The following is a 115,343-nucleotide window of genomic DNA, read 5'->3' on the forward strand; positions in this document are numbered from 1 at the left end:
TCTGTTTTAGCTAATCAGGCTATCAAAGGTCCACTCTGGATCATGTATTCCCCTTTAGCTAACGGCTTCTTGCGGAAAGCTTACAACTCTTTAGAGTAGAGTACAGCGTTATGCTGACCTTGCTCATCTTGATGAATAAAATGCTTTACATAACGCATACCAAGCTTCTTCATAATATTGATAGAGCTTAAATTACCCTCAAGGGCCTCAGCAGAAAAAGCAGTATATGCTTTGTCTGTAGCGAGTGTATTAGCAATATGTTGAGCGGCTTCCGTTGCATAGCCCTTGCCCCAACTAATTTGCTTAAAGCGCCAGCCCAGCTCTAAATTACAGTCGTTACGTTGACCTGCAAAAAATCCCATAGGACGAACTAATATCCAGCCAATGAACAGGTCCTCTTCAAGGGTATTCACTTGCCATAAACCCCAACCTTTTTCTAAATTTGTGAACTGCTCTAAGCGAGGAATGAAAACCTCTCTAATTGTCTTTATTGAATTCGGCTTACCATGCGTTAAATATTTCATGACCGCAGGGTCTTGGTCTAATTCGAATAGTAAATCGGCATCATTTTTATCCATAAGTCGATAACGTAATCTTTGCGAGTTTTGTATCTTCATTTGAGTTCCTTACTGCTTTTATGCGCTTAGTTGATTACAATATGAGGCTTATAATCTAAGGGGTATTAGTGAAAAATTCAGTATTAGTTCTACGTCAAAAGCAAATTGCTGCGGCCAAGCGGGAGTTTAAAGCGCGAGGTTCAAAATTATCCCGCTGTGAGGCTTGTTTGCTCTCTGAACATTTGTGTATCTGTGACAACCTTCAAGTTGCCGAAGATTGTCAAAGTGCAGTATGTCTATTAATGTATCATAATGAAAGTTTTAAACCCTCAAATACGGGTCGTTTGATTGCAGACGTGGTGCCTGATAATTACGCTTTCCGTTGGGATAGAACTGAGCCAGATGAGGCACTGCTATCGCTTCTAAAAGATCCAAGCTATCAGCCTATTGTCGTTTTCCCCGCTGATAGTGCAGAGCCTGATCGCGTTATTACAAAAGTTGAACGGATTGAGTCTAAAAAGCCATTATTTATTTTTTTAGATGGAACATGGCGTGAAGCGAAAAAAATGTTTAGAAAGAGCGAGTATTTAGATAGCTTCCCTGTGCTTTCTGTGTCCCCTGACTCTCTATCAGATTATAAACTCAGAGTTGCTCCGCATGCTCATCAGCTAGGTACAGCAGAAGTCGCGTGTGTTGTCTTGTCTGAATCAGGAGAAAGCTCTGCTGCAGAGAAGTTAACAGCTCACTTTATTGACTTTAGAGATGCTTATTTAAAAGGAAAAAGAAGTTTAAGTTAAACTCATACCAATCCGCTTAACTAAGAGGTCTATTTTGAGGCAAGAAAACCTTGTTGGTAGCAAGGCAAATATTTCGTTATTTAGTTGTTCTAAATGAGAAATCTTTAACGCAGCTATCATCAGGTTTAATCCCTCAAAATGATTAAGTGTTATTGCGGATTGGTATCAGAGCCCTTAAGCGAAGAAACGCGGCTCTATGAGCCGCGTTGACGGAATCTTCTAAGCATCCTGCTTTGGTTTCGAGCTGATCAACTCCATACAATCAATTTCCTTTCACTCGCATTTTTGTTATTTAGCGAGTACTACTTCCTGTAGTGTCCTTCATTGGCTTTATGCCAAACATCCATATGCCCTTATCCGAGCTTCCTGCTATTATCCATAACAAATTTGGCCACCATGGCTCCATAAAATCCTATATACATCCTGTATGGCTCACCTTGAGCGCTCATCCTGTTGTTCCATAAATTAATTAAACCGCATTTGGCAATAATTAACTATTACAGTCCATTACACGTCATGTGATTTACAGCCGTCACTGGCTTCCTAAAAGATGTAGAAAGTTTAATGGAGTAGCGAAGTAAAAAAAGATTAAAAATTTAATTTTTAGAGAGCTGAATTGATAATAAGATTTCAACTTTATGATAAATAATGATTAATTCTATTGTTGTTGTTTTGTTGAGCTAGGTTTTGCTTCAAAGCGACAGTTAAAGTGAGAGATCTCTTACATAATAAATTGCTAATTAGGCGTTAATAGAAAAACAAGTTACAGTTTTTAATCAGTAAAAGGGTGTACTTTGGAATTAGAATAGTTAAAATTAGTTGATAATAATTATTGTTTGGCTTTGGAGGCCTTATGAAAAAAGCATTGGCTATTCTACTCTCAACCGTTACGTGTTTACCTGCTATGGCGGCCGAAGAAATCAACATTTATTCTTTTCGTCAACCTTTTTTAATCCAACCTATTCTTGATGATTTTACTAAGCAAACTGGTATTAAAACGAATGTGGTTTTTGCAAAAAAAGGGTTAATTGAAAGAGTTAAGCGAGAAGGTAAGCATAGCCGTGCTGATGTTGTTTTAACATCTAACTTCAGTGCTTTAATGCAGTTAGAGTCGATGGATCTAACGCAGCCGATTAAGAGCGACGCCGTAACCAAAAATATTCCTGCAAGCTTTCGCGATCCAGAAGGTCAGTGGGTTGCACTGACCAAGCGTGTTCGTAACGTATATTCGTCAAAAGAGCGCTTAGGAAAATTAGATGCGTTAACTTATGAAGAATTGGCTGATGTAAAGTATAAAGGCAAAATTTGTACTCGCTCTGGTAAGCACCCTTATAATCTAGGGTTAGTTGCATCTATGGTCGCGCATCATGGTGAAGCGGAGACTAAATCATGGCTCGAAGGGGTTAAAGCAAATTTAGCAAGAAAACCACAAGGTAATGACAGAGCGCAAGTTAAAGCAGTGAAAGAGGGCTTATGTGATCTTGCATTGGGTAATAGCTATTACTTTGGCAAGATGCTGCAAGATGAAAAGCAAAAGCCATGGGCTGATTCTGTTTATATCAACTTCCCGAACCAAACAAATCGAGGCGCTCACTTAAATGTTTCGGGTGTTGTCCTAACTAAATATTCGAAAAATAAAGAAAACGCCTTGAAACTTATTGAGTTTATGACGGACAATAAGGCGCAAAATATGTATGCGTCAATGAATATGGAATATCCAGTTAAACCAGGTGTGGCGCTTTCTGAACTTGTGGCATCTTGGGGTGAGTTTAAGGAAGACAACTTACCATTGTCAGAAATTAGTAAATACCGTCCTTTAGCACTTAAGCTAATCGATGAGGTAAAATTTGATCTTTAATGCAATCATTACTTTCTCTGTCTAAATGGCAGGTTTTTGCTTGGCTGATAGGCGCTTGCTTATCAGCACCACTGGCATTTTTAATCTTCGAGTCGCTGCAAGGCGACTCTGATGTTTTTACCCACCTGTGGGATACCGTGCTTTGGGATTATATTTATAACACCCTAGTACTGATTGCCGGCGTGCTTCTCTTAAGTTGCTTAATTGCATTACCGCTCGGCTGGCTTACCGCTTATTGTCAATTTCCCGGGAAAAAATACTTCGAATGGGCGCTGATGCTCCCTTTAGCAATGCCAACCTATATTATTGCCTACGTCTACACCGACTTATTTGATTATGCAGGTCCTGTACAAATTGCTTTAAGAGAGTGGTTTGGATGGCAATCGCCTGATGACTATTGGTTCTTTGATATTCGTACATTAGGCGGTGCTATCGTGATGATTGCACTGGTGCTTTACCCTTATCTTTACCTCATTTTTAAAACCGCTTTGCGCGAGCAATCATTTAAGTTATTGCAAGCTAGCCAGCTAATGGGCATGAGCCCACTTCAAAGCTTCTTCAAGGTGAGTTTACCCCTTGCAAGAGGCGCGATTGTCGCAGCACTTGCGTTGATCAGTATGGAAACCATGGCAGACTTTGCCACAGTGCATTATTTTGCTGTCAGCACGCTCACAACCGCCGTGTATGATACTTGGCTGGGCTATTATTCTCTAACAGCGGCTGCGAAAATTTCTGGGATCATGTTACTGTTCTTATTTGTGGCCATCACACTAGAGAAAATCAGCCGTAAAAACACCACAGTGCATGAAAGACAAAGTGCCGTAAACGACACGCATTTATATGTGCTATCAGGCAAGTACGCTTGGTTTGCCAGTATCTATTGTATTGTGGTGTTGTTTTTTGCTTTTGCTTTACCGGTTGGTGTGCTCGTTAGTTATTCAATAGATTACTTCGATCAAGCATGGAACTCTGAGTTTTTCTTATATGCTTGGCAAAGCTTGAAGATCTCTTTGTGGGTAAGCGTTATTGCAATCGCGTTAAGTATTATCGTGTTGTTTTATCAGCGCATTGGTGAACAAAAGTCTAAGGCCTTGCCAGGGCGTGTATCAAGCACAGGTTATGCATTACCTGGAACAGTATTAGCGATTGCGGTTTTATTGCCTCTAACTTTGCTTGATACTAAGCTAAATGAGTGGTTAGAAGGCACTACATTTGAACCTGGGCTACTATTTAGCGGTACTATTTTTGCCATGGTATTTGCGTATGTGGTACGTTTTTACGCCATTGCTCAAGGCGCTGTTGAAGCGAGCTATGTACGAATTAGTCCGTCGCTTGATATGGCAAGTCAAAGTATGGGTAAGAATTTTGCTCAAATGCTAACTAGTGTGCATATCCCACTTTTACGCGGGGGCATTTTAACTGCTGGGTTATTGGTGTTTATCGAATGTATGAAAGAGCTTCCAGCTGCCTTATTGCTTCGTCCTTTCAACTTTGAAACCTTGGCAACCCATGTATTCCAATATGTGAGTGACGAGCAGCTAGAGCTTGCGTCCATTTCTGCATTATTTATTGTTCTTGTTGGCTTAGTGCCTTTGTATTTTGTTAATCGCTCAATGGAGCAGCACAATTCATGAGTAGTTTGTCTTTAAAAAACTTAAGCTATCAATACGATGGCCAAAAAGTGATTGAAAATTTAGATTTAGAAGTCGCCGAAAATGAAATTGTTTGCTTATTAGGTGCCAGTGGCTGTGGCAAAACCACCACTTTAAAAGCCGTGGCAGGTTTATTAACGCCTCAGCAAGGTCAAATTGTTATTCATGGTAAAACCATGAGTGACAACACGCAGTTTACAGCACCGCAGCATCGTAATATTGGTATGATGTTTCAGGATTATGCGTTATTTCCTCACTTGACGGTTGCTCAAAATATCGCGTTTGGCCTAAGTAAATTTAATAAGGCTGACAAACAAGAACGTGTAAATGAAATGCTGGAGCTTGTGCATTTATCTGAATTTTCTGAGCGTTACCCTCATGAGCTTTCAGGTGGTCAGCAACAACGTGTCGCCATTGCGAGAGCGCTTGCTTATAAACCTAACTTGTTACTGCTTGACGAGCCTTTTTCGAATATTGATGCGCAAGTGCGCTTCCAACTGATCAATGACATTCGACAGATCATAAAAGATCAAAAGGTCTCAGCTATCTTTGTGAGTCATTCAAAAGAAGAGGCCTTTGCTTTTGCAGATAAACTGGCTGTGATGCATCAAGGTAAAATAGCCCAATTAGGCGATGCTAAAACATTGTTTGAGCAGCCAGCTTGTAAAGAAGTGGCTGAATTTTTGGGGCAGGGCATTTATATTCCAGCACAGGCTGAAGATAAATGTGATTTCACTACTTCATTTGGAAGAGTTACTTCGACAAAAGTGTGTGAGAATGCCCAAGGTGCAGGGAAAATTTATATTCGACCAGCTCATATACAGCTAGAAAATGGCGAGACAAATGACGTCGAAATTCTGCAATCGCGCTTTATTGGGACTGAGTTTATTTACCAAATCAAAGTGGCAGATCAAGCTATCGAAGTGCCAGTCGAAAGTGAACATGCCCTGAATATTAATGAGCCAGTGACTTTTAAAATTAAGCCACATGCGGTAAATTTCTTTTCATAGTCATTACTTATTATAACTTGGGGTGCCATGGCTCAGCCGCAGTCAGGAGTGTGTGCAGAGGCAAATCTGCATGGACTACATTTGTTTTTTAATGTACTCGATGGTCAAGATGAAGCCGTTAGAGCAGCATTAGGGCAATGTGAACGCTTACAGTCAGAGTTGAGCGACCGCTTCTCTGAGTCTATGGTATCTAGCTTTGTAGCTATTGGTGCGCAGTACTGGCCGCATATATATCCTGAATGTATTCCTAAAGAGTTAAAAAGCTTTCCGCATATTCGCTCTCACGAGCACCTAATGCACACTCAACCATTTGATTTGTTGTATGTGATCCGCTCAGACCGAGAAGATGTGAATCATCTATTTGCACAAAGTGTCAGGCATATGTTGGCGGGGAAAGTGGAATTGGTCGCACATATCCGTACTTTCCGATTCTTAGACGGTCGAGACTTTAACGGTTTTATTTATGGCGCTAATACACCTCATGGACGTTTTAAACGTCAAGTGGCTTTAGTTCATGACCCTGAAAGCTTTGAAGATCAAGGTAGCTACATTCATGTACAGCGAGTAAAGTTTGATTTAAACCGTTGGCAACAACTCAGTTTGAATGACCAAGAAGCCATTATGGGCCGCTCTCGTTTAGAGAATAAAAAGCTAGAATATGCCTTAACCAATAGCCATGCTGCATTAACTGAGCTTAAAAGTGCAGACAACTTACCACTATTACTTGAGCAAAGTATGCCGTTTGGAGATGTCTTTGAGCAAGGATCTTTATGGGTGAGTTGTGCCGCAAAAGGGAATGCTTTTGAGCAGCTGTTAACGACACGAGTAGGGAACGAACAGCATTACGATGCGTGGTTAGATTATTGTCAGGCCGATATGGGAGCTGCGTTTTTTGCGCCATCCGTGCAGTTTTTACAAAACATGGCGCAAATAGCAGAAAGTTAAACGTTGTCGAATAAGGTTTTTACTTTCTCAAGCGTTACGTCAATTTCAGAGATTTTAGCTGGCGCAATAAAGATAGTATCGTCACCGGCAATGGTACCTAATACGCCATCAGCAGTACCTAATGAGTCTAATAAACGGGCAATCAGTTGAGCTGCACCAGGGCTGGTACGGATGATGATCATCATTTCATTGTGCATGATATCAATCACTAATTGTCTTAATGGGCTTTTTGCCGTTGGTACGCCCATTTCTGCCGGTAAGCAGTAAACCATTTCTTGTTTTGCGTTACGAGTTCTTACCGCACCAAACTTACTTAGCATACGTGACACTTTGCTTTGACTTACATTATCAAAGCCTTGCTCTTTCAGGGCATCGACAATTTCACCCTGCGAGCCAAAGTTTTCTTCTTTTAATAGTGCTTTGAAGGCCTTTATCAGTGCTTCTTGCTTTTCGTTTGCTTGCATAATTGAACTCGTTTATTAAATATTACTTAGATTTTACACAATTCTGAATCCAGACCCAACTTTGCAATTAAAAAACAAAGTGAATTGATTGCAAGATTTGCTTAAGTGGTAGGGTATTTTTAGAAACACAGGAATGAATATTTTGAAGTGTAAAGCGAGCTTGCACGCTGAAAGCAATATTTTACAACTATAGTCGAAAAAAACCTTAAAATAGCGCCGATAAATTTGTTTTTACCTGCACTTTTCATTATCTTTACAGCACACACAATTCCACCTTCAAATTATGGAGAATTCCACATGAAAGTTGCTGTATTAGGTGCCGCTGGCGGTATCGGTCAAGCTCTATCTTTACTTCTTAAAAATGGCCTTCCTGCAGGTTCTGAGCTATCTCTATACGACGTAGCGCCAGTTGTTCCTGGTGTTGCTGTAGATCTATCTCACATCCCAACTGCAGTTAAAGTTGCAGGTTTTGGTGCAGATGATCTTGACGCAGCGCTAGCGGGTGCTGACATTGTTCTTATCCCAGCTGGTATGCCTCGTAAGCCAGGTATGGACCGTGCTGACCTTTTCAATGTTAACGCTGGTATCATCAAGACACTTGCTGAAGGTATCGTACGTAACTGTCCTAAAGCACTAGTTGGTGTTATCACTAACCCAGTAAACGGCACTGTACCAATCGTTGCTGAAGTATTCAAAAAAGCGGGTACTTATGAAGCATCACGTGTATTCGGTGTAACTACGCTAGACGTTATCCGTTCAGAAGCATTCGTTGCTGAACTGAAAGGTGTTGACGTATCTGAAGTTAAAGTACCAGTTATCGGTGGTCACTCAGGTACTACTATTCTTCCTCTACTTTCTCAAGTTGAAGGTGTTGAGTTCACTGAAGAAGAAGTTGCAGCACTTACTCCACGTATCCAAAACGCGGGTACTGAAGTTGTTAACGCTAAAGCGGGTGGCGGTTCAGCGACACTTTCAATGGGTGCAGCAGCAGCACGTTTCTGCTTCTCACTAGTTAAAGGTCTTCAAGGCGAGCAAAACGTTGTTGACTATGCATACGTTGCAGTTGAGAACGGTGACGCAGCATACTTCGCACACCCAGTACGTTTAGGTACTAACGGTGTTGAAGAAATTCTTTCTTACGGCGAGTTAAGCGCGTTCGAAGAGAAAGCGAAGAACGATATGCTAGAAACACTAAACAAAGATATCCAAGAAGGTATCGACTTCATGGCTGCGCAATAATCGCAATCAGAAAGTTTTAAAAACCCGCTTCGGCGGGTTTTTTTATGCCCGTAATTTGTTTGTTATCACTATGCTGGTTTTAAACTCGAGAAGCGAGAAGCCATTACCTAGGCTAGGTAATTTCATGGCATTAAAAAAGCAGCTACAGCGCTGCTTTTTAATTTGGTAAGTTACTTAAGGTTAGTTATTCAGTGCTAACCTAAGTTCTCTTGAGCGCTCTAACTGGGCAAGCAAGTCTTTAGCGACCGGTTTGAACTTCGCCAGTTCGGTTCTCGGTAGCGGTTCCGACTTAGGTAATTTTACGGTTTTCGGGTTGCGGTGAACCCCATTCACTAAAAACTCATAGTGTAAATGCGCACCAGTTACTCGGCCTGTTGCACCAACAGTACCAATTTTTTGGCCTTGTTTTACCTTCTGGCCTGTTTTAACCATACGTTTATTAAGGTGCAGGTACTTAGTGACATACTGACTACCATGTTGGATAAACACATAGTTACCATTGAGTTTGTTATACCCAGATTTAGTCACCTTACCATTACCTGATGAAACAACAGGCGTTCCAACACGTGCAGCATAATCGATGCCTCGGTGCGCCGATACTCTACCCGTCACAGGATGCTTACGGCGTGGGTTAAAATTAGAGCTGATATATTTAAAGTTAACTGGGGCACGTAAGAAGGCTTTACGCATACTGCGACCTTCTGGTGTATAGAAATTATCGTCAGTGTGACGGATAGCACTGAAACGCTCACCTTGGTTAATAAACTCAGCGGCAATGATTTTACCATTGCCGATCAGCTCACCATCGACATAATGAGTTTCGTAAACCAAAGAAAAGGTGTCGTCTTTACGAATGTCATTAGCAAAATCGATATCCCAACCAAAGATGTCTGCAAAGTTCATAATTTGACGTTCAGATAAACCAGCAGAAATACCTGCCGTCCAGAAGCTTGACTTAATTTTACCGCCAGCGCTTTGATTGACAGTTTCGATTTCTTTGCTGTGAATAGCTGTTTGGTATTTTCGTTCTTCATCTAAAGACACCAACAAGGTGTCAGTTTTCGAAAGCACATATTTAAGATGGGTTAACTCACCTTCGGCACTTTTTGCAAAACTTAACACTTCACCAGGATGGATTTTAGTCAGTTTGCGAGTTTCAGCATTGGTGTTAACTAATTTATGTAGAGTTTGCGCTGAAAAACCTGCACGCTTGAACAGCACCGCAAGGCTATCACCATGCTTTACTTCAAAGTCATTGAATTCAAGGGTATCAATTGTGGTTTTTTCTGGCGCTTGAACTTCTGCGGGAGCACTTAAAGTTGTAAGTTGCTCTTCATTTTCAGAAACTTTTACGGGTAATTCGTAACGCTTGCCAACTTCGAGCGCTTTTTTGTCACTGTCTCTTGATGCAGTTGCCTTTTCTGACGGCCATAAAGCAATTATCAGCATGACAGAAATGCAGGTAAGAATAAGCAGTTTGTGTTTTTTAGGAAGCTTATGAACAACGTGAACCATAACGCGCCTTTTCTGCTGTCAAGATAAATCGGTAATAATATTGCAGGATATACGCAATAAAGCGTGAATACCAGTGTTTTGTGCATTTAAACTGATCTGAATATAAGCTAGAATCGTGCGATAAACTGTATATTTTGGAGCGACGAATGGTGGACTTTGAAACTGCATTAGCTGAGATTAAGCGCGGTGCAGAAGAGATTCTTATTGAAGATGAATTAAAGGAAAGATTGAAATCTGGTAAAAAGCTAAAAATTAAAGCGGGTTTCGATCCAACAGCACCAGATTTGCATTTAGGTCACACTGTTCTAATTAATAAAATGAAAGCCTTCCAAGACTTAGGTCATGAGGTTATTTTCTTAATTGGTGATTTCACCGGCATGATTGGTGATCCAACGGGTAAAAACGTCACTCGTAAACCATTAACACGTGAAGACGTGCTAGCAAATGCTGAAACATATAAAGAACAAGTTTTCAAAATTCTAGATCCTGCCAAAACCACAGTGGCATTTAACTCTACTTGGATGGAGCAACTAGGCAGTGCAGGTATGATCAAACTAGCTGCACGCCAAACGGTTGCCCGCATGCTAGAGCGTGATGACTTTAAAAAGCGTTATGCTGGCGGACAAGCGATTGCAATTCATGAGTTCTTATATCCTTTAGTTCAAGGTTGGGATTCTGTTGCACTAGAAGCCGACGTAGAGCTAGGTGGTACTGATCAGCGCTTCAACCTACTAATGGGTCGTGAGTTGCAAAAAGATGAAGGTCAGAAGCCTCAAACAGTATTGATGATGCCGTTACTTGAAGGCACTGACGGCGTTCAAAAAATGTCTAAGTCATTAGGCAACTACATTGGTATTACTGATGCACCAAACGACATGTTTGGTAAAGTCATGTCAATTTCAGATGAATTAATGTGGCGTTATTACGAGTTATTAAGCGCACTTTCAATTGAAGAAATTGAAGGCCTTAAGCAAGAGGTTGCAAATGGTCGTAACCCGCGTGATATTAAGATTGATTTCGCCAAAGAAATGATTGCACGCTTCCACAGCGAAAGTGATGCTGAAGCTGCACACCAGGATTTCATTAAGCGTTTCCAAAAGAATGCTTTACCTGATGAGATCCCAGAAGTGACTATCACAATTGATGAAGACTCTACGATGGTCTCTCAACTGCTTAAAGAAGCGGGTCTTGTAGCTAGTACTTCAGAAGCCATGCGTATGATTAAGCAAGGCGCTGTTAAGTTAAACGGTGAAGAGAAAGTGACTGATAGTAAGCTTGTGATTGAGAAAGGCTCTACACAGATTTACCAAGTTGGTAAGCGTAAGTTTGCAAAAGTGACAGTAAGCTAAACACTCGTTATTCCAATATTAAAAAGCTGGTTTTAACCCAGCTTTTTTTATGTCTGTTTTTCATGCTTATTTGTTTAAGTACTTAAATAAAGGGCAACAAACCAATCTAAAAGCCATATCAGTGCGATCAAAGAGAAAGTAAACCATTTAATTCTTTCTAAAAATGTTAAACACTGCTTTATATCTTCAGGCTCTGGGTGACGCTCAGCGCCAATACGCATTTTCGCAAAGCGTTCACCTTGATATTTACACGGACCGCCTAACTGAATTGATAGGTTTGCGGCGAATAGAGATAAGATCCAGCCCGTATTCGTTTGATAGCAGTGCCTTGCATAGTGTTTGAAGTAATGAAAAGTTTTCTTACCTTGTAAAAACAAGGCCAATAAAAAGATAAAGCCTCTGAGCGGTAAAAATTCAATATAAAAAATGGCTGTCTGTAATGGTTTTATAAACGCGCTGTTAGGCGGCACGCGCTTTCGCCAAGCATGATCACATACCAGTAGTAATTTAAAAGAGAATGCAGCGATCGGGCCGAGTAATAAGTAAAAGAAAATCACAAGATAGTAGTGGCGAACCGTTCTTAAGGCTGTGCTATCTATGCAGGCTTTGGCAATGCCTATACTTGATAACTCATTGACTTCACGAACTACGTTTTGTGCTAACAATTGCCTCGCCGTTGCTTTTTGTTTTTGTTGTAGAAGTGCAGCTATGCGTTTGGCTCTTTGTAACACGCGAGTATCTAAACAAAAGTAGAGTACTAATCCCCCGAGCCAAGCTGGGTAAAATGCAAACTGACTGATCAGTGCTGCAATAATTACAATGGTAAAAATGGGAAGAAAGAAACCTAATACACCGGCTATTTTTTGTAATGAGGCACTTCTCTGAGGTTTAAAGACACGAGCACCTATGCGTTCAAAAATAAGCGAAAAGAAAGTAATTGGGTTGTAGCTATTCAGCAGCGGTAACGAGTGAGCCGCTGCTATCGCGCAGATAAAAATAATGAGGCTTTGAAAAGCCTCAAACTGCTGATTTTCTAACATTACAAGCTAGTGTTGTTTAGCTGCTCAAGTAGTTCAGTCACTAGTTTAGAAGAATTTACAGAAGCAACTTCTAGGTATTCTTCAAAAGATTGTGGAGACTCTTTACCTGCAATATCAGATAGTGAGCGGATCACCACAAATGGCGTATTAAGTACATGACATGCTTGAGCAATTGCAGCACCTTCCATTTCTACAGCTAGCATTGATGGGAAATCTTGACGCGTTTTGTCAATGCGAACAGGATCACACATAAAAGAATCACCAGTACAAATTAAGCCAACCTTTGTTTGTGTCTTATCAAGGATAGCTACACTCGCTTTCGCAGCGTCAATTAATGCTGCATGAGCCGCAAAGCCAGCAGGCATTTGTGGGACTTGACCAATCTCGTAGCCAAAAGCCGTCACATCAACATCGTGGTGGCGAACTTCGTCAGAAATAACCACGTCACCGACATTTAATTCAGGATCAAAGCCGCCAGCAGAACCGGTATTAATGACGCAGTCAGGGTTGAAATTATCAATTAAAAGCGTTGTCGCAACGGTTGCTGCCACTTTACCAATGCCAGATTGAACTAAAGTCACTGTATGCCCAGCAAGTTCACCAGTATAAAAAGTGAAGCCGCCTTTAGTTAGTTCTTCTTTATTTTGTAAAGCCTCACGCAAAATTGCAACTTCAGGCTCCATTGCACCGATAATACCTACTTTCATGATTTCTATTCCTCAAAAAATTTTCGCTAGTATAGCCTATCGCACTTTTATAAAAAACTTGTTCATTTCAGTGATGATATAAAGCTTTATCATCATAGCATTGATTACAAAGCGTCTATTTAGAAAGAAAAAAGCCCTTTGAATATTCAAAGGACTTACGTGACATATGGAAACTTTTAAATTTCAGCAAGCTGGGTTTGCGTTGAATGCGCTTTTGCTTGCGATGGTGAAAGCACTGCTGGCTTCTCAGTTCGAGTTCTGGGTTTACGAACTGGTTGCGGTTGTTGACCAATTTTATACAAGATGGCGCTACGTACTTCATTGGCTTTATAGCCTGTTTTTACTTTCATACGAATATGTGGAATATTCGCAGACTCTAAAGCACCATTAACAAACCAATCTTTTTGGGCTTTATGGCCACTCTTGTTCGAATTATTGACAAGGTCGACAGCCGCAACAATGTTTAGTGTGGTTTTATCAATCAGTACGTAATCGAGTTGTTTATTTTTAGCTTTTGCCAAAGCGGCTCTGCGTGCTTTTTTTGACAAGCCGGGCTTACACTCGATTAAATCAATCAACTTAACACGGCTGACAATCTTAAATTTATCGCCAACAGCACGCTCTAGTAGACTTAGGAAAGTAGCTTCAACAGTGCTGAAGACAGATTCTTTACGATTGAAAGGGTATGGATTGCCACCTGCATCGGTATATTTTGCAATGACGATCGACGCGCCAGCTACCAATGCAAAAACTAATAATAAAGCGAACTCCATATAACACTCCACAACAACAATTTGACTTTGATGTTTATAAGCAAAGTTCTTGCCAATTGTGGAGTGAAGAAGGCTTAAGCTGAATAACCGCCAGGTAAGCCTTTGAATGCATAGGCCACAGCGTCGTGAGCATGTAGAGATTCGTAGTGATTAATCTTGATATAGTAGTCTGCAAACCCTGCGTTTTCGAACAATGATTTGAGCTTTCTTGCCGCATCTTCACAAAACATCAGGTTTTGGCCGTTCAAACGAGCGAACTCTTGCTCATCTTCGCGTTTCACTGCCGCTTGAACGGGGGTTTTAAGTTCATCTTCAACTAAGTTGACTAACCCTACAATGTCGAATTCTTGACAGTTATCATCAAGTTTAACTTTAATGTTTGAGATACTTCGTTGCGAGTGCGGTGTTGCCAATACGCCCTCGGTAGTGCCAAGCCAAGCATGCACTTCTTCGTGAGAAATCTCTTTATCTTTAAACTTTGCTGCGAAAGCGTCTTGGATAAGTTGACGCGCTAACGCTGCAGAGCATGGGCAAGTAGAAGAGTAGGCAACATCTAATGCCAGCTCTATAGAAAACGTTTGGTTAATCATTGAGGCAGTAATGCTAACAGGGTAGCTCTTCCAACCTTGTTTTTTGCTTAGTAAAGAAGGTCGGCGTAGTGGCAATTCAAAGTTAATCACCACTTTTGCCGCATCACTGATATCTTGGTGTGTCGTTACAAATTCGTCGAGAAGTTGTTTTAATGTACTTGGAGAAAGCGCTTGTTCACAAGACAAATTATCTAGAGCTAAGAATAAGCGAGACATATGAATGCCTTTCGCGTCTTCTTTATGCAGGTTTACAAATGCGTCTGCTTTTGCTGTTACAGGCTGTTCTGGCAAGCCTTTTGTTGCAAGCATTAAAGGTAGCTCGATGTTACCCATTCCTACCCAATCTAATTTACCGGTTTGAAGTGCATCGGCTGAATGAGCAATATCTGGCATTGTAGTCTGCATGTTAACCCTCTTTTTCACGACATTTTGAGTCGCGCATATTACACTATTTAGCGCTTTAATGCGTATATGTTCGCATTATCAATTAGCGCGTTTATTAAGAACTGTTAAGAACTTTATACGTCTATTGTGGCTTTTTGGACTTTTAATGCTTTGGGATTAATCACTTGCTTGCGTATAATGAAACAGTTAACGGAGCAAATTGATTAATATGATAGATTCTTCATTTGGATCATGGCTAAAAGTCCTTGCCAATGTGATTAATAAGTACGGTGAAAAACAAGCTGGAGTGCTGTGTTATTGCCTAATATTACTCGCCTCACTAATTCTGTCGTGCATGTTCTACTATGTGGCGTTAGGCGAGATTGTCATTGTTGATGTATTGGCAATTATGTTTTTTGCCGCCGTTACTTCTCCTGCCTTACTGGTTATTTGCATTCAAGCACTCAAAGAACTTGAGGCTTCTAGAGCGTATTTAGATACTGCAACGCAGCAAGAAAAGCTTTTAAATCAGAGCTTAAAAGACAATATAACCCGGCTAAACAGCGAAATTGACGAACGTAAAATCGCTTTACATGCTAAGCATCGAGCCATTGAAGAGTTACGTCGTGAAATCGCAGAGCGTAAGAAAACGCAGCAAGAACTTGCGCAACAAAGTATGCTGCTTCGCTCAATTGTCGATTCTTCTCCCGATTTATTCTATTACCGCGACGAGCGAGGTATTTTTGCTGGTTGCAACAAGATGTTTGAAAAAGTCATGGGTAAGCATAGCGATGAGCTTATCGGTAAAAGTGTTTTTGATATTTACCCTGAAAGCTACATTCCTGAAGTGCTTAAAACCGATGAGCAAGTTGCGAAAACGCATCAAGCGCTCACGCTAGACGTTGAGTATCCGGTCAATGATGAAAACCGCTGGTTTGAGATGCGCAAGCTGCCATTTATCAATGAGCAGGGCGAGTATATTGGTTTACTTGCCTTTGGCCGTGACATTACTTCGCGTAAAGAGGCAGAACAGGAGCTTGAAACAGCCTATAAAGATAAAGGTAAGTTCATTGCGACTTTAAGTCATGAGCTTCGCACACCACTGAATGGTATCGTAGGTTTAACTCGTATGATGCTAGACACAGATCTGAGCAAGCAACAAAAGAGCTGGTGTAATACCATTTTCTCGAGTGCAGAAACCTTAGGTAATATTTTCAATGACATCATAGATCTCGATAAAATCGACAGAGAGCAGTTAGATATTGCTGCCGACAGTATCAATGTCTCAGATTTTATTAATGATGTGGTGAATTTTGCTGGGCTTATTGCAGAGCAAAAGGGGTTAGAGTTCAATATTAGCAGGCAAGGGATCTTAGATGTCTACGCTTTATTAGACCCAACTCGCTTAAGACAAGTGCTTTGGAATTTAATTAACAATGCCGTGAAGTTCACCCACAGAGGCAGTGTGACACTTGAGTGTAAGCGTGAAAATCGTGATGGCGAAGTGTGGCTCGTTATGAGCATTACTGATACGGGATCAGGTATTGCACAAGATCAACTCGCTAGAATCTTCGAAATGTATTACAAGGCACCAAGTGCAAATGGTTCGAATGCCATAGGTTCAGGGATTGGATTAGCAGTGACGAAAGCGCTTATTGAAGCAATGCAGGGCAGCATTCAAGTTAGTAGTATTGTTGGTCAAGGAAGTCGTTTTGAGGTTGAAATTCCACTAACCTTGACAGCAGCACCAAAAGAGCAAAGCTATGCTGGTCGTAGCCTTTACATTCTGTTAGTTGAAGATGTGCCTTTGAATGCAGAAATCGCGACAAACCTACTTGAGCAGCGAGGGCATGAAGTCATTTGGGCCGAAACAGGTGAGGATGCACTTTCGTTTGTTGCAACTGAAGATGATCTCGATTTGGTCTTACTCGATATGCAATTGCCAGATATCAATGGTGATGAAGTTGCGCGGGAGATTAGAGCTGACAGCCATTTCGATAAATTACCTATCGTCGCCTTAACAGCTAATGTTCGTAGTGCAGAAGAAGAGCTTGAAGGGATAAGCATTCAAGGCGCACTAGCTAAGCCAATCAATACTATTAAGCTTGATAAAATGCTTGCAGAGTTATTCGGTATTAATGCCAGAGCGACTAAACCTAAACTCATAGAAACTAAAGCCAATTGTGCTGATAAACAAGCTGAATTTACTTTGCTTGAAATGGAAACTATCTGTGATTTTATCGACTCAATGGGCGTTGAAGCGTTTAAACGAAGTTCAGATCTATTTGCTAAGTTAAGTCCTAAATATTGTGAAGAATTACAGCAATCTATCGATAGCAGTGACTTCGATGAATACAGCTCTGTGGCTCATAAACTTAAAGGCGCATCTGGTTCAGTTGGTTTAAAGCAAGTTCAAGAGCATGCTAAAAAGATGGAAAAAGAAGTGGCTGAAGTTGGATCTGAAGTCGCTCAAACCTGGTTAGACGAATTATATGATTTGCTTGAAGCGGGACAAAAAGAACTTAAAACGGTTGTTGATAGTTGGAACGGGTAGCTGTTAAAGAGCAAGTTAGCATAGTATGAGTGAGGGGCTTCTTATTGAAGTTATTCAAAATACTTTTGAGCCCTCAGTTTAGAAATGATACTTTAAAACAATGAATTTTAGTCATTAAAAAAGGGCCGAGAGGCCCTTTTTTACAAGTATAAACTAGTAAAATTGATTAGCTATCAATCTTACCGATGAAGCGGTAACCTTCACCGTGAATAGTACTAATTAGCTCAGAAGTATTAGTATCACTTTCAAAGTGCTTACGAATACGACGAATAGTAACATCAACTGTTCTGTCATTTGCGCGAAGTTCACGACCAGTCATATGCTTAATCAATTGCTCACGGCTGAAAATACGGCCCGGTGAATCAAGCATTAAACGTAAAGCACGATACTCGCCTTTAGGTAAGCGCTTAGCTTCACCTGCAGGAGATGTTAAACAACGGCTATTCTCATCAAGTTCCCAGCCGTTGAACGTAATTACACCACTGCTTTCAACAGATGCATCTTCAGGGCTGTTACCTGTACGAGAGATTAAGTTACGAGCACGAATTGTCAGCTCTCTTGGATTGAAAGGTTTTGTGATGTAATCATCAGCACCAATTTCTAAACCAAGAATACGGTCAACATCATTGTCGCGGCCAGTTAAGAAAATTAAGCCAACGTTTTTCTTCTGACGAAGTTCGCGAGCTAAGATTAAGCCATTCTTGCCTGGTAAGTTAATGTCCATAATAACCAGGTTGACATCATCATGAGTCGTTAGCTTGTCGTGCATATCATCGCCATCAATGGCTTCAATTACTTTGTAACCTTCTGCCTCAAATAAACTAACGAGGTTCAAGCGAGTTACGTCTTCATCCTCAACAATCAGAATGACTGGCGTTTGCATTATCATTTAACCTTTTAGGAATATGTTATTTACATTTTATTCGGTACTAGAAGAAAAAACCGAATATTTAGGATTATAGGAGTATATCTAAATGTTAACAAGTAAAATCAGTTAGGGTGAAACTTTGCTACGGCGAGTAACCGAGAAAGTACTTTAAAGTTATGTTTTGCAATCTGTTGCTTATTAACATAAAGCCTGATTTTATTGCCCTCCTGAACAAGCGCCGCCATTCCTTCATTATCTAAAAAACTGAGGTTATCACTAACCATTAACATATCTAGGGGCGTATTCTTGTCATAAGAAGACAGTATATCATTGCCAAGAGCTCCATCAAAGTATGTGATTTCACATTGACTGGAAAGTTCCAAAATAGCGGTGTTTTTTTCTACTTTTTTTATGCTAATTGGTAAACCTTTTATTTTCAGGCTTTTATTTTTAGTAAGTATTGCGCCGGGCCCTGACTTCAGATCATAGAAACAAAAACGGATGCCGCTATCGCCCATTGATGGAAATTCAATAAAATTTGCCATTTGATATAAAAAAGCAGAGCGAATTTGTTCCGGTGTTTTGGACATAACACCGAAAGAGCAAATTAACAGAAAGCAGGTTAACCAAAACCTCATGATGTTAATTCGCCTAATGGTAAAGAAATAACAAATCGAGTGCCATCGCTATAGTCTTCGTCTAGAGTAATAGAGCCATCTAAAGCCTGAGTAACTAGGTTGTAAACTAAGTGCATACCTAGACCACTGCCACCTTCACCTCGTTTGGTTGTTACAAATGGATCGAAGATTCTCTTTTTAATAGAGGTTGGTACACCACTACCATTATCCACATATGTAATCTCTAGGTTACTTCCCTTGCTTTGGGCACCAATTTTGATCTGATTATTTTGCTCATCTTCAAAACCATGAATAAGAGAATTCGATATGAGTTGTTCGAATATTTGCTGAAGAGGGCCTGTCTTACTCGAAATAGTTAAATTTTCCGGTAGGCTTAATTCAATCTCTGGTGACTTTATAGAAATCTCAGCATTCATTGCCATTAAGATATTACTTAGTAAAGACTTCACGTTAACGTCGGCGCTAATTTCAGTATCTTGACTCACTGCTACTCGCTTAAAGTTAGAGATAAGATCAGCGGCACGGTTTAAATTTCGATAGATAAGGTCAAGGTTTTCAACCCCATCGTTAATAAATCTTTCTAGTTGTTTAGATGTGAGCGTTTTTTGCTCAAAGGCTGACTGTATATCAGCGAGCTTATCTCTTAAAAGCGTTGAACCTGTAACACCAAGGCCAATTGGCGTATTAACTTCATGGGCAACCCCCGCAACCATTTGACCCAAAGATGCCATTTTTTCGCTTTCGACAATCTGGTTTTGGTATTGGTGCATGCGCTCTAAGGTATTTAGCAACTCTTGGTTTGCTTCACGAAGCGCGATGGTTCTTTGGTTTACTTTTTCTTCTAAGCTTTGGTTAAGTTGATTAATTTCTTGTTTATCAGCTTCATGACGTTCAATTTGATTTTGTGTACGTGAAAGCATGATATTAAGGTTGTTTGAAAGGGTATTTAACTCTTCAATGTGACTGCTTGATGCTCGCGTGCTGTAATTATGATTTTTTGATACATCCTGCAGTAATAAAGATAAATCTTCAATTGGCGCGGCTATGCGCTTTTGAATACTGCGAGCAACGAGAAGTACCAATAATAAGACAAATAAAGTCAGTAAAATATCAACTAAGATTTTGTTGTTGATGTACTTATTCAGCCTCTCAAGAGAGCCCCTAATATAAACATAACCCTCAATTTTCCCTTCATACTCAACGGGTTTTATTAGCTCTATATGATCGTCAGTGATGCGAGGTATTTTGAGTTCATCAATACTGCCCACCTTTAACGGTACTGGAGGTGTTTTACTGGCATTATAGCTGGTAAAGAAAACGGGCTTTTTAGTGACGTCGTCTATGTCATAAATATGTATGTTTTTGACAAGCTCAACTTTACTAAATGACTTTAAACGTTTTTCTTCAGTTTTTCTGTCTTCGAAAATCAGCGTGATCTGCGCATTAAAAGCAATGATATCGGCTATCATGTCAAGCTTATTAATGATCAGCTGCTTTTGTTCTTTAACGTCAAGATAAGTAGAAATAGAAATAGACAGCGATAGGCATAGAGCTGTTACGAGCATAACTGCACTGATCAATACCTTTCTAATGCTTGTTTTTGTTATTTGTTTAGCCATTCGCTAGCCTTTGCAACCTACATGCTTACCAATATGGTTTGAGTAGTAGACATAAACTTCAAATTTTTGAAAAGTTTACAAAAATAAAACGTTATTTATAACTTTAATAAACTTAGTGTAGCAAAGGGAAAAAATAAAAATAACTAAAAATTGCGATGGAGCTTATGCTATTTTTCTCTAAGTTTGAATTAATTCATTCTTTGTTCTTAGAATTGAAAGTTGGGTTGTTTGGTTAAAAAAATAGTCTGACAACTTATGAAAGTTTTGAGCAAGGGCCATTAAGCGTTAATAATGCTGAATGACCCATTAAGTAAAATGGTTAAGATTTTTGTGCGTGGTACACCGCAAATTTATTATTTTTTGCAATGGTTTCATATTCGACAAACTGTGCTTCTAAGATTGGCTGATATTTTAAGAAGCTATTAGCAACTATGGTGAGCTTGCCTTTAGGTTTTAAGAATTGCTTAGAAAGTGCTAAAAAGTCTTCAGCAATTTGGTAATCTGTTGAAATACCCGTATGGAATGGCGGATTACTGATGATTAAATCAAACTGACCAGACACAGCTTGCATGCCATCGCTCAAAATCACATTGCCTTCGAGGCTGTTTAGTTTTAGCGTCTGTTCGGTAGCATATACAGCTAAAGCACTGACATCTAAACAGTTCAGTCTCAATTCTGGTGTTTTTAGTCCTAGGTAAGTGGCGATAATCCCTGCACCACAGCCAAAATCTAGCACTTTGCCTTTATAAGGCACGGCAATTTGCTCGAGTAACAGACGAGTACCATCATCTAATTTACCGTGATTGAAAACGCCTGGCACACTTGCTACTTCAAAGCTCTGGTCGTTCACACTCACAGTGAATGTGGTTTGGTAACTGCTGATATCAAAACGCTCTATTAAAGTTAAATCAGCAAATTCAAACAATACACAGTGTTTTGCGCTTTCTAATTTATAAAATTCACCTGCAAAAGGTTTAAACTGCTTTTCAGCAGATTTAACGCCCCCTTTGTTGTCGCCAACAATTAAAACACGTGTTTTAGGTGAAGCGACGGCTCGGATATTATCGAGCATCATCAAGGCTTCTGGCTTTGATTTCGGATAGTAATAGATAATTAAATCTAGCTCTTCGAGAACAGGCAAATTATGACCAACATGGCTAGTAGTGCCTTTATGTTTTTGTGAGTCTTGATGATCAGCAACGTTATAGCTAAAAGCATGAATATCGCTATTTGGGTTTAATTGCTTTAACTCGCGAAGAAAGCCGTCGCGCATGGTGTTAATCATTAAAATGCGCTGACCTGTAAGTTCTTCTTCGTTGCGAAGAAGCAATAAACTTGGGTTTGCTAATCGACTCATAAATACTCTATTTAAAATCTCTACTTAATTTTTCGCAAAGGCAAAACTATACCAATCCTAATTTCATTAAGATAAAAGAGCCATCAGGCTCTTTTATCTAACTAAAAAATAACTGTAAAAGTTAGAATTAAATTTTAGTTGCCACGCTTGAACATTAAATCCCAAACGCCGTGACCTAGGCGATGGCCGCGCTGTTCAAACTTAGTCAGTGGGCGATTGTCTGGACGAGGCACGTAATCTTGTGTCTCAGAGATATTTTCGTAACCAGGTGCTGCAGTCATTACTTCTAGCATATGCTCTGCGTAGTTTTCCCAGTCAGTAGCCATGTGGAATACGCCGCCAATTTTTAGCTTTTGGCGAAGGCTTTCAACAAACTCTGGCTGCACAATACGGCGCTTGTGGTGGCGCTTCTTGTGCCAAGGATCAGGGAAGAATAACTGCATGGTTGTTAGGCTGCCATCAGCGATGCAATCAGCAAGCACTTCAACAGCGTCATGTTCAAATACGCGAAGGTTCGTTAAACCCGCTTCGTCGGCTTCCATTAAGCATGCACCAACACCCGGGCGGTGTACTTCAATACCGATGAAGTTTAAATGCGGCGCGTTCTTAGCCATTTCAACTAACGATTTACCCATGCCAAAACCGATTTCAAGTACGACATCGTTGTCGTTGCCGAATACTTGAGAGAAATCTAGTAAGCCTTGGCTATGCTCTAAGCCCATGCTTGACCAACATTTTTCAATGGCAGCAGCTTGTCCTTTTGTTAAACGGCCTTCGCGCTTTACAAAACTACGGACTTTGCGGATGTATTTACCTTCATTTAGAGCTTCTTCTAAATTGGCTTTACTCGATTCGTTCATAATCAATTCTGTGCTGTAAAAATGGGCGCATATTATCCCTGTTCCACGGCCGAAGTACAATACTTGACTGGATATAAAAGGCCTCTACACTGTGCGCCGAGTAAAGTAATCATAGTCGTGGTGATATGCAGGTTTCAAAACAGCAAGCTAAATGGTTTGCCGAGCAAATAGTAGAGTGGTACCACCTTCATGGTCGTAAGACCTTACCTTGGCAATTGGGCAAAACGCCTTACAAGGTTTGGGTGTCGGAAGTGATGTTGCAGCAAACACAAGTTGTTACTGTGATCCCTTATTTTGAGCGTTTTATGGCGCGCTTTCCGACGATTGTCGATTTAGCTGATGCACCAGAAGATGAAGTGCTGCACCACTGGACGGGGCTTGGTTATTACGCCCGAGCTCGTAATTTACATAAAACAGCGAAAATTGTGCGTGACCAATATGCGGGTAAGTTTCCTGAAACCTTTGAACAAGTTGTTGACTTACCTGGGATAGGCCGCTCGACTGCAGGGGCGATTTTGTCGCTTTCATTAGGTCAGCCGCATCCGATTTTAGATGGTAATGTAAAGCGTGTTCTAGCTCGATTCTTTATGGTTGAAGGCTGGTACGGGGTTAAAAAAGTAGAAAATTTACTATGGTCCTTAAGCGATACCATCACGCCAAAAGACAATGTCACTGAATTTAACCAAGCCATGATGGATTTAGGTGCCAGTCTTTGCTCGCGTAGTAATTTTAACTGCGAAGCGTGTCCGTTAATGAGTCAGTGTCAAGCCTATGCAAACAACCAAGTTAAAGCTTTCCCGAATTCTAAGCCGAAGAAAGAAAAACCAAAAAAGCAGGCGTATCATTTGATAATTAACGCAGATAACAAGGTGCTAATGGAAAAGCGCCCAAGCTCGGGCATTTGGGGCGGTTTGTTTGGCTTCTTTGAGTTTGAGTCATTACAAGAAGTAGATAATTTTATTGCTCAGCAGGGGCTTAAAGGAAAAGTACAATCTCTAGAATCGTTTGTGCATATTTTTACTCACTTTGAACTGACGATACATCCGCAAATTTTAAAGTTAGATACTATTCCAGATTGTGTTCATGACAATCCGCTTATCTGGTTTGACTTAGCAGAGCATCCAGAGGTTGGGCTTGCAGCACCAACGAAAAAGTTAGTTAAACTCCTAGACACAATGGGGTAGACTAACGTCATTAATCGAGCATTTAATTAGGTGATGAACTATGGCACGCACAGTGTTTTGTCAGAAATTACAAAAAGAGGCTGAAGGCCTTGCTTTTCAACTTTACCCTGGTGAAGTGGGTGAAAAGATTTTCAATAATATCTCTAAAGAAGCTTGGCAACAGTGGCAGCATAAGCAAACTATGCTGATCAATGAAAAGCACCTAAACATGATGGACCCAGATCACCGTCAGTTGCTTGAAGAGCAAATGGTTGGTTTCTTATTTGAGGGTAAAGAAGTAGAAATCGAAGGCTATCGTCCGCCGGAGAAATAATCTTCTTAATTTTTATCTCAATTTAAAAAGCCCCGCAAACTCTAGTTTGCGGGGCTTTTATTTGTTTCTTACTTTTCGGTGCTATTTGCGATTAGTGAAGAATACGCGCTCTGATAGTACCTTCAACTGCGCTAAGCTCTTTCAGCGCTACTTCAGAATGGTCGGTATCTACATCAATAACAACATAACCAATTTTGTCGTCGGTTTGTAGGTACTGAGCTGCAATGTTGATGCCGTGCTGAGCAAATGCCTGGTTAATTTGCGTAAGTACACCCGGGCGGTTGACGTGAACGTGTAATAAGCGGCTACGATTCGCAAGCTCAGGTAGCGATACTTCAGGGAAGTTTACCGCACTTAATGTAGAGCCATTATCTGAGTATTTAGCCAGTTTACCCGCGACTTCAATACCAATATTCTCTTGTGCTTCTTGTGTCGAACCACCAACGTGTGGGGTTAAGATCACGTTATCAAATTCGCGAAGTGGAGAAACAAACTCTTCATCGTTAGATTTTGGCTCTACTGGGAATACGTCGATTGCAGCACCTGATAGCTTTTTATCTCTAAGAGATTCTGATAGTGCATCGATATCGACCACTGTACCGCGAGAAGCATTAATTAAAATCGCACCTTGCTTCATCACTTCAAGCTCAGCCATGCCGATTAGGTTTTTAGTCGATGGTGTTTCTGGTACGTGCAAACTTACTACATCGGCGCGCTGTAAAAGTTGTGTTAGGTTTTGAATTTGTTGTGCGTTACCTAGCGTTAGTTTGTCTTCAATGTCGTAAAATTCAACTTTCATACCGATGTTTTCGGCCATAATACCAAGTTGAGTGCCGATGTGACCGTAACCAATAATACCTAAGGTTTTACCACGGGCTTCATAAGAGCCAATTGCTGATTTGAACCACTCACCACGGTGAGCCATAGCGTTACGCTGCGGAATACCACGTAGTAATAAAAGAATTTCGCCTAATACGAGCTCTGCTACTGAGCGTGTATTTGAGAATGGCGCGTTAAATACCGCAATACCACGCTCTTTAGTCGCTTGCAGATCAACTTGGTTTGTACCGATACAAAAACAGCCTACCGCAACTAGTTTTTCTGCAGCATCAATAACGCGTTGGTTTAAGTGAGTACGCGAGCGAATACCCACAAAATGAACGTCTGAAATACGTTCCATGAGTTCATCTTCAGGTAAGGAAGTCTTAACATAATCAATGTTGCTATACCCATTGCGCTTTAGGGTTTCAACTGCGCTTTGGTGTACGCCCTCTAACAACAGTATTTTGATCTTTTCTTTTGCTAAAGAAACCTTACTCATGACTCATTCCTATTTTACAATTTTAGGACCTTCTGGTGTCCCTGTGATAACGATGTCTGCGCCGCGTTCAGCAAATAAGCCGTTGGTAACTACGCCGACGATTTGGTTAATTTGTTGTTCAAGCTGCTTTGCATCGTTGATCTCTAAACCGTGAACATCCAAGATCACGTTACCGTTGTCAGTGATCACGCCCTGACGGTAAACCGGATCGCCACCTAGTTTAAGAAGTTCTCTTGCCACATAACTGCGTGCCATAGGGATCACTTCAACCGGTAGTGGGAATGCACCCAAGGTTTCTACATGTTTGGTGTTATCAACAATACAAATAAACTTATCAGCTACTGCCGCTACGATTTTTTCACGGGTTAATGCTGCGCCACCGCCTTTGATCATGTCATTTTGTGCATTGATCTCATCAGCGCCGTCAACATACACGTCTAGCTTAGCCACATCGTTTAACTCGTAAACTTCAATGCCTAGTGCTTTTAACTTTTCAGTAGAAGCTTCAGAGCTAGATACCGCGCCTTTAATGTCATCTTTAATGCTGCCTAACGCATCAATAAAATGATTTACCGTAGAGCCTGTACCAACACCTACAATAGTGCCTTCTTCTACAAACTCTAGTGCAGCCCACGCCGCTGCTTTTTTCATTTCGTCTTGAGTCATTTCAGTTCCAAGGTTGTTGTCAAAAGTTGTCAACGCAAGTATACCGAAATCGTAGGCAAAGTGACGTGTTTTAAGCGTTTAACGTTGAAGTTTTACCACTGGTAAAACTTCGTCGGTGTTAAAATCTGCTGTAAGGGCACATCCCATGCTTCTATTGGTAAGCTTTCTACTTTCTGACAATCATGAGCAAGGCCAATTAACTTAGGCTTTTCACGTTGCTCAGCATAGTGCTTTGCCAATGTTCTATCGTAGTAGCCGCCGCCCATTCCGAGTCGATTACCTTGCTCATCAAATGCAACTAAGGGCATTAGCAAAATATCTAATTCTGGAAGTGGGCAAATTTGGCTGCAATTCAGCTTAGGTTCCAAGATAGCATAGCGATTCGCCACCATGGGTGAGTTTTCTTCATATTGCTGAAACAGCAATGAGGTGCCGTTGAAAGGGTGAATTATAGGTAGGTAAACTTGATGTTTTTTAACTCTAAGCTCTTGAATTAGCTTGCTTGTTTTGAGTTCGCCATCATTGCTTAGATAAAGCCCTATTTTGGCCCTTTTAGGGACTTTTATATGTTGATAAAAATTAATAGTTAAATTTTCTTCAGCTTGTTTTTGAAATGATGGAGTTAGATTTCTTCTAGCTTTGCGTACTTTTTTTCTGATTTCAGTACGCGATATTTTTGAATCGTGAATTTTACTCATATTAAAAGGCGACTAGTTCAGGGAAAGCAAGTGCGATGGCTAATATGATCAACAGAATGATGAGTACAATACCAAGACCATATTGCACTTTTTTACTGCGTTTAGGGGGTGGATCAAGCTCAAGTTCATCAAATAGGTCGTCTTCTTGCCAATCATCATCGACTTTATTTTCTTTCACGATCTCTTGTGAAGGTAAACGTTGCTCTAATTCTTCTAGACGTTCTTCGATTCGAATAAGGCTAGAAGTAATGTAATCAAGGGCTTCTAGAATGCGTTCATCTTTAGAGTTTTGAATTGAACTGGCGCTATTTGCATTGCTCTGGGCTGATTGCAGCTTGGCATGCAAACCGAAGCTGGCCAATAACTTTACTTGTTTAAGGCATTTGGCTTTTTCGGTGGGGGCAAATAAAGATTTGCCTTGCGTAAACGCTGTGATTTTTTGCGGCGTTGTTTTAAGTTTTAAGCTGAGCTGCTCGATGGCGGCTGATTCACTCACGCTGCTATCGAAGCCGGCAAATACAACACGGTATTTGTCAGTCATGGAAACATCCTTAAATTCGCTAATGCTTTGAGTATACCCAAATTTTAAAGACATGCGAATGAAGGTATGGCCTTATAAGCAAGATATAAGGCCATGGAATAAGTTTTTAGTACTTAGCTGACTTGCCTGTAGGTAGGGCGTTTTGAATAAATTCACGTAAGTCTTGATTCGATTGCTCTAAATCAGCACGACGTAAATACATCATGTGACCTGAGCGATAACCTTTAAAGCTTAAACGGTCACGCATTTTTGCACTTGGGTCGAGTTGCCACATTGTATATTTTGCATCGAAATAATTGGTTGCACCGTCATAGTATCCTGCTTGCACTAACACATTAAGGTAAGGGTTTTGCGCCATGGCTAAACGTAGTTGCTCACCGGTGTTGTTATTACTGCGATCCCATGGATGAACCGAGCCAAACATATTGTATTTAATGTCGGTTTTGTAATTTAACTCTTCACGTAGATAGTAATTAATGGCTGGTGTGAAAGAGTGCAGCCATGAGGTAAGTTCCGGCCAGTAATCAGGGCGATTGCCAGCATCGCGTTTATCAATACCTAAATAACGAGAGTCTAAGCGGCCAAGTGTTTGACCTCTGTCTCTTAGCAGCTCTTTCCAGAAAGCGCTGGTCGGAATATCTAAATTGTTCTGAGCGACAAAGGTTTCTGATAAACCACTGAACTTAGCAACTTGCTTAATTGTTTGTTGCTTTTCAGCATCGCTGATAAATGCACCTTTTGCCAAGGCTGGTAGGTATTGGTTAATGGTGTAAGATTCAACTTCGTCTAATATATCTAACAAGTCTTTATTTTGTAGCTCTGGCGCTAAAGCTTTGTGGTACCAAGCCGCCGCCGCATAGTAAGGTAAGCGATTTGCAGCCTTTACTGGACCTTGGCGTTTAATGCCAATGTCGGTAGGTGAAACCAATACCACGCCATTTAAGTACATCCATTGGCTGTTTTGTAGCTCGTGAGCAAGACCTGATACACGTGTCGTGCCATAGCTTTCACCAATTAAAAACTTAGGTGATAAAAAGCGGTTGTTGCGATTCACAAAAGTGTTTAGCCATTCAGCGAGGTATTTGATATCAGCATTAACGCCAAAGAAACGCTTTTTCTGCTCTGCCTTACTAGGCATTTCTCCATCTTTGTTTGGTAAAACTCGCGAATAGCCTGTATTAACTGGGTTTACGAAAACAATGTCAGCGACGTCTAAAATTGAGTAAGGGTTGGTTTGTACACCGTACGGTTGAACCGGGTAGCCTTCAGTGTCGATATTTAAAGTTTTAGGGCCAGTGTAAGCAATATGCATCCACACTGATGCAGAGCCAGGCCCACCATTGAATGAGATTAGTAGTGGGCGCTTACTTAAATCTTTAACATCGGTTTTCTTATAGTAGGTGTAATGTAGGGTAGCAACTGGGTGACCTTCTTCATCCCATACAGGCTGAGTCCCAGTGGTCGCAGTGTAGTTAATTCTTTCACCAAGAATCTTAGTTTTATGTTTTGTGACAACTTGATTGTCTATGTCGATTTGGCGGTTATGTTCACTTGCATTAACCGTTTGGCTTATCAGCAATGCTGCACTGATGATGATGGTTTTTAGTTTCATTTTTTGATGTCCTCCGAAACTAAATAATGTTCTGCTCTTACTGAATATGCAAAGTTTATGAGTCCAAGTATGGGCAAATTGAGATGGGTGTAAAAATGATTGAAATTTGTGCACCAGCTCAGTTCAATTTGCATAACTACGCACTTAATTGGTGCATTTTATCTAATTTTAAATGTTCTTAAACTGTTAACTTTATGTATTTTTTAAAGTTTTAATTTTGGTATAGAGCTTGATTATTCATTGCCAACATAACGCATCACAATGTCGAAGGGGGCAATATGAAAATGATCAGCGCTATCATCAAGCCATTCAAACTTGATGAAGTCAGAGAAGCATTATCGGAGCTAGGTGTAGAGGGTATGACAGTTGTTGACGTAAAGGGTTTTGGTCGTCAACGCGGTCACACTGAGCTTTACCGAGGTGCTGAATATCAAGTTGATTTTATTCCAAAAATCAAAGTTGAAATCGCAACACAAAGCGAAAACGCAGAGCGTATTGTTAACACCTTAAGTGAAGTTGCTCGCACCGGAAAAATCGGTGACGGTAAGATTTTTGTGTATGACCTAGACCAAATTGTACGTATCCGTACTGGTGAATTCGACGAAGAAGCGATTTAGGAGCAATAACAATGGAAAACAGCATCATAGAACTCAAGTTCTCTTTAAATACTTTTTACTTTCTGATCTCTGGCGTATTAGTTATGTGGATGGCAGCGGGTTTTGCCATGCTTGAGGCGGGTTTAGTTCGTTCAAAAAACACCACTGAAATTCTAACAAAAAACATCGCGCTCTATGCCATCGCTTGTACTATGTTCTTGCTGGTGGGTTACAACATTATGTACGTCGATAATACAGCCGGTGGCATCGTGCCGAATTTTGGTGCGCTCATTGGTAGTGCCGCAGATGATGCAACTCATGCATTAGAAGCTGATTTCTTCTTCCAAGTTGTATTTGTGGCTACTGCAATGTCAATTGTATCAGGTGCAGTTGCGGAGCGAATGAAGTTATGGGCTTTCTTAGCATTCACGGTTGTTTTAACAGGCCTAATTTACCCAATCGAAGGTTTCTGGACTTGGGGCGGTGGTTTCTTATCTGAAATGGGTTTTGTAGACTTTGCAGGCTCTGCGATTGTTCATGGTGCAGGTGCGGCAGCGGCATTAGCGGGCGTATTACTACTAGGTGCTCGTAAAGGTAAATATGGTAAGAACGGTGAAGTTTATCCAATCCCTGGTTCAAATATGCCACTTGCAACACTAGGTACATTTATTCTGTGGATGGGCTGGTTTGGTTTTAACGGTGGTTCGCAGCTATTCATTGCAGATAAAGCAAATGCGGTTGCAGTGAGTCAGATTCTAGTGAATACCAATGCTGCGGCAGCAGCTGGTGCCATTGCTGCACTGCTAGTGTGTAAAGTGCTTTGGGGTAAAGCTGACCTAACGATGATTTTAAATGGTGCATTGGCGGGTTTAGTTGTAATCACTGCAGAGCCAGCTTCACCATCTCCAACACTGGCAGTACTGCTGGGTGCATTAGGTGGCTCACTGGTGGTATTCAGCATCGTGTTCCTTGATAAGGCTAAGATTGATGATCCTGTAGGTGCGATTTCTGTACACGGTACCTGTGGCGCATTAGGCATCATGTTAGTACCACTTTCAAATGGCGATGCGAACTTTGTGACACAGTTAATTGGTTTAGTCAGTATCTTTGCTTTCGTATTCATCGCTTCTTACATTGTATGGGCTATCTTAAAGTCAACAATGGGTATTCGAGTTGGCGAAGAAGAAGAGTTGTCAGGTATGGACCAGCATGACTGTGGTGTTGATGCTTACCCTGAGTTTGTTACGGTTCGCGGTCAATAGTTATCAAAGTTTCAATTTGCACACAGTGAGTGAAGAACAAATATCAGAAGTATCGAGTTAAGATTTACTGAGTGGTGTTCATGTGATGAGAGTTATTCACTGTGTGCATTTTGAAAACTGAATAAAATCAAGCCTAACTTAGCAATGAGTTAGGCTTTCAGGTCTTGTTAATCTAAGGTAATCTATGGTGATTAAATTGGCATTAACCATTCGTGAATAAAGGCATGGCCGAAAAAAAGACTCCTACCCCAAAATCGTCTACAAAAAAAGCAACACCGAAAAAAAGCGCTGCGCCTAAATCGAAAAGCACAAAAAAAACAACGAATAAAACTACAAAACAGTCAAAAGGTAGATTTGCTCAATTCAAACAAAGAACCTTGCTAGGACTTTGGCGTTTATTTTGGAAAGGCAGTATCGCAGTTATCGCGGTGTTAGCGTTTTATGTGATTTACCTTGATGCCAAAGTGACTAAGCAATTTGAAGGGAATAAATGGCAGTTGCCAGTGCAGGTCTATGCCCGAACGATGGATTTTCGTCCTGATCAATATTTGTCAGAAAAAGAAGTGCTTTGGGAATTAAAGCGCTTAAATTATTCAGAAGTAAATCAGCTTAGCCGCACAGGTCAGTTTGTCGTTGAAGGGCGAACTATCCGTATTTATCGACGCGCTTTTGAGTTTTATGATGGTGTTGAACAAGGCAAAGTATTTACCTTAAATTTTGCCGGTAAAAAGCTGGTTACTATTGTTAATGAAGCAGGTCGCCGCATACCTAAAGCTCGATTAGAGCCCGTACAGATTGCTCGTATTGGCAATGACTCAAAGCAAGACAGAGAGTTTGTGCCACTCGATAAATTCCCTACTATTTTAAAAGATGCGCTATTGGTTGTGGAAGATAGAAATTTCTATGAACACCATGGTGTATCAGTTATGTCTATTCTTAGAGCGCTTTATACCAATATTAAAGCAGGAAGAACGGTGCAAGGCGGTAGTACACTGACCCAGCAGTTAGCAAAAAACTTTTATCTAACTCGTGAGCGTACTTTAACACGTAAGATCAATGAAGCCTTAATAGCAATGATCTTAGACTTTAGATATAGCAAAGACGCCATTTTAGAAGCTTATTTAAACGAGGTATATTTAGGGCAGTCATACAATCAAGGTGTGCATGGTATGGGGCTGGCTGCGGAGTTTTACTTTGCAAAGCCTGTCGATGAGCTTGAGTTTGACCAAATTGCGTTATTGGTGGCTATGGTCAAAGGGCCTTCTTATTATAATCCGAGACGTTACCCAGAGCGCGCCCAAGAACGACGTGATCTGGTACTGAGATTACTCGCTGAAAATGGTTACTTAAGTACCAATGAATATCGTCAGTCATTAGAAAGGCCTATTAAAGTTGAGCCTTTAAGCCGTGACCGACAACAAAATTATCCAGGTTACCTAGAGTTGGTAAATCGAGAGTTAAAAGAGTTATTACCTGATCAGCAAATCATTAATGCTGGTGTGAGGATATTTACCTATTTCGATTTACAAAAACAGTCTGCAATGGAGGAGTCTATTCGCAAAGGCTTACCTTATCTAGAACGCAAATATAAAACTGAAAAGCTTGAAACCGCGATGCTCTCAGTCAACCTTGAGAAAGCGGGGGTATCTGCTTTGGTAGCTGGAAGAGATATGCGCTTTAGTGGCTTAAACCGCGCACTCGATACCAAGCGACAAGTGGGGTCACTGGTGAAGCCAGCAATATATCTTTCTGCTTTTGAGCAAAACACTCATAACCTTGGCACATTATTAGAAGATGGACCGCTAGAGGTCAAAGATAGCTCCGGGGATGTATGGACCCCTGAAAACTTCGATCATAAATTTAGAGGCGAAATGCCGCTTTATGAAGCATTCAGTAAAAGTATTAATATTCCGGCGGTAAACCTAGGATTAGATATTGGCGTGCATAAAGTTGCTGAAACACTGAGTGAGTTAGGTATTAAGCAGCAGGTTGAACAATACCCTTCGTTACTTCTTGGCGCTCTGGAGCTTTCTTCATTCGATGTGGCACAGATGTATAGCACCATTGCTAGGCAAGGTCGCTATCAGCCACTTACTAGTATTGCTGCTATGACCAATTCGGTTGGGCGAGTATTGTATGAGCATCGAACGCGCTCAGAGCAACGTTTTGCTGAAGAATCGATTTATATGACCAATTACGGTTTAAAAAGAGTCACCAAAGATGGCACTGCAAAGCGTATTAACCTTCACTTTCCGTCAATTCAGCTTGCAGGCAAAACAGGCACCAGTAATGATTTAAGAGATAGCTGGTTTGCAGGATTCGATCACAATACAGTGACAGTTACTTGGCTCGGACGAGATGATAACAAGCCAACAGGGTTGACTGGCTCTAGCGGTGCGCTTGAGCTATATATTCGCTATTTGAAACCGCTTAATCCACAGGCTATAGCCGATCAGAGACCTGACGGTGTGCGCTGGGCTTTTGTGAACCCAAAAACAGGCCGCCAAGCAGCACCAAGTTGCGGTAAGGTTATACAGTTACCTATTAGGCGAGAACTGTTTAACCCAACGCCAACTTGTTCATAAATTGGCGTTACCTATTATAAAAGGGCTAAACAGCATCACTAAAATTGGAGTTTCTAACTGTATCTTCCAGCTGAAAGCTCATGCCTGCAAGCGCATGAGCATACTATTAGGTTACAATCACTGACTCTAGATTATGTCGGTTAGACTTTTAAAACCTAAACTGTTTAACAGCTCCATTTAGCTGAGTGCTCATGGCTGCAAGTGCATGGGCATCATCTTGAGTGGCAATTGCTGATTCAAGGGTGTGTTGAGCAACATTGTTAATGCTTGTAGCATCGCTTAATGCCTGTTGAGTGGCTTGAGATTGTTGTTGGACTAACACACTAATATGTTGGCCCTGATTATCTATGTCGACCATACTGGTTTGCGCTTCTTGTAACACCTGATTGGTTTTTTCTGCTGCAAGCACGCCTTGCTCCATTTGTTCAACACTTCGACGCATTTTGTCTTGTGTGGTATTTGAAGCTTGTTGAAGTGCATTAATGATGGTGTGAATTTCTTCAGTTTGCTGCTGAGTACGCTTGGCCAAAGTTCTCACTTCATCGGCAACAACGGCAAAGCCACGCCCTTGCTCACCAGCACGAGCTGCCTCAATAGCAGCATTAAGCGCGAGTAAATTGGTTTGTTCGGCAATTTCACTGATCGCGACACTGACCTTACTAATGTCTTGGCTGTCTTGTGCGAGCTTATCAAGTGCTTGTCGACTCTCTTCAAACTCTTGTTGCAACATGGTCATGTGCTGAGCAAGTTCTGTGGTGTTCTGGCTGCCTTGTTTTACATGGCTTGCCGCTGTGCTTGCCAATTTTGTTGCCTCTTGGGCTGAATGCTCAACTGAGGTGGCGGCATTATTCATTGCTTCTAACGCTTCTACAATGGTACCGATATTTTGCTGCTGCTGACTGACATCTTCACGGGTACTTTGACTAATTTCATTGAGTTTGCTGGTGGCATTTTGTAGGTTGCCACTGGTGCTTTTTACATCGCCAAGTAGATTAACCATAGCATCAAGTACTTGATTGTATTGGAAGGCAATAATGCTCATTTCGTCATTACCAATCGCCGTTGCTTTGGCACTTAAATCGCCTTGTGCAGCTTTACTTGCGCTGTGCTCAAACGCGCGAATATTGTCTACCACTGCAAAGTAAAAACCGAACATAAGGTAGCTGGCTAGCAGCAATGACACAATCGCAGCAAGCACGACACTGTTTCTGATAATTTTTTGAGATGATAAGCGTTCGTTTAGTAATGCTTTTAAAAGTGGGGTTGCCGTATTGATGAGCATACTTACTTGTTCAAGTGTATCGCTTTTTAAATTATTGAATTGGCTTTGTGATAATTGTAATTCATCAGGGTCAAGCAGATTGTTTTGAATGCTATTTTTAAAAGCTTGTACGGAACGTGAAACCTTAACTAGTTGCTGTGATAGCGATGATTTTACAGTTTGGTTATCTGAGATAGCTACCGCCAGTTTACCTTCTAAACGTTCAGCGTAACTGGGTAATGATTTATTGTAATTCGAGAGTGCAATAAAGGTGTCTGGGGTAAATGAACCCGCTTGGATCACCAATAATGCTTGCTCAGAAGTGAGATTTATTTGTTCAATCAAGCTCGGAACAGACTCAACCAAAGAGCGATTTATATAAGAGCGTGCAATATCGCCATCAATGGCAAGTTTTGATTGAATAGAGACTTGTTCGAGCACGTGTTGTTGGGCGCTATCTGTGATATCAAAGCCGTTGCTTCTGGCTAACTGACGATTTGCCTGTTTATTTTCAGACATAACATTTTGTAAAAGCGCAGGGTAGAGCGCTAAACCACTTTGTTGCTGCTGTGTGAGTGCAATATTTTGGCTGAGAATAGAGCTTAAGAAGAATAAGCTGACACTAAGAGGAACAAGTAAAATACCAAAAATTAGACTGATTTTACTTTTGTATTTTAAGTTGGCCATTAAAGAAATAGCGGGTGAGAAAAGCGTTTTTGATCCTTGCATATGCGTCACTTATTAATCATGTGTATTAAATAGACCGAGCAAGTTTCAATTTTAGTTCAAAAATAATTTTTTTCTTTAAAAAACAAAAAGCCCACATTAAGTGGGCTTCTAACTAAAAGCTACAAATGTTTATTGTTTATAGCTTTTTAAATACTTTTGCAGCTGCAGCAATTGTCTCTACAATATCTGCATCTGTGTGCATCGAGCTAACAAAGCCAGCTTCAAAAGCTGAAGGGGCAAGGTAAACACCTTCTTCAAGCATTAAATGGAAGAACTTTTTAAAGCGCTCTAGGTCACATTCAGTTGCTTGCTGATAGCTATTTACAGACTCTGCAGTTGTGAAGAAGAAACCAAACATGCCACCCACATAGTTTGTAGTCAGTGGAATACCCGCTTCATCAGCAGCTTGTTGGAAACCTTCGCACAGCGCTTTACTTTTCGCTTCAAGCTCTTGATGTAAGTTACCTTGGCTCAATAGCTCAAGGGCTTTTAGGCCAGCGGCCATAGCAATAGGGTTACCTGATAAAGTACCAGCTTGATACACAGGACCTACTGGCGCGATGAAATCCATGATTTCTTTTTTACCGCCGAAAGCACCTACTGGCATACCGCCGCCGATGACTTTACCTAAACAGGTTAGATCAGGCTGAATGTTGTAGTAAGCCTGTGCGCCGCCAAGCGCCACACGGAAGCCTGTCATTACTTCGTCAAAAATAAGCACTGATTTGTGCTCATCACAAACTGCGCGCAGTCCTTCTAGGAAACCTTCTACTGGCGGAATACAGTTCATGTTGCCTGCAACTGGCTCAACGATAATACAAGCAATTTCGTCTTTGTATTCATTGAAGATAGCTTTAACTTGCTCAATATCGTTGAACGCTACCGTTAATGTGTGCTTAGCGAAATCAGCAGGAATACCTGGAGAGTTAGGCACACCCATAGTTAAGGCACCAGAACCGGCTTTAACTAATAGTGAATCAGCGTGACCGTGGTAACAGCCTTCAAACTTTAGAATTTTGTCACGGCCTGTGAAACCACGAGCAAGACGAATAGCACTCATTGTCGCTTCAGTACCAGAGCTTACCATGCGTACTTTTTCGATTGATGGCACTAGCTCTTTTACTTTCTCAGCCATTAAGATTTCAGTTTCAGTTGGGGCACCGTAACTAAGTCCGCGCTCAACTGCTTCTAAAACTGCTTGCTTAATTTCAGGATGGTTGTGACCTAAGATCATAGGACCCCAAGAGCCCACATAATCGATGTATTTTTTATCGTCAGCGTCGTAAGTATAAGGACCTTTAGCATTGGTGATGAATAGCGGCGTGCCACCTACACCATTGAATGCACGCACTGGTGAGTTAACGCCACCAGGAATTGATTCTTGAGCACGAGAAAATAAATCTTGGCTAATTGTCATGTATATAGTCCTATTTTAACTGTTACGTTTACGGCTGAACCAAGGTACTTCTACTTCGTAGTTTTGTACTTGGTTTTCAACGCCTAAAGTTAACGCGAATAACGCCATACGGATCAATACGCCATTTTGTACTTGGCGGAAGATTGCTAAGTTGTCGTTATTGTTTAAATCATTGTCTAGCTCGTTCGCATCACTGCGGCTATCGCGTGGCAGTGGGTGCATTAGAACTGAAGTTGGCTTGCAGTGTGCATTATAAATTGACTGACTAATTCTAAAGCCGCCACGGTACTTATTGGCTTCTTCTTGCGATGGGAAACGCTCTTCTTGAATGCGGGTTTGATAAACGATATCAGCGGCTAGGTTACCTTCCATTTTCGAAACCAGTTCGATTTGATGACCCGCGTTCGATACAGTGTCAAGAATATAGTCAGGCATTTGTAAGCCGTCAGGTGCAACCATAGTGAATTTAACATCTTTATAGTGGCACAACAGTTTTGATAAAGAATGTACGGTACGGCCGTATTTTAAGTCGCCTACTAACGCTATGTGCATGCCATCAATGTCACGCCCAAAGCGGTGTAGTTCTTTATCTATGGTTAAAAGGTCAAGTAATGCCTGAGTAGGGTGCTCATTTGGACCGTCACCACCGTTGATAACTGGCACATCAGAACCTGTAGCAAACTCAGCAACAGAGCCCGCATCAGGATGACGCATAGCAACTGCATCTGCATAAGCTGAAATAACGCGCGCGGTATCGTATAAAGATTCACCTTTTGCAAGGGCTGAGCTTTGCATGCCCGTCGTTTCACGAACCAAACCACCTAGTAAATTGAACGCAGTACCAAAGCTGACACGCGTACGTGTACTTGGCTCAAAAAATAGGTTAGCTAGAACAGCACCTTCAAGCACATTGGTACGTTTTTGCTTTTTAGCATATGGTTCCATTTTCTTTGCTACAGCAAAGATCTGTTCAATGGCATCTCTGTTTAATTGATTAACAGAGAGAATATTTTCACCTTGGAAACTTAACATGAGGCGATCCCTAATCAGAAAATGACGAGCGATTAAAAGCGAGGCTTTCAACCAATATATTTAGCAGGCCAAGACTGGCTGACTTGGCGCCGCATAATAGCATAATTAACCTGAGCTCAGGATAATAAATCTATCTCCAGCGGCTACTTTCAACGTTAACTGCGTTGAATTTACTTGCAATAGACCAGCTATTGACGCGTAAATTTGCCTTGCCTATGTGGATGTAGGTACCTTGGCGATAGCAGGACGCGTGAGCGGTGTTATCGCTAAAAGTCTCCGGCTGCAGATTTGAAAAATTATTTATCACTTCAATATCAATACATTAGTAAATCTCTTAACCAAAGTTCAGGTTAATTAAAAGCTAGGTTTGAGTATTGCGAGCATGATTATCGCTAAAAGCAATAACACCGGAAATTCATTAAAGATCCGATAAAAGCGGTCACTGCGCGTATTTCTATCATGTTTGAAATCGGCAAGCAGCTTAAAGCAGTAGCCGTGATAAATATAAAGGATAATCACCAAAACAAATTTGTAATGCAGCCAGAGGTTATATTTGAACCATTCGCGACCGTACTCGAAAATCATTAACAGGCCAAAAACCAAAGTTAGCACAGCAAAAGGCGTCACAAAGAATAGTAATCTGCGCTCCATCACTTTTAACATGGCACTACAAGGCGGCTCTTGGTTGATAGCGTGATATACAAATAAGCGAGGGAGGTAAAAAATACCGGCAAACCATGCCACCATAAAGAAAATATGCAGTGCTTTATATACGAGTAATGCTGTCATTTGACCTCCAGCTTAACTGGTTCTTATTGTTAGAATTTGACGGATCTGATCCCAGCGGACCACACCCATAACATGGTGTTCATCTTTTTGATTAAACACATATACGGCGCCACTTCGTTTATCGTTTAATAAATCAAAAGCGTCTGACATGGTTGCCTGGCTACTTAAGCCTTGCATCGGAATGTAAGAAATATTCATAGAGTCGTCAGACATCAAACTTAAATCGTATTCTGCCAGTCGATAGCCATTTTGTTCATCAAATACGATAAGTGGTGTGTGGCTATTGACCGCAGACAGCGACTCTTTAATTTGCTCTTTATCGTCTGAGTAGAGTAGTTTGAATTGCTCATTCATCTCTTCAACAATTCCCACTTTTTGCAGTACTTCACTGGCGGGTGACACTTGGTAAGCCAAGCCTTGGAAATCAAGTTGTTGTAAGAAAATAGAACGATTTCCAAATACTTGTAATGCCGTCACGTATGCGGTTGAAATCACTAACATCGCAGGGACGATAATTTGTGGGCTGGCAGTTAACTCCATCACGGCTGTTAGGGCTGCTAGTGGGGCATGCAAAGTTGCAGCTAGTAAGCCCGCCATACCTAGTACGCTATATGTACCAGCAATGTGCTGGTCAGGGCTAATAAATTGCCCGAAATAAGACATTAAGGTGCCCATTACAACACCTAAACCTATGACAGGGCCTATTAACCCACCTGGAATACCTAAACCTATAGCAAATAAAGTTGCCAGTAATTTAGCAATTAAAATAGTCGTGAGTAATTGAATGTTTTCAGGTGATGTAACTGCCAGCGTAATGGCACTCATACCAGAGCCCATAGCTTGAGGTACTAGATTACCGATTAAACCGGCAATTAACCCTGCTAGCATTAAGCGAGGGAACATGCTTAAAGGCTTAAATGTGCGGATGATCATCATTAGGTTCTGGTTAAATGCAAAGGCGACAGCTCCTAAAATAACACCACAAATTACCAAATACGGATAATGCCAAAAGCTCAAGGGCGTGACACTGATAAGGGCGAGCTCGGTATCATGACCAAATACAAATTGTGTGGCTAACGCGCCCGTGACAGCGGCAAGCATGATAGGCACGAATATATGTACTTTATATTCACGCAGTACGACTTCCATTACAAAGATAACTGCAGCTAGAGGTGTATTGAATGAGGCGGCAATGCCAGCAGCAACACCACACCCAGAAAGGGTTCTTGCTGCATTCCAGGGAAGATGTAGTCGCTCTGATAACACACTAGCGCCGGTTGCACCCATATGTACAGAAGGGCCTTCTCGACCAACTGAAAAACCGCTAATTAGTGCCAATGCTCCACCAAAAAATTGGTTTGCAGTATTCCAAATCGGCATTTGCCCATAGTGATGCTTAATGCGGTGAATAACAAAAGGTATACCTAGTCGGTAATGCTTGAAGCCAGTCATAGCAGCAAACAAAGCAATCAAAAAAGCCGCTAAAACGGGTAGGCTAACTCTTAAATGCTCTGGTAGTTGTGTAAAGTCATCCGGGGAGTCTAGAAATAAGCTTTGCACGCCATAAATCGTAAGCCTAAATAAGATAATTAAAATTGCAGCGATTAAACCTGCAGCGACACCTAGTAAGCATAACTGAACAGAGGTTTTTGGCTTGGCTAATTGGCGCCTAAGGGCGTCCAGAGACATGGCTTTATTCCGACAAAAAACAGACCCCTAAGTCTATCAAATAAATTGGTTTTCGTCTTGTTTTAGCGCAAAGAAGATAGCTTTTCGAGCAAGTTGTTACTGAGTATTCTACAAACGGATTACTTGATTAAAATACTCGGGTATTAGATAATCGCGCCATTATCAGAATTAAGGGTCGAGAGCATGTCTGATCAGTTACCAATTCAATTTAGCGACGCTGCAGCAAAGCGTGTGAAAGAGCTTGTTGCAGAAGAAGAAAACCCAGATTTAAAACTACGTGTATATGTGACAGGTGGTGGTTGCTCTGGTTTCCAATATGGTTTCACATTCGATGAGAGAGTGAATCCGGGCGATTTGGAAATTGAGAAAAATGGCGTATCCATGGTTGTTGACCCTATGAGTATTCAATATCTTGTAGATGGTATTGTTGATTACACCGAAGGGTTAGAAGGCGCACGCTTTTTTGTTAATAACCCAAATGCGACGACAACGTGTGGTTGTGGCGCAAGCTTTAGTGTTTAAATACTCTTAAAATTAAAAAGCCACGCATTAGCGTGGCTTTTTTTATGGGCTTTGCGTGACCCAAATCATGAGAGCGAAGAAGCTCAGCACAAATACGCTAAATGAAAGAATATAAATAAACCCTTTCTTCCCTTGCTTAATAGGCACCCCTTGGCTTTTCAAAAACCAATACCAAAGTATGCATAGCATAATGGGCAGTAAAAAAAGTACTCTAATCATAGTTTTCCTTTTAGCGAAAATTTAATTTAGCTTTAGTCAATAATCTTCTAAGAAAATTTATTTATTCATCTTTTTAGAATAAAAAGTTAATTAGTTTGTATTAAGTGTAAAGTTAATGCTCTAATATTTATCATTAAATTTATTATTTTTATTAGTGTAGACACAAAATATAGTCTATACCTATTTTGGGACATGGGTACAAACTCTGGATTTACTATGTCGCACTGTGATATACAGTACATGTTAAGTTGAGACGGGCATATTTCAACTTAAAGAAACAATAAAATCATCGAGTAGGAGATGTAACATTATGATGGGTAAAACGGTTTCTTCTGAAGAAAACGGTAAGTTAACAAAGTGGCTTAAAAGCAAGCGTCATGAAAAAGGCCATACAATGCGTAGCCTTGCGCAAGTTTTAGGAACTCCACATTCATTTATTGGCAAAATTGAAAACCAAGAACGTCGTTTAGACGTGATTGAGTTTCTTCGTTACTGTGAAGCACTAGAAGTGGATCCGTATGAAGGCTTAAGCTTACTTAATAAAGAAGAAGCATAAGTTTTAACACCTAAAGGTGCGTAGTGTTACGCACCTTTAGATGTAGTTGAGTTTTGATGAAACTGCTTTTCTATGGCATATAACTTATGCCTAATCATGTAAAGAAACAGTAAAGAAGGGATGACCATCATTGCTGTAACTGCAAAAAATAACGCCCAATTTCCTTCCAACCAGTCATCGATTACCACACCACTATAAGCTGATAGTAAAGTACGACTTAAGCTACTTAAAGAAGCCAATAACGCATAATGAGTCGCACTAAAGGCGCGATCGCACAGCATTGAAATAAAGGCCACCATAGCAACCAAAGACCAAGCTTGGGTGAAGCCGTCTACAACGATAGCCAGTGCATATAAATGCTCTTTTGGGCCTGTTATGGCAATCCAAGAAAACATTAAATTAGAGGCTGCCATGGCGATACCGCTGACAAACAAGCCTTTTACTATGCCGTATTTGTGGTTGAAAATACTGCCTAAAAAAGCAAACACTATAGTAATGAGCCCGGTACCAAGCTTTGAATACTGACCGATTTGTGTATTGCTAAAACCGATTTCTTTATAGAAAACGATAGACATGCGAGCTAAAAAGGCTTCGCCAACTTTAAATAAGAAAATAAAGGCGAGTAAGGCAAATGCTGTTTTTACGCCATTTTTAGTGAAGAAACTTTTGAAAGGTTCAACTAATGTTACTGCTAACCAAGCTAACAGGCGTTGCCATATGGAGTTGCCGTTTGCGAATAACTTACTTTGATACTCTTTTTCTAATTGAGCGTGAGTGAGCTCACGATGTGATTTAGGCTCTTTTGCAAACAGGGTAACTAGCATCAGCAGTAAAACAATGGCTGCGAGTACAAAATAAATTTGTGACCAATCAAAACTGGGTAAGTCAGCAAGAAAGAAGGGCAGTGCACCTAAAAGTGCATAACCTGACCACCAACCTGAGGTTGCCATTGCCGCGGCCGCAGTGGCTTTTTCACTCTCAGTCGTATCTAGCGAGTCAATACGAAAAGCATCAATGGCAATATCATGGGTTGCGCTGGCAAGGGCTATTAAAAAACACAACAAGGCAGCGAGGAATAGCTGCTCTTTGAGAGTAATAAAGCCAAAACTCAGTGTGGCGAAGAAAGTAACTATCTGGCCAAGTAAAATCCAGCTACGTCGCTGACCTAATAGGTTGCCTAACAGAGGGAGTTTTAAACGGTCGAGTAACGGAGACCAGAGAAAGTTGATGGTATAGGCGCTGAATACCACACCAAATAAACCAATCATACTGCGGCTTAAGCCTTCATCTTTGAGCCAAGCAGACATCACAGAGCCAATCAGTACCCATGGAAAGCCGCTGCTTAGGCCAAATAAAAAGATGGTAAGAAGGCGTTTGTCTTTGTAGTAGCCTAAGTACTCACTTAGGCTAGAGTTGATTTGCATGACTATCCCGTCAATTAAAGAGCTTCGGCTTTTAGGATCTCAACTTGATAGATCATCACTGGCTTTTTAGGCACGAAATCGTAGCCGATCTTTTCATTAAACCCAGTTTCTACTTGCGTGATTTTATCCAGTGTTTCATAGCCTTCCATAACATTACCAAACACAGCAAACCCCCAGCCTCTGCCCGGGTTTAAATGGTCGTTGTCTTTCATGTTGAAGAAAAACTGACGAGTGGCTGTGTGCGGCTCATTATCTTGATACGCCATGGCAATGGTATACATGTCATTCTTTAAACCATTGCCACTTTCGTTGAAAATAGGTTTACGTTGGAACAAGCCATCATAGTCTTTGTCATAGCCACCGCCTTGGAGCACAAAAAATTCGTCGATCTCTGAGTATTGATCTTTTTCAATACGGTGAAAGACAGAGTTTTTGTAATCACCATTGACGACATAAGTCAGGAAGTTATTTACAGTAAGCGGTGAGCGTGATCTGTCTAGTTCGACAATAATATCCCCTTCACTGGTAATTATTTTTACTCGTGGAAACAGGTTATTCTTTTGAACAAATCTGCCTTCTTTATTGCTAGCAAAGGCATGACTACTCATGCAGATAATGAATAGGGTGATAAGTAACTTTTTCATGATTATCCTTTGAAGAAGTTAATTAAAGCAGGATCTGAGACAATACGGGTAATCACTTGCTCACTCAGCTCATTAAGTTGGCCTTCAACTTTAGCTTGCTCATGCTTTAGTGGACCTGTCATTTGAGCCTGACCTGAATAAGTTTTTTCGAATGTACGTGTACCTTGCGTTGCTAACACTTTAATTTTAGCAACGGCATTACTTTCATGTTGTGTATAAGATTCTGATACTTTTGAATGAAAGGAATCAATGTGTAGTGTTAACGTGTTACTACCCATTGAAGTGAGCTGTGCGCCATTGGTTTTAAGGGCTTGCTCAAACGCCATTTTTACTCGTTTGCTTAACTCGGCATCTGGTAGGTACTCAGCAGGCTCTTGATCGACCACCTTAATTGTGAATTTACTGATCCTATGGTCTTCGACCGCTAAGGTTACTGGTACATTAAAGTCGGCTACTTTGCCTGCTTTGTATATCGGATTTAAGATCACAGATTTTGGTTGGCTGGCACAACCTGCCAGCAACATGCCACACAATACAAGTGCAATTTTTTTCATTTTTAGCCTCTCTTTGTGGTGCTTAGCACAGTAAATTTTTTATTGTTACCAATGACTTTACAGTTTCCGAACAAGCGGAGCAATTTTTCTTGATAATCTAAATGGCGGTTACCAATGATTCTTAATTCACCGCCGGATCTGAGTGTTTGCTTTGCCTGTACAAACATCTGCCACGCAATATGATCCGTGATTGCTTGTGCTTGGTGAAATGGCGGGTTACACAAAACCAAGTCTGCACTGTTAGGCGCAAAATCAGTCAAACAATCATCTTGAACAAACTCACAATCTTGCAAGCGCTCAGGTAAGTTGTTCTCGATATTTGCTTTGGCACTAGCCACAGCCATGGCCGACTCATCAACAAAAGTGATTTTAGCATTTGGCATTTTTGCCAATGTTTGTAAGCCGATAACACCGTTTCCACAGCCTAAATCAATAATCCTTAACGGTTTCTTACCCTGAGGTAAATAATTGCTAAAAAAACGCGCGCCAATATCAAGGGAGTCACGAGAAAATACATTAGCGTGGTTTAAGACAGTGAAATCAGTTTTTTCTAAAGGCCAACTCACCGGAAACTTACAAGTCTGCTTTTTGTGTTTTGTTTGACTAAAAATAAGACGTGATTTCTTAACTGCTAAACTGGTCGAAGGCTCAGCAATAAAATGGCTCAAGCTTTTTAATGTAGATGTGTGTATCTCTTTCGCTTTACCGGCAGCGATCACTGGCACATCATGTTCAAACTGACTGAGCAAGCTAAGTTGATATTGTAAAAAGCCAGCATTTTTTGGGATTTTGATAAGAATAAGATCAACGTCGCTAGGTAAATCTGAGAGACTATCGAGTAATACAGTTTGACGACTTTCTAACTCGTTTTCTTCAAGATTATATAGGCATGCTTGCTGACTGACATAAGAGTCATTAAAACTGGTCACTTTGCGAGAAGTTTGCGTATCTAAAGCATGTAATGCACAGCTTAAGGCGCCAAAGCCATCGTTCAATACCAAAATATGTTGCGCGTTGACATATTCGTTTTGAATATGTTCGATTAAATACTCATCGGCTGAATCCCACGCTTGTAGGCTTCTGTTTTTTTGATCTAGGGGAAATCGATGTAAAGTTAGCGAGTGGCCGCCCAATACAGCTTCAGTCGTCATAGTTTTTTATAAGTAGTCATTTTATGAGGTGAATAATAGCATGACATCAAAACTCACTAAACCTGAGTTACCCGAGGGGTTTGCTTATTTTCCAAATTTGCTCTCATTTCAAAAAGGGCTCGACTTGTATGAACACCTCACTGGGGAGTTAGACTGGCAACAGCCCAGTATTCAGGTTTTCGGTAAATTTCATCCTATTCCTCGTTTGCAAAGTTTTGTGGCAGATGAAGGGGTACATTATGCCTATTCAAATCATACATTAGCTAATCAATGCTGGACGAAACCATTGGCTGCGATGCGCAGTAAACTTCAGAACCACTATAATCAGACGTTTAATGCTCTGCTATTAAATTGGTATCGAGATGGTCATGACACTATGGGGTGGCATAGTGATGATGAGGTTGAGTTAGGCGCTGAGCCTTTAATCATTTCAATTTCTTTAGGCGCTGCGCGTAAATTTAAGGTCAAACATAAAACGACAGGTCAGCAATGGGAGCTAATGCTAGAGCATGGCAGTTGTTTAGTGATGTCGGGTAACAGTCAGCAACTTTTTCAACACTCATTGCCGAAACAAAGCAAAGTAAAAGGCGGGCGTATCAACCTGACATTTAGAAGTATTGTTAAATAATCCTATCTCGGTATAGTAGCCACAATTGAAAAATGCAGAGTTTATATTCATGTCAATGCAATCTCAGATCGAAGAAAAAATCGCTGCGGCAATCGCTTGCAAGCATTTAAATGTCATAAATGAAAGCCACATGCACAGCCGTGGCGAAGAGTCTCATTTTAAAGTAATTGTGGTCAGTGAAGAGTTTGCGGGTAAACGATTATTACCGCGTCATCGCCAAATTAACGACATTCTAAAAGTTGAATTAGCAGAACACATTCATGCTCTCTCTATTCATGCCTATACGCCTGAAGAGTATTCTGAGCAGCATGGACAAATTCCTGAGTCACCAAAATGTTTAGGTGGTTCGAAATTCGATAAATAGTCAAAATTAGGGTTAAGCGAGACTTTATATCATCGAGTTAAGCCTAATTTTATAGCTGATCAGACCTGTATTTTTAAGATCAGCCTTTAAACTACGCTCCGTAAATTTAAATAAAGATAGGAATCATCATGGTCATTAAGCCGAAAATTCGTGGTTTTATTTGTACCAATGCACACCCAGCAGGTTGTGCCGCTCACGTTCAGGAGCAAATCGATTATGTAAAAGCACAAGGGCAATTAGAAAACGGCCCTAAAAACGTACTTGTAATTGGTGCATCAACGGGTTACGGCCTAGCTTCTCGTATTACAGCAGCGTTTGGCTCTGGTGCTAAAACTCTGGGTATTTTCTTTGAAAAAGAAGGTACTGAGAAAAAGCCAGCTTCAGCAGGTTGGTATAACACGGCAGCTTTCCAAAATGCAGCGGAAGCAGCGGGTCTTTGGTCTAAGAATATCAATGGCGATGCGTTCTCTGATGAGCTTAAAGCTAAAACAGTTGAAACGATTAAAGCTGAAATGGGCAAAGTGGATTTAGTAATCTATAGCCTAGCATCTCCGCGTCGTACTGATCCTAAAACGGGAGAAACCCACTCATCGGTACTTAAGCCTATCGGTCAAGACATCACAACGAAGAACTTAAATACCTCTAAGCGTATTATCGATTCGGTAAGCGTAGAAGCTGCGAATGAAGACGAAATCGCTAACACAGTTAAAGTGATGGGTGGTGAAGATTGGGAACTTTGGATCAATGCATTAAAAGATGCAGACGTATTAGCTGAAGGTTTCAAAACAAGTGCTTACACCTATATCGGTAAAGAGTTAACTTGGCCAATCTACGGTCACGCTACAATCGGTAAAGCAAAAGAAGACTTAGATCGCGCAACGAAAGCAATTCGTGAAGCGACAGCAGATCTAAAAGGTGAAGCGTATGTTTCTTCACTTAACGCTGTAGTGACACAAGCAAGCTCTGCTATTCCAATCATGCCGCTATATATCTCAGCTTTATTTAAAGTGGCGAAGGCAGATGGTATTTACGAAGGTACAATTGAGCAGATCCACGGTCTATTCAACGAAAACCTATATGGCGCAACCCAACGCTTTGACGATGGCGGTCACCTATTCCAAAACTACAAAGAGCTAGAAGATGACGTACAAGCGCGTATTCAGCACATTTGGGATACAGTTGATACAGACACCATTGATGAGTTAACAGACTATGTTGGCTACCACAATGAATTCTTGAAACTATTTGGTTTCGGCGTAGATGGTGTTGACTACGAGCAAGACGTAGACACAGTGGTTGAAATTAATAACTTAGTTTAATCACTAGTATCACTTTTATAACTAGGTCGGCTTTGCCGGCCTTTTTTGTTTATTCATATTTATTTTTTCTGCTAACACCTGAAGTTTTCTTCTGTTTATTAAAAATGATTCATTGCGTATTTCAGCAACTGGACTTTGGTCTAAATTGAACTAAATTCATTCTATTCTCTCCTCGAAAAGACCTTGTAAATCTGGATTAATTTCATAATTCCACTCGCATAGTGGGGGTTATTAATGTTAAAATCACAGAAATATGTGAGGACTCGTCCACAAGGTTTTAGTTATGGATTGTTTTGTCGCTTGGCTTTGCCGAATACAGAATGGTCACTTTCTAGATCTTGGGGCAAAAAAAGATTTTTCAATTTCTTTCCGTTAATGTAATGCAAGTGCGTATGATCAACATAAAAAAAGGTCTGGACTTACCAATAGAGGGCGCACCTCAGCAAGTAATTCATGATGGCGTAGCTGTCAAACGAGTTGCCGTGCTAGGTGAAGAGTATATCGGTATGCGTCCAACCATGCATGTTCGCGTGGATGACCAAGTCAAAAAAGGCCAAGTTCTTTTTGGAGACAAAAAGAACCCAGGCGTCAAGTTCACTGCACCAGCTTCTGGTGTAGTTAAAGAAATTAACCGTGGTGCTAAGCGTGTTCTTCAATCTATCGTGATTGAAGTACAAGGCAACGAGCAGGTTACTTTTGAAAAGGTGGCGGCTGCTGATTTAAGCAACCTAGACCGTGAAAAAGTAAAAGAAGTGCTTGTTGAATCTGGTCAGTGGCCAGCGCTACGTGCTCGTCCATTCAGCCGAGTGGCAGCACTAGATGCAACTGCAAGTTCAATCTTTGTGACTGCAATCGACACAAACCCATTAGCTGCAGATCCAGCTGTGATCATTGCTGAAAACGTGGAAGCGTTTGAAGCGGGTTTAGCTGTAGTATCTCGCTTAACTGATGGCAAAGTGTTCGTATGTAAGCAAGCAGGTAGCACAGTACCAAGTTCTTCTCTTTCTCAAGTTGAAGTTCATGAGTTCGGTGGTAAACACCCTGCAGGTTTAGTAGGTACTCACATCCATCACCTAGATCCAGTATCTGAAAACAAGCAGGTATGGCATTTAGGTTACCAAGATGTGATTGCATTCGGTAAGTTATTCCTTACTGGTGAAATCTACTCTGACCGTGTAGTCGCTTTAGCGGGTCCTCGTGTTAAGAATCCTCGCTTAGTTAAAACACAAGTTGGCGCTTCTCTAACTGATTTAGTTGCAGGCGAGCTTGAAGACGGTGATAACCGAGTCATTTCTGGCTCTGTGTTAGCTGGTAAAACAGCAACCGGCCCTCACGCTTTCCTAGGTCGCTACCATACTCAAGTATCAGTATTACTTGAAGGTCGCGAGAAAGAACTATTTGGTTGGATTGCACCAGGTAGCAACAAATTCTCTGTAACACGTACATTTATCTCACACTTAGCACCAAGCCGTTTGTTCAATATGACAACGTCTACAGGTGGTTCTAAGCGTGCAATGGTACCAATCGGTAACTATGAGCGTGTTATGCCACTCGACATTCTACCTACACCACTACTTCGTGACTTAATTTCACGTGATTTAGATAGTGCGATTGCGTTGGGTGCATTAGAGCTAGATGAAGAAGATTTAGCACTGTGTACTTTCGTATGTCCAGGTAAGTATGAGTACGGTGCAATCTTACGTGATTGCCTGACTACTATCGAGAAGGAAGGTTAATCCCATGGCCTTAAAGAAATTTCTAGAAGATATCGAGCCGCATTTTGAACCTGGCGGTAAGCATGAAAAATGGTATGCCCTGTATGAAGCAGTCGCAACCGTTTTCTACACTCCAGGTTATGTAAACAAAGGTGGCACGCACGTTCGTGATAACATCGACCTAAAACGTATTATGATTTTAGTGTGGATGGCGACATTCCCTGCAATGTTCTTTGGTATGTTCAACATCGGTCACCAAGCTGCACTAGCAATTGGTAATGGTTTTGAAATTGCTAACACTTGGCAGGCTGCTATTTTCCAAGCATTAGGTGGTGAACTAACAGCACAATCAGGTATTGGTGCTAAGTTCTTCTACGGTGCATGTTTCTTCCTGCCAATCTATGCGACGGTATTTATCGTTGGTGGTTTCTGGGAAGTATTATTCGCTTCAATCCGTAAGCACGAAGTTAACGAAGGTTTCTTCGTAACGTCTGTATTATTTGCATTGATCCTTCCTTCTACAATTCCATTATGGCAAGCCGCGTTAGGTATTACTTTTGGTGTTGTAGTTGCAAAAGAAGTATTCGGTGGTACAGGTCGTAACTTCCTTAACCCAGCATTAGCAGGCCGTGCGTTCTTATTCTTCGCATACCCAGCTGATATCTCGGGTGATACGGTTTGGACTGCAGTTGATTCATTCACAGGTGCAACAAACCTAGGCCTAGCGGCGCAAGGTGCACTTGATTATAACAACATGGCACTTTGGTGGGATGCTTTCTATGGCTTCGTACAAGGTTCTATGGGTGAAGTTTCAACGCTAGCACTAATGATTGGTGGTTTGTTCCTAATTTATGTTCGTATTGCGTCATGGCGTATCGTGCTAGGTGTATTCCTAGGTATGGTAGTGATGTCTCTACTTCTTAACATGATTGGTTCTGAAACTAACCCTGCATTTGCTATGCCTTGGCACTGGCACTTAGTACTAGGTGGTTTTGCATTCGGTATGTTCTTTATGGCGACTGACCCAGTTTCTGCGTCTTTCACAAATAAAGGTAAATTCGCATACGGTGCACTTATCGGTGTAATGGTTGTTCTGGTTCGTGTAGTTAACCCTGCATACCCAGAAGGTATGATGTTAGCAATTCTATTCGCTAACCTATTTGCACCATTATTCGACCACTTCGTTGTACAGTCTAACGTTAAGAGGAGATTGGCACGTGTCTAGTAACAATGAAACTATTGGTAAAACGCTAGGCGTTGTTGTTGGCCTATGTTTAGTATGTGCAGTTGTTGTTTCTTTAGCATCTGTTCAATTACGTCCACTACAACAAGCAAACAAAACTCAAGACGTGCAACGCAACATTCTTGCTGCAGCAGGTATTGAAAGTTCAGCAGATGTTTTCAAAACATTTAACGAAAACATCGAAGCACGCGTTGTTGATATGAAAACGGGTGAGTTTGTTGAGACAGATCCAAACTCTTTCGACTTCGAATCAACTAAGTTCGATGCAAAGCGCAGTGTGAAGCTTGAAAAAGCGCAAGATAAAGCAGGTGTTCAGCGTATGACGACTGAATCTCCTGTTTACTTCGCTAAAGATGCTAACGGTAAAGTAGACACTATCATTCTACCAATCCAAGGTTATGGCCTTTGGGGTATTATGTATGGTTTCTTAGCACTAGATGTTGATACTAAGACTGTTAAAGCAATAAACTTCTATAAGCACAATGAAACACCGGGTCTTGGTGGTGAAATCCAAAACCCACGTTGGACGTCTATGTTCGAAGGTAAAAGACTACCACTTGATATCGTAAAAGGTACTGCAGGTAACAGCGAACACAAAGTAGACGGTCTTTCTGGTGCGACATTAACATCTGTAGGTGTTGATAACACAGTTGACTTCTGGACAGGCGACAAAGCGTTCGGTCCATTCCTTGCGAACGTACGTAAAGGAGCATTGAACTAATGGCAAATGCAAAAGAAATGAAAGAAGTCTTGTTTGGCCCTGTTTTTGCGAACAACCCAATTGCGCTTCAAGTACTTGGTATTTGTTCTGCACTAGCAGTGACATCAAGCCTTAAGAATGCACTTATCATGTCAATCGCTCTGACATTAGTATGTGCTTTCTCAAGCTTATTTATCTCTATGATCCGTAACCACATTCCATCAAGCGTTCGTATCATCGTTCAGATGACAATCATCGCTTCATTGGTAATCGTGGTAGACCAAACGCTTCAAGCGTTTGTTTATGCAACAGCGAAAGAACTTTCAGTATTCGTTGGTCTAATCATTACTAACTGTATCGTAATGGGTCGCGCAGAAGCATACGCAATGAAGACACCACCACTGATGTCATTCCTTGATGGTATCGGTAACGGTTTAGGTTACTCAGTAGTACTTCTTACTGTTGCATTCATTCGTGAACTAGGTGGTTCAGGTACGCTATTTGGTATCGAGATTTTACCACTTATTTCTGAAGGTGGTTGGTACCAGCCTATGGGTCTATTAATCCTACCGCCAAGCTCGTTCTTCATCATTGGTTTCTTCATCTGGGTACTTCGTACTTATAAGAAAGACCAAGTAGAAGCGAAGGCATAAGGAGAGAGAGATGGAACAATATATCAATTTATTCGTTAAAGCGGTTTTCATTGAAAACTTAGCGTTATCTTTCTTCCTAGGTATGTGTACTTTCCTTGCTGTATCTAAGAAAGTAACTACATCAATGGGTCTAGGTGTTGCAGTAATCTTCGTTCTTGGTGTTGCTGTTCCAGTAAACCAATTAGTTTACTCTGCAATCTTAGCGCCAGGTGCACTAGAGTGGTTAGGCTTCCCTGAAGCTGACTTAAGCTTCCTTAAGTTCCTAACTTTCATCGGTGTAATCGCAGCACTTGTACAGATCCTTGAGATGACTCTAGACAAGTTCTTCCCTGCGCTTTACAACGCACTAGGCATCTTCTTACCACTAATCACTGTAAACTGTGCGATTTTCGGTGCAGTAGCATTCATGGTTGAGCGTAACCTGAACTTCGGTGAGTCTGTGGTATTTGGTTTAGGCTCAGGTGTAGGTTGGGCACTAGCAATCGTATTACTTGCTGGTATCCGTGAGAAGATGAAGTATTCAGACGTACCAGATGGTCTTCGTGGTTTAGGTATTACCTTCATCACTGTAGGTCTAATGGGTCTTGGCTTCATGTCATTCTCTGGTATTTCACTTTAATTTAGCGAGGAAAAATCATGCTTGAGGTATATTTAGGCGTAGGGATGTTCATCGCTATCGTTGTAATGCTTGTATTGATCATCATTGCAGCGAAGTCGAAGCTTGTACCAAGCGGTGACATCACAATCAGCATTAACGGTGACCCTGAAAAGGCAGTTACTTCAGCACCAGGTGGTAAACTACTAGGTGCACTAGCAGACGCTGGTATCTTCATTTCATCTGCTTGTGGCGGTGGTGGTTCTTGTGGCCAGTGTACCGTTCACGTTAAAGCGGGTGGTGGTGATATCCTGCCAACTGAACTTGACCATATTTCAAAAGGTGAAGCGCGTGAAGGCTGTCGTCTAGCGTGTCAGGTTGCTGTTAAAACTGACATGGAAATCGAAGTTGAAGAAGAAATCTTCGGTGTTAAAAAGTGGGAATGTACAGTTATCTCTAACGATAACAAAGCGACATTCATTAAAGAGCTTAAGCTTGGTATCCCTGATGGTGAGGTTGTACCTTTCCGTGCAGGTGGTTATATCCAAATTGAAGCGCCAGCTCACCACGTTAAATACTCGGACTTCGATATTCCTGAAGAATATCGTGGAGATTGGGAGCGTTTTGGCTTCTTCAATCTTGAGTCTAAAGTTGACGACGAAACGATCCGTGCATACTCAATGGCTAACTACCCAGAAGAGTACGGCATCATCATGCTTAACGTACGTATCGCGACTCCGCCGCCAAACAACCTAAGCCTACCATGTGGTAAGATGTCATCGTTCATCTGGTCACTTAAAGAAGGTGATAAAGTGACTATATCTGGTCCATTCGGTGAGTTCTTCGCGAAAGAAACTGATGCAGAAATGGTATTCGTAGGTGGTGGTGCTGGTATGGCGCCAATGCGTTCACACATCTTCGATCAGCTTAAGCGTCTTAACTCAGACCGTAAGATGTCTTTCTGGTACGGTGCACGTTCTAAGCGTGAGATGTTCTACGTAGAAGATTTCGATGGCCTAGCGGCTGATAACGAAAACTTTGAATGGCATGTAGCTCTTTCAGATCCTCAACCAGAGGACAACTGGGAAGGTTACACGGGCTTCATCCATAACGTTCTTTTAGAAAACTACCTGAAAGACCATGAAGCGCCAGAAGATTGTGAGTTCTACATGTGTGGTCCTCCAATGATGAACGCGGCTGTAATCAACATGCTTAAAGATTTAGGCGTTGAAGACGAAAACATCTTACTAGATGACTTCGGTGGCTAAATCAGCGTTATCTCAGTGAACACTTCACTGAAATAAGATAGACTTAAACCCCAAGCAATAAGCTTGGGGTTTTTTTTGGGATAGAGAAAAGTATGAAGAAACTAGTAGGCATTTTTGTATTACTGACCACGGTTGTTTTGACAGGGTGTTTTGACGACAAACAAGAGATTGAACCTATTGTTATTCAGGGTAAAACAATGGGGACCACTTATACCGTTAAAGCTTTTCCAATTAATGAAGATTTAACTGCTGAGACATTAAAAACAGAAGTTGATAACACTTTAATTGCGGTGAATCAGTCTATGTCACCTTGGGTAAAAAACTCAGAGATTAATCAGTTCAATACGTTGGCTGCAAATACTTTTATGCCTATCAGTGATGACTTTAAGTCAGTTGTGAAAGAGTCAGTTCGTTTAGGCGTTTCAACAACAACACTAGATGTCACCATGGGCCCTCTCATAGATTTATGGGGGTTTGGCCCTGATAAACGCCCAACAAAAACACCTTCACAGTCCCAACTGGATGAAATGAAGGCTCGCATTGGTGTTGATAAGTTGGTGTTAACAGACGAAGGGTTAGCGAAAACCATTGACGGTTTAGAGTTATCTTTTTCAGCGACAGCTAAAGGTTTTGGTATTGATAAAGTTGCTGAGCTTTTAGAAGCTAAAGGGATGACAAATTACATGGTTGAAATTGGCGGTGAACTTAGAATTGCCGGCACTAAAGCTCAGTCACAACCTTGGCGTATAGCGATTGAACAGCCAGATGCGCCAGCAGGGCAGAGGCAAGTGCATAAAGTTATTGAACCAGGCAATAACGGCATGGCGACTTCAGGTGATTACCGTATTTTCTACGAAATGGATGGTGAGACCTATACGCACTTGATTGATCCAGGCACAGGCAAACCAGTTAAGCATGATTTGGTATCAGTGACCGTCTTACACCCATCAGCAATGACTGCTGATGGCTTGGCAACAGCACTTACTGTCATGGGTACAGAGCGAGCAAAAGCTTACGCAGAAGAGCACAATTTAGCTGTATATTTAATTAGTAAAAGTAATGAAGGGCTAGTGACCTATTCAAGCCCAGCTTTTGCGCCTTATTTGTAAATAAGGCAATTTTGATTAATTAGTCGAAATAGTACACCAAGCGCGTTATAATGATGGCTGTTTAAATGCCGTCATTTGGTTCAGATAAACTGAGCCGTTAAACTGTTTTTAAGGGGCCTGTGCATGTCACTATTTTTCCTAACTTTTGGGTTACTTATTTTAATTGTTGCAGCTATGGCTGTCGGTGTAATCGTGCAAAAGAAATCTATGGCAAGCAGCTGTGGCGGTTTAGGTGCGGTTGGTATTGAAAAGTCATGTGATTGCGATGATCCATGTGACCGACGTAAAAAGCGTATGGCGAAAGAACAAGCTTGGAAAGAGAACCAGATTCTCTAAGCTAAACTAAGCAAATCATCTTTAATCAAATGCGAGCAGAGGCTCGCATTTTTGATCTGAGGTTAAAATGACGAAGGCATGGTACTTCCTCAGGCACGGGAAACCAGTTACTACAGGTATTCTCACGGGTTCTAAAACTGACGTTGCCGTGTCTGAGTTAGGGGTAGCAGCGATGGAGTCTGCTTTACCAAAAACAGTCCAATTTGATGCTTGCATTTCTTCCCCCATGCAGCGTTGTCTGAGCTTTGCGAAAAAGCAATCTAGGCAATCAAGCTTACCACTGGTGATAGCAAAGCAACTTCAAGAAATGGATTTTGGGGATTGGGATGGTCGAACTTATGAGTGGCTTTGGGAGAACACACAGGATCCAAGTATAGGTGAATTTTGGCAGTCGCCTTGGCAACATACGCCGCCAAATGGAGAGTCCCTTTACGCGTTTAGGTCTCGAGTTAAGCAATGGTGGGAGGCTGAGCTATCAACCCGGCATACCACACACAACCTGGTGGTGACTCATGCCGGTGTTATCAAACAAATCTTAGCTGAAGTCATTAACTTACCTTTAGATTCTGTGTCCTCTATCAATAGTTTAGAAGTTGGCTATGCTACATTGGTAAAGATAGAAGTTTACTTTGATGAAGCACATAAGGCGTGGCCTAAAGTTGTGTTTTAGCCATCTAGACTTCATAATACGGTTTTTCTGATTAATCTTGGGAATAAGCTGAAACTGCTTAACTGTCCCCGCAACTGTGAAGTGCATTTAAATGCACGAAGTCAGATACCAAGGTCAGAAAAATCCTCTTGAGCGGGCGTACTCAAGAGCACACAATTTTAGCCGTAATTCGGTTAGGACTGTGCGTTCGTGTCTGCCCAACCGTTAGTAAGGGTACGAATGCGAACAGCTTGTCAGCACTCTGAATTTGCTCTGCAAGTTTCAAACTTAGATTTGGTGCTAGATAATCATCAAATATTACAAAACATCTCTTTCGATGTAACTGAAGGGCAGTTTATTGGTTTATTGGGTCCTAATGGGGCTGGTAAGTCATCGCTGCTTCGTTGTCTTTACCGTTTTTTTACCCCTTCAAGTGGGCAAATAATCCTTTTTAACAAAACGATTTCAAGTTTCTCGCATAACGAATATGCCCAGCAAGTTGCAGTGGTTTTGCAAGAAATGCCTGAGCATTTCAATCTATCGCTTTATGATGTGGTTGCAATGGGTGTAACACCTCATAAAAGTTTATTTTCACCATTAAATAAAGCCGATCATGAACTAATTGCAAAGTCTATTGAACAGGTTGGTCTGGTACACAAAATCAACGAAGCATTTGCTCACCTTTCTGGTGGTGAAAAGCAAAGGGCGCTGATCGCGAAAGCCATGGCACAAAAACCTAAACTATTGATTATGGATGAGCCAACCAGTCACTTGGATGTAAAATATCAAATACAAATTATGGAGCTGGCCAAAGCAATGGGGATCACAGTGATCGCTTCTTTCCATGATTTAAATCTTGCGGCAGCTATGAGTGATAGCTTGCTGGTGCTACAACATGGCGAGCTATATAGAAGTGGAGCGCCAAGCGATGTGCTAGATGCGCAATTACTCAGTGATGTATTTGATGTCTGTGCTGAGGTCTCGCAAGTATCTTGTCCGTATAGAGACAAAACCCATATTCCTCATATCCGCTACCACTTTGGATATCAACTATGAAGCCGCTTATTTCGCTGTTAATTTTGCTGATAAGCTGCTTTTTTAGTGCTTTAGTTGCCATTAAGCATGGCGCGATTGATATTAATGCGAGTGCTGTTTGGCAAACATTATTTGCTTATGATGCCAACGTCTTTGAGCAAAAAATCGTTATGGAACTGCGTATTCCCAGAGTGATTTTGGCATTTGTTGCTGGAAGTGGTTTGGCGTTGGCGGGCATTATATTGCAAACAGTGACTCGTAACCCTTTGGCAGATCCTTACCTTTTTGGTATTTCATCAGGCGCATCATTTGGCGTCGTGTTACTCATCACATTTACAGGTATCACAGCTGGCTGGGCGATGTCAGGGGCGGCGTTTTTAGGCAGTGCGCTGGCAATGACCCTATTGTTGCTGATTGCTTATGGACAAAGGGCGAGACAGGTAGAAGCGATGTTACTCGCCGGTGTCGCCTTGTCTTTCTTATTTAGTGCATTTACCAGTTTGCTGTTGTATTGGAGTGATCCACAAGCAGTGAGTGCCATTATGTTTTGGAACTTAGGTAGCTTTAGTCGCGCTGATTGGCAATGGTTGTGGTTGCCCTGTTCAATTGTATTACTGTGTATGGCTTGTATGTTGTTGTTTAGGCGCGGTTTAAACGCATTATTACTGGGTGACGAAAGCGCTGCGACCTTAGGTATTCAGGTGGCTAAGTTACGTTTAGGGATGTTGCTATTGAGCTCATTGCTGACCGCGGTATTGGTTGCTATGTGCGGTGGTATTGGCTTTGTTGGGTTAATGATCCCGCATTTGGTACGTTTTTTTATTTCACAGGCAACTTCAATTGGTCTGCTGTGTACTGCTTTAAGTGGTGGTTTGATGATGATATGGGTAGATCTATTTGCCCGTACTATTCTTGATAATCAAGAGCTTCCCATTGGTGTTATCACTGCTGCAATAGGCAGTGTGTTCTTTTTAACTTTACTGACTCTCAAACAAAAAAGGCCTTAGCGTATGTTCTCAGTTAAAGCACTTGATACGCGTTCTCGCGAACTTATCGAAAAAAAAATAAACCTGAAAACTAAGCCTTTGGGTGCGTTAGGTGAGCTAGAAACATTGGCTAAACAGCTGGTGACTATTTTCTCTCAAGGTATCGAGCTTGAGCAGCTGTCAGTATTTCGACCACAAATCAGCAAACCGACTCTAACCGTCTTTGCAGGCGATCATGGTATTGCTGCTAAAGGTGTCTCTATCGCGCCTAGTGAAGTGACAGGCCAAATGGTAGCGAATTTCGCGTCTGGGGGCGCTGCAATTAATGTTTTCAGCAAACAATTAGGGTGGCAACTCGAGATAGTCGATTGCGGTATTTTAAATGTACCTGATCAAGCCTTAGGTGTTAACTCACAACGTTTGGGCTCAGCCACGCGTTCATTTGATGAATGTGAAGCGTTAACTCAAGCTCAAGAAGCGCAAGGTTTTGAGTTTGCTAAAAAGCTTGTTCATAAACAATATCAACAAGGCTGTAATACTTTTGCATTTGGTGAGATGGGCATTGGCAATACCAGTGCAGCATCGGCTATTTTTAGTGCGTTGAGTGGGCTCTCTGCTGAATATACTGTAGGCTTGGGCACAGGTGTATCAAACGAAGTGGTCGATAAAAAAGTAGAGCTGATTAATACCGCGCTTAACCTACATCGAGATAAACTTAACGACCCACATGCAATCTTACGTTGTTTGGGTGGGTTTGAGATTTGTCAAATGGTCGGCGCCATGTTGGCTGTCGCTGAGTTACAGCAGGTTATTGTTGTCGATGGCTTTATCGCAACAGCGGCGGCATTGCTGGCTATTCGTATTGAGCCAAACAGTCAAAGCTATATGGTTTTTGCCCATTGCTCTTCTGAGCAAGCGCACCTGCAAATGTTAAATTCAATTAATGCTAAGCCTCTTTTAAATCTTGGTCTTAGATTGGGAGAAGGGACGGGGGCTGCATTGAGCTTGCCTTTGCTACAAAGTGCTCTGGCGTTTTATAACGACATGAATAGTTTTGATGACGCAAATGTCACGAAAGTTGTTTAACATGAATAAGCAGCACTTTTTATTGGCTGTGAGTTTTTTAACTCGCGTGCCTGTACATTTTAAACAAGAGATTGAAGACAATGCACTCAGTGAAGCCAGTGGCTATTTTGCCTTAGTTGGTTTGTTGTTGGGTGTTGCCTTGGCTGCTGTATATGGCGTTGCGTCTTGGATTTTTCCGCCAAGCATTGCTGTGATCCTCACCCTTGCTCTGGGTATTTTAATTACTGGCGCATTTCATGAAGATGGTTTTGCCGATGTTTGGGATGGCTTTGGAGGCGGTTGGACTGTGTCGCAAAAGCTGTCGATTATGAAAGACAGCCGCTTGGGCACATATGGTGCCAGCGCTCTGATTTTGCTGCTGTTATTAAAGTTCCAGTTGCTCACATCACTGAGTGATAGCTTTATACACATGTTCTGTGCACTAGTTTTAGGTCATACTCTGAGCCGTGCAATGGCGACGAGTATCATTGGTAAGCTTGCCTATGTGCAAGAAGATGCGCAATCAAAAGTAAAACCAGTCGCCATGTCGCTCTCTTCTCATGCAAAAGATTTCCTCGCTTTAACCTCACTGTATGCGCTATTTGTGCTGTGGCTTTTTACACCATTGTCTTTAATGAGTGTGATTATTTTAGTGGCTGTTTTATTTTTAACTCGCCAGCTGTGTATAAGCTGGTTTAAACAACAGCTCGGTGGGTATACGGGAGATTGCTTAGGCGGCGCACAACAATGTTGTGAAATCATGATTTATTTAACTTTAGTGGCGCTCTGGGTGTAGTGGATGCGAAATATTACTTATGACTCAAAATAATATTCATCTCATTTTAGGTGGCGCGCGCTCTGGCAAAAGCAGTTTCGCCGAACAAACGGCGTTGGATTTATATACTTCAGGCAATGTGAGTAAACTCGTATACATCGCCACGGCAGAAATCAAAGATACTGAAATGGCTGAGCGCGTATCACATCATCGGGCAACGCGAGATAAACGCTGGCAAGTGATTGAAGAGCCATGGTATCTAGCTGACACATTGCAAAAATTTGGCAGCGACAGTTGCGTATTAATCGACTGCTTAACCTTATGGTTAACGCATGGGTTATGTGAAAAATCAGAGTCTGAATTACAAGTACAGAAGCAGCGTTTGCTCGAGGCATTACAACATACACGAGCATCTGTTTTACTTGTCAGTAATGAAGTAGGTCATGGCATAGTGCCACTCGGGGAGTTAAGCCGCGTATTTGTCGACCAGTCCGGCTGGTTAAATCAAGATATCGCCAAAGTTGCGCAGCGTGTTGACTTTATCATGGCTGGCTGCCCGTTAAGGATTAAATAAGTGACGAAGATAAAAACATTAATGGTTCAGGGCACCACATCTGATGCGGGTAAAAGCACCTTGGTTGCGGGGTTATGCCGCGTGCTTGCTAGGGAAGGGGTTAAGGTTGCGCCGTTTAAACCTCAGAATATGGCACTCAATAGTGCGGTAACCCCTTGTGGCGGCGAAATAGGCCGTGCTCAAGCACTGCAAGCTATTGCTGCGAAACAGCCTTTAAATACTGATTTTAACCCTATTTTACTCAAGCCCAATAGCGATACGGGCGCGCAAGTCATTATTCATGGCCGTGCCATTAGCAATATGGAAGCGGCGAAATACCATGATTATAAAAAAGTTGCGATGCAGGCTGTGCTCGAATCGCATCAAAGATTAGCATCTGATTTTGATGCAATTATGGTAGAAGGAGCGGGAAGTCCTGCGGAAATCAATTTACGCGAAAATGATATCGCTAATATGGGGTTTGCTTGTGAAGTAGATTGCCCCGTGATCATCATTGCTGATATTGATAAAGGCGGCGTATTCGCGCATCTTGTCGGCACCTTAATGTTACTCAGTGAATATGAGCAGTCCTTGGTGCAAGGCTTTGTGATCAACCGTTTTCGTGGCGATATCGCTTTGCTTCAGTCGGGTCTTGATTGGCTCGAAGAAAAAACGGGAAAACCTGTGTTAGGTGTGCTGCCGTATATGCATGGCTTAAACATCGACGCTGAAGATGCCGTCGCAATGGATAATGTAGTGACAGACAAACAACTCACGGTCAGTGTGTTGTTATTGCCGCACATTAGTAACCACACTGACTTTGATAGCCTGCGGTTAAACCCTCAAATCGATTTGCGCTATGTAAAACATACCGAGCAAATAGGGCAAACTGATCTGATTATTATCCCAGGCAGTAAAAACGTCATCAACGACCTGGCTTTTTTGCAGACGCAAACATGGCAAACCGAAATACAGCGACACTTACGTTATGGCGGTAAGGTGCTAGGCGTGTGTGGTGGTCTACAAATGTTAGGTAAACGCATTTGTGACCCTGATGCCATAGAAAGCTCACAAGCAGAAATTACAGGATTAGGGTTAGCTGAGTTTGAAACTCAGCTAACCCAAACCAAAACCCTGACTCAAGTGAAGGGTAAGTGCGTTATAAATCAGCAAAACGTGGATATTAAAGGCTATGAAATCCACTGTGGGCAAAGTAGCGGCTCCGCCCTTGAAAAGCCATTTATGTATTTTACTGATCATCCACAAGGTTTCCTGAAAGACGGTTTTATATCTGATGACAACCAAGTTGTTGGTACTTACTTACATGGTTTGTTTGATGAGCCTAAAGCGGCGGAAGCCATTTTAAATTGGGCGAGTAATGGCAAGCTAACAGAAACGAATTTTAGTCTAGATGAGCATCGTGAAAAACAGCTAGAGTGGCTGGCAGATGAATGTGAAGCGCATTTAGATATGAACAAAATTAAAGCATTAATCAATTTATAGGGTGTGAATTATGAGTGAACAAGATAGACATCAACAGAGGCAACAAAAAGTAAAAGAGAAGGTTGATGAAAAGGTTGCCGCTGCCAATATTGAAAAGGGCATTTTTCAGGTTATCACAGGTAATGGCAAAGGCAAATCAACGTCTGGTTTTGGGGTTGTGACGCGTTGTGTCGGTCACGATCAAAATGCTGCGGTAGCGCAGTTTATTAAAGGCATGTGGGACTGCGGTGAGCGTAACTTACTTGAAAAAGTTGGCGTACCTTTTGCGGTAATGAAAACTGGCTTTACATGGGAAACGCAAAACCGTGAAACAGATACGGCCGCAGCGGTTGAAACTTGGCAGCAAGCCAAAAAGTGGCTAGCAGACGATAGCATAGATTTAGTGTTACTTGATGAGCTGACTTATATGGTGAGCTATGATTATTTAGACTTAGATGAAGTGATCAGCGCCATCGAGAATCGTCCAAAGATGCAGTCTGTGATCGTGACAGGTCGTGGTGCACACCGTCGTTTAACTGAGCTTGCTGACACGGTGAGTGAAGTGCGAAACGTGAAGCATGCTTTTGAATCCGGTGTTAAAGCACTAAAAGGATTCGATTACTGATGTGGTTAAAAAGGACTTTATTGATCACCTTTTTGCTGCTTACAAGTCAATATGTAGCAGCAAATCAATCACAAAATGCGTCACAACCAGATACTCAACATAAAGCAAAACGTATTGTGGCTTTAGCACCGCACATTGTTGAAAACTTATTTGCCATAGGTGCAGGCGATAAAATTGTCGGCACCGTTGAATATGCAGATTATCCAGAGCAGGCGCTTGAGATCTCAAGAATTGGTGGCTATCACGGCATTCAACTTGAGAAGTTATTAGCTTTAAAACCAGATTTGGTGATCGCTTGGCAAACAGGTAATAAAAAAGCCGATCTTGAAAAGCTCGAGCAGCTAGGTATTAAAGTGGTTTATAGCGAAACCAATGACCTAACTAAAGTATCTGAGCAACTGACAGAATTTGGTGAGCTAACAGGTCATCAAGTACAGGCCAAACAAGTGGCTAAAGAATTTGATGTGCGTTTAGCCAAGTTGCAAAGCCAATATCAAGACGCAAAGTCGCTGGATGTTTTCTATCAACTCTGGCCTGAGCCTATGATGAGCGTGAATAAAAACACCATGATCCATCAGGTATTATCAATTTGCCAAGTGAATAATGTGTTTGCTCACAGTCGAGCTGATTACCCGCAAATTAGTATCGAAAATGTGCTTAAGTTTAAACCGCAAGTAATCGTATTACCTGAAGAGAAAACAAAGAAAGACGTGCAGCATACTAATTGGCAAAACTGGCCTCAGATCCCAGCTGTCGAACATCAGCAGTTTATTAGAGTCAATGCCGATCTATTACACCGTTTTAGTGTGCGAGCGCTCGATGGGGTTGCTGACTTATGTGATAAACTGTCGCAATCTCGCCGTTACTATCAAGAGCAATCATAATGAAGACTTGGTCAGACTTTATCGCTGAACAAAGCCAGCAAACCTACCTTAAAGACACGCTAGAGTATGTCGCTCAAAAGCGCAGTGAAGGCGTGACGGTGTTTCCTCCTGAACAACAGGTATTTTCAGCATTCGATGCCACGCCATTTGAGCAGGTTAAAGTGGTCATTTTAGGCCAAGACCCTTATCACGGACCAGATCAAGCACATGGTTTATGTTTTTCTGTGTTACCGGGTATTAAACCGCCTCCGTCATTGGCAAATATGTATAAAGAGCTGGTGCAAGACATAGAAGGGTTTAGCACCCCTGATCATGGTTATTTAATGCCATGGGCAGAGCAAGGTGTCTTATTACTTAATACTGTATTGACGGTTGAACAAGGACAAGCACATTCGCACAAACATCTAGGTTGGGAAAAGTTCACTGATAAGGTGATTGACGAAATTAACCAACAAAGAGAAGGCGTGGTGTTTTTACTATGGGGCGCCCATGCACAGAAGAAGGGCAAGAACATAGATAAAGTGCGTCATCATGTTTTACATGCACCACATCCATCCCCCTTGTCAGCTCACAGAGGTTTTTTTGGTTGTCAGCACTTTTCAAAGACAAACGACCTGCTAACCAGTTTGGGTAAAACACCTATAAACTGGCAAGTTTAAACACACTTCCAAAAACGAAAAATGGCTCCCTAGGGAGCCATTTTTTTAAATTAAATCTAGTTCTTCTAGATCTAAGTTGTCTGCAAAGTAATCGAGTTCTTGCAGCTCTTTGCGAAGACGTTGTTTTTCTTTATAGGCTTCAATTTCGCGCCACTTTCGTTTTTGTTTTTTTGAAGAGGTGCGTTTTGTTGTTTCAGGACTTTCTAATACTGCAATGATATCGTCTAGGCTATCCATGATGTTCTCCCATTGATTATTGACCTCAAATGACGGTTTTACGTCAGCTCTGTATATTTGATATACGTTTCGAGCAACTTCGGTATATCATAACTCGCTTAAAAATAAAACAACTATGTGTTGCTTTTGTTACAGTAAGGTAACAGTTTGATGAAGATGAAACGCGGGGGGATCTGGCTTTTGAGCATAAAAAAACGCCGCATAATGCGGCGTTTATATTCAATATGTTTATTAATTATAGTGCTTTAAAACGCGCTTCTAGTGTTTCTTGCGCCTCAGCAAAAGCACGAATACCTTCAGCAAGCTTTTCAGTGGCCATCGCATCTTGGTTATGCTGCCAGCGGAATTGCGCTTCGGTTAATGGCACAGGCTTAGCTTGTACTTCATAGTCGTTTTCAAGTAAGTACGCTTGTGCGTCAGTCAGTTCACCAAGCTCTTCAAGCAGTGTAGGGCTAATTGTTAGCTTGTCACAACCCGTTAATGCAATGATTTCACCGGTATTTCTGAAACTTGCACCCATTACCACAGTGTTATAACCATGCTGCTTATAGAACGAGTATATGCTACGAACAGATTGCACACCTGGGTCTTGCAGTGGATCAGTTGGTTTTTCTAAGCCGTTGGCAACGTGCCAGTCAAGAATACGACCTACAAACGGTGAGATTAGGAAAACATTGGCATCTGCACATGCACGGGCTTGTGCACTGCTAAATAATAGCGTCAGGTTACACTTAATACCTTCTTTCTCTAACTGTTCAGCTGCTTTGATACCTTCCCAAGTTGATGCAATCTTGATTAAGATTTTGTCTTGGCTGATACCTTGCTCTTTGTACAGTGCAAGTAAGGTTTTTGCTTTAGCAATCGTCGCTTCTGTATCAAAAGATAAGCGCGCATCTACTTCAGTTGAGATGTAACCAGGTACAATATTGGCAATCTCTTTACCAATTAATACGGCAAAGTAATCACACGCTAATTCGACTTGTTTGTCTGCGTCAGACTCGTTCGCTTTTGCGTAATCCCAAGCTTGCGTTAAATAGGCTTGATAGGCTGGCATCTCAGCTGCTTTTAAAAGCAGTGAAGGGTTAGTGGTTGCATCTTCTGGTTGATGCTTACGAATGGCTTCAATGTCGCCGGTATCGGCAACGATTGATGAATGCTGTTTTAGCCTATCTAGTGCTGATGTCATTATGTTTCCTCATTCCTCTTACAGCTTATGGGCAAACTCTACTTCTCCTATGTTGCAATAGCGTGAATGGCATGAATAGGTCAATTGTCCTTATTTGACACTCACAAGTTGAGAATTAAAAAATATTCAAAGGAAGAAGAAGAGCACATATCCCGCATTACTTGCTACTTAACAATCTTCACTTGCAGTAACAAAGGGATAGTGTTGAAATTGACACTAATTAATTTTTAAGTCAATAGGTAAGCCATGATCACAGTGATCTCTCCCGCGAAAAACTTAGATTACGATACGCCAGCGCATATCGACACTTTCACGCAGCCTGAGTTACTTGAACACTCAGAAGAGTTAATGACAGTGTGTCGTGAATTATCACCGCAGCAAATTGGCAGCTTGATGAAAATTAGTGATAAGCTTTCGGGGTTAAATGCAGCACGCTTTAGCGAGTGGGCACAGCCTTTCTCACCTGATAATGCGAAACAGGCGGTACTGGCATTTAACGGTGATGTGTACACTGGCTTAGACGCTGCCTCATTAGATGAAGGCACACTAAGCTACGCGCAATCTCATTTACGCATTCTTTCAGGTTTATATGGCGTACTAAAGCCACTAGATCTGATGCAGGCTTACCGTTTAGAAATGGGCACTAAGCTTGAAAATACTCGTGGCAAGAACCTCTATGAGTTTTGGGGCACAGTGATCGCTGAAAAAATCAATGAGGCGTTAGCGGCTGAAGGTACGACGCAATTAGTGAACCTTGCTTCTAACGAGTATTTTAAAGCTGTTAATAAAAAAGCGCTTAAAGCAGATATCATCACCCCTGTATTTAAAGACTGCAAAAATGGTCAATATAAGGTGATCAGCTTCTATGCGAAGAAAGCCCGCGGCATGATGGCGCGCTACATTATGGAAAACCAAGTGACATCGCTTGAAGCGTTAAAAGTATTTGACGTTGCGGGTTACTATTTTAGTGCAGAAGCAACTCAAAAAGAAAATGAGCCGGTTTTCTTACGCGCTGAACAAAACTAACTTAAAACTCATAATGCACTGAGCTGTGCGGGCTTCACGCTGCTCGCACTATTATCCTTTTTTACAGACCCACCTTTTACACAATGTAGAGCAATAATGAATAGAAACGTCCTTTTCTTGGCTATTTGTCAGGGCTTAATGACCACAGGTAATATCTTATTAGTGACGATTTCTGCGCTTGTGGGTCAAGCATTAAGCCCATCGAGTGCACTCACAACTTTACCGGTCGCAACACAAATGCTGGGATTATTACTGACAACGGTTCCTGCCTCATTACTCATGGCGAAAATAGGCCGTAAAAAAGGCTTTAGTTTGGGAAACCTAATCGGTATCAGCGGTACAGTTTTAGGGTTTTATTCATTATTGAATAGTCAGTTTTGGCTATTTTCATTCGCCACTTTCTTAATCGGCGTTGGTATTGGCTTCGCAACTCTGTATCGTTTTGCTGCCATTGAAGCGAGTGACAACCCTGCCACTGCGATTTCAGCGGTAATGGCAAGTGGTGTCGTGGCGGCTGTATTAGGCCCCAATTTAGCGGTTTGGGTGAATAACCATTACCCTGAAATTAATTATGCCAATGCTTTTGTTGCCTTGATGGTGCTTTATATTTTGGCTTTGTGTTTACTACAGCTTGTGAAGTTTAATGAACTCAGCCAAGCAAGCTCAGATAAACCACAACGGCCTTTATCTGAGATTATGACCCAGCCTAAGTTTTTGCTCGCCGTGCTGATTGCGATGATCAGCTACACCACAATGAACTTGCTGATGACCGCCACACCTTTGGCGATGCATCGCCATGGTTATGATCTTGCTGAGTCAGCGCTTGTGATTGAATGGCATGTTTTGGGAATGTTTGTACCTTCATTTTTTACTGGCAAGCTGATTAATCGCTTTGGTCAGAGCAACATCATGCAAGCTGGTGTAGTTATTGTATTGCTATGTTGTTTGGTGAATTTAATGGGCCTGAGTCACTGGCACTTCTTAGTCGCCTTGTGTTTATTAGGGGTTGGTTGGAACTTTATGTTTATTGCCGCTACACAAATGGTCAGCGAGAGCTATTTGCCTCATGAGCGGGCTAAGTCACAAGCCAGTAATGAATTCCTCGTTTTTAGTATGGTGACGGTTTCTTCATTGGGCGCAGGCTGGCTTGAAGCTGAAATAGGCTGGCAGTTATTAAATATGCTGACTATCCCTGTGATGCTTTTGGCTGCGGGTATTATCTGGCGATTAAAGCCCAAACTTATAACAACACAAAGCGCAGTATAAACTTTATAGCGAAATTGCATCTGGCAATTTAAAAAATCCAGTCACAATGCTATCGCGTTGCTGTAAGTCTTTCGCTTTAATATTATATTGCTCTATAAACTGCTCTGGCGACCCTGTTTTTTGTAATAGCGGTTCAGTGTCGCATACCGCCAAGGCACGCCATTTATTTATGACATGCTCGGGGCATGAAGGCAGTACAGACAGTATATGTTTACTCTCATTAAATTCACTATTCATAGTGAGCTCCAACATTTCATTGGTTGCAGCCCCAAACCAGCAACTGTTATTTTCGGCAATACATACAATCGGGAAGTAAGGCGCAAGCGCTGGAAAAACATCATTTCTGTAGAGTGTCACTTGCCAATACCTTTTCGCAATAGTACAGAACTGTTCGAAGCTGGTGATGGCAGAGAAGCCTGAATTAGCAACTGGTGTTATCTCAACCCTAGGTTTATTAGGGTTAACGGTATCGTTAGCAACATCAATATATAGATCATCGACTATCATGGCGTTTTGAAAGTATTCGTCTCTTAGGGAGCCCCACACTTGTTTAATTTCATGACCAGCTTGTAGCTTTGTAATTAGCGGTGATAAAGCTTGATGTGGATTTGAGGCCAGTTTTTCTTTTAAAAGCTCAAATACGGCATTACGAATTTCTTTACAGCGCCCAAGTGGGTAAGGTTTGCCTGAAAAGTGTGGATAATCTTTTATCAGATCAATGTCGGCCTTAATGCGAAGGTGTGCTAAATACTCTGTTAACTCAGTATGTTGTTGTTCAGTTAAGGTCATAACAATATCCTTATTAGAAATTAAAAAGGGTCCATTTTTGGACCCTTTTACTATAAGCTAATTATGACGTTACTTCTTCTTTTTAACTTTGGCTTTTGCCTTTTTCTTGGCTTTTATTTTTGCCGGATCTTTTTTCTTCTTAGGCAACTTCGCTGGTTTGTTCTTCGGCTCTAATCCTTTAATAACACGTGATTTTAGTTGTTGTTCGGTATAGCGCTGAACCTTGCCCAAAATTGCCATATCATGGGCTTCAACTAAAGAGATTGCCGTGCCTTTTTTACCTGCGCGACCTGTACGGCCGATACGGTGTACGTAAATGTCTGCTGTGCGCGGCATATCGAAGTTAAATACATGGGTTATGTCTTGAACATCAATACCACGCGCGGCAACGTCAGTCGCTACTAGAATACGTGTACGGCCCGCTTGGAAGTTGGCCATGGCTGTCATACGCTTGTCTTGCGGCATTTCACCACGTAACCAAGTGGTTTTAATATCGTGAGAGTAAAGCTCACCAACTAGCTTTTCTAGTCGTTCACGCGTTTTGACGAAGACAATCGCTTTTTGCACTTCTTCTTCGTTCTTAAGTAATTCAACAAGTAGTTTTAGCTTGTGATTATAGTCATCAGCTAGGTGCACCCATTGATGAATTTTGCCTTTCTCTTTGCGTGATGGCTCTGCTTCAAGTAAGGCTGGATCATTAAGAATGCGATCTGCGAATAACTCAACACTGTCGCCTTCAAGTGTGGCTGAGAATAAGAAACACTGACGGCGATTTTTTGCTTCATCACAAATACGTAGCATTTCTTTTTTGAAACCCATGTCTAGCATTCGGTCGGCTTCATCAAGAATAAGTAGTTCTACGTTTTCTGCGTGGAAATTTTCAGTTTCAAGATATTCCATTAAGCGACCCGGTGTCGCGATTAAGATATCGTTGTTCTTTTCGAAAATTTCTTTGTGGCTGCCGTAGTTAATACCACCGGTTACGACACCAATTTTAAGGTGAGTATTTGCCGCAAGTAACTGACATTGTTCGTGTACTTGGTAAGCAAGTTCACGGGTAGGCGTCATAATTAATACACGTGCAAAGCCCGGATCGCGACGAGGGAAGTCTAATAAGTATTGGATTGCAGGAATTAAAAACGCAGCTGTTTTACCCGTACCTGTTGGCGCTGAGGCAAGAATGTCTCGACCCATCAAACCTTCAGGAATAGAAAGTTGTTGAATGCTGGTGGCGGTTTTGAATCCCATTTTATCAATAGCTGAGAGGACTTTACCGTCTAGATCAAATTCAGAAAATTGCATAGTGCATCATAAATAAAGGACAATGTGCTCAATTATACGCGTGATAGTGAATTTGGAAAAGCGAGATTATGGCAGGCTTTGCGTTTAAGCAGTTTTGTATTGAGCAAGAGAACACCGCAATGAAGGTCTCAACCGATGGAATTTTGCTTGGTGCTTGGGTGAATTTGTCCGGGGTAAAAAGCTTGCTAGATGTCGGTGCAGGCACTGGGCTATTGTCTTTGATGTGCAAGCAACGTGCTGAACGTTTAGCTGTGACAGCCGTTGAGATTGAATCTGGTGCGTTTCAAGATGCGCATTTGAATATCCAAAATAGCCCATGGCAGGATGGTATTATTTTACATCAATCTGCTATTCAAGATTTTCAGAGCGATATTCAATTCGACTTGGTGATCAGCAACCCACCATATTTTAACGATAGCTTAAAAGGTCCATCGGCAGCCCGAAATTTAGCGCGCCATACAGATTCATTGAGCTTCAGTGCGTTACTGAATGAGTTTAAGCGCTTATCTCATTCTAAAAGTCGCTTAGCAGTAGTGCTACCTTACAAAGAAGGATTAGAGTTTATTGCGCTAGCGCAACCACAAGGTTTGCATATTGTGCGTAAATGCGAGGTGAAAACGACTGAGCGCAAGGCAGCCAGCCGTTTATTGCTCGAGTTTGAGTATGCTACAAATAGTGGTCTGATTGAGGCTGAGAATACGGTGTTATGTATTCATGAAAACGGGCAATACAGCGAAGATTTTATTGCACTTTGTCGTGACTTTTACCTAAAAATGTAAAAGCGTTCCTTAATTGGGTAGTTTGCGCAATTTTGATTTATATGCGCTAGAATACAAGGTTATATCCGGCTGTTTATATGTGCTGGATACCTTTTCTTTTTATAAATATTTCACGGGGTTTGTATGTCAGATAAGTGCTATATCACAGCACAGCAGTTGCTTGAGGATTCTTTTCGTTTAGCCGCGCAAGTTTATGATGATGGTTTCCGTCCTGACTTCATCATTGGTATATGGCGAGGTGGCGCACCTATCGGTATCGCTGTGCAAGAATATTACGATTACAAAGGCATAGAAACAGATCACATTGCTGTGCGTACATCTTCTTACTATGGTATCGGCAAACAATCAAAAGAAATCAAAGTACATGGTCTTCATTACATCATCGAAAATGCCAATGCAGATGACTCACTATTAATTGTGGACGATGTATTTGATTCAGGCCGCAGTATTTTCGCGTTAAAAGAAAAGCTTTCTGAGCTAATGCGTTTAAACTTGCCTAAAGATATTCGCACAGCGTGCCCTTACTACAAGCCAAAAAATACTAAAGTACCTATGAAGCCTGATTATTTCATTCACGAATCAGATGAGTGGTTAGTATTCCCGCATGAATTATCAGGTTTAACACCAGATGAAATTGCGGAAGGTAAATCAGATTTAAGTAATATCAGCGAGTTATTTACTAAATAATATTGCAGATAATTATAAAAAAAACCGCATTGTGAAATGCGGTTTTTTATTTTAAATATTTGATAAGTTGTACTAAGCCCAACCGTCGTAACGCTTTCTACGCGATAAAAATAGCGTGAGTACAACGCCGATTAATAGACCACCAATACCAACACCACCGCCGTAGGTAAGCATTAAATGCTGCTCAGCTTGTTCAGAAGAAAGCGCTTTTTGCTTTTCATCCGTTATTGCTTTTTCTAAACGTTGAATTGTTTGCTGTAAATTTTCATTTTCAGCTTGTAAATCTTGATTGAGCTGTTGCAAGCGAGGTAAGTCTGTTTGGGCATCATTGAGTGCTTGCTGTGTTTGTTGTAATTGTTGGCCTAGCTCATCTAATTGGTGCGCGAGTCCTGGCTGACTTGAGACAAACTGGGTTTCAACCCATACTTCACGACCTTTATCATCGATGACCTGCTGAAAACCATTTTCATTGCCTGCCATAATGGCGACTTGGCTACCAGCATCTACAGAGCCAACAATACGGTAGTTTTTTCCTGGTCCAGAATGTACATAAACGAATAAACTATCTGAGATATAGGCCGTATTTTCGCTGCTATTACTATTTTCTGTTGTTTGAATATCTTCAGCGAGAGAATAGTGCGAGAAAAGTGCGAAAATTGTTGGCACTAATATACGTTTTAACATCCGTGACCCTTATAGAGAGTTGTTTCTTGAGATAGTATGAATTTCAAGGAGTAATATCAAGTGAAGCGCTAAACTTCCTTGAACTTGCTGCAAAAAGATTGCAAATAACCGCTGCTTTGTATATTTTTACCGTTCTACAATTATATAGGTAATCACTTGCCCTAATGGACACTGAAATAGAACTGAAGTTTTTACTTTCAGACAATGAGGTTCCTCTTATTCCAGGACTCATTATGCAGTTTGCAAAAACTGTAAAAAATAAACCCGCCAAGAATCTAAAAAACGCCTACTTTGATACCCCGAATCGTGAGTTGAGAGCATTAGATATCGGTTTAAGAACACGTTGTTGTGATGAGCAGTGTGAGCAAACGATTAAATTGGCAGGGCAAGTTGTTGGTGGTCTTCATCAACGTCCTGAGTACAACTTACCTATTGATACGCCGCGTCCAAATATTTTGGCATTTAAGCAAGATATTTGGCCACATGGTATGCAGATCACAGCCATTAGTGACAACTTATTTCCAATTTTTAGTACTAACTTTATTCGCCGAACTTGGCTCATTGAAACTGAGCAAGGCTCAAAAATTGAAGTGGTACTCGATAAAGGTGAAATTGTTGCACAGGGTCAGGTTGAAGCCATTTCTGAGTTAGAGATTGAACTCGTTGAAGGTCAGCGAAGCGATCTATTTTTACTTGCTGAGCACCTAATTAGCTTAGGAGGTTTGCGTTTAGGCTTATATTCAAAAGCAGCAAGAGGTTATCGCCTTGCTGATGATAAGCCATTAAAACCCAACAAATATATTGGTGTTGTGAAGTTAAACCGTCACGCAACTCAAGAACATGCACTGGTACAGTGTGTGAATTACGGTATTGAGTTCGTGCAAAAGCATGAGCAGTGCTACTTTAACAAACCAAGTTTAAAGACACTTAAACGTGTTATCGATGGCATCAATCTGATTAAACATGCGTTTAAATTATTTGAGCCCATTGTTGAAGGCAATGCGACTGAGCGCTTGCTTGGTGAAATGAATTGGTTATTGAGTGAGTTAGATTGGGTTGAAGATGCGATCCATTTGAAAACATACACCTCAAAGCGCCATGCTTATTATAAAAAAATCAATAATGCGGATGAGTTAGCAGCACTTATTGATGACTTAAAAGCAGAGCAGCCTAGTATCACTGATATAGAGGACTTATTCCACAGTCCGCGCTATAACAAACTTGTTTTAGCTTTAACACGTTGGTTGGTTGACAAAGGTTGGCGTCAGGAATGGAGCCAGCATGCGGTATCAGCGGCTGAGTTGCCCATTAAAGAGGTGGCTAATGCAGCTTTTGAGAAAGACTGGCAAAAGTTACAATCTGATTTACCTGAAGGCAAAGATTTATGTACGCAAGATTACCTTGCGCTTCGCTCATTGCTAGATTGCGCTTTGCTGAGTGGTAACTGCCTGGGCTCTTTATACGACAAAGACACAAGGCAATCATTCCGAACGCCTTGGATTGATATTGCTTATGGGATCTATGAGCTGGAAACGCTGGCTTATTTAAAAAACCTATGTGAGCAGCAAAACCTGCCAGAGCTTAAAGAAATAGAGTTATGGCTTTCTAAAAAAGCAGACTTTCTAGTTCAAGCGATGGAGCAAAGCCGCAGAGCCTCGCTCAATAGCATGCCATATTGGCGTTAATCATGAAAAAGCTCTGTAAATATCTTTTATGGAGCTTGCTCGTACTACCTTCCTTTCAAGCCTATGCCAATTGGAAAAGTTGGTATAGCGAAGACAATCTATCTATTAGCTATCAAAAACAGTCATCTGGGTTAATCGAAATTAAAGCGCAAGCCAGTTTTGATAACGTAAATCGTCAAGCTTTCTTAAACCTTTTAAATGATACACAAAATGCATCTGAGTGGCTCAGTAACGTCAGAAGTGTCCAATCTCTGCCTTGGCATACTAAAGGTGAAAATATTGTTGTTACTGTTCTAAATGCGCCTTGGCCTGTAAAAGACAGAGTGATGCTCACACATTCATGTCATCGGCTTGTTTCGGAGGCCACATCTAAGTTATTGATCAAATCTATCGATAAATCTAAAAGAGCGGAATTTTTACCACTAGAGCAATTTAAGAAGTATATCTTCGTTGCTCCCATAGAGGGCAGTTGGTTACTTGAAGAAACTTCAAATACCTTGCTCATAACTCATCAAATTTATGCTGATCCACAAGGTAAAATCCCCACTTGGTTGAGCAACAAAACCGCACTTAAAGGGGTAAAGAAGACCTTTCAAAATATGGCTAAGCAAATCTATAAAAAAGAGTATCAGGCCGAGAATAACTTTATCACTTCTTCTTGTTCGACTTTTGAGTAATCACTTTTCCTCTACTACACTCAGCTAACCAAAAGTGAAAAAGTATCCGGCCTATGATCGACATTGATGACAAGGTGTTGGCAGATCTGAAATCTGGTTTTAGTTTGCCTTCAAAGCCTGAAGTACTACAAAACTTACAAAATGAATTGAACAGTGATGAGCCTGAGCTTGGGAATATTGCAGAAATCATCAGTGAAGATGTGGGCACTGCGGCTGCGGTCTTAAAAGTCATTAACTCTCCGGCATATGGTATGTCTCGAACCATTACAGATATTCGCCAGGCCGTGATGTTTTTAGGTGTAAATTGCATCACACAATTAGTGACGGGTCACTTGCTTAAAAATGCTTTTAAACAAGAAGATTGTTGTATTTCGTTGCAGCGATTTTGGGATAATGCTACCGATATGTCGCAACTAGCGATAGCTATCGGTAAGCAAATAAAAACCACTGTCCCATTAGAAAACCTACAATTACTGGGTTTATTCCATGACTCAGGGATACCCGCAATGGCCATGCGCTTTGATAACTATAATGACTTGATGACTCGAGCCTATCAAAGAGGTGAGCAAAGTCTGCTTTATTATGAAGAGCAGATATATCCAGTAAATCATACCATTGTCGGTTATTACTTGGCGTCTTCTTGGCATTTACCTAAGCCTATTTGTCAGATGATTTTACGCCATCATGATGAAACCTATTTAAAAGAAGAGGCTGATCAGACATTAAAAGCGACTTTTGCAACCATGAAATTGGCAGAGAATTTAGCCTTTGAAGCAAAACATTTTAGACCTTGTGGCGATTGGCATGCATTTAAAGATTTGGTGATGGTTGCACTTGAGCTAAGTGATGATGATTATGTTGATCTAAAAGAAGACGTAGAAGAGTATTTTATTCATTAACTACATATATTAAAAAAGGCGCTCCTTTTCAGGTAAGCGCCTTTTTTACAGATGACTTAGAATTATAAGCCAGCAGCTGCTCTTAGTGCGTCTGCTTTATCTGTTTTTTCCCAGCTAAATGCTGTGAAAGTGTCATCACCAACCGTCATTTCAAACGGCTCACGACCGAAGTGACCGTACGCAGCAGTCATTTGGTACATAGGGTGAAGTAGGTCTAGCATCTTAGTAATGCCGTAAGGGCGTAGGTCGAAGTGCTCACGAACTAGCTCTACTAGCTTCTCTTCTGATACTTTACCTGTGCCGAATGTATCAATTGTGATTGATGTAGGCTCAGCTACACCGATAGCGTAAGAAACTTGGATTTCACACTTGTCTGCCAGGCCTGCTGCAACAATGTTCTTAGCAACATAACGACCAGCGTATGCTGCACTGCGGTCAACCTTTGATGGATCTTTACCAGAGAAAGCACCACCACCGTGACGTGCCATACCACCGTATGTGTCAACGATGATTTTACGGCCTGTTAGACCACAGTCACCTACTGGACCACCGATCACGAAGCGACCTGTTGGGTTGATGAAGTATTTAGTATCTTCAGTTAAGAACTCTGCAGGTAGCGTGTGCTTGATGATGTTTTCCATAACGGCATCAACCAGTGCATCTTGCTCGATGTCTGGGTTGTGCTGAGTTGAAAGTACAACAGCATCGATAGCAACAGGCTTGCCATCTTCATATACGAAAGTTACTTGAGACTTAGCATCTGGACGTAACCAAGGTAGGATACCTGATTTACGTGCTTCAGCTTGACGCTCTACTAACAAGTGTGAGTAGTAAAGAGGCGCAGGCATAAGCGTTGGTGTTTCGTTCGTTGCATAACCAAACATTAGACCTTGGTCACCCGCACCTTGCTCTTCAGGCTTAGAGCGATCTACACCCTGTGCAATCTCAGGAGACTGTTGACCGATAAGGTTCATGATGCCACATGTGTCACCGTCAAAACCTACATCAGAAGACGTGTAACCGATATCTGTGATTACTTTACGCGTGATTGACTCTAGGTCTACCCAAGCATCTGTTGAAATTTCACCAGAGATGATCGCAACGCCTGTTTTAACCATAGTTTCACAAGCAACACGTGCGTGTTTGTCTTGTGTAATGATTGCATCTAGTACCGCATCAGAGATCTGATCAGCGATTTTATCCGGATGACCTTCAGAAACAGACTCAGAAGTAAATAAGTGTTTTGCCATTGTATCTATGCTCACAAATATTGCGCTTCACGAACATCGGGGATAGCGCGAAAAAATAAGGGGCGTATTCTATCTAAAACAAATTAACTTGCCTAGCTTTTTTACGCCTAGACGTCTGAATTAGATTTTTTCAATTGCAGATCCTGAAATATGCAGGTTTAGCCCTCGTTTTCTCAGGTATTTACGTTGCAGTAAGTACCATAAATGAGTCAGAATGAAGGCACTGACATTTCAGCGCAACACAATTAAAGGTAGGAGAATTCATGCCGTCACGCAAAGAACTTGCAAATGCCATTCGCGTTCTGTCTATGGACGCAGTACAAAAAGCTAAGTCTGGTCACCCTGGAGCACCTATGGGTATGGCTGATATCGCAGAAGTACTATGGCGCGATTATTTAAAGCACAACCCAAGCAACCCAGAGTGGGCTGACAGAGACCGCTTTATTCTGTCAAACGGCCACGGCTCTATGCTTATTTATTCTTTGTTGCACCTGAGCGGTTATGATCTTTCTATCGATGATCTGAAAAACTTCCGTCAAATGCATTCTAAAACACCGGGTCACCCAGAGTACGGCTATGCACCAGGTATAGAAACAACAACTGGCCCACTTGGTCAGGGTATTACAAATGCGGTAGGTATGGCGATTGCTGAAAAAGCACTTGCAGCACAATTCAACCGTGACGAATTTGATATTGTAAACCACTTCACTTACACCTTCTTAGGCGATGGCTGTTTAATGGAAGGTATTTCACATGAAGCTTGTTCATTAGCCGGTACACTAGGCCTTGGTAAGCTTATCGCATTCTGGGATGACAACGGCATCTCAATCGATGGTGAAGTAGAAGGCTGGTTCAGTGATGATACACCTAAGCGTTTTGAATCTTACGGCTGGCATGTAATTGCTGATGTAGATGGTCACGATAGCGATGCAATTAAAGCGGCAATCGAAGCGGCTCGAGCTGAATCTGACAAGCCAACGCTTATTTGTTGTAAGACAGTAATTGGCTACGGCTCACCAAACAAATCAGGTAGCCACGATTGTCACGGTGCACCATTAGGTGATGAAGAAATTAAAGCAGCACGTGAATTCCTTGGTTGGGATCACGATGCGTTTGAAATCCCTGAAGACATCTATGCGAAGTGGGATGCATCTTCTCGAGGCCAACAGGCACAAAGCCACTGGTTAGTGAAATTCACAGAGTACCAAATGGCGTATCCTAAGCTTGCGGCTGAGTTTGAGCGTCGTATGAAAGGCGAACTTCCTGCAAACTGGCAAGCTGAAACTGAAAAGTATATTGCAGAACTTCAAGCAAACCCAGCTAACCCTGCGACACGTAAAGCGTCACAAAATGCACTGAACGCATTTGGCCCAATTCTTCCTGAATTTATGGGCGGCTCTGCTGACCTTGCAGGTTCTAACCTTACATTATGGGAAGGCTCTAAAGGCTTAACGGCTGATGATGCTTCAGGTAACTACATTTTCTACGGTGTACGTGAATTTGGTATGTCTGCAATCATGAATGGTATTGCACTACACAAAGGCTTTGTACCTTACGGTGCAACTTTCTTAATGTTCATGGAGTACGCGCGTAATGCGGTACGTATGGCGGCATTAATGAAGCAGCCAAGCATCTTTGTTTATACTCACGATTCAATCGGTCTGGGTGAAGATGGCCCGACGCACCAGCCGGTTGAGCAAATTGCCAGCATGCGTTTAACACCTAATCTAGTGAACTGGCGTCCATGTGACCAAGTTGAGTCAGCTGTTGCTTGGCAGCAAGCGATTGAACGTAAAGATGGTCCAACGTCACTTATCTTTACTCGTCAAGGTTTAGAGCAACAAGCACGTGATGAAGCACAAGTTGCTGCAATCAAGCAAGGTGGTTATGTACTTAGCTGTGACGGTAACCCTGAGCTTATCTTCATTGCTACGGGTTCTGAAGTACAACTAGCCGTTGATGCAGCAAAAGCGCTTCGTTTACAAGGCAAGAAAGTACGCGTTGTGTCTATGCCTTCTACTGATGTATTTGATGCACAATCAGCTGAATATAAAGAAAGCGTTTTACCTGCAGCAGTAACACGTCGTGTTGCCGTTGAAGCGGGTATTGCTGACTACTGGTTCAAGTATGTAGGCTTAAACGGTGCTGTAGTTGGTATGTCAACATTTGGTGAGTCAGCACCAGCAGGTGAGCTATTTGAGCACTTCGGCTTCACTGTTGATAATGTGGTAGCGCAAGCTAACCGTTTATTTGCTTAGTCTATAAAGTAAATTAAGTAATTTTAAACCCGCACTTGTTGCGGGTTTTTTATTGAGGAAAAATGATGTCACAGCTGAACATAAAATTGTTTCCAACTCTTGAAGTGCATTTAAATGATTTGGTGGCGTGGGAGCAACAAGTTGATGTGGGAGAGTTTATATTCGCTAACTCCAAAGAGCAGCACTTGATCAGTATGCAAGAACCCACAATTCAATACTTGTCAGTTTTTCAAAATGAACAGTTGGCTGGTTTTATTATTCTCGCTTTAGAGTCAGAAACAATCGTTGAATTTAGGCGCATAGTGATAGGTCATCGCGGTGCTGGAATAGGGCAGTTGGCTATTCGAGCTATGGAGCAATATTGCCTTGAGCACTTCGCTTGTCAGCGTATTTGGTTAGATGTGTTTGACTTCAATGAGCGAGGGCAACACATCTACCGTAAACTTGGCTATCAAGAATTTAAACGCTGTCAGCATGGAGTGCATCAGTTGCTATTCTTCGAAAAGTATTTTTAATTTGCTTTGGCATAATCACTCGGTGAAATGCCAAAGTAGCGGGTAAATTCGCGACTAAACTGAGTGGCGCTTTCATAACCGACTTGCGCAGCGGCTTGTTTTACTTTGATCCCTTGATCTTGTAATAAGTCTTTCGCTTTAGATAATCTGAGCTTTTTTACGTATTGAATAGGGGAAGATGCGGTTATTTGTTTAAAGTTACGGTGAAACGTTGAGGCGCTCATATTTGCCATACTCGCGAGTTGTTCAACATCAAGTTTATCGTCATAGTGATTATGCAGATGTTTAAGCGTACGCTCCATTTTAGACATATGCGTATTGTGTGAAACTAAATCAAATAAAGGCGACGCTTGTGGGCCTTGTAATACGTGATAAAAAACCTCTCGAACCAAGCCTTTACCAATAATGTCAGATTGTAACTTTGAGCCTAAACAGTCAACTAATCGGGTGAGCGTGCAAGATAAGGCATCTGTATTTTCACTGACAAATAGGCCTTTTGCATTGCTCATTTTATCGCTGCTATTTAGCTTACCATGTTCATCAAATACCCTTACTAACTCCCCCAGTACAGACATGTCAAAGTCGATGATTAATGACAATAAAGGATTGTTGTTTGTAAGCTGTGTTTCACATTCTGCAGGTAAAGGCACGGTGAGTACCAAATAATTATCTGGGTTATAGGTATAAATTCGCTCATCGAAAAAGACCCGTTTTTGCCCTTGTAGAACGAAAATAATGCCTTGGCTGTAACACAGTGGCGTTCTTTGAGCGCTTTCACTGCTTTTATAGATACCAACGCCGTTAATAAATGTCTGGTTGTAGCCTTCAGAGGGCGCTAATAGTTCGAGTTGTGTAATGAGTGATTGCATCGTTCGTCACCAAATTATGTAATGGAGTAAGTATATCAAGGGTAAAAGCGCTTTTGCGTTGTTTTCTTATGACTGAGAGTTTTAGGCATGAAATTGATGGTTTAAGTCATTTTAATAAAGCTATGAGTTGCTATTCTGTACTTAACAAAATACATAGGGGCACATTATGCAAAACTTTGATTTTTACAATCCGACTCGAATCGTATTTGGTCAAGATAGACTGGGTGAACTAGATAAACTTATTCCTGCATCGGCAAAAGTACTGGTTTTATATGGTGGTGGTAGCGTTAAGCGCTTCGGCACCCTTGAAAAAGTGGTTAGTAATTTAGGTGATCGTGAAGTAATAGAGTTTGGTGGTATTGAGCCAAACCCACAATTTGAGACTTTAATGAAAGCGGTAAAAGTGGTGAAAGAGAACAACATCGATTTTTTACTTGCTGTTGGTGGCGGCTCAGTGATGGATGGTACAAAATTCATCGCCTTAGCTGCGAATGCTGATAAAGATCATCATACTTTATTGTTCCATGGCTTTAATCCAGTGCCAGTTGAAAAAGCGGTGCCACTAGGTTGTATTGCGACTTTGCCTGCGACTGGCTCTGAAATGAATGCCTTTTCTGTGGTGACCTACAATGAGCAAAAATACCCAATTACATCGCCATTAGTGTACCCACAGTTTTCAGTGTTAGATCCTGACTTTACTTTCTCTTTACCAAAAGAGCAGGTGGCGAATGGCGTAGCAGATGCGTTTGTGCACGTAGTTGAGCAATACCTGACTCAGCCTGTTGGTGCAAAAGTGCAAGATAGATTCTCTGAGGGAATTTTAAGAACCTTAATTGAAGATGGCCCAGTTACCTACCAAAGTGATGATCTAGCAGCTCGTAAGAACTTTATGTGGTCAGCTACATCTGCTCTGAATGGCATTATCGGTGTCGGTGTACCACAAGATTGGTCAACTCATATGATTGGTCATGAGTTGACTGCGATGTTCGGTATTGCCCACGGTCGTACACTTGCCGTTGTTCTGCCTAGCTTATTAAGAGCACGTAAAGCGCAAAAACATGACAAGCTAGTACAATTTGCTGAGCGTGTATGGGACATCACAGACGGCACTGAAGACGAGAAAATTAATCAGGCGATCGATAAGACAGAAGCTTTCTTCAACTCGTTAGATATTGTGACTGCATTGTCTCACTATGGTATCGATAATGAAGGTATTGATACGGTAGTAGCTAATATGGAAAAAATGGGATTAACTCAATTAAGTGAAACCGGTGATCTAACGTTAGATATCGTTAAAGAGATATTGTTAGCAGCGAAGTAAACTTATTTAATTTATCTTATAAAAAAGGAGCCGTTTGGCTCCTTTCTCGTTTAAGTATTCACTCTGTACTTTGAATAAAAGACTAAGCTAAATCTTCTTTATCGCCTAACCCTGCAGTGAGTTCTTCAAGTAGCTCTTTAATTTCTTCTGTGATTAAGATGAAATCAGCATCTAACTTAATGGCCATATCTTCTTTTGGAATATCGGCATTTTGTTCTTTTAGCGCATCGGCATAGCTTAAGCGCTTTAATGTACCGTCATTTTGTAAAATGAACTTCACACGTTCACGCCAATCAAGGGCAAGTTTAGTAACACGCTTACCATTTTCTAAATGGGTTTTGATCTCGTCGCTGGCTAAATCATGTTGTTTTAATTTAACTTGTGCACCATTGTCGTCAGGCTCTTGTAGTTCTGCATCTGAGCCAATTGCAAAGCCATCTGGGGCATTAAAGTGAGTTAACCAGTCAGTTAAGAACACATCTAAATCATAGTTAGCAAACGCAGGTACCACAGGCAGTGTGCCTAATGACTTTCTAAGTAGTGCGAGTAACTCTTCGGCTTTATTAAAGCTCGCACTGTTTACAATAACCCAACCATTTACTTGATCAATAAAAGCAAATTGTAGGCTCGATTTTTTAAACGCTTGGGGAAGCAATGTACTTAAGATGTTCTCTTTAAGCTCATCTTTTTCTTTTTTCTTAACAGGGCGGTTTTCTTCACGCTCAATTAATTCAATTTTTTCAGCTAACATGTCATTGATAACTGAAGCTGGAAGCACCTTCTCTTCACGTTTTGCACACACTAAAATGCTTTTTTCAGAGAAGTGCGATAAAGTTTGCCCGTGTTTACCAAATGCTTTAGTCCAGCCAAAGGTATTCATTTCTTGACTGCCACAAGGGCGGAATACGTCTTGCTCTAAGGCTTGTTCAAAGTCTTCTTGGTTATATGAAACGTCTTGTTTGAATCTGTAACAGATCAGGTTGCTGAACCACATATTGTTATTATCCACTGATTTTAATGTTGGCTATGATAGCAATATTTATTTTGCTTGGGGGATAAAATTAAGCCCCGAATAATCAGGGCTTAACTCAATTAAATAAAGCTGTATTTTAATCGAACATATTAGTTGGCTGTTGCAGTGTTTTCGGGAATCGGATCATATAGCTTAGCCCTTTACCTTCTTCGCTACTCACTTCGATTTCACCGTTTAATGTCTGTTTCACCAAATTTAAGGTGATGTGTGTGCCTAAGCCACTACCACCTTGATCACGTTTAGTGGTAAAGAAGGGGTCGAATAGCTTTTCAAGTTGAGTTTGACTGACACCACGACCATTGTCCTTGTAATGAATAACCACATCGTCGTTATCATTTTTAATTTCAATATTAATCTCACCCTGATCAATACCTTCAAAACCATGAATAAGAGAGTTCATAATCAAATTGGTAAAAATCTGGCTAATTGCACCTGCAGGTAAATTCAGTTGAAGGTCTTCAGGACATTCAACATTAATCGCATGCTTGGTTTTCTTTAATTTAGGGTGCAACGAGCGAATAACCTCAGCAAGGTATTGCTTCAAATTGATATTACGCACAGCCTCACTTGCTTGGTCTACTGCAATCTGCTTGAAGCTCGCGACTAGTTCAGAGGCTCTATCTAAATTGGTAGTCAGTAAGCTGGTGCTTTGCTTAGCGTCGTTAATAAACTCTTCAAGTGCTTTTGGAGAAAGCGTTTTGTCTTTATAAGCGGCTTCAATTTGTTCTAACCGTTCTTGCAAAAATGAAGTTGCTGTAACACCAATACCAACAGGTGTGTTGATATCGTGCGTTATACCCGCAACTAAACCACCTAAGGCTGCCATTTTTTCAGAGCCAACAAGACGTTCTTGGGCCATGTTTAATTCATCTAAGTAACGCTCAAGTTCTTTTTGCTTGGTTAGCAACTCTTGCTCAGTTTGACGACGTAAGTCGATTTCTTCTGTGAGCGTGAGCTTTTGTTTTTCAAGCTCGTATTTTTGCTGCTGCAAATCCATCATAGCCTGGCTGAGGTTAGAGGTTTTTCGAGCGACTTCTTGTTCTAGCTGTAAATTATGTTGATCTAACTTTTCGTTACTGATTAATAATTCTTTTTGCGTGTCATCAAGTTGATTTCGATAGTCACTGACTTTGTCTATCAGTTTATTGAATGCTTCCTCCATGACTTTTAACTCATTGCGTTCCGTTGTACCAATGTCAATGCGTTGGCCGTCAATGTCGTCGTTTAATTCAAATGCTTCTATCTGTTCAGTTAAGTCAGTAAGTGGCTCGGTCAGTAATTTTCTAAACGCGATTAAGAATAAGATGATTAAGAAAGTAGTTTTAACGACTGCATTACCAAGCAAGAAGTAAATCGATAACATAATGCGGCTGAGCACAACTTCTCGGCTTGAAAAGAGTGTGACATCACCAACTTGTGTCGCTCGACCAGAAAACTCAAAAATTAAGGGAAAAGTATAACCAAACAGTCCTGAGGGCGTATCTTCAATGATAGCTTCTTCTTGAACGAGTTGTTGGCTGTATAACTCATGAATATCTAGAGAACGACCCAGTTGAGAGATAATCTCACCACTGTCGTCACGTACGATAATGCCTTCAATCATAGGGATTGCTAACAAGCCCTCTGCGGTGGTAACCGTTTGCTTGGTGTTTAATTCCCAAATAGCACGCGTTAAACTACGGCTAAAGGTCTTTTGCAACATGGTTAGCTCATTCTGAATATAGTTTTTAGTATTTATATACTCAGTAACAACCTGACCACATGTGACAAGGAAAGTTAACAAAAAGTAAACCGATAGCACATTCGTAAGTAGCTTTTTTGATAGGCTTTTTTGCAGCATGAATGAAGCTAGGCTCCCTGATTTTGTTTAAAGCGATACGTCTGTAGTTAAACTTAGCTAATAAAGGCGTAAAAATAAATATTTATCTGGCATTATTGTTTACAATGCCATTGTTTGGTTAGATATTATATCGAACTTATTTAGTGCTTTAAGATGATTATGTTATAAGACATCTTAAATAGGGTGCTAGTAGTAGGTTAATTTCGAGTGAATGAGTTTAAAATATGAGCTTTACTATTTTGGTTTGTGATGATTCTGTGGTTGCCCGAAAACAGGTGGTTCGCTGCTTGTCATCAGCGTTTGATGCAACAATCTTGCAAGCAAAAAATGGCGTTGAAGCATTGGAAGTTTTAAATAATCACCAGGTTGATTTACTTTGCCTTGATTTAACCATGCCAGAATTAGACGGTGTAGGCGTATTACAAGCGGTGAAGTCTCAAGTTATCGAAACTTTTGTTGTAGTCATATCTGCGGATATTCAACCAGAAATGAAAGCGCGAGTAGAGCAACTCGGTGCAATCTCGTTTATTGAAAAGCCCGTTAAGTCTGATGTTTTATTGGACGTTTTGCATACTTATGGCCTCAGATAGCTCGGTCTTTTAGGCTAGCCTTTTGAATTTCTAGTTTTCTCTATTTAACTTCTAAAAGTTATACTAAGGTCTAATTTTTCCTTTCTTTAAATCAAACTTGAGTTTTTTGCATAATAATTTCATAAAAAGACGGTTGCATGGTGTCTGATTTTCGGGCAGTCTAATAATTATGAAAACAATGAATTTAATTACGACCATTATTACAACCACCATCCTAACTGGATAGTGGCATAGGTCGTTGCGCATTAGAAAAAGGCCTGTGTTCACTTAGAACACAGGCCTTTTTTCGTTTTTGGAATGAGGAAAAATTATGCGAGTTTTAAAATTTGGCGGCTCTTCGCTCGCCGACTTTGATTGTCTCAAACGGGTCAAGCAATTGATCGAGTCTCAAGCAGGCGAACAAGCTTTGGTTGTTCTTTCAGCCCCTGGTGGCATGACAGACCAACTTGTTGAATTAGCCAAGCTTGCTGAGCAAGGTGCAGATTACAGTGCTCAGTGGCTGGCTTTGCTAAATCGCGCAGACAGTTTGAAGCGTGAAGTCGAGCAGTTAGACTCTGTTGTCGCTCATTGGCCAAGCTTTGCTGAGCTAAGTGATAAGCTAGCAGGGGTTAAATTACTTAAGCACTGCCCTGAGCAAGTTAATGCCTTTGTGATCAGTTTTGGGGAGCGAGTGAGTGTTGCACTTATGGTTGCCATGCTAGGTCAAAGGGCTACATACCTAGAAGCAACGCAATGTATCGAGACTCAGGGCGGGTATCTTGATGCTGAGGTAAACCTAGTCGCGAGTGAACAGCGCTTTGCTGAAGTTTTAAAATCGCAACCAGCCGACTTTTATATTATGCCGGGGTTTACTGGGGTTAATAGCCAAGGTGAACTAACAACTCTTGGTCGCAACGGCTCAGATTATTCTGCTGCAGTAGCTGCTGCTTGTTTAAAAGCCGAAGTGTGCCAGATTTGGACAGACGTAGATGGCGTTTATAATGCCGATCCGCGCTTTATCAAAAAAGCCAGCAAGGTAGACAGCTTGTCTTATAAAGAAGCAATGGAACTGTCATATTTTGGCGCTAAAGTCCTTCACCCAAAAACAATTTTACCGTGCGCGAAGGTTGGCGTACCGTGTGAAATTAAAAATACCCACAACCCCGATGTACCGGGCTCTGTGATCTCAAATGAATGCCAGAGCGACGAAACTGTCAAAGCCATTTCTTCATTAGAGAATTTGGCGATGTTGACGGTGTCTGGCCCAGGTATGAAAGGCAAAGTCGGTATGGCTGCGCGTGTTTTTAGCGCATTAGCCAACGACAATGTGTCAATTGTTTTGATCACACAATCATCGTGCGAGTTCAGCATTAGTTTCTGTGTGCATGAAGAAGATTTGAATTTAGCTTTAAGTGCCCTAGAACAAGCATTTGAACTTGAATCACAAGCAGGATTAATTGAGCCTGTACAAGTGCAGCGTGAACTTGCCATCGTGACTTTGGTAGGTGATAACATGAAAGCACACAAAGGACTTGCTGCTAAGTTCTTTGATTCACTGGCACAAGCACAAGTTAATATCGTGGCCATCGCTCAAGACTCTACTGAAAGTGCGATCTCAGCGGTGGTTGATGGTGCACTGTGCAATGATGCGGTGAAAGTCTGTCACGAAAACTTTTTCACTCATGTGCCTTCAATTGATGTGTTTTTATTAGGCTGTGGTTTAGTCGGTCAAGAGCTGGTTAAGCAACTTGAAAAGCAGCAAGATTGGCTAGCAAAGCGAAATGTAAAGCTTAATCTTTATGGTGTGGCAAATTCACGCAAGCTTCTACTTGATGCAAACGGCATCGCATTTGATGCATGGCAAACTCAGTTAGAGCAGCAAAAATCAGGTTTTGAGCTGGCTAAAGTAGAGCAGTTTGTCAGAGAAAATCACCTTATTAATCCTGTGCTGGTGGATTGTAGCTCGTCACAACAACTAGCAGATCAATACTATGACTTTTTAGATGCGGGCTTCCATGTGGTTGCTGCAAATAAAAAAGCCAATACAGGTAGTTTTGAATATTATCAGTCTTTAAAAAGCGCAGCGCAAAAACGTCAGCGCAAATTCTTATATGAAACAAATGTAGGTGCAGGCCTGCCGGTACTAGATAACTTACAACTGCTTTTTGGGGCAGGTGATGAGTTATTGTCATTTAACGGTATTCTTTCTGGTTCACTCTCGTATATGTTCGGTGTACTTGAAGATGGTCTAAGTTTGTCAGAAGCGACTGCAAAGGCGAAAGCGAATGGCTTTACAGAACCCGATCCGCGAGATGATTTATCAGGAACAGATGTCGCGCGAAAGCTTTTGATCATCGCACGTGAGTCAGGTCTTGAATTAGAGTTGTCAGATATTGAAGTTGAAGCGGTTGTTCCTGAGTCATTTGCGCCAGGTACAAGTGTTGATGAGTTTATGGCTAAGCTACCTGAACTTGATGCGCAATTTGCTGACAAAATTCAAAGCGCCGCAAGTGAAGGTAAGGTGTTGCGCTATGTCGGCAGCATCGAAAACGGTAAATGCAAAGTAGGTATAGAAGCGGTTGATAAACAACATGCACTCTATGATATCCGTGATGGTGAAAATGCTTTGGCAATTTTAAGTCAATACTATCAACCACGCCCATTTGTTATTCGCGGATATGGTGCGGGTGCGGAAGTGACATCGGCGGGTGTATTTGCAGATATCTTAAAAACACAGTCGCGTTAAGGAGTCGTTATGATTAGTTTTTATGCACCAGCGTCTATCGGCAACTTTTGTGTTGGCTTTGATTCTTTAGGCGCTGCACTTGCGCCTATAAATGGTGAGCTACTGGGTGATGTGGTAAATGTTAAAGCAGCAGAGCAAGACACGTTTGTTTGCTCTGGTCCTTATGCCGATAAATTACCGGGTGAGGCCCATGAAAATTTGGCCTATCAGTGCTTAGTCCATTTTCGTGAACATATCGCACCAAGTATGCCGTCGGTCTATCTCGAACTTGAAAAGCGATTACCAATCGGTTCGGGTCTAGGTTCGAGTGCATGCTCTGTGGTGGCCACTTTTGCCGCCTTGAATGAGTTTGCGCAAACAAATTTAAGTCAAATTGAGCTGATTGAATTAATGGCCGATTTTGAAGCGAAAGTCAGTGGCGCTCGCCATTATGACAACATCACGCCTTGTTATTTAGGTGGTTTGCAATTGACCGCTGACCTTGTGCCTAGCAAAGCTTTGTCTGTGCCTGTTGATTCTGATTGGTACTATGTCGCAGCTTACCCAGGTTTTGCATTGAATACGGCAAAAGCACGTGCAGTATTGCCAGAACAAAGAAGCACCTCAGAAGCCATTGAATTTGCACAGCGTTTATCGAGCTTTTGCCTTCTTATGCAAACTGAGCAATTCGATTTAGCGCTCTCTCTGATGAAAGATGATATGGCAGAGCCGTATCGACACGCTTTAATCGCTGGGTTTGCACAAGCTAAAACAGCGCTACCTGAACTTGGCGCTGAGCTGGTAAGTATTTCAGGTGCAGGTCCCACACTCTTTACGATTTGTAAAACAAAGCAAGCGGCAGAGCAGTGCCAAGCTTGGCTAAACGAACACTATATTAATGAATACGGTTTTAGTCATATTTGTAAGCTAGACCAACAAGGCACGCGTGCCATTTCACAAGGAGAATAATCAATGCAACTTGTAAACTTAAAAGATGCCACGCAGCAAGTGTCTTTCACTACGGCTGTTAAAACAGGTCTTGGTCGTAACCAAGGGGTATTTTTTCCAGAGCAATTAAGTAAATTAGAAAATATCGATGCGCTGCTTGAAAAACCATTTGTAGAAAGAAGTGCCGAAGTATTGAGTCACTTAATTGGTGATGAGCTACCAAAAGATACGTTAGCCGAGATGGTTGAACGTGCTTTTAACTTTCAGGCGCCGCTTAAGCAAATTGGTGACAAGCAATATTGCTTAGAATTATTCCATGGGCCAACGTTGGCGTTTAAAGATTTTGGCGGTCGTTTTATGGCCGAGTGTATTGGGTTATTTAACCAAGGTGAGCGTGTCACAATTTTAACTGCGACCAGTGGTGATACAGGTGCAGCGGTAGCACATGCCTTTTATAACAAACCAAATGTTGATGTAGTTATACTTTACCCAGAAGGTAAGATCTCGCTCGCTCAACAAAAGCTCTTCACGACGTTAGGTGGAAATATTCATTGTTACGCCGTTGAAGGCAGCTTCGATGATTGCCAAGCATTGGTTAAGCAGGCGTTTTTAGATGATGAAATGAAAAAAAAGCTGGGCTTAAATTCTGCCAACTCTATCAATATCAGCCGTCTAGTTGCGCAAGTATGTTATTACTTTGAAGCCGTTGCGCAATTACCAACAGAGCAAAGAGGTAAAGTGCATGTTTCTGTACCAAGTGGTAATTTTGGTAATGTGTGTGCAGCTATGATCGCTGCTGCTTTGGGCTTACCTATTGCAAACTTGTCTGCAACTACTAATCAAAATGACACTGTACCTCGTTATATGGCGTCGGGCGAATGGTCGCCAAATGCCACATTAGAGTCGTTATCAAATGCAATGGATGTGAGTAAACCTAATAATTGGCCTCGCGTTGAGACTATGCTAGAACGTGGTGATTTCGATAAACATGAGTTTTATTCAAGAAGTGTCTCAGAAAGTCGCACGCAGGCGGTAATGAAAGAGATTGCTGCAACGGGTTACGTGATGGAGCCGCATACCGCCATTGCACTTGAAGGTCTGACTTTAGATAAAGCGGAGGATGCTGTGGGGATCTGTTTGGCTACGGCGCACCCTGCAAAGTTTAAATCTTCAGTAGAAGAGGTGCTTGAGCAAGAGATTGCAATGCCTTGCGTGCTGCAAGACGCCTTAGATAAAAAGTGTTTAGCTGAGCCTATGCAAGCCGATTATACGCAATTAAAAGCAGCTGTTTTTGCTAAACTACTGTAATTATTAATCGCCAAGGGTGAGCCTTTGTAGACTTAAAAAATTTACCAAACTCACCCTATATAAATATCTCTTATTTATTCCTATCTTATTTATTTGTTTTTTTAATGTTTAAATAAAAAAATATCATTACATAAACACTGTGAAATAATTTCAATCCCTGTTTAAATATGCTCAAGCCGAAATTATAGGCATCAGACGCATAACTGCGTACAATACAGCTTTTACTACCCTAAACGTGTACCTAGGAGACCCCATGTTAGAACGTAACATGAACATTGCAGATTTTGATCCTGAATTAGCAAATGCGATTACACTTGAAACGACTCGTCAAGAAGAGCACATCGAGCTTATCGCTTCTGAAAACTACTGTAGCCCACGTGTTTTAGAAGCTCAGGGTTCTCAATTAACTAACAAATATGCTGAAGGTTACCCAGGTAAGCGTTACTACGGTGGTTGTGAGCACGTTGACGTTGTTGAGCAACTGGCTATTGACCGTGCCAACGAGCTTTTCGGTTCTACATATGCAAACGTACAACCGCACGCTGGTTCACAAGCAAACGCGGCAGTATTCCAAGCGCTTCTTCAGCCACACGACACTGTATTAGGTATGAGCCTTGCGCACGGTGGTCACTTAACACACGGTTCTCACGTAAACTTCTCTGGTAAAACGTACAACGCTATCCAGTACGGTCTAAACGAAGAAACGGGTGAGATTGATTACGCACAGGTTGAAGCGTTAGCACTTGAGCACAAGCCAAAAATGATCATCGGTGGTTTCTCAGCATACTCAGGTATCGTTGACTGGGCTAAATTCCGTGAAATCGCTGACAAAGTAGGTGCTTACCTATTAGTTGATATGGCACACGTTGCAGGTCTTGTTGCTGCAGGTGTTTACCCAAGCCCTGTACCACATGCACACGTTGTAACGACTACGACGCACAAAACGCTTGCGGGTCCTCGTGGTGGTCTTATCATCTCAGCTTGTGATGACGAAGACATCTACAAGAAGCTAAACAGCGCAGTATTCCCTGGTGGTCAAGGTGGTCCTCTATGTCACGTTATCGCTGGTAAAGCGGTTGCTTTCAAAGAAGCACTACAGCCAGAGTTCAAAACTTACCAAGAGCAAGTTGTTAAAAATGCACAGGCAATGGTTGCTGTTCTTCAAGAGCGTGGCTATAAAGTTGTTTCTGGTAAAACAGACAACCACTTATTCCTACTAGACCTAATCGACAAAGACATCACAGGTAAAGATGCTGATGCGGCACTTGGTCGTGCTAACATCACTGTGAACAAGAACTCAGTACCAAACGACCCACGTTCACCGTTTGTAACGTCTGGTCTTCGTATTGGTTCTCCAGCTATCACGCGTCGTGGCTTCAAAGAAGCTGAGTCAGCAGAGCTTGCTGGTTGGATCTGTGACGTACTAGACAACATCAACGATGAGTCAGTACAAGCAGAAGTTAAAGAGAAAGTAAAAGCTATCTGCGCTAAATTACCAGTTTACGCGTAATTTCGCTCACAAAATCAAAGAATTTTGTTATGATTAAGGCCGCATTTGCGGCCTTTTTTATATTTTTTCACAAGTGATTATCTATGCATTGTCCATTTTGCACCGCTAAAGAAACAAAAGTCATTGATTCCCGTTTAGTCGGCTCAGGCCATCAAGTCCGTCGCCGTAGAGAATGTGTGTTATGCCATGAGCGCTTTACGACGTTTGAAGGTGCCGAATTAGTCATGCCGCGGGTAATTAAACAAGATGGTTCTCGAGAGCCATTCAATGAAGACAAATTATTAAATGGTCTGCACCGCGCGCTAGAAAAACGCCCGGTTAGTACTGAGCAAATTGAAGAAGTCGTGCATCAAATTAAATCGCAAATTCGTGCTACGGGTGAGCGTGAAGTGGCAAGCCATATGATTGGTGAGTGCATTATGGAAGCGCTGAAAAAGCTCGATAAAGTGGCCTATGTCCGCTTTGCCTCCGTATACCGCTCATTTGAAGATATTAGAGAGTTTGGCGAGGAAATCGCGAGGCTTGGAGATTGATGTTTAGCGAGCAAGATAAAGAATTTATGCAGCAGGCCATCGCGCTTGCTGCAAAAGGCCGTTTTACCACCTCACCTAACCCAAATGTGGGCTGTGTCATCGTAAAAGACGGCGATATAGTTGGTCAGGGTTATCACCAAAAGGCGGGTGAAGGTCATGCTGAAGTACACGCATTAAAGATGGCTGGAGACAAGGCAAGAGGCGCAACTGCTTATGTTACCTTGGAGCCATGCAGCCATTATGGTAGAACACCGCCTTGTGCAAAAGGTTTAATTGACGCTGGCGTTAGCCGCGTTGTTGCAGCCATGGTCGATCCTAACCCAGAAGTCGCAGGTCGAGGCTTACTTATGTTAGAAGAGGCAGGCATTGAAACTGCAGCAGGTTTATTTGAGCAAGCTGCAAGAGCACTGAATCCAGGTTTTTTAACTCGCATGGAAACGGGCTTGCCTTATATCAGTTGTAAACTGGCAGCGAGTTTAGATGGTAAAACAGCATTAAAAAATGGTGAGAGTAAGTGGATCACCTCAAGTGCAGCTCGTCAAGATGTGCAGTTGTTACGTGCTGAGCACTGCGCCGTGTTATCGGGTGCTGATACTGTGCTGGTTGATGATGCTAAATTGAACGTACGACTTTCGGCAGAGCAGCTTGAGCTTGCGGAAGGGGTGTCGGTTCGCCAGCCTATTCGAGTGATCATCGATTCTCAAAACCGTTTGTATCCAGATTTAGCATTATTCTCAATTAATAGTCCTATTATAATTTTAAGAACAAAAGCAGATACAACGCACCAGTGGCCTGAACATGTCACAGAGCTGGTGGTTGATTCCATGAATGATAAGGTTGATATCAAAAAAGCGTTAATGCAATTAACTGAGCATGGTATCAACAGTGTATTCGTTGAAGCTGGCGCGACGCTTGCGGGTAAGTTTCACGAATTAAATCTTATCGATAATTATATTCTTTATTTAGCACCTAAAATCATGGGGCAAGACGCGCGAAGTTTATTTAACGTGCCAGAGTTGACGAAGATGACAGATGTAATGAGCCTACAATGGCATGATATTAAGCAAGTTGGCGATGATATTCGTTTGATAGCACGCAAAATAGCGCAAAAAGGTTAAGTTTTATGTTTACAGGTATCATTGAAGCAACCGGTAAGTTGACTGAGTTGACACAAAATCAAGGCGACCTAACGGTTCGTGTAAGTAGTCCAAATTTAGACATGGGCGATGTACAGTTAGGCGATAGCATTGCTACAAATGGCGTGTGTTTAACGGTTGTTGAAAAATTTTCTGATGGTTTTCGTGCTGATGTTTCAAATGAGACCTTGAAATTGACGCAATTTGCTCAATATAAGCTAGGGCAAACAGTTAATTTAGAAAAAGCATTACAACCTATCTCGCGTTTAGGTGGTCATTTAGTCTCAGGTCACATTGACGGCATTGCGACAGTCGTGGCGATTTCACCTAATGCCCGCGCAACCGAATATTGGTTAGAAGCGCCCAGTGAGCTGATGAAATATATTCCATATAAGGGCTCAGTAGCCATCGATGGTATCAGCTTAACTGTAAATGAAATTAAAGACTGTCAGTTTAAGCTGACAATTGTGCCGCATACAGCACAAGAGACAACCATTGCTGAATTTAAAGTGGGCAGTAAAATTAACTTAGAAGTGGATCAAATTGCACGTTATTTGGAACGCTTAGTACTTGGAGCTCAAGAGCCTGCACAAAGCTCTACTCTCACAATGAACTTATTGGCAAACGCAGGCTTTATTAAGTAGCGAATTAATTAAACAGGTAAATTATGAACTTGAACAGCGCACAAGAGATCATCGAAGACATTAAAGCCGGTAAAATGGTTATCTTGATGGATGATGAAGACCGAGAAAATGAAGGTGACTTAATCATCGCAGCCGAGCATATTTCAGCGGACGCCATAAATTTCATGGCAACCCACGGCCGTGGTTTAATTTGTTTAACTATGACTCAAGAGCGTTGTCAGCAAATTGATTTACCATTAATGGTGAGAAATAACGGCGCGCAATTCTCAACTAACTTCACAATGTCTATCGAGGCGGCAAAAGGCGTCACTACTGGTATTTCTGCCGCTGATCGCGCTCGTACAGTACAGGCAGCTGTTGCTAAAGGTGCAGTGCCAACAGACATCGTGCAGCCAGGTCATATCTTCCCAATTATGGCACAACCTGGTGGGGTATTAACGCGTGCTGGGCATACAGAAGCAGGCTGTGACTTAGCGCGTCTGGCAGGTTTAGAGCCGTCTTCGGTGATTGTGGAGATCTTAAACCCTGACGGCACTATGGCGCGTCGTCCTCAGTTAGAAGTATTCGCTAAAGAGCATGGTTTAAAAATTGGTACTATCGCCGATTTAATTGAATACCGTAACTTAAACGAGACAACTATCGAAAAAGTTGCACAGTGTAAATTGCCAACTGAATATGGTGAATTCGATTTAGTTACTTATAAAGACACGATTGATAACCAGCTTCATTATGCTTTACTCAAAGGTGAAGTTTCAGAAAGTGATGCAACGCTAGTACGTGTTCACTTACAGAGCACCTTCAATGATGTATTGCTATCTGACAGAGGCGCTGATCGAAGCTGGAGCTTACATGGTGCGATGAAGCACATCAGCGAAAATAACGGTGTGCTGGTTATTTTAGGTAAACAGGAACAAACTGAAGACATCGAGCACATGGTAAAAGCATTTGCTGCGCAAGACGCGGGCGAAACTGTGAATCAGCGCAAGTTCCAAGGTACGTCTCGTACCGTTGGTGTTGGCTCGCAGATCTTAGCTGATTTAGGCATTCAAAAAATGCGCCTAATGAGTATGCCGAAAAAATATCATGCACTTTCAGGTTTCCACCTAGAAGTCGTTGAATACGTAGAGCCTAAATAATTGAATGAAAAAGCCCGTTGATGACAGCGGGTTTTGTTATTTGGGGTTAACCAAAACTGTGCTATTATGCGCGCCAATTTGGCAATTGCTTATTGCGTACTCGGCGCACTTTGATTGCAAAGTACGAAACATTAAGAAGATTAGGACCATCTAATGAAGATTATTGAAGGTAACAAATACGCTCCTGGCAAAAAATTTGCTATTGTTATTTCACGTTTTAATGATTTTATCGGTAGCAGCTTACTTGAAGGTGCTGTTGACGAGCTAAAGCGTGTTGGTGGTGTTAAAGAAGAAGACATCACTGTGGTATATGTACCAGGTGCGGTTGAGTTACCATTAGCAGCTAAGCGATTAGCGATGAAAAAAGAGCACGATGCAATCATTGCATTAGGCGTTATCATCCGTGGTGGTACACCACATTTCGACCTAGTTGCTAACGAGTCAAATAAAGGACTTGCAAGCGTTTCATTAGACTATGATATTCCGGTAGCATTTGGTGTATTAACCACGGAAAGCATTGAGCAAGCCATTGAACGTGCGGGCACTAAAATGGGCAACAAAGGCGGCGAAGCTGCCCTTGGTGCACTAGAAATGGTGAACGTGCTAGAGCAAATTTAAGAGGATCCTCAGTGAAACCAGCAGCAAGACGTAAAGCACGTATATTAGCGCTTCAAGCCGTATACTCTTGGCAATTAAGTGGCAACCCGATTGCCGATATTGAGCAACAAATGTTGATCGAGAATGATGTATCTAAAGTAGACGTAGAATACTTCAAAGATCTTGCTCGCGGTGTTGCAGTAAACGTAAAACAATTAGATGAGCTTGTTAAGCCGCATCTTTCTCGCCCGTTTGAAGACTTAGATGAAGTTGAGCGCGCAGTATTACGTTTAAGTGCATACGAACTTAAGTTCCGTGAAGATGTACCTTACAAAGTAGCAATCAATGAAGGCATTGAGCTTGCGAAAATCTTTGGTGCAGAAGATAGCCATAAGTTTGTGAACGGTGTTTTAGACAAAGCAGTTAAAGCAGTTCGCAAATAAAGGCAAACAATTTGGAGAGCCGGCTTAGGCCGGCTTTTTTATGTATGAAGGAATTTGAGTTAATCAATCGATTTTTCACCGGCCGTGGCATTACTCGACGTGATGTAGATTTGGGCATAGGTGATGATTGTGCCCTAGTTACTATCCCTGAAGGCTGCCAATTAGCGGTCACCACAGATACGCTGGTTGAAGGCGTTCATTTCTTTTCTGATATTTCTCCCAAAGCCTTAGGGCACCGAATTTTAGCGGTAAACTTAAGTGATTTGGCTGCAATGGGTGCAGAACCAGCCTGGATATCCATTGGCTTGACGCTACCTAATGTTGATGAAACTTGGTTGGAACAGTTTACTGAAGGTATGCACGATATTGCTGAGTACTATAACGTGCAACTGATCGGTGGTGACACCACACAAGGCCCATTAACGATTACCGTGTGTGCTAAAGGTATCGTGCCAAAAGGCAAAGCATTGACTCGAAGTGGCGCTAAAGTGGGGGATTGGTTATATGTGACTGGCGACCTTGGAGATGCCGCTTTGGCAATTGAGGCACGTAAACAAGGCTGGGATCTCAGTGATGAAGACCGCAGTTATGCCCAGAAAAAGTTTGATTATCCAGCCCCCCAAGTTGCAGCAGGCCAGGTTTTACGTGGTTTAGCGAATTCAGCCATTGATATTTCTGACGGTTTACTTGCTGATTTGAATCATATCCTGACGCACTCAGGTGTTGGTGCGATAATCCACGCAGATAAAGTACCACTTTCAAATGCGCTTAAAAACTTGCCAGATGAAGAAGTACGTTTAATGCTAGCAATGGCCTATGGCGATGATTATCAGCTGTTGTTTACTGTGCCTGATAGTAATAGAGTAGCAGTAGAAAAGCGCTTGGCAGAATATGGGGTGACACCTACCTGTATCGGGCAAATTAACGCAAATGCTGGCGATGTATCGCTACTTTATAAAGATAAACCTTGGCCATTTCCCGCAACTGGCTTTGAACATTTTAGTTAGGAGTCAGTTTGGCTAAGCAGTACAAATTTGATATTCGTAAGCCTCACCAATTCTTTGGTTTGGGTTTTGGTTTAGGACTTGCCCCATTTGCCCCGGGTACATTTGGCACTTTAGGCGCTTTACCGCTTATTTTCATTACAGCTAGTTATCCATTATGGCTGCAATGTGTTTTTGCAGTTGTGATCAGTGTATTTGGTATTTGGGTGTGTGGACAAACGGCTAAAGATGTTCAAGTTCATGATCATCCAGCAATTGTTTGGGATGAAGTAGCTGGCTTTTACATTACCATGATAGGCGCAGCGTTATCTTGGAAAGCACTTCTAGTTGGCTTTTTATTATTCCGATTTTTCGATATTGCCAAACCAGGTCCAATCAGAATGTTAGACAAAAAGCTGCATGGTGGCTTTGGGATCATGGCGGATGACATTTTAGCGGGTATTTTTTCGTTGATTTGTGTACAGGCTTTGTTTAAAACTGGTTTCTTAGTAGCTTAATCAATAAAAGATTGTGAGTGTATGATCAAAAAAACCTTGCTAGTGTCTTGGCTGTTTATACTGATGAGTTTTTCAGTATCGGCTGCCATCAATGACTATATTGTGAAGCAATGGAATGTACAAAATGGCTTACCCTCACAATCAATTAAAAGTTTGGTGCAAGACCAACAGGGCTATGTATGGCTCGGCACTCAATTTGGCCTCAGTCGGTTTGATGGCTATCAATTTCGAAATTTTACAACACAAAACACGCAATTCTTACAAACCAATGCCATTCATAAGTTACTGTTAGATAGGCATGGTAAGTTATGGATAGGCACTAAGCGCGGTCTTCATCGCTTAAACCCCCACACGCTTGATGTTCAGTCCTTTAATATAAAAGGACCTATCCTAGATATTGTTGAAGACAAGCAAGGTGATATCTGGGTTGCGGGTAATGGCTTATTTTACATCGGCAACGACCAACAAGCACAGCGTGCATTTGATTCCGCAGAAGACAATAAAAAGTTTCCTGTTAACCGCATTAACCAAATTGTAGGCAGTGTGTCTAAAATCGCTCAAGGCACCGATGGTTTATGGTTGGTAAATGAGCGTAATCTTTTAAAAATTACCAAATCAGCGACTAATCGTAGGGACGTATTTCGTCTAGAGCTTGGTTTTAGGTTAGCGCTACCAGAGCAATTAGCACAAACTATCGTGCATGATTTGGCATGGATTGAAGGGCGCTTGTATCTGGCCTCTGAACTCGGTGCTTACTTCTTAGATATAGACCAAGTGCTGAGACGTTATACCGAACTTGGTAATGGTGCTGTATATAAATTTATGTACGACTCAGATACAGGGTTATGGGCATCTACTTCAACTCGTTTGATGTTCAGAGAGGGGATCTCTGATTGGCGTTATGTCGAACCAATTCATGCGGATCAGTCGATTTGGTTTTCAGACATGTTTAAAGACGCAGAAGGAAACATTTGGTTTGCCAGTCTGAACGAAGGGCTTTGGTTTGCGCATACAGGTAATATTGCGCGACACATGATTGATGGTAACAGTCAGCAAGGTATAACGGCAACGACCAAAGATAACCAAGGTCGAACTTGGATGGCATCAAGAAGTGGTGTCGGTTACTTGAATAATGATGAATCATTGCAAGTAGTTATTACCCCTGAAGAATTAAAAAACAGCACAGTATACGAGCTTGAATTTAGTGGCAATAGCTTGTTCATAGGAACTGAGCGAGGTGCCATGATTTATGAGCAAGGGGTACTACAGCTATTACCGTTTCGAGAGTTGCGACAAACGCCAGTCTTAGCCATAACACCGTCGCAGCGTGGCGGAATGTGGATAGGTACGGGTAGTGGTATGTACCGTCTTGAGTACTCGGGTTTAACACCGTTTGCTTACAATGCATTTTTAGGTAGTCAGTTTGTCACTTATATCAATGATCAGCCCAATGTGGGGTTCATAGGCACCAACAAAGGGGCCTATCAGTTTAATCAAAAAGGCATTGAAAAACTCGGGGGGCAAACGTCTCTAGAGTCCGCTTATGTTACCAGTATTTTATACATTCAAGGTGTGGCGACTTTAGTTGGCTCTTGGAATGATGGGTTATTTTATCGAACAGCAAAGGGCGATTGGTATCAGCTTGATGCCTCAAATGGCTTACCTCATGGTTCAATTTCCTCGCTCTATTATGATCAGCAACAGGCGCTTATTTGGGTCAGTACTCGAAAAGGTGTTTACCGCTTACCTGCGGCGCAATTTACACATCCAATAAACAATCTAAAAGTTGAGCAGGTTATTAGTCAATTTGACCGCCAACTCGATGGCAAAGTCGGTCGTTGCTGTTCTGGTTTCGGTGGTGATGCAGTTTTAGAAAAGCAAGGTGCTATTTGGTATCCAAGCTCTCAAGGGGCAGTTGAAATTCCCAAAAATGTTGAACTATTTGGCTCTAAAGACTTATCACCAAAACTGGAAGAGGTGATCACGCAAGAGCGAGCGATAGTCGCAAGTAAATTTGCAGAGCTACTTAAACTTGATACCAGTGAACGAGATATCACGATTAACTACACCGCCATAGACTTTTATGCGCCAGCGAGTATCGAGTTTAGATATCGTTTAACTGGCAAAGAAAACACTGAATGGCGAGAAGTATTTAACCGTCGAGAAGCGATATATACGAACTTAGAGCCGGGTGTATATAACTTTGAATTACAAGTTAAGCGTAAAGGTGAAGGCTGGCAACAAGCTCGAAGCATTACACAGCGCATTGAGATCCCTAGACGTTTTGATGAAACGGTGTACTTTAGACTGTTAATTACGCTAGGGTTTGTTCTACTTTTTTATGTATTCTTTTGGATTTTTAGAGCTCAAGAGCGACGTAAGCAGCAAGCGCTTGAATCTTTAGTGGCAGAGCGCACCATGGCACTGCGTCAAGCGAACGACAAGCTCAACCAAGTGAATACTCAGATGAAACTAGTTAGCCATACAGATGAGCTCACAGGCCTCAAAAGCCGTCGTTTCTTATTCGACCAACTCCCTAAAGATGTCGAACACTACCAGCGTAACTCAAAGTCATTACAGCAACAGAATAAGCGCCTGGTATTGCTTATAATCAATGTCGATAATTTTAGTAAAGTGAATGATGCCTATGGTCCGATTGGCGGTGATAGTTGTTTACAGCAACTTGCTACTTTATTGAACACCAGAACGCAAGGCTCAGATTATGTGGCTCGTTGGAGTGGTGATGAGTTCTTATTGTTGCTTCGCGACTTTAAGCGTGACGCAATTGAAACTTATATAAAAGAACTTTGCCGTGCAATTGCTGAATGTGACTTTCAATTGCCCAATGGTAAGGCGATTAATATGACAGTGTCTATGGGCTGGTCATTTTACCCACTGCCTCTGCTAGGTGGGCAAGTGATAAGTTGGGAGGCCTCTGTGAATTTGGCGGATGTCGCACTTCATCAAGTAAAACAACGTGGCGGTGATGGTGCTGCAACTATCATATTTGATGATCAGTTGGATGCGTTTGAGTTTGAGCAAACAAGTAATGTTGAGTCACAATTACAAACCTTACAGGTAAATGGGCTTGCAGATGTGAAAATTTGGATGCGTTAGTTAGTTGTCAGTACAGGCTGGTTATTAATAACTTTAAAGCGTAAAAAAAGGAGCCAAGGCTCCTTTTTTTTAAAACTTCAGTGATTATTACAGTAGCGCTTTAATTCGCTGCTCGATCGAATCAGCACATAAGCCCATTTCTGCATGCATTTCGTCTTGTGTACCATGCTTGATAAATTCATCAGGTATACCAAATAATGACACTGGCGCTTGGATACCTTGCGCACCTAGGAATTCCATTACAGCACTGCCAGCACCACCGGCGATGGCGTTATCTTCAAGACAAACAAAGCGATCATGGGTTTTGCTCAGCTCAACAAGTAAAGCTTCATCAAGTGGCTTAACAAATCGCATATCAACGAGAGTTGCATTTAAGTTTTCAGCGGCTTGCTTAGCATTATGAAGTAGTGTGCCGAAACTTAAGATGGCCACTTTCTCACCTTCACGGATCACATTGCCTTTACCAATCTCAAACGCTTGCATCTGCGTTTGTACATAACTGTCACCGGCACTACCACGAGGGTAACGCACCGCTACAGGTTGGTTACACTGGTAACCTGTGTAAAGCATCTGACGGCATTCGTTGGTATCACTTGGTGCCATGATGATCATATTTGGAATACAGCGCATAAAGCTTAAGTCATATGCACCTTGGTGAGTTTCACCATCAGCGCCAACAATGCCTGCGCGGTCAATTGCAAACAGTACAGGTAAGTTTTGTAGCGCGACATCGTGGATCAGTTGGTCATAAGCACGTTGTAAGAAGCTTGAATAGATCGCAACTACAGGCTTAAGGCCTTCACATGCGAAACCAGCACCTAGAGTAACAGCGTGTTGCTCAGCAATGGCAACATCAAAGTACTGCTCAGGAAACTCTTTCGAGAAACGCACCATACCTGAACCTTCACGCATCGCTGGCGTAATCGCCATAAGCTTAGGGTCTTGCGCAGCCATATCGCATAACCAGTCACCAAAGACTTTTGAAAAAGTAGGGGCACTAGGTTTAGATTTTGGCAAACTATGGATGCTCGGGTCGAATTTTGGTACACCGTGGTAACCAATAGGGTCGGCTTCAGCGGGTTTGTAACCTTTACCTTTTTGCGTTTTGATGTGCAGGATCTGAGGGCCTTTCAGGTTACGCATATTTCTTAGCGTATCAACCAGCATATTAACGTCGTGACCATCAATTGGACCAATGTAATTTAAACCAAGCTCTTCGAAGAAGGTGCCAGGAATAACCATGCCCTTTAAGTGCTCTTCCATACGACTTGCAAGCTCTTTCACAGTCGGTACACCAGAGAGAATTTTCTTACTGCCTTCGCGAATATTAGTATAAAAGCTACCAGAAAGAATGCGTGCAAAGTGGTTGTTTAGTGCGCCTACATTTTCAGAAATAGACATCTCATTATCATTTAAGATAATCAGCATGTCTGATTTAATGTCTCCGGCGTGGTTCATGGCTTCGAACGCCATACCAGCCGTGATCGCACCATCACCTATCACTGCAACGGTTTTACGGCCTTTACCTTCTTTCTGTGCAGCGATAGACATACCTAATGCAGCTGAAATCGAGGTACTTGAATGACCTACGCTGAAAGTGTCGTATTCACTTTCTTCACGATAAGGGAAAGGGTGCAACCCATCTTTTTGACGGATCGTGTGCATAGCATCACGACGTCCCGTTAAGATTTTATGCGGGTAAGCTTGATGGCCCACATCCCAGATTAATCTATCTTCAGGTGTGTCATACACGTAATGTAAAGCCACAGTCAATTCGACGGTGCCTAAACCTGAAGCCAAGTGACCACTGCTCTGCGAAACCGAATTAAGTAAGTAATCTCTTAATTCGTCGCTCAGCTTACCCAGTTGGGGCTGTGGTAATTGACGTAATTGCGCCGGTTCATCAACCAAGGCGAGTAATGGGTACTTGCTACTGTCCAGTTTCATTCTTTCAACATGTGTCCTACGCAAACCTTGTCCGATTATATACAAAGGTTTACTTAATTTTTATAAATTTGTTCTGTTCGTCATCAATACGTCATGATTGAGTATTAGTGATCACGCTCAATTATATATTTCGCAAGCTCTGCCAATACATCGGTATTATGAGGTATTGTATCAAGTGCAGACAGAGCATCTTTGACCAATAGATGCGCTTTTTGTTTTGCACCATCTAGTCCAAGCAAAGCCGGATAAGTTGACTTGTGGTTATCTAAGTCTGAGCCTTGCGGCTTGCCTAATACGGCGGTATCGCCTTCGATATCTAAAATATCATCTTGTACCTGAAAAGCGAGGCCAAGATTTTTACCGTATATATCGAGGGCAGTAATTATTTCTGTCTCGACATCCGTAGCGCACAGCGCACCTAACTTAATTGCACAATTTAACAATGCGCCGGTTTTAAGTCGATGAATACGCTCAAGCTCTGCAAGGGTAATTGACTTTTCTGTCGCTGAAATATCAAGGGCTTGTCCGCCAACCATGCCCTGCAAACCAGATGCAACGGCAAGCGTATTAATCATCTTGATTTGTTGCTTTGCCGATACCGAAAATTCATGTTCACTTAAAAATTCAAAGGCTAAGGTTTGTAGCGCATCGCCTGCTAAAATGGCCTGTGCTTCATCATAAGCAATATGACAAGTCGGTTTGCCTCGACGCAAGTCATCATCGTCCATAGCCGGTAAGTCATCATGGACCAATGAGTAGCTATGAATACATTCAATTGCAGCTGCGGCGACATCAAGGTCTGTTTCTTTAGCACCTAACAGTTTGCCTACAGTGTAAACCAAAAAGGGCCTTAATCTTTTACCGCCATTATTGATGCTGTAAAAAGTTGCTGATTTTACGGTTTCATCGGTATCTAATGCCAAAGAGAAGTAATTACTGATGTAACTGTCTAAACGGTTTTGTGCCGTATTTATATGCTCGAATAAATTCACTGCGGGGTCTTAATCTAATTGATTTGGCATTGGTGTTACTGGTGTCTCAGGGTCATTGCCCATCAGGATTGAGACTTTTTGCTCAGCACTGCTTAACTTTTCATTAGACGCATTGGCTAATTGAACACCACGTTCAAATTGCTTTAAAGATTGTTCTAAAGTCAGACTACCTTGTTCCATAGCCTGTACAATGCCTTCTAGTTCGGCCATTGCTTCTTCAAAACTTAGATTTTCAGGTTTTTTTGCAGCCATAGTACATCTTGCTCAGCAATTTATTTTAAAGGTAGCAATTTTAGGAGGATTAGCGACTCAGGTCAAAGCTTGTTACTGGCAATCGTGGCGGATCTGTTTATTTTTTGCCTTATGTGGGCTTTAATCGAATTTTAACAACGTAATTGAGTTAAGATATTCAAGATGTTGCCGATAAAAGTCTTACTGAAAGCTAGGCTTTTCACTGTAACATAGGCACAAGGTTTGCAAATATTCGAATTAAGCATGATATTTGTAGTTGCCACTCAAAAAATTGACTTCGAGTGTCATAATAAAAAAGTAATGATAAGTATTCTCTGGAGGGGATAGTGGATTTAGCAACCGTTATCGGAATAGTAGGTGCAATAGGTTTGGTCATCATGGCGATGTTCATGAGTAGTAATGGTGACTTGGCCATGTTTGGTGATGGCCCATCTACCGTCATTGTATTCGGTGGCTCTATTTTCATCGTACTCTCGAACTTCACTATGAGCCAGTTCTTAGGCATTGGTAAAGTTGTTGGCAAAGCCTTTATGTTCAAGATTGAATCTCCAGAAGAGCTCATTGAGAAAGCCGTTGAATTGGCTGACTCGGCTCGTAAAGGTGGCTTTTTGGCTTTGGAAGAAGCAGAAATACCCAATGCCTTTATGCGTAAGGGCGTTGATATGTTAGTAGATGGTCATGATGCTGATGTTGTACGCGCTACTTTATTAAAAGACATTTCACTCACTACCTCTCGACACGAATTAGGCGCTAACTTATTTAAATCTTTGGCAGACATCGCCCCTGCGATGGGTATGATCGGAACGCTAATTGGTCTAGTCGCCATGTTATCAAACATGGATGACCCAAAAGCGATTGGTCCTGCAATGGCAGTAGCACTACTTACAACTTTATATGGTGCGTTCCTTGCGAACGTAGTTGCTATTCCTATTCAGGCGAAACTTGAATTGCGTAAAGATGAAGAAGAACAAAATCAACGCTTAATCTTGGATGCAATTTTGGGTATTCAAGATGGTCAAAACCCGAAAGTAATTGAAGGTATTCTGAAGAACTACCTACCTGAGTCGAAACGCGGCAGCGACAAGGAGGAGTAGTATGTCAGACGAACAAGAATGTAAATGTCCCCCCCCCGGGCTACCCGCTTGGATGGGAACATTTGCTGATCTAATGTCACTCTTGATGTGCTTTTTCGTTCTGCTGTTGGCTTTCTCTGAAATGGATGTTTTAAAGTTTAAACAAATTGCAGGTTCGATGAAGTTTGCTTTTGGTGTGCAAAATAAAATCGAGGTAAAAGACATTCCTAAGGGGACTAGTGTGATAGCTATGGAGTTCACACCAGGTAAACCTGAGCCGACTCCCATCGAGACTATCCAACAGCAGACGGTAGAGATGACGCAGCAAATGTTGGAGTTCCAAGCAGGTGATGAGGCTTCAGCAGGTGGTCGTCAAGAGCAGCGCGGTAATAAGCGCGGTGGTGAATCGCAAAGTACTTCACAAGAGCAATCTATGGAGCAGGCTATTTCAGCTGCAGATCAAGAGCAGGTTAACGAGCTGGTTAAGAAAATTGCTCAGCAAATGGAAAAGCAAATTATGGATGGTGCCATAGAGCTTGAATCTCTTGGACAACAGATCATTATTCGCATTCAAGAAAATGGTGCCTTTCCTTCTGGTAGTGCATTTTTACAGCCGAAATTTAAGCCAATAATTCGTGAAATTGCTGAGTTATTAAAAGATGTGCCAGGAGAAATTACAGTGTCAGGTCATACTGATGACTTTCAGGTGACCAATGAGCTTTATTCTAATAATTGGGATTTATCTGCAACCCGTGCAGTTGCCGTGGCAAGTGAAATGGTGAAAGCGCCTGGGTTTGATAAAAATAGAATGGTTGTTGTTGGTCATGCTGATACACGCCCGCTAGTACCCAATGAGAATGATACAGATAGACGCCGCAATCGCCGTGTCGAAATTTCTATTCTACAAGGTAAAGCGAAAGAATCTGATCCTATCGAATTGCGTGGTAATTAATTTTTTCATTCTTTAGTATTGTATTCTTGATAGATGGTTGGAATTCAGCTAATTTGAAGGTGAATCATCTATCAAGGAGAAAATATGATGTCTATTCTAAGTAAATACGCTTACATGCCAGGTAATAACGGCGATGGTGCTGATGATAATGATGAGCCACCAAAGTCTGAAGAAAAATCGTTAGATTAATCATTTCAAGATTAACCTTTCAATATGTCATTCGATTTAAACAGCACTTACTTTAATCAGTTTCTGTTATTGGTTAGAGATCATGCGACTTTACTGACGTTTGTTTCGGTTGCTCTGTTTGCATTATTAAGAGATGACAAAGCCCTTAGGTATGCGGCATTATGTGCCGCATTTTATGTGATAGGCTATTTCTCTTTCCCTTTGATCAAGCAAGTTGATGCTGATTTATATGTCATCCGCTACGTTTATTGGGCATTGAGTGACATCGTTTTTATGGCTATATTGGCTGTCTGGGCATTGAGAGACAAAGTGTATTTATGGCAAAGCGTATTGGCACAACTCATTGTACTTCCTGCGCCTATTATGCAGTTATTTAGATTGGTAGATAGGCACTATCTCGATTTAAGTTACTCGACCTATCTTTATAAAAGTATTTTACCTTTAGTGAATATTCTCACTGTCATCCTATGTTTTTTGCCAGTGCTTTATCTATTAAAAAATCGAGTAAACCAACTTCAAGTGAAGGGATAGTATCTAACAAATTTTAAGCGCCTTGTTAGCCCCCTGAATAGGTTAAGATAATTACTATCCCTAATTTAGCTTAATTTATATCAATATCAGTGATTGCAACATTAATTCCCGTATCTAAACCAGCAGAGGTTTGAGCTGCTAACTTAACAAATGTTTTATTTCCTTGGGCGTTTGGAATAACAATATCTGTCATGGCAAACTCACAGTTTTGGATTAACCTTTCTTGAGGCAAGTTGGTACTTAAACACATTGTTTTTGTAATGTTATTACTGCGTATCTCTTCACAATAGGCGGGGTTTAAACTGCTGCTTAACTGATCATCAACCTCAATTAAAGAAAGTAAAATTGTAAAGTCAGTATCATTGCATGCTAACGGTACGACTCTTTGATTATTTGATAAGTCACCTTGTAAAAACCTCTGCCCATCTGAATTTTGATACCAGATGGTCAGTGTACTTTGCAATAGGTTTGTGGACATTGAGTTGGGACTGCCTTTAGCACGCCAATCATTTAAAGAGTTCACTTCAGGCAGTGCAAATGAGGCGCTAAGTTCTGGTATATATTTGAATTGTTGACCAACTTTGATTGTATTATTCTCAGCGCCTTGCCATGTATCTGTAACGTCTGCACCAAAAATATTCGCTACTTGCTCACACAGTGGTTCAGAGCCTTTGTATGATGTTTCTGCTAGGCTACTTGAGCGGTTTGTAAAGTAAGTTACTTGTGGCTTAGTTTGGAGCGTATCCCCCTCTATTTGCCAATAAGCAATGTTTGTTTCTTGCTTATTGAAATGCCTTTGCGCTGAGAAATTACTGCCACATTGTGTGCTCTCATTGACGGTAGGCGCTGTATTATCTTTTGATAGTGGTTCGCTGTCCCCGCCACCGCAAGCAGTTAAAAAAGAGCAGGAAAGCAAGATTAGGGGATATTTCATAAGACTTCCTTGAATTTGGGTTATCAGGCTTGCACGATAACCCAAACTTTTTACCGTTAACCTAGCGCAGGAATAACGCCAAACATTTGCAAGCCTTGTGCAGCTATTATGACAACCCCACAACAAGCTGCAAGGCTTAATCCAAATCGACCGCCTTTTACCTGATAGCCTTGTTCATTAGTTTGTTGTGCTCTTTGTACCCAAACCATCGCAACAGGCAAAAATATCGCTAAAACAACCAGTGCAATTGCCGCATATCCTAATGCGGTAATAAACCCTTGTGGATAGAATAAAGCGAAACCAAGCGGAGGCACAAAGGTAATTAATGCCGTCTTCAATCGAGCGCTTTTGTTATCACCTTGCTTGAATGCATCAGCAAAGAAGTCAAATAATCCAAGGCTTACGCCAAGGAAAGAAGTTGCCAATGCTAAATCTGCAAAAATCGTGATCGACGTACTGACTTGTGAGCTGTTCACTAAACTAGAGACGCTGCCAATGAAGCCTTGCAGGCCTTCAGATTGTAAAAGTTGTGACTGGCTCATCATACCTTGGCTAATTAATTGCCAGAAGACATAAATAACTAAAGGGACGGAGGCACCGAAAATCATAACCTTTCTGAGAGAACGAATATCAACACCGACGTATTTTACAATTGATGGAATTGAGCCATGAAAACCAAATGAGGTGAAAATAACAGGTATGGCTGAAATAAGTAGCCCTTGCTCTAGCGGCATTTCGAGTAAGTGTTGGCCTTGAACATAAGGAGTCAGAACGAAAAATAGACTACCCAGCACGATTACTTTAATGGCAAATAAAACACGGTTTAGTTTATCAACCGTTGAGGTACCCATGGTGACAATGGCAGCGACCAGTACAGCCACGAGTATAGAGCCGACTTGCGGGGCCACATCGACATCAAGCGCTGCATTTATTTTTGACTGTAATTGAGCGCCTCCACCTGCGATATATGCTGCACATAACGCATAAAACAAAAAGATCATTGCAAAATTAGCGATATACTGCCCACGTTTGCCCAATAATGTCTTGGCAAGCGTATTGAGTGTGGCATCGGAGCTGGCGAATTGATGAAGCTCTAGCATTAATAACGCGGTATAGGTCATTAATAGCCATGTTAATAAAATCAGGATTAAAGATGCACTAAAGCCAATACCTGCAGAAGCGATAGGCAGTGCTAACATGCCCGCGCCTATGGTTGTGCCTGCGACAATTAGCATACTGCCGAGGGTTTTATTCTTTATCACATTATGCCCCTTTAAGTGTGAGAGAGCAGGCAAGATATAACGCAGAGCAAAAAATTGAAACTCCTTTGTTATAAATCAAGATACGTGTTTGTAATATATGTTTTACATTCTGTTGCACAGTATTGAGATTTAGGCATAAAAAAACGCGATGACACTGCATCGCGTTTTTTTGAAAAGTGGTGATTACTTCACTTCTTTACCTGCAGCTTGTTGGTCAGCATGATAACTAGAGCGAACAAACGGGCCACACGCTGCGTGGGTGAAGCCAATTTCGTCAGCGTAATCTTTTAATGCATCAAACTCTGCTGGTGGCACATAGCGTTTAACCGGTAAGTGGTGTTTTGAAGGTTGTAAATATTGACCTACAGTTAGCATGTCAACATTATGCTCTCGAAGGTCACGCAATACCTCTTCGATTTCAGACATTTCTTCGCCTAAACCCACCATTAAGCCTGATTTAGTTTTAACATTCGGGTGTGCTTCTTTGAAACGACGAAGTAGTTCTAAAGACCACTTATAATCTGCACCTGGGCGAGCCAGCTTATACAGGCGAGGTGCAGTCTCTAAATTGTGGTTGAATACGTCAGGTGGCGTTTCAGTTAAGATCTCTAATGCTTTTTCCATGCGACCACGGAAATCAGGTACTAATATTTCAATGGTGATCTCAGGATTGTGCTTTCGAATAGCTTTAATACAGTCAGCAAAATGTTGTGCACCACCATCACGTAAGTCATCACGGTCTACAGACGTGATTACCACATACTTAAGCTTCATGTCTTTGATGGTCAAAGCCAGTTTTTCAGGCTCTTGTGCATCTGGTTTTAACGGGCGACCGTGTGCTACATCACAGAAAGGGCAACGACGAGTACAAATAGCACCTAAAATCATGAATGTCGCTGTGCCGTGGTTAAAGCACTCAGATAGGTTAGGGCATGATGCCTCTTCACATACTGAGTGTAACCCATGGTTTCGCATTGCTTGCTTGATGCCTTCAATACGCTCACTTGATTTCGGTAAACGGATTTTAAGCCATTCAGGTTTTCTCAGCATTTCATCGCGCTCAGTTGGCATTACCTTTACTGGGATCAATGCCATTTTCTCAGCATCGCGAAGCTTTACCCCTGGCTCCATTTTTACTGGTTTACTCATTCGTTCTCGAACCCTTCTTTGTGTTCAACATGCTCAGCGTTAAGACGTTTGAGCATATGTTTAACAAGACCTTGCGCAACTTCATCAAGTTGCGACGGGCCATTTAATTCACTTGTTTGTACCATGTTCATACCCGCATAGCCACAAGGGTTTATGCGCATAAATGGGCTCATATCCATGTTTACATTCAATGCTAGGCCATGAAACGAGCAGCCGCGGCGAACGCGCAGGCCTAAGGATGCAATTTTACTGTCGTCGACATAGACTCCTGGCGCATCAGGTTTGGCATAGGCATTAATGTCATACTCTTGCAGCATGTCGACAATGCACTCTTCTAGCCAAGTTACTAGCTCTCTTACGCCGATTTTAAGACGACGGAGATTAAACAGTACATACATCATTTGCTGACCAGGACCGTGATAAGTCACTTGACCACCGCGGTCAACTTGAATAACAGGAATGTCGCCGGGTGCTAAAACATGCTCTGCTTTACCTGCTTGCCCCTGAGTAAAGACAGGCTCATGTTCAACAAACCAGATCTCATCGGGACTGTTATCGTCTCGGGTATCAGTGAAGTCTTGCATTTTTTGCCAAATAGGCTGGTAACTTTGCAAGCCTAACTGGCGAACTATCACGGTACTTTGAGTCATGGTTAGCCTTTACAGTACGTAACGTACGTCTTCGATATTGCCAATTTCGGTATAGATTTGCTCAATATGCTCTTTTGAAGTGACGGTCGCGACCAGTGTTACCGACTCGTAAGTGCCTTTACTACTCGGTTTTACTTTAGGCGCATAGTCACCTGGTGCAATTGTTTGCAACTTTGCAAGGATCTGATCAGTCAGATTTACATTTGCTAGACCCATAATTTTAAATGTGAATGGGCAAGGGAACTCTAAGTATTCGTCAAACTTAGTATTTTTAACTGGTTGAACCATGAAGGTGTCCTCATCGCAAATGGTGTGTAGTGTTTTTAATTTCACACACGCTCAATAATGGCGGGCATTCTATCATTTTTGCGGCAAAAAAAAACGCCTCACTCAGGAGGCGCGCTGTATTGTTTAAATGTCTTATTTTAAGGATTGTAAAGAATTCTTGTGTTTGCTAACAAGATTGAGAAGTTCGAGCTAGATAGTTAAATGGAACTTCTCTTTAGATTAGCAATACAATTAATAACATTTATAAAAGCTACCAATAGAAAGATATGCATAGCTGCTAAATTTTTAAAGCTATCCCCTAAAAAGGCACTAGTAAGCATAGTAAATGTAGCTATTAAGTAAATGCCAATAGTCGTGATTTTATGACTTTTTAAAATACTAACTAAAGATAGTGTTTCGCTTTGTTTCTGTAAGATCAAAATAAGCTTGCTCATATGATGAGCAATTAGTGGTATTAATAATATATTTAACAGCACAAGCAGGTAATTATTCGAGATAACACCAAGCGTAATGATAATAATTAAAAGAGGTGTTAGCAGTATAGTAAGTTTATTTTTATCAAAATATATACTGACAGTTTTATGTAGTGCCATCCTATTGCTAGTGGCGATTATGTTTAAAGAGCAATAGGTAAGTATAACGATACCTGAGTAAAAACCGACAATTAGCAGAGCACCTGATTCATAAAAGATAGACACAACTAAAGACAAAAAACTACATATGAGAAGGGCTGTTTTAAAGCTTCCCCTAAAATAATAATCAATGAAGTTCATTATATGATCCTAATTTCAAAATATTTCATAATTGTTTGATTCGCTGTATCAGCGAACCAAACATACCAGAGTCAACTAACAAGGTACGATTTCATACCAATAATTGCAGCCACCTCCAGTGCAGACTGCATGACGGATTGTTTCTGAGCAAAATTCACTGCTACCTCCTCCAGCAGAACCTCCTCCAGCAGAGCCATTTCCGGTAGAACCACCACTTGAGCTTCCATCTGAATTATTAGGATTGTTATTAATTTCGCACTGTTTAAGAGCTGCTTTAGATTCTAGGTAGCTCTCATAGCACTTCTTTTCTTGATTCATGAAAGCAACAAAAGTAGACATATATCCTGTCCAAGCAGCTGCAACAGATAGTTTAGATGGTTCACCAAGGGCTAATGCTGCTAATCCAAGTGATGCAGCTGCAACACCAAGCTTTGTATCTAAACTGCATGAAAACATTGAGCTAGTGCCATCATAAGCTCGATTTTGCAACTCAGCTCTCTGCACTACAGTTATTTGTTGAATATGAAAATTGGCTAGAGTTTTTGATGAGTTCAAAGCCAGAGGAAAAATCACCTAGGCAAGGAATAGAAATTTCTCCATCATAGCAGTTTTGGTAGGGCATATTAGGTGTTTCATCAAAGTATTGGAGTTGTTTAAATGCAGCCCTTACATTTGCTGATACATTCCAAGGAGATGTATTTATGTTGTTTATAATGAGAACCTCTTTTTTAAAAGTTTTCTTACTATATCTTGTAACTGTAGCTGTTTTAGAGTTTATCTGAATATAACTTCCATCTTTGAAGTTATAACGGATCCCATCGGGTGATGGTATAAGTGTTACGGTGTGTATGCCTCCTTCGAAGCGAAGTGTACTGCTTGATTCATGCGTATACATCTTTCCATATGTATTTTCTTTAATTATGGAAGCATTTGCTACACCACAATAAAAAATAAACAGACAATATAGAAGGTTAACTTTTTTCATAACTTAATCCTTAAGTTTAAAAATTATAGAATTATGAAACTTAGTTGGCTTTTTTCTTATGTCAAGGTGGTCTTTAGAGTCTAATAACCTTATTCAGTATGGTTTGATAACTTAATAAGGTTATTAGGGAGTTATGTGCTTAATTTGGAAGGCTAATTTATTGTGATATTTGTAATCTTAAATAGTCATAGATCTTGCTAAAGAAGCTACCTTCTTCAATCTCTTCGAGCGTAACTAATGGATATTGAGAGATTTCTTCGCCATCGAGCTCAAGGAATAGTGTGCCTACTTTAGTGCCTTTGGCTAATGGCGCTTCTAAAGTTTTATCTAATTCAAAGTTCGCTTTTAAATTTTTGCGTTGACCACGAGGGATGGTAATGGGTGTGTCTTCTAGAATACCTAAAGAAACCGTCTCTTTATTACCCATCCAAATACGCTGATCTGCAAAGCTATCGCCCGCTTTATATGGTGTGATTGTTTCGAAGAAACGGAAGCCATAGTTTAGTAGTTTTTTGCTTTCGACTTTACGCGCACGCTCACTGTCTGTACCCATCACAACTGCAATTAAGCGCATGTCGTCTTTAGTTGCTGATGTCACTAGGCTGTAGCCAGCCTCTGATGTGTGACCTGTTTTAATGCCATCAACGTCAAGGCTTGCATCCCAAAGCAGTGAGTTACGGTTATACTGTTTAATACCATTGAAGGTAAAAGACTTTTCTTTGTAAAGCGCATACTCTTCAGGCACGTCACGAATAAGCGCAGCACCTAGCGTCGCCATATCACGTGGTGTTGTATAATGTTCGTCTGTATCAAGGCCATGACTATTGATGAAATGCGTGTTAGCCATGCCCAGTTTTTCAGCGTGTGCGTTCATAAGATCTGCAAATGCACTCTCACTGCCTGCAATGTGTTCAGCCATTGCCACACAAGCATCATTGCCTGATTGAATAATGATACCGTGGTTAAGATCATCGACACTGACTTGCTTGCCAACTTCAATGAACATGACAGATGAGCCAGGAAAATTCTTCGCCCATGCTTTTTCACTGATGGTAACCATATCAGTCGGTGAGATATTACCGGCTTCAATTTCGACACCAATCACGTAACTGGTCATCATTTTGGTTAGGCTAGCAGGTGCTAGCTTAGTATCTGCTTCACCTTCTGCAATGACTTTGCCAGTTGTGTAATCCACCAAGAAATAACCTTTTGCATTGATCTGAGGTGCAGAAGGTAGGATCTGTGCGGAAGCTGAAAAAATGGTTGCTGAGCATACCAGCCCGCAAATTTTGGTAAGTAGTTTGGTTTTTAGTAAAGTCATTATGTTCTTTTATCGATAAAATTAAAATTAGTCAGCTTTTTCTATTCTAAAGTCGTTGTTCACTGTAAAGCAAGAAAGCCTGGCGAAATTCACCTGCCTGTAAGTTTTCTAGCAGGGATTGAGCATGAGTATCATCTTCTAGCGGGCCTAAGCGAAGTTTATGTAAACCACCTTCTTCTGCAATGTTGGTATCAATTGCAAATTGACCTGCGAGTTTATTTGCCAAGTGTTCAATATTGGTTTTATTACTACTCGCAGCGACTTGAATATAGGTTAATCTTGGCGCAATGCGATCGAGTGTAATCGCTTCAATCTGAACCTTTGCTGTACCTTGGTTATGGTAGCCTAGCTTATAGGCCGCGGCATAAGATAAGTCGATGATCCTGTCATCGTGGAATGGTCCACGATCATTGACTCTGACAATAGCCGATTTGCCATTTTCTAAATTGGTTACTTTAACAAAGCTCGGAAGTGGCAGAGTTTTGTGGGCTGCAGTCATATCATACATGTTAAAGATCTCACCGTTAGAGGTGTAGTACCCATGGAACTTCTGCCCATACCATGAAGCGGTACCTTGCGCTTTGTAGCCTTTTTCATCTGACATAGGGTGATATTGCTTACCGAGCACCACATAAGGGCGTCCGGCGCTGACACTTTTTGGCTCAGCTTTTACTTTCGCATCACGCATTTCATACTCAGTTGGAATGCGCATAGGTGCAGTGTCTTGGCGTGTGTGATAGCGAGAGCTACACCCACTCACAAAAATGACAACAAGGGCTAGCAAGTAAGCCTTATACAACTTAGTCATGATTTAAGTAACATCCTCTTGTCTGTCGCAATTGACATAATGATACCGAACCCTGCCATCAGCGTAACCATGGATGTGCCACCATAGCTAATAAGGGGAAGGGGGACACCTACAACCGGTAATAGGCCAGATACCATGCCAATATTCACAAATACATATACAAAGAAAGTCAGTGTTAAAGCGCCAGCTAATAGTTTGCTAAATGCATCTTGAGCACGTACTGCAATCAATAAACCTCTGCCTATGATAAATAAATAGACGCTGAGTAATAACACCACGCCCATTAAACCAAATTCTTCGCTCAATACCGAGAAGATAAAATCTGTGTGTCGCTCAGGTAAAAACTCTAATTGTGATTGCGTGCCATGCAACCAACCTTTGCCCTCGACACCGCCTGAACCTATGGCGATTTTCGATTGAATAATGTGGTAGCCAGCACCTAGAGGATCGCTTTCAGGATCAAGTAGTGTCATAACGCGCTGTTTTTGGTAAGCGCGCATACCGTAATGCCAAAAAGCGAATACAGCGGGGACCATTAATAACAGCGCACCACCAATGAGGCGCCAGCTTAACCCCGCTAGAA

General features: G+C 41.5%; 113 protein-coding genes and 1 riboswitch (1 of these 114 running past the window's edge). Of the genes, 63 read left to right on the plus strand and 50 right to left on the minus strand.

What is annotated here, in order from left to right; genetic code table 11:
- Positions 1–80: 80 nt before the first annotated feature.
- Positions 81–617 (minus strand): GNAT family N-acetyltransferase, encoded by a 537-nt coding sequence (locus tag C1E24_RS07230; RefSeq protein WP_138480132.1) that lies wholly within the window; start codon positions 615–617, stop codon positions 81–83.
- A 68-nt stretch (positions 618–685) separates the two neighbouring features.
- Between C1E24_RS07230 and C1E24_RS07235 the strand changes: the two genes are divergently transcribed.
- The 5 genes from C1E24_RS07235 to C1E24_RS07255 all read left to right on the plus strand — a co-directional run bounded on the left by C1E24_RS07235 (position 686) and on the right by C1E24_RS07255 (position 6,819).
- Positions 686–1,354: a tRNA-uridine aminocarboxypropyltransferase gene (locus C1E24_RS07235; protein ID WP_138480134.1), complete on the plus strand. Its 669-nt coding sequence runs from the start codon at positions 686–688 to the stop codon at positions 1,352–1,354.
- Between the two features lie 853 nt (positions 1,355–2,207).
- Positions 2,208–3,212 (plus strand): Fe(3+) ABC transporter substrate-binding protein, encoded by a 1,005-nt coding sequence (locus C1E24_RS07240; protein ID WP_138480136.1) that lies wholly within the window; start codon positions 2,208–2,210, stop codon positions 3,210–3,212.
- Positions 3,212–4,846 carry an ABC transporter permease gene (locus C1E24_RS07245; protein WP_138480138.1) on the plus strand — a complete coding sequence of 545 codons (1,635 nt, stop codon included), beginning with the start codon at positions 3,212–3,214 and terminating at the stop codon, positions 4,844–4,846. The genes C1E24_RS07240 and C1E24_RS07245 overlap by 1 nt, the downstream gene beginning before the upstream one ends.
- Positions 4,843–5,874, plus strand: coding sequence for an ABC transporter ATP-binding protein (locus C1E24_RS07250; RefSeq protein ID WP_138480140.1), 1,032 nt, complete (start codon positions 4,843–4,845; stop codon positions 5,872–5,874). Before C1E24_RS07245 ends, C1E24_RS07250 begins: the two co-directional genes overlap by 4 nt.
- A 27-nt stretch (positions 5,875–5,901) precedes the next feature.
- Complete coding sequence (locus C1E24_RS07255; RefSeq protein WP_138480142.1) at positions 5,902–6,819, plus strand: Dyp-type peroxidase; 918 nt, start codon at positions 5,902–5,904, stop codon at positions 6,817–6,819.
- Here C1E24_RS07255 and argR read toward each other — a convergent pair.
- A complete protein-coding gene (gene argR / locus C1E24_RS07260) occupies positions 6,816–7,283 on the minus strand; it encodes a transcriptional regulator ArgR (RefSeq protein WP_138480144.1) in 468 nt (155 codons plus the stop codon). The genes C1E24_RS07255 and argR overlap by 4 nt on opposite strands.
- A 297-nt stretch (positions 7,284–7,580) precedes the next feature.
- Between argR and mdh the strand changes: the two genes are divergently transcribed.
- On the plus strand, positions 7,581–8,522 hold the full coding sequence (gene mdh, locus C1E24_RS07265) for a malate dehydrogenase (protein ID WP_058030924.1): 942 nt from the start codon (positions 7,581–7,583) through the stop codon (positions 8,520–8,522).
- A gap of 180 nt (positions 8,523–8,702) precedes the next feature.
- On the opposite strand, the gene C1E24_RS07270 is transcribed toward mdh, so the two are convergent.
- Entirely contained in the window at positions 8,703–10,037 is a 1,335-nt protein-coding gene (locus C1E24_RS07270) for a peptidoglycan DD-metalloendopeptidase family protein (protein WP_138480146.1), read from the minus strand.
- 149 nt (positions 10,038–10,186) lie between these two features.
- Between C1E24_RS07270 and tyrS the strand changes: the two genes are divergently transcribed.
- The gene (gene tyrS / locus C1E24_RS07275) at positions 10,187–11,386 is read left to right on the plus strand and encodes a tyrosine--tRNA ligase (RefSeq protein ID WP_138480393.1); all 1,200 of its coding nucleotides are present in this window, start codon (positions 10,187–10,189) and stop codon (positions 11,384–11,386) included.
- A 74-nt stretch (positions 11,387–11,460) separates the two neighbouring features.
- On the opposite strand, the gene C1E24_RS07280 is transcribed toward tyrS, so the two are convergent.
- The 4 genes from C1E24_RS07280 to folE2 all read right to left on the minus strand — a co-directional run bounded on the left by C1E24_RS07280 (position 11,461) and on the right by folE2 (position 14,901).
- Positions 11,461–12,426, minus strand: a complete 966-nt coding sequence (locus C1E24_RS07280; RefSeq protein ID WP_138480148.1) for a cobalamin biosynthesis protein CobD/CbiB — start codon at positions 12,424–12,426, stop codon at positions 11,461–11,463.
- Positions 12,426–13,133 (minus strand): 5'-methylthioadenosine/S-adenosylhomocysteine nucleosidase, encoded by a 708-nt coding sequence (gene mtnN / locus C1E24_RS07285; RefSeq protein WP_138480150.1) that lies wholly within the window; start codon positions 13,131–13,133, stop codon positions 12,426–12,428. Before mtnN ends, C1E24_RS07280 begins: the two co-directional genes overlap by 1 nt.
- Before the next feature lie 176 nt (positions 13,134–13,309).
- Entirely contained in the window at positions 13,310–13,906 is a 597-nt protein-coding gene (locus tag C1E24_RS07290) for a DUF2726 domain-containing protein (RefSeq protein WP_138480151.1), read from the minus strand.
- 74 nt (positions 13,907–13,980) lie between these two features.
- On the minus strand, positions 13,981–14,901 hold the full coding sequence (gene folE2, locus C1E24_RS07295; protein ID WP_138480153.1) for a GTP cyclohydrolase FolE2: 921 nt from the start codon (positions 14,899–14,901) through the stop codon (positions 13,981–13,983).
- Between the two features lie 208 nt (positions 14,902–15,109).
- Here folE2 and arcB point away from each other — a divergent pair, with 208 nt between their 5' ends.
- On the plus strand, positions 15,110–17,434 hold the full coding sequence (arcB, locus tag C1E24_RS07300; RefSeq protein WP_138480155.1) for an aerobic respiration two-component sensor histidine kinase ArcB: 2,325 nt from the start codon (positions 15,110–15,112) through the stop codon (positions 17,432–17,434).
- Between the two features lie 166 nt (positions 17,435–17,600).
- On the opposite strand, the gene arcA is transcribed toward arcB, so the two are convergent.
- From arcA to trmB, 5 genes are all read right to left on the minus strand, one after another.
- Complete coding sequence (gene arcA, locus C1E24_RS07305) at positions 17,601–18,317, minus strand: two-component system response regulator ArcA (RefSeq protein WP_138480158.1); 717 nt, start codon at positions 18,315–18,317, stop codon at positions 17,601–17,603.
- Positions 18,318–18,424: 107 nt separating this feature from the next.
- Positions 18,425–18,940, minus strand: coding sequence for a YfiR family protein (locus C1E24_RS07310; RefSeq protein WP_138480161.1), 516 nt, complete (start codon positions 18,938–18,940; stop codon positions 18,425–18,427).
- A complete protein-coding gene (locus C1E24_RS07315) occupies positions 18,937–20,559 on the minus strand; it encodes an ATP-binding protein (protein ID WP_138480163.1) in 1,623 nt (540 codons plus the stop codon). The genes C1E24_RS07310 and C1E24_RS07315 overlap by 4 nt, the downstream gene beginning before the upstream one ends.
- Positions 20,560–20,878: 319 nt before the next feature.
- Positions 20,879–21,916: a methyltransferase gene (locus C1E24_RS07320; protein ID WP_138480165.1), complete on the minus strand. Its 1,038-nt coding sequence runs from the start codon at positions 21,914–21,916 to the stop codon at positions 20,879–20,881.
- Positions 21,917–22,050: 134 nt separating this feature from the next.
- Positions 22,051–22,776 (minus strand): tRNA (guanosine(46)-N7)-methyltransferase TrmB, encoded by a 726-nt coding sequence (gene trmB, locus C1E24_RS07325; protein WP_138480167.1) that lies wholly within the window; start codon positions 22,774–22,776, stop codon positions 22,051–22,053.
- Positions 22,777–22,901: 125 nt separating this feature from the next.
- Between trmB and mutY the strand changes: the two genes are divergently transcribed.
- Positions 22,902–23,960: an A/G-specific adenine glycosylase gene (mutY, locus tag C1E24_RS07330; protein WP_138480169.1), complete on the plus strand. Its 1,059-nt coding sequence runs from the start codon at positions 22,902–22,904 to the stop codon at positions 23,958–23,960.
- A 40-nt stretch (positions 23,961–24,000) separates the two neighbouring features.
- Entirely contained in the window at positions 24,001–24,273 is a 273-nt protein-coding gene (locus tag C1E24_RS07335; protein WP_058030911.1) for an oxidative damage protection protein, read from the plus strand.
- Between the two features lie 91 nt (positions 24,274–24,364).
- Here C1E24_RS07335 and serA read toward each other — a convergent pair whose 3' ends face one another.
- The 5 genes from serA to C1E24_RS07360 form a co-directional block, all read right to left on the minus strand.
- Complete coding sequence (gene serA / locus C1E24_RS07340; RefSeq protein ID WP_138480170.1) at positions 24,365–25,594, minus strand: phosphoglycerate dehydrogenase; 1,230 nt, start codon at positions 25,592–25,594, stop codon at positions 24,365–24,367.
- A 9-nt stretch (positions 25,595–25,603) separates the two neighbouring features.
- Positions 25,604–26,260 (minus strand): ribose-5-phosphate isomerase RpiA, encoded by a 657-nt coding sequence (gene rpiA / locus C1E24_RS07345; RefSeq protein ID WP_138480172.1) that lies wholly within the window; start codon positions 26,258–26,260, stop codon positions 25,604–25,606.
- A gap of 92 nt (positions 26,261–26,352) precedes the next feature.
- A complete protein-coding gene (locus tag C1E24_RS07350) occupies positions 26,353–26,958 on the minus strand; it encodes a 5-formyltetrahydrofolate cyclo-ligase (protein WP_138480174.1) in 606 nt (201 codons plus the stop codon).
- A 1-nt stretch (position 26,959) separates the two neighbouring features.
- A complete protein-coding gene (locus C1E24_RS07355) occupies positions 26,960–27,499 on the minus strand; it encodes a hypothetical protein (protein WP_138480176.1) in 540 nt (179 codons plus the stop codon).
- A 106-nt stretch (positions 27,500–27,605) separates the two neighbouring features.
- Positions 27,606–29,111: a S10 family peptidase gene (locus C1E24_RS07360; RefSeq protein WP_138480178.1), complete on the minus strand. Its 1,506-nt coding sequence runs from the start codon at positions 29,109–29,111 to the stop codon at positions 27,606–27,608.
- A 278-nt stretch (positions 29,112–29,389) separates the two neighbouring features.
- Here C1E24_RS07360 and C1E24_RS07365 point away from each other — a divergent pair, with 278 nt between their 5' ends.
- The 3 genes from C1E24_RS07365 (at position 29,390) to mrcB (ending at position 33,554) form a co-directional block, all read left to right on the plus strand.
- Positions 29,390–29,728 (plus strand): P-II family nitrogen regulator, encoded by a 339-nt coding sequence (locus C1E24_RS07365; RefSeq protein ID WP_130254678.1) that lies wholly within the window; start codon positions 29,390–29,392, stop codon positions 29,726–29,728.
- 11 nt (positions 29,729–29,739) lie between these two features.
- Positions 29,740–30,969, plus strand: a complete 1,230-nt coding sequence (locus C1E24_RS07370) for an ammonium transporter (RefSeq protein ID WP_138480180.1) — start codon at positions 29,740–29,742, stop codon at positions 30,967–30,969.
- A 224-nt stretch (positions 30,970–31,193) separates the two neighbouring features.
- Positions 31,194–33,554, plus strand: a complete 2,361-nt coding sequence (mrcB, locus tag C1E24_RS07375) for a penicillin-binding protein 1B (RefSeq protein WP_138480182.1) — start codon at positions 31,194–31,196, stop codon at positions 33,552–33,554.
- Between the two features lie 148 nt (positions 33,555–33,702).
- On the opposite strand, the gene C1E24_RS07380 is transcribed toward mrcB, so the two are convergent.
- The 5 genes from C1E24_RS07380 to C1E24_RS07400 all read right to left on the minus strand — a co-directional run bounded on the left by C1E24_RS07380 (position 33,703) and on the right by C1E24_RS07400 (position 40,471).
- Positions 33,703–35,544 (minus strand): methyl-accepting chemotaxis protein, encoded by a 1,842-nt coding sequence (locus C1E24_RS07380; protein WP_138480184.1) that lies wholly within the window; start codon positions 35,542–35,544, stop codon positions 33,703–33,705.
- Positions 35,545–35,680: 136 nt separating this feature from the next.
- On the minus strand, positions 35,681–36,961 hold the full coding sequence (gene hemL / locus C1E24_RS07385; RefSeq protein WP_138480185.1) for a glutamate-1-semialdehyde 2,1-aminomutase: 1,281 nt from the start codon (positions 36,959–36,961) through the stop codon (positions 35,681–35,683).
- Positions 36,962–36,976: 15 nt separating this feature from the next.
- Positions 36,977–37,993 (minus strand): aspartate carbamoyltransferase, encoded by a 1,017-nt coding sequence (locus tag C1E24_RS07390; RefSeq protein ID WP_138480187.1) that lies wholly within the window; start codon positions 37,991–37,993, stop codon positions 36,977–36,979.
- A gap of 354 nt (positions 37,994–38,347) precedes the next feature.
- On the minus strand, positions 38,348–38,782 hold the full coding sequence (locus C1E24_RS07395; protein WP_138480189.1) for a CopD family protein: 435 nt from the start codon (positions 38,780–38,782) through the stop codon (positions 38,348–38,350).
- A 12-nt stretch (positions 38,783–38,794) separates the two neighbouring features.
- Positions 38,795–40,471, minus strand: a complete 1,677-nt coding sequence (locus tag C1E24_RS07400) for a chloride channel protein (protein WP_138480191.1) — start codon at positions 40,469–40,471, stop codon at positions 38,795–38,797.
- A gap of 183 nt (positions 40,472–40,654) precedes the next feature.
- Here C1E24_RS07400 and erpA point away from each other — a divergent pair, with 183 nt between their 5' ends.
- Complete coding sequence (gene erpA, locus C1E24_RS07405) at positions 40,655–40,993, plus strand: iron-sulfur cluster insertion protein ErpA (protein WP_138480193.1); 339 nt, start codon at positions 40,655–40,657, stop codon at positions 40,991–40,993.
- Between the two features lie 42 nt (positions 40,994–41,035).
- Here the strand turns inward: erpA and C1E24_RS20925 are convergent, their stop codons facing one another.
- Complete coding sequence (locus tag C1E24_RS20925) at positions 41,036–41,212, minus strand: hypothetical protein (protein WP_171040825.1); 177 nt, start codon at positions 41,210–41,212, stop codon at positions 41,036–41,038.
- Between the two features lie 310 nt (positions 41,213–41,522).
- Here C1E24_RS20925 and C1E24_RS07410 point away from each other — a divergent pair, with 310 nt between their 5' ends.
- On the plus strand, positions 41,523–41,768 hold the full coding sequence (locus C1E24_RS07410) for a helix-turn-helix domain-containing protein (RefSeq protein ID WP_058030897.1): 246 nt from the start codon (positions 41,523–41,525) through the stop codon (positions 41,766–41,768).
- 26 nt (positions 41,769–41,794) lie between these two features.
- On the opposite strand, the gene C1E24_RS07415 is transcribed toward C1E24_RS07410, so the two are convergent.
- From C1E24_RS07415 to C1E24_RS07430, 4 genes are read right to left on the minus strand one after another with little or no spacing between them, the layout of a single operon-like run.
- Positions 41,795–43,192 (minus strand): AmpG family muropeptide MFS transporter, encoded by a 1,398-nt coding sequence (locus C1E24_RS07415; protein ID WP_138480195.1) that lies wholly within the window; start codon positions 43,190–43,192, stop codon positions 41,795–41,797.
- A 14-nt stretch (positions 43,193–43,206) separates the two neighbouring features.
- On the minus strand, positions 43,207–43,836 hold the full coding sequence (locus tag C1E24_RS07420; RefSeq protein WP_138480197.1) for a peptidylprolyl isomerase: 630 nt from the start codon (positions 43,834–43,836) through the stop codon (positions 43,207–43,209).
- A gap of 2 nt (positions 43,837–43,838) precedes the next feature.
- Positions 43,839–44,390: a YajG family lipoprotein gene (locus C1E24_RS07425; protein WP_138480199.1), complete on the minus strand. Its 552-nt coding sequence runs from the start codon at positions 44,388–44,390 to the stop codon at positions 43,839–43,841.
- Positions 44,391–44,392: 2 nt separating this feature from the next.
- On the minus strand, positions 44,393–45,541 hold the full coding sequence (locus tag C1E24_RS07430; RefSeq protein ID WP_138480201.1) for a methyltransferase: 1,149 nt from the start codon (positions 45,539–45,541) through the stop codon (positions 44,393–44,395).
- Positions 45,542–45,581: 40 nt separating this feature from the next.
- Between C1E24_RS07430 and C1E24_RS07435 the strand changes: the two genes are divergently transcribed.
- The 21 genes from C1E24_RS07435 (at position 45,582) to ung (ending at position 64,184) form a co-directional block, all read left to right on the plus strand.
- Entirely contained in the window at positions 45,582–46,169 is a 588-nt protein-coding gene (locus tag C1E24_RS07435; protein WP_138480203.1) for an alpha-ketoglutarate-dependent dioxygenase AlkB family protein, read from the plus strand.
- Between the two features lie 49 nt (positions 46,170–46,218).
- On the plus strand, positions 46,219–46,533 hold the full coding sequence (locus C1E24_RS07440; RefSeq protein ID WP_130254693.1) for a BolA family protein: 315 nt from the start codon (positions 46,219–46,221) through the stop codon (positions 46,531–46,533).
- 128 nt (positions 46,534–46,661) lie between these two features.
- Positions 46,662–47,852: an enoyl-ACP reductase FabV gene (gene fabV / locus C1E24_RS07445; RefSeq protein ID WP_138480205.1), complete on the plus strand. Its 1,191-nt coding sequence runs from the start codon at positions 46,662–46,664 to the stop codon at positions 47,850–47,852.
- A gap of 392 nt (positions 47,853–48,244) precedes the next feature.
- Positions 48,245–49,588 (plus strand): Na(+)-translocating NADH-quinone reductase subunit A, encoded by a 1,344-nt coding sequence (locus C1E24_RS07450; RefSeq protein WP_138480207.1) that lies wholly within the window; start codon positions 48,245–48,247, stop codon positions 49,586–49,588.
- A 4-nt stretch (positions 49,589–49,592) separates the two neighbouring features.
- Positions 49,593–50,792 carry an NADH:ubiquinone reductase (Na(+)-transporting) subunit B gene (locus C1E24_RS07455; protein ID WP_058030889.1) on the plus strand — a complete coding sequence of 400 codons (1,200 nt, stop codon included), beginning with the start codon at positions 49,593–49,595 and terminating at the stop codon, positions 50,790–50,792.
- The gene (locus C1E24_RS07460; protein WP_138480209.1) at positions 50,785–51,531 is read left to right on the plus strand and encodes a Na(+)-translocating NADH-quinone reductase subunit C; all 747 of its coding nucleotides are present in this window, start codon (positions 50,785–50,787) and stop codon (positions 51,529–51,531) included. The genes C1E24_RS07455 and C1E24_RS07460 overlap by 8 nt, the downstream gene beginning before the upstream one ends.
- Positions 51,531–52,163, plus strand: a complete 633-nt coding sequence (locus C1E24_RS07465) for an NADH:ubiquinone reductase (Na(+)-transporting) subunit D (RefSeq protein ID WP_058030887.1) — start codon at positions 51,531–51,533, stop codon at positions 52,161–52,163. The genes C1E24_RS07460 and C1E24_RS07465 overlap by 1 nt, the downstream gene beginning before the upstream one ends.
- A gap of 10 nt (positions 52,164–52,173) precedes the next feature.
- Positions 52,174–52,782 carry an NADH:ubiquinone reductase (Na(+)-transporting) subunit E gene (gene nqrE, locus C1E24_RS07470; RefSeq protein ID WP_058030886.1) on the plus strand — a complete coding sequence of 203 codons (609 nt, stop codon included), beginning with the start codon at positions 52,174–52,176 and terminating at the stop codon, positions 52,780–52,782.
- A 17-nt stretch (positions 52,783–52,799) separates the two neighbouring features.
- Complete coding sequence (gene nqrF / locus C1E24_RS07475) at positions 52,800–54,026, plus strand: NADH:ubiquinone reductase (Na(+)-transporting) subunit F (protein ID WP_138480211.1); 1,227 nt, start codon at positions 52,800–52,802, stop codon at positions 54,024–54,026.
- Between the two features lie 92 nt (positions 54,027–54,118).
- Positions 54,119–55,135, plus strand: coding sequence for an FAD:protein FMN transferase (locus C1E24_RS07480; protein ID WP_138480213.1), 1,017 nt, complete (start codon positions 54,119–54,121; stop codon positions 55,133–55,135).
- Positions 55,136–55,258: 123 nt separating this feature from the next.
- The gene (gene nqrM / locus C1E24_RS07485) at positions 55,259–55,471 is read left to right on the plus strand and encodes a (Na+)-NQR maturation NqrM (protein WP_058030883.1); all 213 of its coding nucleotides are present in this window, start codon (positions 55,259–55,261) and stop codon (positions 55,469–55,471) included.
- A gap of 67 nt (positions 55,472–55,538) precedes the next feature.
- Positions 55,539–56,141, plus strand: a complete 603-nt coding sequence (locus C1E24_RS07490) for a histidine phosphatase family protein (RefSeq protein ID WP_138480215.1) — start codon at positions 55,539–55,541, stop codon at positions 56,139–56,141.
- Between the two features lie 11 nt (positions 56,142–56,152).
- Positions 56,153–56,274: riboswitch (cobalamin riboswitch) on the plus strand.
- Positions 56,275–56,360: 86 nt separating this feature from the next.
- The gene (locus C1E24_RS07495) at positions 56,361–57,176 is read left to right on the plus strand and encodes an ABC transporter ATP-binding protein (RefSeq protein WP_138480217.1); all 816 of its coding nucleotides are present in this window, start codon (positions 56,361–56,363) and stop codon (positions 57,174–57,176) included.
- Positions 57,173–58,162 (plus strand): FecCD family ABC transporter permease, encoded by a 990-nt coding sequence (locus tag C1E24_RS07500; RefSeq protein ID WP_138480219.1) that lies wholly within the window; start codon positions 57,173–57,175, stop codon positions 58,160–58,162. The genes C1E24_RS07495 and C1E24_RS07500 overlap by 4 nt, the downstream gene beginning before the upstream one ends.
- Before the next feature lie 3 nt (positions 58,163–58,165).
- Positions 58,166–59,227: a nicotinate-nucleotide--dimethylbenzimidazole phosphoribosyltransferase gene (gene cobT / locus C1E24_RS07505; RefSeq protein ID WP_138480220.1), complete on the plus strand. Its 1,062-nt coding sequence runs from the start codon at positions 58,166–58,168 to the stop codon at positions 59,225–59,227.
- A gap of 1 nt (position 59,228) precedes the next feature.
- Positions 59,229–60,002 carry an adenosylcobinamide-GDP ribazoletransferase gene (locus C1E24_RS07510; protein ID WP_138480222.1) on the plus strand — a complete coding sequence of 258 codons (774 nt, stop codon included), beginning with the start codon at positions 59,229–59,231 and terminating at the stop codon, positions 60,000–60,002.
- A gap of 19 nt (positions 60,003–60,021) precedes the next feature.
- Positions 60,022–60,555, plus strand: coding sequence for a bifunctional adenosylcobinamide kinase/adenosylcobinamide-phosphate guanylyltransferase (cobU, locus tag C1E24_RS07515; RefSeq protein WP_138480224.1), 534 nt, complete (start codon positions 60,022–60,024; stop codon positions 60,553–60,555).
- A gap of 9 nt (positions 60,556–60,564) precedes the next feature.
- Positions 60,565–62,037, plus strand: a complete 1,473-nt coding sequence (locus C1E24_RS07520; protein ID WP_138480395.1) for a cobyric acid synthase — start codon at positions 60,565–60,567, stop codon at positions 62,035–62,037.
- Between the two features lie 10 nt (positions 62,038–62,047).
- Positions 62,048–62,641: a cob(I)yrinic acid a,c-diamide adenosyltransferase gene (cobO, locus tag C1E24_RS07525; RefSeq protein ID WP_138480226.1), complete on the plus strand. Its 594-nt coding sequence runs from the start codon at positions 62,048–62,050 to the stop codon at positions 62,639–62,641.
- Positions 62,641–63,525 (plus strand): cobalamin-binding protein, encoded by an 885-nt coding sequence (locus tag C1E24_RS07530; protein WP_138480228.1) that lies wholly within the window; start codon positions 62,641–62,643, stop codon positions 63,523–63,525. Before cobO ends, C1E24_RS07530 begins: the two co-directional genes overlap by 1 nt.
- Positions 63,525–64,184, plus strand: a complete 660-nt coding sequence (gene ung, locus C1E24_RS07535) for a uracil-DNA glycosylase (protein WP_138480231.1) — start codon at positions 63,525–63,527, stop codon at positions 64,182–64,184. The genes C1E24_RS07530 and ung overlap by 1 nt, the downstream gene beginning before the upstream one ends.
- A 45-nt stretch (positions 64,185–64,229) precedes the next feature.
- Here the strand turns inward: ung and C1E24_RS07540 are convergent, their stop codons facing one another.
- Both C1E24_RS07540 and tal read right to left on the minus strand, forming a co-directional pair.
- Positions 64,230–64,421 carry a DUF3545 family protein gene (locus C1E24_RS07540; RefSeq protein ID WP_130254710.1) on the minus strand — a complete coding sequence of 64 codons (192 nt, stop codon included), beginning with the start codon at positions 64,419–64,421 and terminating at the stop codon, positions 64,230–64,232.
- Positions 64,422–64,656: 235 nt separating this feature from the next.
- A complete protein-coding gene (tal, locus tag C1E24_RS07545; RefSeq protein ID WP_138480233.1) occupies positions 64,657–65,607 on the minus strand; it encodes a transaldolase in 951 nt (316 codons plus the stop codon).
- Positions 65,608–65,853: 246 nt separating this feature from the next.
- Here tal and yaaA point away from each other — a divergent pair, with 246 nt between their 5' ends.
- Together yaaA and C1E24_RS07555 are read left to right on the plus strand one after the other, a co-directional pair.
- Positions 65,854–66,633, plus strand: coding sequence for a peroxide stress protein YaaA (gene yaaA / locus C1E24_RS07550; protein WP_138480235.1), 780 nt, complete (start codon positions 65,854–65,856; stop codon positions 66,631–66,633).
- A 96-nt stretch (positions 66,634–66,729) separates the two neighbouring features.
- The gene (locus C1E24_RS07555; RefSeq protein WP_138480237.1) at positions 66,730–67,899 is read left to right on the plus strand and encodes an MFS transporter; all 1,170 of its coding nucleotides are present in this window, start codon (positions 66,730–66,732) and stop codon (positions 67,897–67,899) included.
- A 3-nt stretch (positions 67,900–67,902) separates the two neighbouring features.
- Here the strand turns inward: C1E24_RS07555 and C1E24_RS07560 are convergent, their stop codons facing one another.
- Together C1E24_RS07560 and srmB are read right to left on the minus strand one after the other, a co-directional pair.
- A complete protein-coding gene (locus C1E24_RS07560) occupies positions 67,903–68,688 on the minus strand; it encodes a hypothetical protein (RefSeq protein WP_138480239.1) in 786 nt (261 codons plus the stop codon).
- A gap of 69 nt (positions 68,689–68,757) precedes the next feature.
- A complete protein-coding gene (gene srmB / locus C1E24_RS07565) occupies positions 68,758–69,990 on the minus strand; it encodes an ATP-dependent RNA helicase SrmB (RefSeq protein ID WP_058030869.1) in 1,233 nt (410 codons plus the stop codon).
- A gap of 68 nt (positions 69,991–70,058) precedes the next feature.
- On the opposite strand from srmB, the gene C1E24_RS07570 reads away from it, so the two are divergent.
- Both C1E24_RS07570 and C1E24_RS07575 read left to right on the plus strand, forming a co-directional pair.
- Positions 70,059–70,769 carry a tRNA1(Val) (adenine(37)-N6)-methyltransferase gene (locus tag C1E24_RS07570; RefSeq protein ID WP_138480241.1) on the plus strand — a complete coding sequence of 237 codons (711 nt, stop codon included), beginning with the start codon at positions 70,059–70,061 and terminating at the stop codon, positions 70,767–70,769.
- A 123-nt stretch (positions 70,770–70,892) separates the two neighbouring features.
- Positions 70,893–71,456, plus strand: coding sequence for a phosphoribosyltransferase (locus C1E24_RS07575; protein WP_058030867.1), 564 nt, complete (start codon positions 70,893–70,895; stop codon positions 71,454–71,456).
- Positions 71,457–71,528: 72 nt separating this feature from the next.
- Here C1E24_RS07575 and C1E24_RS07580 read toward each other — a convergent pair whose 3' ends face one another.
- The gene (locus C1E24_RS07580) at positions 71,529–72,140 is read right to left on the minus strand and encodes a TIGR04211 family SH3 domain-containing protein (protein ID WP_138480243.1); all 612 of its coding nucleotides are present in this window, start codon (positions 72,138–72,140) and stop codon (positions 71,529–71,531) included.
- A gap of 164 nt (positions 72,141–72,304) precedes the next feature.
- Here C1E24_RS07580 and C1E24_RS07585 point away from each other — a divergent pair, with 164 nt between their 5' ends.
- The 3 genes from C1E24_RS07585 to C1E24_RS07595 are packed head-to-tail and all read left to right on the plus strand — an operon-like array spanning position 72,305 to position 75,401.
- Positions 72,305–73,825: a CYTH and CHAD domain-containing protein gene (locus C1E24_RS07585; RefSeq protein ID WP_138480245.1), complete on the plus strand. Its 1,521-nt coding sequence runs from the start codon at positions 72,305–72,307 to the stop codon at positions 73,823–73,825.
- Between the two features lie 2 nt (positions 73,826–73,827).
- A complete protein-coding gene (locus tag C1E24_RS07590; RefSeq protein WP_138480247.1) occupies positions 73,828–74,502 on the plus strand; it encodes a hypothetical protein in 675 nt (224 codons plus the stop codon).
- A gap of 53 nt (positions 74,503–74,555) precedes the next feature.
- Complete coding sequence (locus C1E24_RS07595) at positions 74,556–75,401, plus strand: HDOD domain-containing protein (RefSeq protein ID WP_138480249.1); 846 nt, start codon at positions 74,556–74,558, stop codon at positions 75,399–75,401.
- 62 nt (positions 75,402–75,463) lie between these two features.
- On the opposite strand, the gene metK is transcribed toward C1E24_RS07595, so the two are convergent.
- Positions 75,464–76,651, minus strand: coding sequence for a methionine adenosyltransferase (gene metK, locus C1E24_RS07600; RefSeq protein WP_138480251.1), 1,188 nt, complete (start codon positions 76,649–76,651; stop codon positions 75,464–75,466).
- Between the two features lie 263 nt (positions 76,652–76,914).
- On the opposite strand from metK, the gene tkt reads away from it, so the two are divergent.
- Together tkt and C1E24_RS07610 are read left to right on the plus strand one after the other, a co-directional pair.
- The gene (gene tkt, locus C1E24_RS07605) at positions 76,915–78,909 is read left to right on the plus strand and encodes a transketolase (RefSeq protein ID WP_138480252.1); all 1,995 of its coding nucleotides are present in this window, start codon (positions 76,915–76,917) and stop codon (positions 78,907–78,909) included.
- A 62-nt stretch (positions 78,910–78,971) separates the two neighbouring features.
- The gene (locus tag C1E24_RS07610) at positions 78,972–79,424 is read left to right on the plus strand and encodes a GNAT family N-acetyltransferase (protein ID WP_138480254.1); all 453 of its coding nucleotides are present in this window, start codon (positions 78,972–78,974) and stop codon (positions 79,422–79,424) included.
- On the opposite strand, the gene C1E24_RS07615 is transcribed toward C1E24_RS07610, so the two are convergent.
- Positions 79,421–80,293, minus strand: coding sequence for an AraC family transcriptional regulator (locus C1E24_RS07615; protein ID WP_138480256.1), 873 nt, complete (start codon positions 80,291–80,293; stop codon positions 79,421–79,423). The two genes, C1E24_RS07610 and C1E24_RS07615, sit on opposite strands and share 4 nt — an antisense overlap.
- A gap of 166 nt (positions 80,294–80,459) precedes the next feature.
- On the opposite strand from C1E24_RS07615, the gene C1E24_RS07620 reads away from it, so the two are divergent.
- Positions 80,460–81,614, plus strand: a complete 1,155-nt coding sequence (locus C1E24_RS07620; protein WP_138480258.1) for an iron-containing alcohol dehydrogenase — start codon at positions 80,460–80,462, stop codon at positions 81,612–81,614.
- An 82-nt stretch (positions 81,615–81,696) separates the two neighbouring features.
- Here the strand turns inward: C1E24_RS07620 and rdgC are convergent, their stop codons facing one another.
- A complete protein-coding gene (gene rdgC, locus C1E24_RS07625; RefSeq protein WP_138480260.1) occupies positions 81,697–82,608 on the minus strand; it encodes a recombination-associated protein RdgC in 912 nt (303 codons plus the stop codon).
- A gap of 115 nt (positions 82,609–82,723) precedes the next feature.
- Entirely contained in the window at positions 82,724–84,487 is a 1,764-nt protein-coding gene (locus tag C1E24_RS07630) for a sensor histidine kinase (RefSeq protein ID WP_138480262.1), read from the minus strand.
- Between the two features lie 224 nt (positions 84,488–84,711).
- Here C1E24_RS07630 and C1E24_RS07635 point away from each other — a divergent pair, with 224 nt between their 5' ends.
- From C1E24_RS07635 to C1E24_RS07700, 14 genes are all read left to right on the plus strand, one after another.
- Positions 84,712–85,077 (plus strand): response regulator, encoded by a 366-nt coding sequence (locus C1E24_RS07635; RefSeq protein WP_138480264.1) that lies wholly within the window; start codon positions 84,712–84,714, stop codon positions 85,075–85,077.
- A 310-nt stretch (positions 85,078–85,387) separates the two neighbouring features.
- On the plus strand, positions 85,388–87,802 hold the full coding sequence (gene thrA / locus C1E24_RS07640) for a bifunctional aspartate kinase/homoserine dehydrogenase I (protein ID WP_138480266.1): 2,415 nt from the start codon (positions 85,388–85,390) through the stop codon (positions 87,800–87,802).
- A gap of 9 nt (positions 87,803–87,811) precedes the next feature.
- On the plus strand, positions 87,812–88,750 hold the full coding sequence (gene thrB, locus C1E24_RS07645; RefSeq protein ID WP_138480268.1) for a homoserine kinase: 939 nt from the start codon (positions 87,812–87,814) through the stop codon (positions 88,748–88,750).
- 3 nt (positions 88,751–88,753) lie between these two features.
- Positions 88,754–90,037 carry a threonine synthase gene (gene thrC / locus C1E24_RS07650; RefSeq protein WP_138480270.1) on the plus strand — a complete coding sequence of 428 codons (1,284 nt, stop codon included), beginning with the start codon at positions 88,754–88,756 and terminating at the stop codon, positions 90,035–90,037.
- A gap of 253 nt (positions 90,038–90,290) precedes the next feature.
- Positions 90,291–91,547, plus strand: a complete 1,257-nt coding sequence (glyA, locus tag C1E24_RS07655) for a serine hydroxymethyltransferase (protein WP_138480272.1) — start codon at positions 90,291–90,293, stop codon at positions 91,545–91,547.
- 83 nt (positions 91,548–91,630) lie between these two features.
- Positions 91,631–92,080: a transcriptional regulator NrdR gene (gene nrdR / locus C1E24_RS07660; protein WP_058030850.1), complete on the plus strand. Its 450-nt coding sequence runs from the start codon at positions 91,631–91,633 to the stop codon at positions 92,078–92,080.
- Positions 92,080–93,198, plus strand: a complete 1,119-nt coding sequence (ribD, locus tag C1E24_RS07665; RefSeq protein WP_138480274.1) for a bifunctional diaminohydroxyphosphoribosylaminopyrimidine deaminase/5-amino-6-(5-phosphoribosylamino)uracil reductase RibD — start codon at positions 92,080–92,082, stop codon at positions 93,196–93,198. The genes nrdR and ribD overlap by 1 nt, the downstream gene beginning before the upstream one ends.
- A gap of 5 nt (positions 93,199–93,203) precedes the next feature.
- Positions 93,204–93,860: a riboflavin synthase gene (locus tag C1E24_RS07670; protein ID WP_138480276.1), complete on the plus strand. Its 657-nt coding sequence runs from the start codon at positions 93,204–93,206 to the stop codon at positions 93,858–93,860.
- A 23-nt stretch (positions 93,861–93,883) separates the two neighbouring features.
- Positions 93,884–94,996, plus strand: a complete 1,113-nt coding sequence (gene ribBA / locus C1E24_RS07675; RefSeq protein WP_138480278.1) for a bifunctional 3,4-dihydroxy-2-butanone-4-phosphate synthase/GTP cyclohydrolase II — start codon at positions 93,884–93,886, stop codon at positions 94,994–94,996.
- A gap of 153 nt (positions 94,997–95,149) precedes the next feature.
- Positions 95,150–95,614 carry a 6,7-dimethyl-8-ribityllumazine synthase gene (gene ribH / locus C1E24_RS07680; protein ID WP_138480280.1) on the plus strand — a complete coding sequence of 155 codons (465 nt, stop codon included), beginning with the start codon at positions 95,150–95,152 and terminating at the stop codon, positions 95,612–95,614.
- Between the two features lie 11 nt (positions 95,615–95,625).
- Positions 95,626–96,036, plus strand: a complete 411-nt coding sequence (gene nusB, locus C1E24_RS07685; RefSeq protein ID WP_058030845.1) for a transcription antitermination factor NusB — start codon at positions 95,626–95,628, stop codon at positions 96,034–96,036.
- A 44-nt stretch (positions 96,037–96,080) separates the two neighbouring features.
- Complete coding sequence (gene thiL / locus C1E24_RS07690) at positions 96,081–97,043, plus strand: thiamine-phosphate kinase (RefSeq protein ID WP_138480282.1); 963 nt, start codon at positions 96,081–96,083, stop codon at positions 97,041–97,043.
- An 8-nt stretch (positions 97,044–97,051) separates the two neighbouring features.
- Positions 97,052–97,537, plus strand: a complete 486-nt coding sequence (locus C1E24_RS07695; RefSeq protein ID WP_058030843.1) for a phosphatidylglycerophosphatase A family protein — start codon at positions 97,052–97,054, stop codon at positions 97,535–97,537.
- Positions 97,538–97,561: 24 nt separating this feature from the next.
- Complete coding sequence (locus tag C1E24_RS07700) at positions 97,562–100,654, plus strand: diguanylate cyclase domain-containing protein (protein ID WP_431188319.1); 3,093 nt, start codon at positions 97,562–97,564, stop codon at positions 100,652–100,654.
- A gap of 87 nt (positions 100,655–100,741) precedes the next feature.
- Here C1E24_RS07700 and dxs read toward each other — a convergent pair whose 3' ends face one another.
- From dxs to C1E24_RS07715, 3 genes are all read right to left on the minus strand, one after another.
- On the minus strand, positions 100,742–102,601 hold the full coding sequence (gene dxs, locus C1E24_RS07705; RefSeq protein WP_138480286.1) for a 1-deoxy-D-xylulose-5-phosphate synthase: 1,860 nt from the start codon (positions 102,599–102,601) through the stop codon (positions 100,742–100,744).
- Between the two features lie 104 nt (positions 102,602–102,705).
- The gene (ispA, locus tag C1E24_RS07710; protein ID WP_138480288.1) at positions 102,706–103,593 is read right to left on the minus strand and encodes a (2E,6E)-farnesyl diphosphate synthase; all 888 of its coding nucleotides are present in this window, start codon (positions 103,591–103,593) and stop codon (positions 102,706–102,708) included.
- Positions 103,594–103,602: 9 nt separating this feature from the next.
- Positions 103,603–103,845, minus strand: a complete 243-nt coding sequence (locus tag C1E24_RS07715) for an exodeoxyribonuclease VII small subunit (RefSeq protein ID WP_138480290.1) — start codon at positions 103,843–103,845, stop codon at positions 103,603–103,605.
- A gap of 326 nt (positions 103,846–104,171) precedes the next feature.
- Between C1E24_RS07715 and pomA the strand changes: the two genes are divergently transcribed.
- The 3 genes from pomA (at position 104,172) to C1E24_RS07730 (ending at position 106,590) form a co-directional block, all read left to right on the plus strand.
- Positions 104,172–104,939 (plus strand): flagellar motor protein PomA, encoded by a 768-nt coding sequence (gene pomA / locus C1E24_RS07720; RefSeq protein WP_058030839.1) that lies wholly within the window; start codon positions 104,172–104,174, stop codon positions 104,937–104,939.
- Position 104,940: 1 nt separating this feature from the next.
- Entirely contained in the window at positions 104,941–105,870 is a 930-nt protein-coding gene (locus C1E24_RS07725; protein WP_138480292.1) for a flagellar motor protein MotB, read from the plus strand.
- A gap of 213 nt (positions 105,871–106,083) precedes the next feature.
- On the plus strand, positions 106,084–106,590 hold the full coding sequence (locus C1E24_RS07730; RefSeq protein WP_138480294.1) for a hypothetical protein: 507 nt from the start codon (positions 106,084–106,086) through the stop codon (positions 106,588–106,590).
- A gap of 70 nt (positions 106,591–106,660) precedes the next feature.
- Here the strand turns inward: C1E24_RS07730 and C1E24_RS07735 are convergent, their stop codons facing one another.
- The 11 genes from C1E24_RS07735 to rodA form a co-directional block, all read right to left on the minus strand.
- Positions 106,661–107,524, minus strand: a complete 864-nt coding sequence (locus C1E24_RS07735) for a hypothetical protein (protein WP_138480296.1) — start codon at positions 107,522–107,524, stop codon at positions 106,661–106,663.
- 56 nt (positions 107,525–107,580) lie between these two features.
- Positions 107,581–108,786, minus strand: coding sequence for an aromatic amino acid transport family protein (locus C1E24_RS07740; RefSeq protein ID WP_138480298.1), 1,206 nt, complete (start codon positions 108,784–108,786; stop codon positions 107,581–107,583).
- A 183-nt stretch (positions 108,787–108,969) separates the two neighbouring features.
- Positions 108,970–109,935 (minus strand): lipoyl synthase, encoded by a 966-nt coding sequence (gene lipA / locus C1E24_RS07745; RefSeq protein ID WP_058030834.1) that lies wholly within the window; start codon positions 109,933–109,935, stop codon positions 108,970–108,972.
- A complete protein-coding gene (lipB, locus tag C1E24_RS07750) occupies positions 109,932–110,585 on the minus strand; it encodes a lipoyl(octanoyl) transferase LipB (RefSeq protein ID WP_138480300.1) in 654 nt (217 codons plus the stop codon). The genes lipA and lipB overlap by 4 nt, the downstream gene beginning before the upstream one ends.
- Before the next feature lie 9 nt (positions 110,586–110,594).
- Positions 110,595–110,873 carry a DUF493 family protein YbeD gene (ybeD, locus tag C1E24_RS07755; protein ID WP_058030832.1) on the minus strand — a complete coding sequence of 93 codons (279 nt, stop codon included), beginning with the start codon at positions 110,871–110,873 and terminating at the stop codon, positions 110,595–110,597.
- A 197-nt stretch (positions 110,874–111,070) separates the two neighbouring features.
- Entirely contained in the window at positions 111,071–111,646 is a 576-nt protein-coding gene (locus tag C1E24_RS07760; RefSeq protein ID WP_138480302.1) for a hypothetical protein, read from the minus strand.
- A 75-nt stretch (positions 111,647–111,721) separates the two neighbouring features.
- Positions 111,722–112,135 (minus strand): hypothetical protein, encoded by a 414-nt coding sequence (locus C1E24_RS07765; RefSeq protein WP_138480304.1) that lies wholly within the window; start codon positions 112,133–112,135, stop codon positions 111,722–111,724.
- Between the two features lies 1 nt (position 112,136).
- The gene (locus C1E24_RS07770) at positions 112,137–112,631 is read right to left on the minus strand and encodes a hypothetical protein (protein ID WP_138480306.1); all 495 of its coding nucleotides are present in this window, start codon (positions 112,629–112,631) and stop codon (positions 112,137–112,139) included.
- A 157-nt stretch (positions 112,632–112,788) separates the two neighbouring features.
- Positions 112,789–113,952, minus strand: coding sequence for a serine hydrolase (locus tag C1E24_RS07775; protein ID WP_138480308.1), 1,164 nt, complete (start codon positions 113,950–113,952; stop codon positions 112,789–112,791).
- Positions 113,953–113,998: 46 nt separating this feature from the next.
- Entirely contained in the window at positions 113,999–114,760 is a 762-nt protein-coding gene (locus tag C1E24_RS07780) for a septal ring lytic transglycosylase RlpA family protein (protein WP_138480310.1), read from the minus strand.
- A protein-coding gene (gene rodA / locus C1E24_RS07785) for a rod shape-determining protein RodA (protein WP_138480312.1) crosses the window boundary here: on the minus strand, positions 114,757–115,343 show its 3' portion. Its footprint extends 520 nt past the window's final position; only the last 587 of its 1,107 coding nucleotides appear in the window; its start codon lies off the right edge, out of view — the gene reads right to left on this strand; its stop codon occupies positions 114,757–114,759. The genes C1E24_RS07780 and rodA overlap by 4 nt, the downstream gene beginning before the upstream one ends.

The organism is Pseudoalteromonas phenolica (assembly GCF_005876835.1).
GTDB classification, from domain to species: Bacteria; Pseudomonadota; Gammaproteobacteria; order Enterobacterales; family Alteromonadaceae; genus Pseudoalteromonas; species Pseudoalteromonas phenolica_B.

Excerpts from the sequence above, each read along its gene's own strand:
- C1E24_RS07230 (WP_138480132.1), bottom strand. The coding sequence starts at position 617 with ATGAAGATACAAAACTCGCAAAGATTACGTTATCGACTTATGGATAAA.
- C1E24_RS07240 (WP_138480136.1), top strand. The coding sequence starts at position 2,208 with ATGAAAAAAGCATTGGCTATTCTACTCTCAACCGTTACGTGTTTACCT.
- C1E24_RS07245 (WP_138480138.1), top strand. The coding sequence starts at position 3,212 with ATGCAATCATTACTTTCTCTGTCTAAATGGCAGGTTTTTGCTTGGCTG.
- C1E24_RS07250 (WP_138480140.1), top strand. The coding sequence starts at position 4,843 with ATGAGTAGTTTGTCTTTAAAAAACTTAAGCTATCAATACGATGGCCAA.
- C1E24_RS07255 (WP_138480142.1), top strand. The coding sequence starts at position 5,902 with ATGGCTCAGCCGCAGTCAGGAGTGTGTGCAGAGGCAAATCTGCATGGA.
- argR (WP_138480144.1), bottom strand. The coding sequence starts at position 7,283 with ATGCAAGCAAACGAAAAGCAAGAAGCACTGATAAAGGCCTTCAAAGCA.
- mdh (WP_058030924.1), top strand. The coding sequence starts at position 7,581 with ATGAAAGTTGCTGTATTAGGTGCCGCTGGCGGTATCGGTCAAGCTCTA.
- C1E24_RS07270 (WP_138480146.1), bottom strand. The coding sequence starts at position 10,037 with ATGGTTCACGTTGTTCATAAGCTTCCTAAAAAACACAAACTGCTTATT.
- C1E24_RS07280 (WP_138480148.1), bottom strand. The coding sequence starts at position 12,426 with ATGTTAGAAAATCAGCAGTTTGAGGCTTTTCAAAGCCTCATTATTTTT.
- mtnN (WP_138480150.1), bottom strand. The coding sequence starts at position 13,133 with ATGAAAGTAGGTATTATCGGTGCAATGGAGCCTGAAGTTGCAATTTTG.
- C1E24_RS07290 (WP_138480151.1), bottom strand. The coding sequence starts at position 13,906 with ATGGAGTTCGCTTTATTATTAGTTTTTGCATTGGTAGCTGGCGCGTCG.
- folE2 (WP_138480153.1), bottom strand. The coding sequence starts at position 14,901 with ATGCAGACTACAATGCCAGATATTGCTCATTCAGCCGATGCACTTCAA.
- arcB (WP_138480155.1), top strand. The coding sequence starts at position 15,110 with ATGATAGATTCTTCATTTGGATCATGGCTAAAAGTCCTTGCCAATGTG.
- arcA (WP_138480158.1), bottom strand. The coding sequence starts at position 18,317 with ATGCAAACGCCAGTCATTCTGATTGTTGAGGATGAAGACGTAACTCGC.
- C1E24_RS07310 (WP_138480161.1), bottom strand. The coding sequence starts at position 18,940 with ATGAGGTTTTGGTTAACCTGCTTTCTGTTAATTTGCTCTTTCGGTGTT.
- C1E24_RS07315 (WP_138480163.1), bottom strand. The coding sequence starts at position 20,559 with ATGGCTAAACAAATAACAAAAACAAGCATTAGAAAGGTATTGATCAGT.
- C1E24_RS07320 (WP_138480165.1), bottom strand. The coding sequence starts at position 21,916 with ATGAGTCGATTAGCAAACCCAAGTTTATTGCTTCTTCGCAACGAAGAA.
- trmB (WP_138480167.1), bottom strand. The coding sequence starts at position 22,776 with ATGAACGAATCGAGTAAAGCCAATTTAGAAGAAGCTCTAAATGAAGGT.
- mutY (WP_138480169.1), top strand. The coding sequence starts at position 22,902 with ATGCAGGTTTCAAAACAGCAAGCTAAATGGTTTGCCGAGCAAATAGTA.
- C1E24_RS07335 (WP_058030911.1), top strand. The coding sequence starts at position 24,001 with ATGGCACGCACAGTGTTTTGTCAGAAATTACAAAAAGAGGCTGAAGGC.
- serA (WP_138480170.1), bottom strand. The coding sequence starts at position 25,594 with ATGAGTAAGGTTTCTTTAGCAAAAGAAAAGATCAAAATACTGTTGTTA.
- rpiA (WP_138480172.1), bottom strand. The coding sequence starts at position 26,260 with ATGACTCAAGACGAAATGAAAAAAGCAGCGGCGTGGGCTGCACTAGAG.
- C1E24_RS07350 (WP_138480174.1), bottom strand. The coding sequence starts at position 26,958 with ATGAGTAAAATTCACGATTCAAAAATATCGCGTACTGAAATCAGAAAA.
- C1E24_RS07355 (WP_138480176.1), bottom strand. The coding sequence starts at position 27,499 with ATGACTGACAAATACCGTGTTGTATTTGCCGGCTTCGATAGCAGCGTG.
- C1E24_RS07360 (WP_138480178.1), bottom strand. The coding sequence starts at position 29,111 with ATGAAACTAAAAACCATCATCATCAGTGCAGCATTGCTGATAAGCCAA.
- C1E24_RS07365 (WP_130254678.1), top strand. The coding sequence starts at position 29,390 with ATGAAAATGATCAGCGCTATCATCAAGCCATTCAAACTTGATGAAGTC.
- C1E24_RS07370 (WP_138480180.1), top strand. The coding sequence starts at position 29,740 with ATGGAAAACAGCATCATAGAACTCAAGTTCTCTTTAAATACTTTTTAC.
- mrcB (WP_138480182.1), top strand. The coding sequence starts at position 31,194 with ATGGCCGAAAAAAAGACTCCTACCCCAAAATCGTCTACAAAAAAAGCA.
- C1E24_RS07380 (WP_138480184.1), bottom strand. The coding sequence starts at position 35,544 with ATGCAAGGATCAAAAACGCTTTTCTCACCCGCTATTTCTTTAATGGCC.
- hemL (WP_138480185.1), bottom strand. The coding sequence starts at position 36,961 with ATGACAATTAGCCAAGATTTATTTTCTCGTGCTCAAGAATCAATTCCT.
- C1E24_RS07390 (WP_138480187.1), bottom strand. The coding sequence starts at position 37,993 with ATGTTAAGTTTCCAAGGTGAAAATATTCTCTCTGTTAATCAATTAAAC.
- C1E24_RS07395 (WP_138480189.1), bottom strand. The coding sequence starts at position 38,782 with ATGACAGCATTACTCGTATATAAAGCACTGCATATTTTCTTTATGGTG.
- C1E24_RS07400 (WP_138480191.1), bottom strand. The coding sequence starts at position 40,471 with ATGTCTCTGGACGCCCTTAGGCGCCAATTAGCCAAGCCAAAAACCTCT.
- erpA (WP_138480193.1), top strand. The coding sequence starts at position 40,655 with ATGTCTGATCAGTTACCAATTCAATTTAGCGACGCTGCAGCAAAGCGT.
- C1E24_RS20925 (WP_171040825.1), bottom strand. The coding sequence starts at position 41,212 with ATGATTAGAGTACTTTTTTTACTGCCCATTATGCTATGCATACTTTGG.
- C1E24_RS07410 (WP_058030897.1), top strand. The coding sequence starts at position 41,523 with ATGATGGGTAAAACGGTTTCTTCTGAAGAAAACGGTAAGTTAACAAAG.
- C1E24_RS07415 (WP_138480195.1), bottom strand. The coding sequence starts at position 43,192 with ATGCAAATCAACTCTAGCCTAAGTGAGTACTTAGGCTACTACAAAGAC.
- C1E24_RS07420 (WP_138480197.1), bottom strand. The coding sequence starts at position 43,836 with ATGAAAAAGTTACTTATCACCCTATTCATTATCTGCATGAGTAGTCAT.
- C1E24_RS07425 (WP_138480199.1), bottom strand. The coding sequence starts at position 44,390 with ATGAAAAAAATTGCACTTGTATTGTGTGGCATGTTGCTGGCAGGTTGT.
- C1E24_RS07430 (WP_138480201.1), bottom strand. The coding sequence starts at position 45,541 with ATGACGACTGAAGCTGTATTGGGCGGCCACTCGCTAACTTTACATCGA.
- C1E24_RS07435 (WP_138480203.1), top strand. The coding sequence starts at position 45,582 with ATGACATCAAAACTCACTAAACCTGAGTTACCCGAGGGGTTTGCTTAT.
- C1E24_RS07440 (WP_130254693.1), top strand. The coding sequence starts at position 46,219 with ATGTCAATGCAATCTCAGATCGAAGAAAAAATCGCTGCGGCAATCGCT.
- fabV (WP_138480205.1), top strand. The coding sequence starts at position 46,662 with ATGGTCATTAAGCCGAAAATTCGTGGTTTTATTTGTACCAATGCACAC.
- C1E24_RS07450 (WP_138480207.1), top strand. The coding sequence starts at position 48,245 with ATGATCAACATAAAAAAAGGTCTGGACTTACCAATAGAGGGCGCACCT.
- C1E24_RS07455 (WP_058030889.1), top strand. The coding sequence starts at position 49,593 with ATGGCCTTAAAGAAATTTCTAGAAGATATCGAGCCGCATTTTGAACCT.
- C1E24_RS07465 (WP_058030887.1), top strand. The coding sequence starts at position 51,531 with ATGGCAAATGCAAAAGAAATGAAAGAAGTCTTGTTTGGCCCTGTTTTT.
- nqrE (WP_058030886.1), top strand. The coding sequence starts at position 52,174 with ATGGAACAATATATCAATTTATTCGTTAAAGCGGTTTTCATTGAAAAC.
- nqrF (WP_138480211.1), top strand. The coding sequence starts at position 52,800 with ATGCTTGAGGTATATTTAGGCGTAGGGATGTTCATCGCTATCGTTGTA.
- C1E24_RS07480 (WP_138480213.1), top strand. The coding sequence starts at position 54,119 with ATGAAGAAACTAGTAGGCATTTTTGTATTACTGACCACGGTTGTTTTG.
- nqrM (WP_058030883.1), top strand. The coding sequence starts at position 55,259 with ATGTCACTATTTTTCCTAACTTTTGGGTTACTTATTTTAATTGTTGCA.
- C1E24_RS07490 (WP_138480215.1), top strand. The coding sequence starts at position 55,539 with ATGACGAAGGCATGGTACTTCCTCAGGCACGGGAAACCAGTTACTACA.
- C1E24_RS07495 (WP_138480217.1), top strand. The coding sequence starts at position 56,361 with ATGCGAACAGCTTGTCAGCACTCTGAATTTGCTCTGCAAGTTTCAAAC.
- C1E24_RS07500 (WP_138480219.1), top strand. The coding sequence starts at position 57,173 with ATGAAGCCGCTTATTTCGCTGTTAATTTTGCTGATAAGCTGCTTTTTT.
- cobT (WP_138480220.1), top strand. The coding sequence starts at position 58,166 with ATGTTCTCAGTTAAAGCACTTGATACGCGTTCTCGCGAACTTATCGAA.
- C1E24_RS07510 (WP_138480222.1), top strand. The coding sequence starts at position 59,229 with ATGAATAAGCAGCACTTTTTATTGGCTGTGAGTTTTTTAACTCGCGTG.
- cobU (WP_138480224.1), top strand. The coding sequence starts at position 60,022 with ATGACTCAAAATAATATTCATCTCATTTTAGGTGGCGCGCGCTCTGGC.
- cobO (WP_138480226.1), top strand. The coding sequence starts at position 62,048 with ATGAGTGAACAAGATAGACATCAACAGAGGCAACAAAAAGTAAAAGAG.
- C1E24_RS07530 (WP_138480228.1), top strand. The coding sequence starts at position 62,641 with ATGTGGTTAAAAAGGACTTTATTGATCACCTTTTTGCTGCTTACAAGT.
- ung (WP_138480231.1), top strand. The coding sequence starts at position 63,525 with ATGAAGACTTGGTCAGACTTTATCGCTGAACAAAGCCAGCAAACCTAC.
- C1E24_RS07540 (WP_130254710.1), bottom strand. The coding sequence starts at position 64,421 with ATGGATAGCCTAGACGATATCATTGCAGTATTAGAAAGTCCTGAAACA.
- tal (WP_138480233.1), bottom strand. The coding sequence starts at position 65,607 with ATGACATCAGCACTAGATAGGCTAAAACAGCATTCATCAATCGTTGCC.
- yaaA (WP_138480235.1), top strand. The coding sequence starts at position 65,854 with ATGATCACAGTGATCTCTCCCGCGAAAAACTTAGATTACGATACGCCA.
- C1E24_RS07555 (WP_138480237.1), top strand. The coding sequence starts at position 66,730 with ATGAATAGAAACGTCCTTTTCTTGGCTATTTGTCAGGGCTTAATGACC.
- C1E24_RS07560 (WP_138480239.1), bottom strand. The coding sequence starts at position 68,688 with ATGACCTTAACTGAACAACAACATACTGAGTTAACAGAGTATTTAGCA.
- srmB (WP_058030869.1), bottom strand. The coding sequence starts at position 69,990 with ATGCAATTTTCTGAATTTGATCTAGACGGTAAAGTCCTCTCAGCTATT.
- C1E24_RS07570 (WP_138480241.1), top strand. The coding sequence starts at position 70,059 with ATGGCAGGCTTTGCGTTTAAGCAGTTTTGTATTGAGCAAGAGAACACC.
- C1E24_RS07575 (WP_058030867.1), top strand. The coding sequence starts at position 70,893 with ATGTCAGATAAGTGCTATATCACAGCACAGCAGTTGCTTGAGGATTCT.
- C1E24_RS07580 (WP_138480243.1), bottom strand. The coding sequence starts at position 72,140 with ATGTTAAAACGTATATTAGTGCCAACAATTTTCGCACTTTTCTCGCAC.
- C1E24_RS07585 (WP_138480245.1), top strand. The coding sequence starts at position 72,305 with ATGGACACTGAAATAGAACTGAAGTTTTTACTTTCAGACAATGAGGTT.
- C1E24_RS07590 (WP_138480247.1), top strand. The coding sequence starts at position 73,828 with ATGAAAAAGCTCTGTAAATATCTTTTATGGAGCTTGCTCGTACTACCT.
- C1E24_RS07595 (WP_138480249.1), top strand. The coding sequence starts at position 74,556 with ATGATCGACATTGATGACAAGGTGTTGGCAGATCTGAAATCTGGTTTT.
- metK (WP_138480251.1), bottom strand. The coding sequence starts at position 76,651 with ATGGCAAAACACTTATTTACTTCTGAGTCTGTTTCTGAAGGTCATCCG.
- tkt (WP_138480252.1), top strand. The coding sequence starts at position 76,915 with ATGCCGTCACGCAAAGAACTTGCAAATGCCATTCGCGTTCTGTCTATG.
- C1E24_RS07610 (WP_138480254.1), top strand. The coding sequence starts at position 78,972 with ATGATGTCACAGCTGAACATAAAATTGTTTCCAACTCTTGAAGTGCAT.
- C1E24_RS07615 (WP_138480256.1), bottom strand. The coding sequence starts at position 80,293 with ATGCAATCACTCATTACACAACTCGAACTATTAGCGCCCTCTGAAGGC.
- C1E24_RS07620 (WP_138480258.1), top strand. The coding sequence starts at position 80,460 with ATGCAAAACTTTGATTTTTACAATCCGACTCGAATCGTATTTGGTCAA.
- rdgC (WP_138480260.1), bottom strand. The coding sequence starts at position 82,608 with ATGTGGTTCAGCAACCTGATCTGTTACAGATTCAAACAAGACGTTTCA.
- C1E24_RS07630 (WP_138480262.1), bottom strand. The coding sequence starts at position 84,487 with ATGCTGCAAAAAAGCCTATCAAAAAAGCTACTTACGAATGTGCTATCG.
- C1E24_RS07635 (WP_138480264.1), top strand. The coding sequence starts at position 84,712 with ATGAGCTTTACTATTTTGGTTTGTGATGATTCTGTGGTTGCCCGAAAA.
- thrA (WP_138480266.1), top strand. The coding sequence starts at position 85,388 with ATGCGAGTTTTAAAATTTGGCGGCTCTTCGCTCGCCGACTTTGATTGT.
- thrB (WP_138480268.1), top strand. The coding sequence starts at position 87,812 with ATGATTAGTTTTTATGCACCAGCGTCTATCGGCAACTTTTGTGTTGGC.
- thrC (WP_138480270.1), top strand. The coding sequence starts at position 88,754 with ATGCAACTTGTAAACTTAAAAGATGCCACGCAGCAAGTGTCTTTCACT.
- glyA (WP_138480272.1), top strand. The coding sequence starts at position 90,291 with ATGTTAGAACGTAACATGAACATTGCAGATTTTGATCCTGAATTAGCA.
- nrdR (WP_058030850.1), top strand. The coding sequence starts at position 91,631 with ATGCATTGTCCATTTTGCACCGCTAAAGAAACAAAAGTCATTGATTCC.
- ribD (WP_138480274.1), top strand. The coding sequence starts at position 92,080 with ATGTTTAGCGAGCAAGATAAAGAATTTATGCAGCAGGCCATCGCGCTT.
- C1E24_RS07670 (WP_138480276.1), top strand. The coding sequence starts at position 93,204 with ATGTTTACAGGTATCATTGAAGCAACCGGTAAGTTGACTGAGTTGACA.
- ribBA (WP_138480278.1), top strand. The coding sequence starts at position 93,884 with ATGAACTTGAACAGCGCACAAGAGATCATCGAAGACATTAAAGCCGGT.
- ribH (WP_138480280.1), top strand. The coding sequence starts at position 95,150 with ATGAAGATTATTGAAGGTAACAAATACGCTCCTGGCAAAAAATTTGCT.
- thiL (WP_138480282.1), top strand. The coding sequence starts at position 96,081 with ATGAAGGAATTTGAGTTAATCAATCGATTTTTCACCGGCCGTGGCATT.
- dxs (WP_138480286.1), bottom strand. The coding sequence starts at position 102,601 with ATGAAACTGGACAGTAGCAAGTACCCATTACTCGCCTTGGTTGATGAA.
- C1E24_RS07715 (WP_138480290.1), bottom strand. The coding sequence starts at position 103,845 with ATGGCTGCAAAAAAACCTGAAAATCTAAGTTTTGAAGAAGCAATGGCC.
- C1E24_RS07725 (WP_138480292.1), top strand. The coding sequence starts at position 104,941 with ATGTCAGACGAACAAGAATGTAAATGTCCCCCCCCCGGGCTACCCGCT.
- C1E24_RS07730 (WP_138480294.1), top strand. The coding sequence starts at position 106,084 with ATGTCATTCGATTTAAACAGCACTTACTTTAATCAGTTTCTGTTATTG.
- C1E24_RS07735 (WP_138480296.1), bottom strand. The coding sequence starts at position 107,524 with ATGAAATATCCCCTAATCTTGCTTTCCTGCTCTTTTTTAACTGCTTGC.
- lipA (WP_058030834.1), bottom strand. The coding sequence starts at position 109,935 with ATGAGTAAACCAGTAAAAATGGAGCCAGGGGTAAAGCTTCGCGATGCT.
- lipB (WP_138480300.1), bottom strand. The coding sequence starts at position 110,585 with ATGACTCAAAGTACCGTGATAGTTCGCCAGTTAGGCTTGCAAAGTTAC.
- ybeD (WP_058030832.1), bottom strand. The coding sequence starts at position 110,873 with ATGGTTCAACCAGTTAAAAATACTAAGTTTGACGAATACTTAGAGTTC.
- C1E24_RS07760 (WP_138480302.1), bottom strand. The coding sequence starts at position 111,646 with ATGAACTTCATTGATTATTATTTTAGGGGAAGCTTTAAAACAGCCCTT.
- C1E24_RS07770 (WP_138480306.1), bottom strand. The coding sequence starts at position 112,631 with ATGAAAAAAGTTAACCTTCTATATTGTCTGTTTATTTTTTATTGTGGT.
- C1E24_RS07775 (WP_138480308.1), bottom strand. The coding sequence starts at position 113,952 with ATGACTTTACTAAAAACCAAACTACTTACCAAAATTTGCGGGCTGGTA.
- C1E24_RS07780 (WP_138480310.1), bottom strand. The coding sequence starts at position 114,760 with ATGACTAAGTTGTATAAGGCTTACTTGCTAGCCCTTGTTGTCATTTTT.